Annotated in this window: 106 protein-coding genes (2 of these 106 only partly in view); 49 read left to right on the forward strand and 57 right to left on the reverse strand. The window is 63.0% G+C overall.

The genetic code is table 11. The features are described from left to right. On the forward strand, window positions 1-435 hold the 3' portion of the coding sequence (gene glgX / locus HHL25_RS17840) for a glycogen debranching protein GlgX (protein WP_169594162.1). Its footprint begins 1,644 nt before the window's first position; the window shows 435 of its 2,079 coding nt (coding positions 1,645-2,079); its start codon lies beyond the left edge, outside the window; it ends in the stop codon at window positions 433-435. Window positions 436-456: 21 nt separating this feature from the next. Here glgX and HHL25_RS17845 read toward each other — a convergent pair whose 3' ends face one another. The 3 genes from HHL25_RS17845 to HHL25_RS17855 all read right to left on the reverse strand — a co-directional run bounded on the left by HHL25_RS17845 (window position 457) and on the right by HHL25_RS17855 (window position 4,820). After that, entirely contained in the window at window positions 457-1,461 is a 1,005-nt protein-coding gene (locus HHL25_RS17845) for a diguanylate cyclase (protein ID WP_169594164.1), read from the reverse strand. A gap of 386 nt (window positions 1,462-1,847) precedes the next feature. Further along, window positions 1,848-3,392 (reverse strand): globin-coupled sensor protein, encoded by a 1,545-nt coding sequence (locus HHL25_RS17850; RefSeq protein WP_261345126.1) that lies wholly within the window; start codon window positions 3,390-3,392, stop codon window positions 1,848-1,850. Between the two features lie 249 nt (window positions 3,393-3,641). After that, window positions 3,642-4,820 carry an acyl-CoA dehydrogenase gene (locus HHL25_RS17855; protein WP_390624525.1) on the reverse strand — a complete coding sequence of 393 codons (1,179 nt, stop codon included), beginning with the start codon at window positions 4,818-4,820 and terminating at the stop codon, window positions 3,642-3,644. Window positions 4,821-4,928: 108 nt separating this feature from the next. Here HHL25_RS17855 and HHL25_RS17860 point away from each other — a divergent pair, with 108 nt between their 5' ends. From HHL25_RS17860 to HHL25_RS17895, 8 genes are all read left to right on the forward strand, one after another. Beyond that, the gene (locus HHL25_RS17860) at window positions 4,929-5,852 is read left to right on the forward strand and encodes a LysR family transcriptional regulator (protein WP_169594170.1); all 924 of its coding nucleotides are present in this window, start codon (window positions 4,929-4,931) and stop codon (window positions 5,850-5,852) included. A 79-nt stretch (window positions 5,853-5,931) separates the two neighbouring features. Next, complete coding sequence (locus HHL25_RS17865) at window positions 5,932-6,609, forward strand: FadR/GntR family transcriptional regulator (protein ID WP_169594172.1); 678 nt, start codon at window positions 5,932-5,934, stop codon at window positions 6,607-6,609. Continuing rightward, window positions 6,606-7,892 carry a CynX/NimT family MFS transporter gene (locus tag HHL25_RS17870; protein WP_315853090.1) on the forward strand — a complete coding sequence of 429 codons (1,287 nt, stop codon included), beginning with the start codon at window positions 6,606-6,608 and terminating at the stop codon, window positions 7,890-7,892. The genes HHL25_RS17865 and HHL25_RS17870 overlap by 4 nt, the downstream gene beginning before the upstream one ends. Before the next feature lie 110 nt (window positions 7,893-8,002). Further along, window positions 8,003-13,462 (forward strand): alpha-2-macroglobulin family protein, encoded by a 5,460-nt coding sequence (locus HHL25_RS17875; RefSeq protein ID WP_169594174.1) that lies wholly within the window; start codon window positions 8,003-8,005, stop codon window positions 13,460-13,462. Beyond that, the gene (gene pbpC / locus HHL25_RS17880) at window positions 13,459-15,549 is read left to right on the forward strand and encodes a penicillin-binding protein 1C (protein WP_169594176.1); all 2,091 of its coding nucleotides are present in this window, start codon (window positions 13,459-13,461) and stop codon (window positions 15,547-15,549) included. Before HHL25_RS17875 ends, pbpC begins: the two co-directional genes overlap by 4 nt. Window positions 15,550-15,616: 67 nt before the next feature. After that, window positions 15,617-16,024: a hypothetical protein gene (locus HHL25_RS17885; RefSeq protein WP_390624523.1), complete on the forward strand. Its 408-nt coding sequence runs from the start codon at window positions 15,617-15,619 to the stop codon at window positions 16,022-16,024. Window positions 16,025-16,108: 84 nt separating this feature from the next. Then, window positions 16,109-16,528 carry an OsmC family protein gene (locus tag HHL25_RS17890; RefSeq protein WP_169594179.1) on the forward strand — a complete coding sequence of 140 codons (420 nt, stop codon included), beginning with the start codon at window positions 16,109-16,111 and terminating at the stop codon, window positions 16,526-16,528. A gap of 348 nt (window positions 16,529-16,876) precedes the next feature. After that, on the forward strand, window positions 16,877-17,974 hold the full coding sequence (locus tag HHL25_RS17895; protein WP_169594181.1) for a DUF475 domain-containing protein: 1,098 nt from the start codon (window positions 16,877-16,879) through the stop codon (window positions 17,972-17,974). A 76-nt stretch (window positions 17,975-18,050) separates the two neighbouring features. Here HHL25_RS17895 and HHL25_RS17900 read toward each other — a convergent pair whose 3' ends face one another. Together HHL25_RS17900 and HHL25_RS17905 are read right to left on the reverse strand one after the other, a co-directional pair. Further along, entirely contained in the window at window positions 18,051-18,224 is a 174-nt protein-coding gene (locus tag HHL25_RS17900; protein WP_169594183.1) for a hypothetical protein, read from the reverse strand. A 58-nt stretch (window positions 18,225-18,282) separates the two neighbouring features. After that, a complete protein-coding gene (locus tag HHL25_RS17905) occupies window positions 18,283-18,726 on the reverse strand; it encodes an acyl-CoA thioesterase (RefSeq protein WP_169594535.1) in 444 nt (147 codons plus the stop codon). A gap of 192 nt (window positions 18,727-18,918) precedes the next feature. On the opposite strand from HHL25_RS17905, the gene HHL25_RS17910 reads away from it, so the two are divergent. Further along, window positions 18,919-19,542, forward strand: a complete 624-nt coding sequence (locus tag HHL25_RS17910; protein WP_169594185.1) for an exopolysaccharide biosynthesis protein — start codon at window positions 18,919-18,921, stop codon at window positions 19,540-19,542. A 26-nt stretch (window positions 19,543-19,568) separates the two neighbouring features. On the opposite strand, the gene HHL25_RS17915 is transcribed toward HHL25_RS17910, so the two are convergent. Continuing rightward, on the reverse strand, window positions 19,569-20,510 hold the full coding sequence (locus HHL25_RS17915; RefSeq protein WP_169594187.1) for a LysR family transcriptional regulator: 942 nt from the start codon (window positions 20,508-20,510) through the stop codon (window positions 19,569-19,571). A gap of 103 nt (window positions 20,511-20,613) precedes the next feature. Between HHL25_RS17915 and HHL25_RS17920 the strand changes: the two genes are divergently transcribed. Genes HHL25_RS17920 through HHL25_RS17960 form a run of 9 tightly spaced genes read left to right on the forward strand, consistent with a single transcriptional unit; the run spans window position 20,614 to window position 29,862 of the window. Continuing rightward, a complete protein-coding gene (locus HHL25_RS17920) occupies window positions 20,614-21,663 on the forward strand; it encodes a class 1 fructose-bisphosphatase (RefSeq protein ID WP_169594190.1) in 1,050 nt (349 codons plus the stop codon). A gap of 10 nt (window positions 21,664-21,673) precedes the next feature. Continuing rightward, window positions 21,674-22,543: a phosphoribulokinase gene (locus HHL25_RS17925; RefSeq protein WP_169594192.1), complete on the forward strand. Its 870-nt coding sequence runs from the start codon at window positions 21,674-21,676 to the stop codon at window positions 22,541-22,543. An 11-nt stretch (window positions 22,544-22,554) separates the two neighbouring features. Further along, a complete protein-coding gene (gene tkt, locus HHL25_RS17930; protein ID WP_169594194.1) occupies window positions 22,555-24,582 on the forward strand; it encodes a transketolase in 2,028 nt (675 codons plus the stop codon). Between the two features lie 49 nt (window positions 24,583-24,631). Continuing rightward, window positions 24,632-25,711: a class II fructose-bisphosphate aldolase gene (gene fba / locus HHL25_RS17935; protein WP_169594196.1), complete on the forward strand. Its 1,080-nt coding sequence runs from the start codon at window positions 24,632-24,634 to the stop codon at window positions 25,709-25,711. Window positions 25,712-25,741: 30 nt separating this feature from the next. Then, complete coding sequence (locus tag HHL25_RS17940) at window positions 25,742-27,202, forward strand: form I ribulose bisphosphate carboxylase large subunit (protein ID WP_169594198.1); 1,461 nt, start codon at window positions 25,742-25,744, stop codon at window positions 27,200-27,202. Window positions 27,203-27,229: 27 nt separating this feature from the next. Further along, on the forward strand, window positions 27,230-27,619 hold the full coding sequence (locus HHL25_RS17945; RefSeq protein ID WP_169594200.1) for a ribulose bisphosphate carboxylase small subunit: 390 nt from the start codon (window positions 27,230-27,232) through the stop codon (window positions 27,617-27,619). A 14-nt stretch (window positions 27,620-27,633) separates the two neighbouring features. Then, complete coding sequence (gene cbbX / locus HHL25_RS17950) at window positions 27,634-28,578, forward strand: CbbX protein (RefSeq protein ID WP_169594202.1); 945 nt, start codon at window positions 27,634-27,636, stop codon at window positions 28,576-28,578. Next, the gene (gene rpe, locus HHL25_RS17955) at window positions 28,575-29,255 is read left to right on the forward strand and encodes a ribulose-phosphate 3-epimerase (RefSeq protein ID WP_169594204.1); all 681 of its coding nucleotides are present in this window, start codon (window positions 28,575-28,577) and stop codon (window positions 29,253-29,255) included. The genes cbbX and rpe overlap by 4 nt, the downstream gene beginning before the upstream one ends. 16 nt (window positions 29,256-29,271) lie before the next feature. Then, the gene (locus tag HHL25_RS17960; RefSeq protein WP_169594206.1) at window positions 29,272-29,862 is read left to right on the forward strand and encodes a thioredoxin family protein; all 591 of its coding nucleotides are present in this window, start codon (window positions 29,272-29,274) and stop codon (window positions 29,860-29,862) included. Between the two features lie 207 nt (window positions 29,863-30,069). Here the strand turns inward: HHL25_RS17960 and gfa are convergent, their stop codons facing one another. The 10 genes from gfa to HHL25_RS18010 form a co-directional block, all read right to left on the reverse strand. Beyond that, entirely contained in the window at window positions 30,070-30,639 is a 570-nt protein-coding gene (gene gfa, locus HHL25_RS17965; protein WP_169594208.1) for an S-(hydroxymethyl)glutathione synthase, read from the reverse strand. Between the two features lie 140 nt (window positions 30,640-30,779). Next, window positions 30,780-31,571, reverse strand: coding sequence for an ABC transporter permease (locus HHL25_RS17970; RefSeq protein WP_169594210.1), 792 nt, complete (start codon window positions 31,569-31,571; stop codon window positions 30,780-30,782). Further along, the gene (locus tag HHL25_RS17975; protein WP_169594212.1) at window positions 31,568-32,296 is read right to left on the reverse strand and encodes an ABC transporter ATP-binding protein; all 729 of its coding nucleotides are present in this window, start codon (window positions 32,294-32,296) and stop codon (window positions 31,568-31,570) included. The genes HHL25_RS17970 and HHL25_RS17975 overlap by 4 nt, the downstream gene beginning before the upstream one ends. 2 nt (window positions 32,297-32,298) lie before the next feature. After that, window positions 32,299-32,928, reverse strand: coding sequence for an ABC transporter ATP-binding protein (locus HHL25_RS17980; RefSeq protein ID WP_169594214.1), 630 nt, complete (start codon window positions 32,926-32,928; stop codon window positions 32,299-32,301). Next, the gene (locus HHL25_RS17985) at window positions 32,925-33,686 is read right to left on the reverse strand and encodes an ABC transporter permease (protein WP_169594216.1); all 762 of its coding nucleotides are present in this window, start codon (window positions 33,684-33,686) and stop codon (window positions 32,925-32,927) included. Before HHL25_RS17985 ends, HHL25_RS17980 begins: the two co-directional genes overlap by 4 nt. After that, window positions 33,679-34,653: an ABC transporter substrate-binding protein gene (locus tag HHL25_RS17990; protein ID WP_169594219.1), complete on the reverse strand. Its 975-nt coding sequence runs from the start codon at window positions 34,651-34,653 to the stop codon at window positions 33,679-33,681. Before HHL25_RS17990 ends, HHL25_RS17985 begins: the two co-directional genes overlap by 8 nt. Window positions 34,654-34,744: 91 nt before the next feature. After that, window positions 34,745-34,996, reverse strand: coding sequence for a hypothetical protein (locus HHL25_RS17995; RefSeq protein ID WP_169594222.1), 252 nt, complete (start codon window positions 34,994-34,996; stop codon window positions 34,745-34,747). A 27-nt stretch (window positions 34,997-35,023) separates the two neighbouring features. Further along, window positions 35,024-35,491, reverse strand: coding sequence for a hypothetical protein (locus HHL25_RS18000; protein WP_205927913.1), 468 nt, complete (start codon window positions 35,489-35,491; stop codon window positions 35,024-35,026). A gap of 37 nt (window positions 35,492-35,528) precedes the next feature. Continuing rightward, window positions 35,529-36,503: a YVTN family beta-propeller repeat protein gene (locus HHL25_RS18005; protein ID WP_169594225.1), complete on the reverse strand. Its 975-nt coding sequence runs from the start codon at window positions 36,501-36,503 to the stop codon at window positions 35,529-35,531. Between the two features lies 1 nt (window position 36,504). After that, window positions 36,505-37,692: an ABC transporter substrate-binding protein gene (locus HHL25_RS18010; protein ID WP_169594226.1), complete on the reverse strand. Its 1,188-nt coding sequence runs from the start codon at window positions 37,690-37,692 to the stop codon at window positions 36,505-36,507. 124 nt (window positions 37,693-37,816) lie between these two features. On the opposite strand from HHL25_RS18010, the gene HHL25_RS18015 reads away from it, so the two are divergent. From HHL25_RS18015 to HHL25_RS18025, 3 genes are read left to right on the forward strand one after another with little or no spacing between them, the layout of a single operon-like run. Then, the gene (locus tag HHL25_RS18015) at window positions 37,817-38,329 is read left to right on the forward strand and encodes a DUF3280 domain-containing protein (protein ID WP_169594229.1); all 513 of its coding nucleotides are present in this window, start codon (window positions 37,817-37,819) and stop codon (window positions 38,327-38,329) included. Window positions 38,330-38,337: 8 nt separating this feature from the next. Further along, window positions 38,338-38,871, forward strand: coding sequence for an SRPBCC family protein (locus HHL25_RS18020; protein WP_169594231.1), 534 nt, complete (start codon window positions 38,338-38,340; stop codon window positions 38,869-38,871). Continuing rightward, window positions 38,843-39,850, forward strand: a complete 1,008-nt coding sequence (locus tag HHL25_RS18025) for a YVTN family beta-propeller repeat protein (protein ID WP_169594233.1) — start codon at window positions 38,843-38,845, stop codon at window positions 39,848-39,850. Before HHL25_RS18020 ends, HHL25_RS18025 begins: the two co-directional genes overlap by 29 nt. Before the next feature lie 43 nt (window positions 39,851-39,893). On the opposite strand, the gene HHL25_RS18030 is transcribed toward HHL25_RS18025, so the two are convergent. From HHL25_RS18030 to HHL25_RS18055, 6 genes are all read right to left on the reverse strand, one after another. Further along, window positions 39,894-40,436 (reverse strand): PQQ-dependent catabolism-associated CXXCW motif protein, encoded by a 543-nt coding sequence (locus HHL25_RS18030; protein ID WP_205927923.1) that lies wholly within the window; start codon window positions 40,434-40,436, stop codon window positions 39,894-39,896. Between the two features lie 26 nt (window positions 40,437-40,462). Further along, the gene (locus HHL25_RS18035; protein ID WP_169594236.1) at window positions 40,463-41,329 is read right to left on the reverse strand and encodes a substrate-binding domain-containing protein; all 867 of its coding nucleotides are present in this window, start codon (window positions 41,327-41,329) and stop codon (window positions 40,463-40,465) included. Next, window positions 41,289-41,819, reverse strand: coding sequence for a c-type cytochrome, methanol metabolism-related (locus HHL25_RS18040; RefSeq protein ID WP_169594238.1), 531 nt, complete (start codon window positions 41,817-41,819; stop codon window positions 41,289-41,291). Before HHL25_RS18040 ends, HHL25_RS18035 begins: the two co-directional genes overlap by 41 nt. Before the next feature lie 76 nt (window positions 41,820-41,895). Further along, window positions 41,896-43,698, reverse strand: coding sequence for a lanthanide-dependent methanol dehydrogenase XoxF5 (gene xoxF5 / locus HHL25_RS18045; protein ID WP_169594240.1), 1,803 nt, complete (start codon window positions 43,696-43,698; stop codon window positions 41,896-41,898). A gap of 281 nt (window positions 43,699-43,979) precedes the next feature. Next, window positions 43,980-44,810: an S-formylglutathione hydrolase gene (gene fghA, locus HHL25_RS18050; protein ID WP_169594541.1), complete on the reverse strand. Its 831-nt coding sequence runs from the start codon at window positions 44,808-44,810 to the stop codon at window positions 43,980-43,982. A gap of 8 nt (window positions 44,811-44,818) precedes the next feature. Beyond that, on the reverse strand, window positions 44,819-45,946 hold the full coding sequence (locus HHL25_RS18055; RefSeq protein ID WP_169594242.1) for an S-(hydroxymethyl)glutathione dehydrogenase/class III alcohol dehydrogenase: 1,128 nt from the start codon (window positions 45,944-45,946) through the stop codon (window positions 44,819-44,821). Between the two features lie 172 nt (window positions 45,947-46,118). Here HHL25_RS18055 and HHL25_RS18060 point away from each other — a divergent pair, with 172 nt between their 5' ends. Then, window positions 46,119-46,712, forward strand: a complete 594-nt coding sequence (locus tag HHL25_RS18060) for a hypothetical protein (protein WP_169594244.1) — start codon at window positions 46,119-46,121, stop codon at window positions 46,710-46,712. A 10-nt stretch (window positions 46,713-46,722) separates the two neighbouring features. On the opposite strand, the gene HHL25_RS18065 is transcribed toward HHL25_RS18060, so the two are convergent. Continuing rightward, window positions 46,723-47,784, reverse strand: a complete 1,062-nt coding sequence (locus tag HHL25_RS18065; protein WP_169594246.1) for a quinoprotein relay system zinc metallohydrolase 2 — start codon at window positions 47,782-47,784, stop codon at window positions 46,723-46,725. A gap of 160 nt (window positions 47,785-47,944) precedes the next feature. Between HHL25_RS18065 and HHL25_RS18070 the strand changes: the two genes are divergently transcribed. Next, complete coding sequence (locus HHL25_RS18070) at window positions 47,945-48,751, forward strand: quinoprotein dehydrogenase-associated SoxYZ-like carrier (RefSeq protein ID WP_169594248.1); 807 nt, start codon at window positions 47,945-47,947, stop codon at window positions 48,749-48,751. A 24-nt stretch (window positions 48,752-48,775) separates the two neighbouring features. Here HHL25_RS18070 and HHL25_RS18075 read toward each other — a convergent pair whose 3' ends face one another. From HHL25_RS18075 to nirK, 10 genes are all read right to left on the reverse strand, one after another. After that, a complete protein-coding gene (locus HHL25_RS18075; RefSeq protein ID WP_169594251.1) occupies window positions 48,776-49,129 on the reverse strand; it encodes a hypothetical protein in 354 nt (117 codons plus the stop codon). Continuing rightward, window positions 49,126-49,806, reverse strand: coding sequence for a hypothetical protein (locus HHL25_RS18080; protein ID WP_169594253.1), 681 nt, complete (start codon window positions 49,804-49,806; stop codon window positions 49,126-49,128). Before HHL25_RS18080 ends, HHL25_RS18075 begins: the two co-directional genes overlap by 4 nt. A 74-nt stretch (window positions 49,807-49,880) precedes the next feature. After that, on the reverse strand, window positions 49,881-52,127 hold the full coding sequence (locus tag HHL25_RS18085) for a hybrid sensor histidine kinase/response regulator (RefSeq protein ID WP_169594255.1): 2,247 nt from the start codon (window positions 52,125-52,127) through the stop codon (window positions 49,881-49,883). Further along, entirely contained in the window at window positions 52,124-53,293 is a 1,170-nt protein-coding gene (locus HHL25_RS18090; protein WP_169594257.1) for an FIST signal transduction protein, read from the reverse strand. The genes HHL25_RS18085 and HHL25_RS18090 overlap by 4 nt, the downstream gene beginning before the upstream one ends. A gap of 47 nt (window positions 53,294-53,340) precedes the next feature. Further along, on the reverse strand, window positions 53,341-54,030 hold the full coding sequence (locus HHL25_RS18095; RefSeq protein ID WP_169594259.1) for a response regulator: 690 nt from the start codon (window positions 54,028-54,030) through the stop codon (window positions 53,341-53,343). Window positions 54,031-54,366: 336 nt separating this feature from the next. After that, on the reverse strand, window positions 54,367-54,966 hold the full coding sequence (locus tag HHL25_RS18100; protein ID WP_390624524.1) for a DUF922 domain-containing Zn-dependent protease: 600 nt from the start codon (window positions 54,964-54,966) through the stop codon (window positions 54,367-54,369). Between the two features lie 148 nt (window positions 54,967-55,114). Then, window positions 55,115-55,558 (reverse strand): pseudoazurin, encoded by a 444-nt coding sequence (locus HHL25_RS18105; protein ID WP_169594262.1) that lies wholly within the window; start codon window positions 55,556-55,558, stop codon window positions 55,115-55,117. A gap of 130 nt (window positions 55,559-55,688) precedes the next feature. Next, window positions 55,689-56,390, reverse strand: a complete 702-nt coding sequence (locus HHL25_RS18110) for a Crp/Fnr family transcriptional regulator (protein WP_169594264.1) — start codon at window positions 56,388-56,390, stop codon at window positions 55,689-55,691. A gap of 106 nt (window positions 56,391-56,496) precedes the next feature. Next, window positions 56,497-57,384: an SUMF1/EgtB/PvdO family nonheme iron enzyme gene (locus HHL25_RS18115; RefSeq protein ID WP_169594266.1), complete on the reverse strand. Its 888-nt coding sequence runs from the start codon at window positions 57,382-57,384 to the stop codon at window positions 56,497-56,499. A gap of 78 nt (window positions 57,385-57,462) precedes the next feature. After that, complete coding sequence (nirK, locus tag HHL25_RS18120) at window positions 57,463-58,605, reverse strand: copper-containing nitrite reductase (protein WP_169594268.1); 1,143 nt, start codon at window positions 58,603-58,605, stop codon at window positions 57,463-57,465. A gap of 255 nt (window positions 58,606-58,860) precedes the next feature. On the opposite strand from nirK, the gene HHL25_RS18125 reads away from it, so the two are divergent. Further along, entirely contained in the window at window positions 58,861-60,069 is a 1,209-nt protein-coding gene (locus HHL25_RS18125) for an NnrS family protein (protein WP_169594270.1), read from the forward strand. A 68-nt stretch (window positions 60,070-60,137) separates the two neighbouring features. On the opposite strand, the gene HHL25_RS18130 is transcribed toward HHL25_RS18125, so the two are convergent. The 4 genes from HHL25_RS18130 to HHL25_RS18145 are packed head-to-tail and all read right to left on the reverse strand — an operon-like array spanning window position 60,138 to window position 62,665. Beyond that, the gene (locus tag HHL25_RS18130; RefSeq protein ID WP_169594273.1) at window positions 60,138-60,458 is read right to left on the reverse strand and encodes a metal-sulfur cluster assembly factor; all 321 of its coding nucleotides are present in this window, start codon (window positions 60,456-60,458) and stop codon (window positions 60,138-60,140) included. A gap of 3 nt (window positions 60,459-60,461) precedes the next feature. Further along, the gene (locus tag HHL25_RS18135) at window positions 60,462-60,986 is read right to left on the reverse strand and encodes a DUF2249 domain-containing protein (RefSeq protein WP_169594275.1); all 525 of its coding nucleotides are present in this window, start codon (window positions 60,984-60,986) and stop codon (window positions 60,462-60,464) included. Beyond that, on the reverse strand, window positions 60,983-62,344 hold the full coding sequence (locus HHL25_RS18140) for a hypothetical protein (RefSeq protein WP_169594277.1): 1,362 nt from the start codon (window positions 62,342-62,344) through the stop codon (window positions 60,983-60,985). Before HHL25_RS18140 ends, HHL25_RS18135 begins: the two co-directional genes overlap by 4 nt. Window positions 62,345-62,383: 39 nt before the next feature. Further along, window positions 62,384-62,665 carry a DUF2249 domain-containing protein gene (locus tag HHL25_RS18145; protein WP_169594279.1) on the reverse strand — a complete coding sequence of 94 codons (282 nt, stop codon included), beginning with the start codon at window positions 62,663-62,665 and terminating at the stop codon, window positions 62,384-62,386. Window positions 62,666-62,877: 212 nt separating this feature from the next. Here HHL25_RS18145 and hemN point away from each other — a divergent pair, with 212 nt between their 5' ends. Continuing rightward, window positions 62,878-64,230: an oxygen-independent coproporphyrinogen III oxidase gene (gene hemN, locus HHL25_RS18150; RefSeq protein ID WP_169594281.1), complete on the forward strand. Its 1,353-nt coding sequence runs from the start codon at window positions 62,878-62,880 to the stop codon at window positions 64,228-64,230. Between the two features lie 81 nt (window positions 64,231-64,311). Here the strand turns inward: hemN and HHL25_RS18155 are convergent, their stop codons facing one another. From HHL25_RS18155 to HHL25_RS18180, 6 genes are all read right to left on the reverse strand, one after another. Then, entirely contained in the window at window positions 64,312-66,210 is a 1,899-nt protein-coding gene (locus HHL25_RS18155; RefSeq protein ID WP_169594283.1) for a nitric oxide reductase activation protein NorD, read from the reverse strand. Between the two features lie 11 nt (window positions 66,211-66,221). Further along, on the reverse strand, window positions 66,222-67,031 hold the full coding sequence (locus HHL25_RS18160; protein ID WP_169594286.1) for a CbbQ/NirQ/NorQ/GpvN family protein: 810 nt from the start codon (window positions 67,029-67,031) through the stop codon (window positions 66,222-66,224). Window positions 67,032-67,199: 168 nt separating this feature from the next. After that, window positions 67,200-68,546, reverse strand: a complete 1,347-nt coding sequence (locus tag HHL25_RS18165) for a nitric-oxide reductase large subunit (protein WP_169594289.1) — start codon at window positions 68,544-68,546, stop codon at window positions 67,200-67,202. Window positions 68,547-68,573: 27 nt separating this feature from the next. Further along, entirely contained in the window at window positions 68,574-69,026 is a 453-nt protein-coding gene (locus HHL25_RS18170; RefSeq protein WP_169594292.1) for a c-type cytochrome, read from the reverse strand. A 178-nt stretch (window positions 69,027-69,204) separates the two neighbouring features. Continuing rightward, on the reverse strand, window positions 69,205-69,477 hold the full coding sequence (locus HHL25_RS18175; protein WP_169594294.1) for a cytochrome C oxidase subunit IV family protein: 273 nt from the start codon (window positions 69,475-69,477) through the stop codon (window positions 69,205-69,207). Window positions 69,478-69,481: 4 nt separating this feature from the next. Then, window positions 69,482-70,051 carry a cytochrome c oxidase subunit 3 gene (locus tag HHL25_RS18180; RefSeq protein ID WP_169594297.1) on the reverse strand — a complete coding sequence of 190 codons (570 nt, stop codon included), beginning with the start codon at window positions 70,049-70,051 and terminating at the stop codon, window positions 69,482-69,484. Between the two features lie 101 nt (window positions 70,052-70,152). On the opposite strand from HHL25_RS18180, the gene HHL25_RS18185 reads away from it, so the two are divergent. The 3 genes from HHL25_RS18185 to HHL25_RS18195 are packed head-to-tail and all read left to right on the forward strand — an operon-like array spanning window position 70,153 to window position 71,473. Beyond that, window positions 70,153-70,308 (forward strand): hypothetical protein, encoded by a 156-nt coding sequence (locus tag HHL25_RS18185; protein WP_169594299.1) that lies wholly within the window; start codon window positions 70,153-70,155, stop codon window positions 70,306-70,308. An 11-nt stretch (window positions 70,309-70,319) separates the two neighbouring features. Then, entirely contained in the window at window positions 70,320-70,793 is a 474-nt protein-coding gene (locus HHL25_RS18190) for a hemerythrin domain-containing protein (RefSeq protein ID WP_169594302.1), read from the forward strand. After that, window positions 70,790-71,473 (forward strand): NnrU family protein, encoded by a 684-nt coding sequence (locus HHL25_RS18195; RefSeq protein ID WP_169594304.1) that lies wholly within the window; start codon window positions 70,790-70,792, stop codon window positions 71,471-71,473. Before HHL25_RS18190 ends, HHL25_RS18195 begins: the two co-directional genes overlap by 4 nt. Window positions 71,474-71,571: 98 nt before the next feature. On the opposite strand, the gene HHL25_RS18200 is transcribed toward HHL25_RS18195, so the two are convergent. Both HHL25_RS18200 and HHL25_RS18205 read right to left on the reverse strand, forming a co-directional pair. After that, on the reverse strand, window positions 71,572-72,156 hold the full coding sequence (locus tag HHL25_RS18200) for a UbiX family flavin prenyltransferase (protein ID WP_169594306.1): 585 nt from the start codon (window positions 72,154-72,156) through the stop codon (window positions 71,572-71,574). Then, a complete protein-coding gene (locus HHL25_RS18205; protein ID WP_169594546.1) occupies window positions 72,153-73,661 on the reverse strand; it encodes a UbiD family decarboxylase in 1,509 nt (502 codons plus the stop codon). The genes HHL25_RS18200 and HHL25_RS18205 overlap by 4 nt, the downstream gene beginning before the upstream one ends. 110 nt (window positions 73,662-73,771) lie before the next feature. On the opposite strand from HHL25_RS18205, the gene ubiT reads away from it, so the two are divergent. The 11 genes from ubiT to HHL25_RS18260 all read left to right on the forward strand — a co-directional run bounded on the left by ubiT (window position 73,772) and on the right by HHL25_RS18260 (window position 85,321). Next, the gene (gene ubiT, locus HHL25_RS18210; protein WP_205927915.1) at window positions 73,772-74,281 is read left to right on the forward strand and encodes a ubiquinone anaerobic biosynthesis accessory factor UbiT; all 510 of its coding nucleotides are present in this window, start codon (window positions 73,772-73,774) and stop codon (window positions 74,279-74,281) included. Then, complete coding sequence (ubiU, locus tag HHL25_RS18215) at window positions 74,272-75,249, forward strand: ubiquinone anaerobic biosynthesis protein UbiU (protein ID WP_169594308.1); 978 nt, start codon at window positions 74,272-74,274, stop codon at window positions 75,247-75,249. Before ubiT ends, ubiU begins: the two co-directional genes overlap by 10 nt. Before the next feature lie 2 nt (window positions 75,250-75,251). Continuing rightward, a complete protein-coding gene (gene ubiV, locus HHL25_RS18220; RefSeq protein ID WP_169594311.1) occupies window positions 75,252-76,190 on the forward strand; it encodes a ubiquinone anaerobic biosynthesis protein UbiV in 939 nt (312 codons plus the stop codon). Between the two features lie 230 nt (window positions 76,191-76,420). Next, on the forward strand, window positions 76,421-77,290 hold the full coding sequence (locus tag HHL25_RS18225) for a MurR/RpiR family transcriptional regulator (protein ID WP_205927916.1): 870 nt from the start codon (window positions 76,421-76,423) through the stop codon (window positions 77,288-77,290). Window positions 77,291-77,343: 53 nt separating this feature from the next. Beyond that, window positions 77,344-78,930 carry an ABC transporter substrate-binding protein gene (locus HHL25_RS18230; protein ID WP_246701883.1) on the forward strand — a complete coding sequence of 529 codons (1,587 nt, stop codon included), beginning with the start codon at window positions 77,344-77,346 and terminating at the stop codon, window positions 78,928-78,930. A gap of 19 nt (window positions 78,931-78,949) precedes the next feature. After that, window positions 78,950-79,879, forward strand: coding sequence for an ABC transporter permease (locus HHL25_RS18235; RefSeq protein ID WP_169594315.1), 930 nt, complete (start codon window positions 78,950-78,952; stop codon window positions 79,877-79,879). Further along, entirely contained in the window at window positions 79,876-80,739 is an 864-nt protein-coding gene (locus tag HHL25_RS18240) for an ABC transporter permease (protein ID WP_169594317.1), read from the forward strand. Before HHL25_RS18235 ends, HHL25_RS18240 begins: the two co-directional genes overlap by 4 nt. After that, the gene (locus tag HHL25_RS18245; protein WP_169594319.1) at window positions 80,739-81,701 is read left to right on the forward strand and encodes an ABC transporter ATP-binding protein; all 963 of its coding nucleotides are present in this window, start codon (window positions 80,739-80,741) and stop codon (window positions 81,699-81,701) included. Before HHL25_RS18240 ends, HHL25_RS18245 begins: the two co-directional genes overlap by 1 nt. Next, window positions 81,698-82,690: an ABC transporter ATP-binding protein gene (locus tag HHL25_RS18250; RefSeq protein WP_169594321.1), complete on the forward strand. Its 993-nt coding sequence runs from the start codon at window positions 81,698-81,700 to the stop codon at window positions 82,688-82,690. Before HHL25_RS18245 ends, HHL25_RS18250 begins: the two co-directional genes overlap by 4 nt. Next, window positions 82,680-84,170 carry a M81 family metallopeptidase gene (locus HHL25_RS18255; RefSeq protein WP_169594323.1) on the forward strand — a complete coding sequence of 497 codons (1,491 nt, stop codon included), beginning with the start codon at window positions 82,680-82,682 and terminating at the stop codon, window positions 84,168-84,170. The genes HHL25_RS18250 and HHL25_RS18255 overlap by 11 nt, the downstream gene beginning before the upstream one ends. Before the next feature lie 23 nt (window positions 84,171-84,193). Next, a complete protein-coding gene (locus tag HHL25_RS18260; protein WP_169594325.1) occupies window positions 84,194-85,321 on the forward strand; it encodes an NAD(P)/FAD-dependent oxidoreductase in 1,128 nt (375 codons plus the stop codon). Between the two features lie 94 nt (window positions 85,322-85,415). Here the strand turns inward: HHL25_RS18260 and HHL25_RS18265 are convergent, their stop codons facing one another. Beyond that, window positions 85,416-87,038, reverse strand: coding sequence for an ABC-F family ATP-binding cassette domain-containing protein (locus HHL25_RS18265; protein ID WP_169594326.1), 1,623 nt, complete (start codon window positions 87,036-87,038; stop codon window positions 85,416-85,418). Between the two features lie 379 nt (window positions 87,039-87,417). On the opposite strand from HHL25_RS18265, the gene HHL25_RS18270 reads away from it, so the two are divergent. The 4 genes from HHL25_RS18270 to HHL25_RS18285 all read left to right on the forward strand — a co-directional run bounded on the left by HHL25_RS18270 (window position 87,418) and on the right by HHL25_RS18285 (window position 91,347). Beyond that, window positions 87,418-88,482, forward strand: coding sequence for an ABC transporter substrate-binding protein (locus HHL25_RS18270; protein ID WP_169594328.1), 1,065 nt, complete (start codon window positions 87,418-87,420; stop codon window positions 88,480-88,482). A gap of 86 nt (window positions 88,483-88,568) precedes the next feature. Further along, entirely contained in the window at window positions 88,569-89,687 is a 1,119-nt protein-coding gene (locus HHL25_RS18275) for an ABC transporter ATP-binding protein (RefSeq protein ID WP_205927917.1), read from the forward strand. Beyond that, complete coding sequence (locus HHL25_RS18280) at window positions 89,684-90,553, forward strand: ABC transporter permease (RefSeq protein WP_169594331.1); 870 nt, start codon at window positions 89,684-89,686, stop codon at window positions 90,551-90,553. Before HHL25_RS18275 ends, HHL25_RS18280 begins: the two co-directional genes overlap by 4 nt. Before the next feature lie 11 nt (window positions 90,554-90,564). Continuing rightward, complete coding sequence (locus HHL25_RS18285) at window positions 90,565-91,347, forward strand: ABC transporter permease (RefSeq protein ID WP_169594332.1); 783 nt, start codon at window positions 90,565-90,567, stop codon at window positions 91,345-91,347. Between the two features lie 33 nt (window positions 91,348-91,380). On the opposite strand, the gene HHL25_RS18290 is transcribed toward HHL25_RS18285, so the two are convergent. The 3 genes from HHL25_RS18290 to HHL25_RS18300 all read right to left on the reverse strand — a co-directional run bounded on the left by HHL25_RS18290 (window position 91,381) and on the right by HHL25_RS18300 (window position 94,842). Next, on the reverse strand, window positions 91,381-92,835 hold the full coding sequence (locus HHL25_RS18290) for a sigma 54-interacting transcriptional regulator (protein WP_169594334.1): 1,455 nt from the start codon (window positions 92,833-92,835) through the stop codon (window positions 91,381-91,383). 3 nt (window positions 92,836-92,838) lie between these two features. Beyond that, window positions 92,839-94,014: a PAS domain-containing protein gene (locus tag HHL25_RS18295; RefSeq protein WP_169594336.1), complete on the reverse strand. Its 1,176-nt coding sequence runs from the start codon at window positions 94,012-94,014 to the stop codon at window positions 92,839-92,841. Window positions 94,015-94,113: 99 nt separating this feature from the next. Continuing rightward, window positions 94,114-94,842 carry a type 1 glutamine amidotransferase gene (locus tag HHL25_RS18300; protein ID WP_169594338.1) on the reverse strand — a complete coding sequence of 243 codons (729 nt, stop codon included), beginning with the start codon at window positions 94,840-94,842 and terminating at the stop codon, window positions 94,114-94,116. A 469-nt stretch (window positions 94,843-95,311) separates the two neighbouring features. Between HHL25_RS18300 and HHL25_RS18305 the strand changes: the two genes are divergently transcribed. The 4 genes from HHL25_RS18305 (at window position 95,312) to HHL25_RS18320 (ending at window position 102,647) form a co-directional block, all read left to right on the forward strand. Continuing rightward, window positions 95,312-98,218 carry a sulfite reductase subunit alpha gene (locus tag HHL25_RS18305; RefSeq protein WP_169594341.1) on the forward strand — a complete coding sequence of 969 codons (2,907 nt, stop codon included), beginning with the start codon at window positions 95,312-95,314 and terminating at the stop codon, window positions 98,216-98,218. A 65-nt stretch (window positions 98,219-98,283) separates the two neighbouring features. Then, window positions 98,284-99,606: a hypothetical protein gene (locus HHL25_RS18310; RefSeq protein WP_169594343.1), complete on the forward strand. Its 1,323-nt coding sequence runs from the start codon at window positions 98,284-98,286 to the stop codon at window positions 99,604-99,606. A gap of 47 nt (window positions 99,607-99,653) precedes the next feature. Next, on the forward strand, window positions 99,654-101,141 hold the full coding sequence (locus HHL25_RS18315) for a glutamine synthetase family protein (protein ID WP_169594346.1): 1,488 nt from the start codon (window positions 99,654-99,656) through the stop codon (window positions 101,139-101,141). A 78-nt stretch (window positions 101,142-101,219) separates the two neighbouring features. After that, window positions 101,220-102,647: an aldehyde dehydrogenase family protein gene (locus tag HHL25_RS18320; RefSeq protein WP_169594349.1), complete on the forward strand. Its 1,428-nt coding sequence runs from the start codon at window positions 101,220-101,222 to the stop codon at window positions 102,645-102,647. A 120-nt stretch (window positions 102,648-102,767) separates the two neighbouring features. Here HHL25_RS18320 and HHL25_RS18325 read toward each other — a convergent pair whose 3' ends face one another. Both HHL25_RS18325 and HHL25_RS18330 read right to left on the reverse strand, forming a co-directional pair. Continuing rightward, entirely contained in the window at window positions 102,768-105,209 is a 2,442-nt protein-coding gene (locus tag HHL25_RS18325; RefSeq protein ID WP_169594351.1) for a GcvT family protein, read from the reverse strand. Further along, entirely contained in the window at window positions 105,206-106,120 is a 915-nt protein-coding gene (locus tag HHL25_RS18330; RefSeq protein ID WP_246701884.1) for a choline/ethanolamine kinase family protein, read from the reverse strand. Before HHL25_RS18330 ends, HHL25_RS18325 begins: the two co-directional genes overlap by 4 nt. Before the next feature lie 353 nt (window positions 106,121-106,473). Between HHL25_RS18330 and HHL25_RS18335 the strand changes: the two genes are divergently transcribed. After that, window positions 106,474-107,253 (forward strand): DeoR/GlpR family DNA-binding transcription regulator, encoded by a 780-nt coding sequence (locus HHL25_RS18335; RefSeq protein ID WP_169594354.1) that lies wholly within the window; start codon window positions 106,474-106,476, stop codon window positions 107,251-107,253. 9 nt (window positions 107,254-107,262) lie between these two features. Here HHL25_RS18335 and HHL25_RS18340 read toward each other — a convergent pair whose 3' ends face one another. From HHL25_RS18340 to HHL25_RS18365, 6 genes are all read right to left on the reverse strand, one after another. Further along, window positions 107,263-108,432 (reverse strand): iron-containing alcohol dehydrogenase, encoded by a 1,170-nt coding sequence (locus HHL25_RS18340; protein ID WP_169594357.1) that lies wholly within the window; start codon window positions 108,430-108,432, stop codon window positions 107,263-107,265. A 27-nt stretch (window positions 108,433-108,459) separates the two neighbouring features. Further along, window positions 108,460-109,296 (reverse strand): ABC transporter permease, encoded by an 837-nt coding sequence (locus HHL25_RS18345; protein ID WP_169594359.1) that lies wholly within the window; start codon window positions 109,294-109,296, stop codon window positions 108,460-108,462. Beyond that, window positions 109,293-110,171 (reverse strand): ABC transporter permease, encoded by an 879-nt coding sequence (locus HHL25_RS18350; RefSeq protein WP_169594361.1) that lies wholly within the window; start codon window positions 110,169-110,171, stop codon window positions 109,293-109,295. Before HHL25_RS18350 ends, HHL25_RS18345 begins: the two co-directional genes overlap by 4 nt. Before the next feature lie 2 nt (window positions 110,172-110,173). Further along, on the reverse strand, window positions 110,174-111,271 hold the full coding sequence (locus HHL25_RS18355) for an ABC transporter ATP-binding protein (RefSeq protein ID WP_169594363.1): 1,098 nt from the start codon (window positions 111,269-111,271) through the stop codon (window positions 110,174-110,176). 86 nt (window positions 111,272-111,357) lie between these two features. Further along, entirely contained in the window at window positions 111,358-112,509 is a 1,152-nt protein-coding gene (locus HHL25_RS18360; protein WP_169594365.1) for an ABC transporter substrate-binding protein, read from the reverse strand. Between the two features lie 41 nt (window positions 112,510-112,550). Next, window positions 112,551-113,731: the 3' portion of a glutamine synthetase family protein gene (locus HHL25_RS18365; protein ID WP_205927918.1), read on the reverse strand. It continues 139 nt past the right edge of the window; only the last 1,181 of its 1,320 coding nucleotides appear in the window; its start codon lies off the right edge, out of view; it ends in the stop codon at window positions 112,551-112,553.

The raw sequence follows: 113,731 nt of genomic DNA on the forward strand, positions 1-113,731 counted from the left end.
AGCGAGATCAGCTGGCTCCACTGGGAGAACCTGCCAGCCGGTTGCGACGCCTTGCGCGAATTCACCAAAAGGCTGATCGAACTCCGCAAGCAGCAACCTTTGCTGCGCCGCGCCAACTGGCGCGACGGCATGGTCATCGACTGGTATAACGTCGACGGCGGAGCGCAGTTGCCCGAGCATTGGCTCGATGGCAACCCGCTGGCATTGAAGCTGCTGCGCGACGATCTGGAGGGCCGTGACGGCATCTGGCCCGAACTGTTGTTGCTGTTCAACCCGGTCGACGCGGACATCGGCTTCAATCTTCCGAAGACCGGCGGCAGCGATTGGCGGCTGGAGCTGATGACGAGCGACCCGACGCGAAACGGAGACATTGCGACCGAAGGGAACAAATATGTTCTCACGGCCCGCTCCCTCGCCCTGTTCCGCCGCACCTAGATCACGGCAGGACGCCGAAGGTCAGGATACTGCGACGGCAATAACCTCGAAGTCGTAGAGTACGCCCGCGAGTACAAGCCTGCGCGCCGAGATTAACACCGGGATCACGTCTCCGTTTGCATTGCGGATTTCCGCGCGTTCGCCGGAATATTCCCCCCTCTTATCGAGTTTCTCGAGGCGGCGCGCGCGCGCATCGTTGCCGATGACGAGCCCGGAGGACACCATTTCATGACCCCGGATCTCGTCCCAGGATTTTCCGACGAGATCGAGGTAGGCCTTATTGACGCGAACGTAGCGTGAGCTGTTCCGGCCGATCGTCGAAATCGAGAAGGCGACGGGCGAAAGGTCGAAAAGCGCCTGGATGAGGGAGTCCGACACGCCTTCCGTAACAGCGGGGTTGCCGACCAGCGCGTCCAGTTCATCGAGTTCGCTGCTTGGCGGCATCTCGTAATCGATCGGCAGTGAAGCCTCATCACGCAGCACGGCGACCATGCGCCAAAGGTCCACCTCGAGGAACAGGGCCTTGTGCTCATCGGCAATATTTCCAAGCCTGAGCGGAACCGCACGCGCGGCGGCCTCCAGCCGGGCGGTTTCCCCAGACGAACTGGCCGAAGCCGCCAATCCGCGCAATGCCTGGGTCGCCATCTTGTGCACGATGGAATAGGCTTCCTCCAGCATTGCGCGCCGCGCCTGCTCGAGCATGACATCGATCAGCGTGGCGTCCTCGGCCGTGGGCAACCGGTCAAGAATACGCCAGACACGGGCTTCCTCCGGACTTTCCCATGTCTTCGGCGTGCCCCGCGGGGCAAATCGGATCAGCGCCAGCAGGGTGTCCGTCCGAAGCCGGTCGGTATCGAAGGGGACATTGCGGCCCTGTTCGTTCGACGTTGCCGTCAGTCGTGCCGGTCCACCATTATCGTCAAAGAACAACGAAATCTCTTCGACATCCGCCGGGAGCTCCAGCCACGGATGCTCGCTCCTGAAAGCGGCGAGGACGTCCTTGTCCATAACGGCAACCGTATACATCTTCTCTCCTCGTTACGGTTTCGATGGGGCGCCAACTGAAGCCGTTTGGGTCCAAGTCACTCTACGATAGACCACCTCGTCCGGATCAACCCTGACGGGCAGAGCATTTCATTCATGTTCCGCGACGACAAAGCACGACACGGGGGAAATCCGCGATACGCCGTGAGGCAGGATTCGATCAGATCGGCAGTCTCGAATTCTCTGCTAAGACGAAAAGCTCCGAAGAACGGTCCAATTCCCTTAGCGTTTTAGCGTCCGAAAAAATATATCGATTCTTGTAGGTATCTTGTCAGAATCGGAAATTTATCGGTCAAAATGCTCGCATTTGTTGCGCCGGCTGTTGACGGCTCGGCATTCCCCCTTGGGCGACAGCTATCGATTTGCGTTCAACCTGCACGTCTCCAGCCGGACCGAGACTGGGCAGTTGACGCCTTCCGCGGAAGGATGAACCGCCCGATCAGCTCCCGCAGCTTGGAGGCCTCCGTTGCCAGATTGCTCAATGCGACATTCGACTGTTCCACCATCGCCACATTCTGTTGGGTGGCCTGATCCATCGCGCCAAGTGCGGCGCTAACCTCCGCAAGGCCGGAGGATTGGACGCGCGCTGACGACCAGATGGCATCCACGTGGGTATCGATCTGCTCAATGTAGCCGATGATCCCGCTCAATGCTTCCCCCGTGCTCTTGACCAGCCGCGCGCCCTCGCCGACTTCGGACGTCGCGTTCTCGATCAATGCCTTGATCTCGCGGGCAGCATTGGCGGAGCGCTGGGCAAGCTCGCGCACTTCCTGCGCGACGACGGCAAAGCCTTTCCCCGCATCGCCGGCTCTGGCGGCTTCCACTCCGGCATTGAGTGCAAGCAGATTGGTCTGGAAGGCGATATTGTCGATCACCCCGATGATGTCGACGATCTTCGAGGAGTGTTCCTCAATTCTCTCCATCGCCTGCGCGGTCGCCGTGACGACTGCAGTCGACTGCCCGGCAAAACGGTTTGCCTCGACACTGACACGACGAACCTCTTCCGTGCGCAACGTGGACGCCGAAACGTTGGCAGTAATCTCGCCGAGCGCGGTCACCGTCTCATCCAGCGCGGCAGCCTGTTTTTCCGTGCGCTGCGACAGGTCGCGCGCCGCGTCGGAAATCTCGTTGGCGCCCCCGTCCATTGTCTCGACGGAATCGGCAATCACCGACAGTGCCTCGGCCAGGAAATCGGCAGAACGATTGAAATCGTCGCGCAGGGGTGCATAGGCGACTGGTATATCCTCGACGATGTGGTGGGTCAGATCCTTTTGGGCAATCGCACCGATCGCTTCGCCGAAGATGCGCCGAACGAAGCCACGCTCAGCTTCTATCGCTTCGGCTTCCGCCTTCTTCTTCGCCGCCTCCGCCTCTTCGATGTAGACGGAGATCGCAAGATCCATGTCGAGGATGACGGCCTTGACCAGGGCCGAGATGGTCTTTGCCGTCTCGGCGTTGCTGGACTTACGCTGGCCGAAGATCCCACCGGTCGTTGAAACCTTCTCCAGGACAGCCTCGACCAGACGCTCGAGGATCAGCGCGTAGCCGCCAATGTACCAGCGCGGCTCAAGACCGATGCGCGCGTGCACGCTGCCGATCGCCTTGACCTTCTCGAAGTAGTCGTCGGAAAAATCTCCCTTGGCGATATTCTTCCAGTGCCGGATCTGCGCATTCTTTGCGCGCTCGACGTGCTCGCCGGTCGGAAAGAAGCGCTGCACCTCCGGCGCCTCGGACAGCAGCCCGTAGAACTCGCCGAGAACGTCGGGGAGCTTCGCATTGAGCAGCGGCCCCACCTGCCGGATTCGCTCCATCGCGCTCTTGTCGAGCTGCATGAATTCCAGACGTCGCGCAAGATCCGCGTAGCTTATGCCCGCCGGCCCCTGTTGATGACTTCCCGATACCACACCCCTCATCACACCCCCAAAAACTTGCGATCTGTCAAAATGAACAAACAATTAAGTCGGCAGGGCAAGATTTAGTATGTCAATAGTTTATGATGTTTTAAATTAGGGGGACTTTTGGTCACTTGACCGAAACTTATTTTTGCAAGCCGCCGGACCCTCGGTGCTTGGCCACGCACCTGCAGCCAGATGCGGAAAAGCCCGCCGGAAAGGCGGGCTTTGAATATCTGCAAACAGTGAGGATGAGGCCGGAAATTAGCCTCAGAAGAAAGCCTGGATGCCGGTCTGGGCGCGGCCGAGGATCAGCGCGTGAACATCATGCGTGCCCTCGTAGGTGTTGACCGTCTCCAGGTTCTGCGCGTGACGCATGACGTGGTATTCGATCTGGATGCCGTTGCCGCCGTGCATGTCGCGGGCCTGCCGTGCGATGTCGAGCGCCTTGCCGCAATTGTTGCGCTTGACGATGGAAATCATTTCCGGGGCGAACTGATGTTCATCCATCAGGCGGCCGACGCGCAGCGAGGCGAACAGGCCGAGCGTGATCTCGGTTTGCATGTCGGCGAGCTTCTTCTGGTAGAGCTGCGTGCCGGCGAGCGGCTTGCCGAACTGCTTGCGGTCGAGACCGTACTGGCGCGCGCGGTGCCAGCAATCCTCTGCGGCCCCAAGAACGCCCCAGGAAATGCCGTAGCGGGCACGGTTGAGGCAGCCGAAGGGACCCTTGAGGCCCGAAACACCCGGCAGCAATGCATCCTCGCCGACTTCGACGCCGTCGAGCACGATCTCGCCGGTGACCGAAGCGCGCAGCGACAGCTTCCCGCCGATCTTGGGCGCGGAAAGCCCCTTCATGCCTTTCTCGAGCACGAAGCCGCGGATCTCGCCACCATGGGCTTCCGACTTCGCCCAGACGACGAAGACGTCGGCGATCGGTGCGTTCGAGATCCACATCTTCGAGCCGCGCAGGCGGTATCCACCTTCGATTTTCTCGGCGCGGGTCTTCATGCCGCCCGGATCGGAGCCGGCATCGGGTTCGGTGAGGCCGAAGCAGCCGATCAGCTCGCCCGAGACGAGCCCCGGCAGATATTTGTCCTTCTGCTCTTCCGAGCCATAGGCATAGATCGGATAGATGACCAGCGAGGACTGCACGCTCATCATCGAGCGGTAACCGGAATCGACGCGCTCGACTTCACGCGCCACGAGACCGTAGGAGACATAGCCCGCACCGGCCGCGCCGTATTTTTCCGGCAGCGTTACGCCGAGCAGACCGGCCTGCCCCATCAGGCGGAAAAGTTCCGGCGCGACGGTTTCGCCAAGATAGGCTTCGTTGACGCGGGGCTGGAGTTCGCTCTGGGCAAAGGCCTCGGCAGACGCCTGGATCATGCGCTCGTCTTCGGTGAGCGCCTCCGACATCAGGAATGGATCACTCCAGGAAAAGGGCCGCATTTCGCTCATGGGTCTGATATCCTCTGTAAACTGATGCATAAATTGACGAAATGGGAACGGAACGCAACACATGTTTACTCATGCGGCTATCAGGTCTATTCATAGCAGATGCTGACCCATCAACGCCGTTTCCTACCGTCGACAAGCGCGCTCGCCGCCTTTGATTCCGTTGCCAAGCTCGGCAGCTTTTCCGCCGCCGCCAACGAACTCAACCTCACCCAGGGTGCGATCAGCCGCCAGATATCCCTTCTGGAAGATCAACTTGGCGTCAAGCTGTTCGAGCGCAACAATCGTGGTGTCGAACTGACATCCATCGGTCGTGACTATGCCAAGGGCATCGGCGACGCACTCGCAACGATCCGGACCCTGTCGCTGGAGGCCATGGCAAAGGCGGAAGACACCCATCTGCGCCTAGCTATCCTGCCGACCTTCGGCACCCGCTGGCTGATGCCGCGGATCCCGGATTTTCTCCAGAAGAACCCTTCCGTCATCATCGATTTCGCAACCCGCATCGGCCAGTTCGATTTCGAAAGCTCCGGCCTTGACGCTGCAATCCACATCGGCGAACCGAACTGGCCTGGCACGGACTGCCAGTTCCTGATGCAGGAAATGGTCGTGCCGGTCTGCAGTCCCGCCTTCCTGCGCGATCATCCTGTTTCTCGCCCCGAAGACATGCTGTCCATGCCGCTCTTCGACATGGCCTCGCGGCCCCGCGCCTGGGAACACTGGTTCGCAAGTCTCGGCATACCCAACGGGCGCGGCGGCGGCATGCGCTTCGAACAGTTTTCCAACGTGGTCCAGGCCTGCCTTGCCGGCCTCGGCATCGCTCTTGTCCCGACATTCCTGATTGAACCGGAGCTTTCCGGCGGGCAACTCGTGCGCGCCTTCGATCACGAGGTGAAGAGCGCCAGCGCCTACTACCTGGTGCGCCCACTGTCAAAGATGGCCTACCAGCCGGCCACCGCGTTTTCGACCTGGTTGCTCGGGCAGGTGCGCGACTTCAACGCACAGCGCGAGCCGACTTCCGGCTAACAAGCCAGATCCCGCAATGATTGCCTCCGCGGCGAGAGGGCCACTTGTCAAAGTCATCCGATGACTTTATCTTCAGATCATGAAGCCAATTCAGAAGACCAGTCTCGCAGACACGACGACAGATGCGATCCGCGAGGAAATCACCGCCGGACGCTTTGCCGTCGGCGCCCGCCTTCCCAATGAAGCGTCGCTGTCGGCGACGCTCGGCGTAAGCCGCGGCACCGTGCGCGAAGCGGTGCGGGTCCTGGCATCCCGGGGACTGCTGGAGGTTCGGCAGGGCTCCGGAACCTATGTTCGCTCGGCGACCGACAGCCTGAGCACACTCGACGGCACCCGCCGTGCCAGTCTCCGGGATCGCTTCGAGGCACGCTGCGCCCTCGACGTGGAAGCCGCCCGCCTGGCGGCCCAGCGCGCCACGCCGGCGACCATTGCCAGGCTGAGAGCGCTCCTCGCCCAGCGCGGGAGCTCCGATGTCGGCGACCGGGACGGCTTCGTCGCCCGCGATCTTGCCTTCCACAAGGAGGTGATCGCCGCCTCCGGAAACCGTGCCATGGTCGAGCTTTTCGAGTTCTTCTCCGCCTCCATTGCCGACACCATCCGGGCGACCACCGGCGGGACGTTGCCCGAACCCGACCTCGCCGCCCATGCCGCGATCGTCGATGCGATCGAATCGGGCGCCCCCGACAAGGCAGGCGATGCCGTGCGCCGGTTCATGGCACCCGTGCTGGCCTTCCTCGACGGCGAGGTTGCAGCGTGAGACGCGATGACGAGCAGCACACGCTCGATCTCGCGGACGAACTGCTGATCGACGCCGAAGATCTTCCCATGCCCTCGCTGCCCGCGCAGGCGCAGATGAGCCCGTTGGCACGGACGGTTCTGGGCATCAGCCTGGTCCTGACCGCCTTCAACCTTCGCCCACTTTTCTCGAGCGCATCCGCATTGCTTCCCGAAATACGCTCCGAGCTCGGCCTTTCCACGCTCGCCACGAGCCTGCTGACCACGGCGCCTGTCGTCTGCCTCGGTGTATTTTCGCCGCTTGCGCCGCGCCTCGCTGCTCGGATCGGCGCGGAGCGCGCGCTTCTTTGTGCCCTACTCCTCCTGGTGGTCGGCACCGCCCTGCGCGGCTTTCATTCCGTGCCCCTGCTGTTTCTCGGAACAGCACTGGCCGGCGCCTGCATAGCCATCGGCAACGTCCTCCTGCCCGGCCTCGTCAAACGCGACTTCCCGGACCGGGCCGCCCTCATGACCGGCTTCTACACCATGGCCCTTTGCGCAGGTGCGGCCGGCGCCGCGGGACTGACGCTGCCGATCGAGGCAGCCCTCGGCGGATCGCTCGGGGGCGCACTCGCCATCTGGGCCGTGCCCGCCGCGATCGTCGGATTGATCTGGCTGCCCCAGGCCCTCGGAAGCCGGGGAAAACCCGGCAAGGCCAGCGTGAGCGTCACCGGCCTTTGGCGGGACCGCCTCGCATGGCAGGTGACCCTCTTCATGGGACTTCAGTCGGCGCTCGCCTACTGCGTGTTCGGCTGGCTGGTGCCGCTCCTGCGCGATCGTGGCATCGACGGCGTCACCGCCGGTGCCATCGTCTCCCTGTCGGTCATGATGCAGGCAGCCTCCTGCATCGTGTGCCCCCAGATCGCCGTGCGTGGCAAGGATCAGCGCGTGATCAACGTCGCCCTCCTCGTCATCGCCGTCGGCGCGCTCCTCGGCATCCTATTCGCACCGGTCTCCACGGTCTGGACCTGGGCGATCCTCCAGGGCATCGGCCAGGGCGGCTTGATCGCCGTCGCCATGACGGCGATCGTACTGCGCTCGCCCGACAGCCATGTGGCAGCACATCTTTCCGGCATGGCGCAATTCGTCGGCTATTCGCTTGCCGCGATCGGCCCGCTTCTGGTCGGGCTGATCCGGGACTGGACCGGAGGTTTCGCCGCGACCTCCCTGCTTTTCGTCGCGCTCGGCCTTGGCGCCGCAGTAAACGGCTGGGGGGCCGGAAGAGCACAACACGTCGGTGCGAGAACCATTCGAAGTGACGGCTGACAGGCATCTGTGTCGGCGCTCACAACGCGACTTTCGGCACAATTGACAAGCGATTGTTATGGACGAAGAGTACCCTCCGCCAGAATTGCTTAAGCGTGGGGAGGGACATCATGTCCAGGCGCAGGTCCAGTGGTTTCACCGCAATCGTTTTCGGCCTGCTGGCCCTCGCGGCTCCCGTCGCCGCTGCCGATGGTCGTAGCGTCGTCACCACCCGCGACGGGGACTATTTCGGTTTCGATCTCAGGACCGAACAGAACGTCTCTCTCGCCCAGTGCGAGGCAAGCTGCGTCGCGGATCAGGAATGCAGGGCCTTCACCTACAATCCAAAGGTCAAGTGGTGCTTCCTGAAGTCCGACTTCAACCAGCTCAACACCTTCGTCGGTGCGATCGCCGGGCGGATCATCACGGCCGGATCGGAGGAGGACATCGGCGCGCCCTCCCAGCCCGGCTTCGTCTCAGAACAGCTGATGCAGGATGCTCGCCAGCAGAAGGCGGAGCTCTCCATCGGCGGCGACCAGCAGGGGATCGGCCATGCCGCGCTCTTGCAGATGGGCCGCGACGCCCTTCTCGGAGGCAACTACGACGCTGCACTCTATGCCTTCAAGGCGGCGCTCGCGCTGACGCCGGACGATGCCGCGCTCTGGATCGACATCGCGCGTGCGGAAAACAATGTCACCGGCAACGAGACGGTGACCAGCCAGGGCGTGCTGGCCGCCCTCAACGGCTTCCTGCTGACCCGCTCCACCCAGGAGCGCGCGGATGCCCTGGCCGTGCTCGCCAAGGGGCTGGAGAATGCGGAAAACTACCGCGGCGCACTGAGCGCCTACAAAGCCAGCCTCGAACTCGTGACGGCCAAGACCGTTCAGGCCGCCTACAATGACCTGCGCTCCCGCAAGGGCTTCCGCGTCGTCGGCAACACCATCGACGCCGACAGCGTCACGCCTCGTGCCTGCGTCGAGTTTTCCGATCCGCTGGTCAAGCGTGGTGTCGACTATGCTCCCTTCGTCACGCTCGACGGGCAGGCGCCGAAGGCCGTCGAGGCGAAGGACAACCAGATTTGCGTAGAGGGCCTTACCCATGGCGCGCGCTACAAGCTGGCCCTTCGCGCCGGCCTTCCGTCCTCGGTCGAGGAAAACCTCGAGGCCCAGGTCGACCTCGATCTCTATGTGAAGGACCGCTCGGCTGCCGTTCGCTTCACCGGGGACAGTTTCGTCCTGCCGTCGACCGCGCGGCGCGGCATCCCGATCGTCTCGGTCAACACGGAAAGCGCCAAGCTCCAGCTCTACCGGATCGGTGACCGCAACGTGGCGCCTCTGCTTGCCGCGTCCGAGTTCCTGAACCAGCTCGACGGATATGGAACCGACCGCATCGAGAGCGAACGCGGCGAACTGATCTGGCAGGGCACGATCGACATTGCCAACGAGATCAACAAGGACGTGGTCACCAGCTTCCCGGTTGACGAAGCACTGCCCAAACGCCGTCCCGGCGTCTATGTCCTGACTGCCTCCGTTGCCAATGCCACGACCGAAAGCTGGGATACCCGCGCCACGCAGTGGTTCGTCGTCTCCGATATCGGCCTTTCGACCTTCGCGGCCACCGACGGCCTGCACGTCTTTTCCCGCGCGCTCTCGACCGCAGCGCCCATGGAAGGCGTCGATCTCCAGTTGATCGCCAAGAACAACGAGATCCTTGCGACGGCAAAGACCGATGCATCCGGCCATGCCCGCTTCGACGCAGGCTTGATGCGGGCCGGCGCCGCGCTGGCCCCCGCGGTGATCGTCGCGCGCAAGGGGGAAGACGACAATGTCTTCCTCGACATGACCCGAGCCGGCTTCGACCTTTCGGACCGCGGTGTGACCGGCCGCCCGGCGCCCGGTGCAATCGACGTGCTCGCATGGACGGAGCGCGGCATCTATCGCCCCGGCGAGACGGTGCATGCGGCTGCCCTTTCGCGTGACACCGAAGCCGATGCCATCGAGCGGCTTCCCCTCACCTTCATCTTCGATCGGCCCGACGGGGTCGAGTTCCGCCGCATGGTGGTGAACAGCGAGACCCTCGGCGGCTACTCGGCCGACCTGCCGTTGCTTGGCGACGCGATGCGCGGAACCTGGACCGTCAGGATCCACACGGATCCGAAGAAGGAGCCGATCGCGCAGCAGACCTTCCTGGTTGACGACTTCGTCCCCGACCGTCTCGAATTCGATATTGCAAGCGAGGCCAAAAGCGTCGAACCCGGCGTTGCCGTACCGGTCACCGTCGACGGACGTTACCTCTACGGCGCCCCGGCGGCCGGCCTGATGCTGGAGGGCGAAATCAACATCCGCCCGACCCGCACCAGTCCCGACTTCGAACGGTATGTCTTCGGCCTCGCCGACGAGGAACAGTCCGAAGACACGCGGATTCCGCTGGAAGCGCTGGAGCCGCTCAACGAGACGGGCCACACGGCCTTCGACGTCGACGTGAGCGAACTGCCGTCCACCACGCAGATGCTCGAAGCGGAAATCGTTCTGCGCCTGACGGAAGGCGGCGGCCGCGCCGTCGAGCGCAAGCTCGTCCTGCCGGTCCGCCCCGAAGGCGCGATGATCGGCGTGAAGCCGGAATTCACCGGCGACCTCGCCGAGAATTCGACCGGTCGCTTCCATGTCATCGCGGTCGGCACGGACGGACAGAAGCAGGCGTTGCCCGGCGCCAAGTGGAAACTCGTCAGCATCGAGCGCAACTACCAGTGGTATCGTGACGGCTCCTCCTGGCGCTTCGAACCGATCCTGACCACCAAGCAGGTCGCCGACGGGACGGTGGACATCTCCGCCGACGGCACGGAAGTCGCAGCCCCGGTCGGCTGGGGTCGTTATCGTCTCGAGGTCGAACAGCCGGGCGCCGCAGGGGCTGCCACCAGCGTCGAGTTCGACGCGGGCTGGTTCGTCGAGGCGAGCTCTACGGAAACACCGGACGCCCTGGAAATCGGCCTGGACAAAGCAAACTACGCTGTCGGCGACACCGCAAAGCTGAAGGTCTCTCCGCGCTTTGCCGGCGAACTCCTGCTGACCGTCGGGACCGACACCGTGATCGCCACCCAGACCGCCACGATCCCGGCCGGCGGCGGTGAGGTCGAGATCCCCATCACCGCCGATATGGGCGCCGGCGCTTACGTGACCGCAACGCTCTTCCGCCCGGGCGAGGCGCAGGAAAGCCGGATGCCGATGCGTGCCATCGGCGTCACCTGGCTGAGCGTCGACCCGGGTGCGGACAAGCTCGCCATCAAGCTTACTCCGCCTGAAAAGACCCTGCCGCGCCAAGCATTGCAAATCCCCGTCGAGGTGGCCGGTGCCGGCATCGGCGAGGAAGCCTATGTCATGGTCGCCGCTGTAGACGTCGGCATCCTCAACCTGACGCGCTACGAGGCACCCGATCCGGAAACCTGGTATTTCGGCCAGCGCCGGCTCGGCATCGAGATGCGCGACCTCTACGGTCGCCTGATCGACGGCTCGCTCGGGGCAACCGGCAAACTTCGCACCGGTGGCGACGGCGCCCAGATGCCGCTCCAGGGCAATCCGCCCAAGGAAAAGCTCGTCGCCTTCTTCTCCGGTCCTGTGAAGCTGGACGCAGACGGCAAGGCGGTGATCAGCTTCGACATTCCGCAATTCAACGGCACCGCCCGCGTCATGGCGGTCGCCTGGTCGAAGTCGGGTGTCGGCCATGCCGAAACCGACGTCATCATCCGGGACCCGATCGTCGTAACGGCAAGCCTGCCCAGGTTCCTCGCTCCGGCCGACACCAGTGAACTCCGCCTCGACGTCGTCGCAACCGACGCCCCGTCCGGCGAATACACGCTTGCCGTCACCCCCAGCGAACCGGTCGGCATCGAAGAAGCTGACCAGACCCAGAAGATCACGCTGGAGGCCGGCGGCAAGACGACGATTACCCTGCCACTCACCGGCGTCACGCCCGGCCAGGGCACGATCGACATCGCCCTTTCCGGCGGCGACGGCATCGCGCTCGAACAGGAGCTTTATGTTCCGGTCAGTCCGGCATCCCTGCCGGTCACGGAACGCCGTGTCATCAACCTCGCGGCCGGACGCAGCCTGACCATCGACGGCGACCTGTTGGCCGACAGCCTCCTGCAGGATGCCTCCGTCAGCCTCAACGTCGCGCGCGCCGACGGCTTCGACGTGCCGGCGCTCCTGATGAGCCTCGACCGCTACCCCTATGGCTGCGCCGAGCAGACCACCAGCCGCGCCCTTCCGCTCGTCTATTTCGATGAGCTGCAACCCGGTTCCGGCCTGCCGGCTGATGCCGAGATCCACAAGCGGGTGCAGGAGGCCGTCTATCGCGTGCTCTCCTACCAGTCGTCGAGCGGCAGCTTCGGCCTGTGGGCTCCCGGCTACGAGGACCTCTGGCTCGATGCCTATGTCACCGACTTCCTGACCCGCGCCCGTGAACAGAAGTTCGACGTTCCGGACGAGGCGATGGTTCAGGCACTGCAGAACCTGCAGAACCGCATCGGTTACGACACCAACATCAAGGACCGCGGCAACGAGATCGCCTATTCGCTCTATGTCCTGGCACGAAACCGCAAGGCTGCCGTCAGCGACCTGCGTTACTATGCCGACACCATGCTCGGCGATTTCCCGACGCCGCTTTCCAAGGCCCATCTCGCCGCGGCGCTGTCGCTTTACGGCGACGCCGAACGGTCGCGTGCCGTCTTCCTCGAAGCCGCCGGCATGTCCGAGGAAGCACGCCTGACGAAAGTCAGCCTCAACCGCTCTGACTACGGCTCCTCGCTGCGTGACGGCGCTGCCGTCCTGGCACTCGCCGCCGAAAGCCGGCCCGTCCCGCCGATCGTGCCGACCCTTGCCAAGGTCGTCGCCGACGAATTGCGGGAGAAACGCTACCTCAGCACCCAGGAACAGACCTGGGCGCTCCTCGCTGCCCGCGCGCTCGACAAGGGCGACGACGGCATCAGCCTCGAGGTCAACGGTGCAAGCCACAGCGGCGGATACCGCGCCAGCATCGCCGGCGATGCCCTGCTCGATCATCCGGTGGTCCTGACCAACAACAGCAGTGATCCGGTGACGGCGGCAGTCACCACGGTTGCGGCACCGAGCACGCCGCTGCCGGCCACCTCGGAAGGCTTTACCATCGCCCGCACCTACTACACGCTGGACGGCGAAGAGGCCAATGTCAGCGAGGCGACCCAGAACGAGCGCTATGTCGTCGTCCTCGAAGTGACGGAGACCGACAACTGGCCGGCCGAACTGCTGATCACCGATCTCCTGCCGGCGGGCTTGGAGATCGACAATCCGAGCCTCGTCGACAGTGCGCAACTCGCCAATTTCGACTGGATCGGCGAGACGGAAACGGCCCATCTCGAGTTCCGCAACGACCGCTTCGTGGCGGCCATCACCCGGGGCGCCGACGTCAACGATCCGATCACGCTCGCCTATGTCGTGCGCGCGGTGACGCCGGGCACCTACGATCACCCTGCGGCAAATGTCGAGGACATGTATCGTCCGCAGTTCTTCGCCCGCACGGCAACCGGGCGAATGGAGGTCCTGGCAGCGCAACAATGAGGGCTGTTGGCAAAATCGGCATCGGAGCACTGGCCGCCCTCGCGGTGACGGGGGCTTCCGTTGCCGGCCTCTTCTGGGCAGAGCGGGCCTTTCCGCCACCGCTTGAGCGCGCAGCGACAGTCTCGACGGAAGTGGTCGACAGGGACGGCAGGCTACTGCGCGCCTTCGCGACGCCGGAAGGATTATGGCGCCTGAAGACATCGGCATCCGATGTCGATCCGGCCTTCCTGAAGATGCTCGTCGCCTATGAGGACCGGCGCTTCGAGGAGCACCGGGGCGTCGATCTTCTCGCTCTCGGCCGCGCCGCCCTCCAGCTCGCGGCCAATGGACGGATCGTGTCCGGCGGCTCGACCATCAGCATGCAGGTCGCCCGCCTGATCGAGCCCAGGCGGGAGCGCTCGCTGGCCGCGAAACTGATCCAGATCGCCCGCGCCATCCAGATCGAACGCCGCCTTAGCAAGGCGGAAATCCTCGACCTCTATCTGACACTCGCGCCCTATGGCGGCAATCTCGAAGGTGTCAGGGCGGCGAGCCTCGCCTATTTCGGCAAGGAGCCGCGACGGCTTTCCGTTGCCGAGGCCGCACTTCTGGTGGCTTTGCCGCAATTGCCGGAGCGACGCAGACCAGACCGCAATCCCGCGGTCGCCGATGCCGCCCGCCATCGTGTCCTTGAGCGCATGCAGGCTGCCGGGATTGTCGATCCCGGCGAAATCGCTCAAGCGGAGACAAGTGCCGTGCCCAAGGCTCGCCAGCGCCTTCCGGCCCTTGCCGCCCATCTGGCGGAGGCCGCGCGCAAGGCGACGCCCGGTGCGAACCGCCATCAGACCACGCTGCAGGCCGACATCCAGCAGCGGCTGGAAACCGTCGCATTCGAGGCCGCGGCAAAGCTCGACCCGAAAGTCTCCCTCGCCATGATGATGGCGGATTCCACGACGGGCGAAATCGTCGCGGAGATCGGTGCCGCGGACTATTTCGATGCCGCGCGCTGGGGCTGGATCGACATGACCCGGCAGAGCCGCTCACCGGGCTCGACACTGAAACCCTTCATCTATGGCCTCGCCTTCGAAGAAGGTTTGGTGGCCCAGGAGACGATCGTCGAAGACCGGCCGGCGGACTTCTTCGGCTATCGCCCGAAGAATTTCGACATGAGCTACCAGGGCGACGTGTCGATCCGGCAGGCCCTGCAGCTCTCGCTCAACGTTCCTGCCGTTCGTTTGCTGGATTCCCTCGGTCCGGCGAGACTGATGACCCGCCTGCGCCGGGCGGAGGTGAAGCCCCGCCTGCCGACCGCCGAGGCTCCCGGCCTCGCCATCGCGCTCGGCGGTGTCGGCACGTCGCTGAAGGACCTCGTCCAGCTCTATGCCGGCCTCGCCAACCGCGAAAACACGGTCCGCCTCGGGGACGGCGTCCGCGAGGCGCCCACCGTGCTGGACGGCCCGCCGCTCTTCGAACCGGTGGCCGCCTGGAACGTCGCGGACATCCTTTCCGGTGTCCTGCGGCCGCTCGGCAGCCAGCAGTCCGGCATCGCCTACAAGACCGGCACCAGCTACGGCTACCGGGATGCCTGGTCGGTCGGCTTCGACGGCCGATACGTGATCGGCGTGTGGATCGGCCGACCCGACAATGCCGCCATTCCCGGCATATCCGGCTACGCGACCGCGGCACCAATCCTGTTCGAGGCCTTTGCCAAGTCAGGCCTTGCAGGCAACGCCCTGCCGCCGTCGCCGCACGGCGCAGCCCGCATTGCCCTCGCCGAACTGCCGGTGAGCCAGCGCCGGTTTTCCATGCAACCGAATGGTCTTTTGGCAACCGGCGCCCGGGAAAAGCCGCCGCAGATCGTCTATCCACCGGAGGGTGCCCAGGTGGAGCTTGGAACGGCGCCAGACGGCACACCCCTGCCCCTGATCCTCAAGATCCAGTCCGGCCGTGCGCCCTTCCGCTGGCTTGCCGACGGCAAACCGATCGCCGATCCGACGCGACGCCGGACCAGCGACTGGCTGCCTAACGGGTCCGGCTACTCCACTCTGACCGTCATCGACGCCGTCGGCCGCGCCGCCAGCGTCGGGATTTTTGTCCGCACTCCCTGATCCGATTTCACGCTTCGCCCGTAGGCGCTTGTATGGAAAGCGTCGCCAACCGAGGTGGAGAGCATCGATGACAAAACTGACGAGGACGAAAATACTTGCAGCGATCGTCATGGGACTGACCGGCCCGCAGACCCTTCATGCCAATCAGCAGCAATACAGCGCCAGTGAGATCGAGAACACGATCATCGGCCGTCGCATCTATCTCGCAGTGCCGTTCGGCGGAGAGTTCCCGCTCAACTACCGACGCGACGGGCGGGTCGACGGCACCGGCGAAGCGCTTGGCCTGGGACGTTTCGCCAAGCCTTCCGACACCGGAAAATGGTGGATCGACGGAAACCGGCTCTGCCAGAAGTTCACCAGTTGGTACAAGGGGGAGCCGATGTGCTTCGTGCTCGAGCGCGTCGGAGCGAACACGCTCAAGTGGACCCGAAACAACGGCCAGACCGGCACGGCGAGGATCGGCAAGAGCCTCTGAGCGGTTCGTATCTCATGATGGTCGCTTGATCGTCGGACCGGCGCTCCGCTACACCTTGGCGGCAGTGACAACCGGAGACATGCGATGCACCAGCCGAAAACCCGCCCGACCGGTGCGAGCGCCAGCCTCGGCCGCACCGGCTTCCCGCACGTGGTCACTCCGACCGGCGGAACGCTCGACATCGTGACCGGCGCATCCCAACCCGGCTTCAATCCCCTTGACCTGCTCTACGCATCTCTCGCCGCCTGCATGGCGATGAGCGCACGCATCGCCGCAAGCCGGATGGGCGTTCTGGAGCACATCCGGGACATCCGCGCCGACGTCACCGGAGCGAAGGCAAGCGAAGGCCCTTCGCGCATAGCGAACTTCCAGGTCGTCTTCATCATCGATGCCGATCTTGATGCCGAGACGAAGCAGGCGATCGCCCATGCCGCCGAGGAAATCTGCACAATCAGCAACACTCTGAACGGAAATCCGCCAATTCTCCTGCAACTCACGAATTAGGCATGCAATGCGGCTGCGCGGGGCTGGAAAACACAGCCGCCAACACTAGATGCGCGTTACGCGGGGGCGGATGAAGCCAAGGTCTTGACGCAAGGCCGGTCTTTGGTGAAAACAAATGTGCTCCGTGGCTGCGGCACTTTTTTGTCGCGGCGGATGAACTTAGGTGCCGGGCCCCTCTGGCGAGAGTTTACGGCGCTCTCGTGATGTCGGTACCGCCAGCAAGATGAGCCGGCGGATTCAGAAAATGCAAAAATTGAACACGCTCCTACCCCGTGCGTTGTGGGCGACGCGCGGCGTATCCTCACATCTTTCCTCTAACGCATCACTCGTTTTGAAGGAGGTGCGCCGATGAAAGCGTCCACCTCCTCAACCAGCACCCTCGGTTACTTCAAATGGGCCTTCATCGTCACGATCGTCGGCCTTTTGCTCGGCGCCTGGCTCGGTTGGCAGACCACCGGCACGCTTGGCGGCATGGCGACCGTCTTCTTCATCTGCGCCGTGCTCGCAGTTCTTGAAATCTCGCTGTCCTTCGACAACGCCATCGTCAACGCCAACAAGCTGAAGGACATGACACCGGTCTGGCAGCATCGCTTCCTGACCTGGGGCATCGTCATCGCCGTCTTCGGCATGCGTATCGTCTTCCCGCTCCTGATCGTCGTGATCGCCGCCGGCATCGGCCCGATCGAGGCCATGTTCCTTGCCGCACGCGAACCCGCGGAATATGCCCGGATCATGAATGACGCGCACCTGCCGATCGCAGCATTCGGCGGCACCTTCCTGATGATGGTCGGCCTCACCTACTTCTTCGATCACGAGAAGGACGTGCACTGGATCAGCGTCATCGAAAAGCACATGGCGCGCTCCGCCTCGATCAAGGGCATCGAGATCGCCTTCGTGCTGCTGCTGATCCTTCTTTTCGCGGAACTGCTGGAAGGCCCGGAGGCTACCACCTTCGTCTACTCGGCGATCTACGGTCTCCTGACCTTCCTCGCCGTTGAAGTGCTGGGCGGCCTGCTCGACCAGTCGCAGAAGACGATGTCCGAAGCGGCCAAGGGAGGCCTCGGCGCCTTCATCTACCTCGAAGTGCTCGATGCGAGCTTCTCCTTCGACGGCGTCATCGGCGCATTCGCACTGAGCCAGAACCTGTTCGTCATCGCGATCGGCCTCGGCATCGGCGCCATGTATGTCCGCTCGATGACCATTATGCTGGTCGAAAAGGGCACGCTCGCCGAATATCGCTACCTCGAGCATGGCGCCTTCTACGCGATCCTGATCCTCTCGGTGATCATGTACTGCCAGACGCTCGTGCATATCCCGGAAGTGATCACCGGTCTCGGTGGCGCAGGTCTGATCGGCATCTCGCTATGGTCCTCCATCCGCTACAATCGCCGGGAGCGCGCCGAAGAACTGCGCCGCGACCGGGAAACGGTGGCGGAAAGCATCTAGCCTCGAACGCCTGACCAACAAGGAGCCGGCGGGCATGATCCGCCGGCTCTTTTCTTCCGGAAATAAGAACGGCCATTCACTCAGGCCCGGCATCGGCCTTTGTCGCGCCGGGTTCCGGCAACGATCCGGTTCCCGGTGTCTTCATCGGATCCGTGAGTTCCTTTCTGGCGTGCGGACCAGCGGCCGGCATATCCTTTTCTCGCCGTTCGCGTTCCAGCTTCGTCCTGTCGATCTTCGATGCGGCTGTCATCATCGTCTCCTTGGCTGCTCACCAAGGAAATGATGTCATGCCTCGACAGGTTCCACGATCACACAGAGAGAGCCAGCAGCGGCCCGAGAGCAAGCCGGGTCTTTTCGTCGAGAGGCACCGGCCGCCTTGTTTCCCGGTCGACCTGCACATGGATGAAATGCCCTTCCGCTGCAGCAGTTTTCTCCTCGTTGCGGAACAGACCGACCTCGTAGCGGATCGATGAGGTGCCGAGCTTCGCCACCCGGATGCCGGCATGCACGATGTCGGGAAAAGCCATCTCGGCGAAATAGCGACAACCGGTCTCCACGACCAGGAAGACATGGCTTCCCTTGTGCGGATCGAGCAGTCCCTTGTCGATCAGGACGCCGTTCACGGCAGTGTCGAACAATTCGTAATGCACGACGTTGTTCATGTGACCGTAGAGGTCATTGTCGGCCCAGCGTGTGGTCAGGATCCGGTAGAGCGGATAGGTGTCCCGGTCCGCTGGTGAGGATCTTGCCATCGACTTTTCGGGTCCCGAATTGCGGCTCTGCACGCGTGTCTCCTCTGCCTTTTGGCGGACACCGTAGTGCACGCGGGAGCGTCTGGCCACAGCGGTCGGTTCATGATGACCTTGTTACGCCGCATACAGAACCTACATCGAAACCGGTGAAGCGTGAGCTCCTCGCAGTGCCGAACATCGAAGGACAAGACCGTGACCGAAGGCCGATCTCCGAAGCTGCCCGGAACAGCATCCCAGCAACTGGCAGCGCTTGCCGAGGCAGCAGCGGCATCCGGAACCATCTCGCTCGGGCAGCTGCTGACGGCCATGGGACGTACCAGCATCGCCTTCGCCATCCTCATTCTCTCTCTCCCGGCCCTCACACCGATACCCGGCCCCTTCGGCATGGTCTTCGGCAGCTGCCTGGCAATCGTTTCGCTGCAGATCATCGTCGGAAATGAGTCGATCTGGTTGCCGAAATTCCTGGCCCGCCGCACGCTGTCTGCAACGACCGTAAATCTCATCGTCCGACACACCGCACCGGTGATCCAGCGTGTGGAGGCCCTGTTGCGCCGAGGTCGGCTGCGTCCCTTGACGGGCAGGACCGCCCAATCGCTGATCGGCATTCCGGTCTTCCTGCTGGCGGTGGCCATCGCCCTGCCGATCCCCTTCGGCAACATCCTGCCGGTTGCTGCACTCATCGTCATAGCCATGGGACTGATGGAACGCGACGGATTGGCCACGTTGGCCGGCATCGTTCTCGCGGCGGTCGCGCTCGGCACGTCGGGCGGCCTCGTCTACGGAACCGCCTCGGCGCTCGGTTGGGCAATCGGCTGATCACCCCTTGAACGCTGGATCTTCTGTCACCCGAAGGCATTGGCCGGATAGGGTTTCGTCACCACCGGCAGGTGCCGCGCGCCTTCGGCCAGCAGGAACTTCTCGAACGCCTGCATGGCAGGATTGGTGGCGCGATCCGCTCGCGACACGCTGAACCACTGCCGCCGGATCGGCGTATCCACCACGTCGAGGATCACGAGGCGCCCGAGCTTGATCTCCTGCTCGATGGTGTGAGCGGACAGGAAGGCGATGCCGAGACCGGCGATGACCGCCTGCTTGATCGTCTCGTTCGACCCCATTTCCGTGCCGAGTTCCTCCAGCCGCCGGGGCACTTCACTGAGGAATATCTCCAGCGAGATGCGCGTGCCCGATCCCCGCTCCCGAACGAGAAACTGCTCCTCCGCGACACGCTCGCGAGAAATGTCGAGCACGCCCGCAAGCGGATGATCGGCAGGCGCGATGAAGACCAGCGGGTGATCGCCGAAAACCTGCGAACGTACGTCGAAGTCGCGCGGCGGCCGCCCCATCAAGGCTATGTCGATCTCGTGATCGCGAAGCTTCTGGATGATCTCGGCACGATTACCGACGAAGAGTTTGATCTCGACCAGAGGCACCTGCCGGCGGAAGGCGGCAATCAGCTGAGGGGCAAAATACTTGCCCGTCGATACAGCGCCGAGCCTAAGGCGGCCGGTCCTGAGCCCCTTCATCGCACTGATCGCGTCCTCGAGCGTCGCGAGATTATCCTCGATCGACCGGGCGGCTTCGAGAAAGGCCAGGCCAAAACCGGTCGGCACCATGCCTTCCCGCGTTCGGTCGAAGAGCGGCACCCCGGCATCCTGCTCCAGTTGCTGGATCTGGAGCGTCAGCGCCGGCCCGGTCAGCCCCAAGGCCTCGGCTGCAAGATTGATCTTGCCCAATCGGCACACGGCCTGGACGGTCCGCAACTGGCGAAGAGTGACGTTACGCATATTAGAAAGTAAGTATTTTTAATCCAGTCAGTCAACATAATAAATTTTACAAATCTACAGCCAGCGCCAATCCTGCCCTCGACAGTTGTTGGGAGGAGACATCATGTCAGGCGCAACTCTCGAAGCATATCTCGTCTCATGCATGGCAGCGCATGATGACACCGCGCGCGACGTCGCGACGGTTATCCAGCGGCTGGCTGCCGCCGCTCTCGACATCCGTAAGCTGGTTGCACAGGGTGCGCTTGGCGAAGCCTTCCACGGGCTGCGTGGCGGCGCCAACGCCGACGGCGACCTGCAGAAGGAACTGGACGTCATCTGCGACGACCTTTTCCTGTCGTCTCTGAGCGGCGCACCGGTCGCCTACTACGCATCGGAGGAACTGGAGCATCCGGTGGCGCTCGACCCGGAGGCACGCGTCGCGGTCGCGATAGACCCGCTCGACGGCTCGTCCAACATCGATACCAATGTTTCGATCGGAACCGTCTTTTCGATCCTGCCGGTCGTCAACGGACCGGGCGCCAATGCGATGTCGACGTTCCTCCAGCCGGGAAACACCCAGCTGGCCGCCGGCTTCTTCATCTATGGCCCGCAGACCGCACTGGTCCTGACGGTCGGTCGCGGCACGGAGATCTTCATCTTCTCGAACCGGATGGGCTGCTTCGTTCAGGGTTACAAGACAGTGGGCATTCCCGAGCGCGCCCACGAATTCGCGATCAACGCGTCAAACTACCGCCATTGGGAGGAGGCGATCCGGCTCTATGTCGACGACTGCCTTGCCGGCTCGGAAGGGCCGCGCGAGCGCGACTTCAACATGCGCTGGATCGCGTCCCTTGTGGCCGACACCTATCGGATCCTCGTCCGCGGCGGCATCTTCCTTTATCCGGCAGATACCCGCAAGGGCTATGCCCAGGGCCGTCTCCGGCTGGTCTACGAGGCCAATCCCATCGCCCTGATCGTCGAGAATGCCGGTGGAGCCGCGACCAACGCCGTCTCCCGCATTCTCGATATCGAACCGGAAAACCTGCACCAGCGCGTGCCGCTTGTGTTCGGTTCCCGCCGCGAGGTCGCACGCGTGGCCCGCTACCATGTCGACCCCGCCATGATCGGCGAACGCGCACCGTTGTTCGGCAAGCGCGGCCTGTTCCGCGCCTGAGGAGTAAACGATGTCAGCACGATACCCGATCATTTCGATCACCGGCTCCTCCGGCGCCGGCACCACAACGGTCAAGGATACCTTCGAGAAGATCTTCAAGCGGGAGAACATCTCCGCATCCTTCATCGAGGGCGACGCCTTCCACCGCTACGACCGCGAAGCGATGAAGAAGAAGGTGGCGGAAGAGAAGGCGAAGAGCGTCGATTTCACCCATTTCGCCGCCGAGGCCAACGAACTCGAAATCCTCGAAAACGTCTTTTCCGAATACGGGCGCCGCGGGGTCGGCCGCACCCGCCACTACATTCACGACGAGGGAGAAGCCGCCCGTTACGGCACGGCCCCCGGCACCTTCACGGAATGGGAAGAGTTCAAGGGCAGCGATCTCCTCTTTTACGAGGGGCTGCACGGCTGCGCGGTGACCGAAGACGTCAACCTCGCCCAGCATTGCGATCTCAAGATCGGCGTCGTTCCGGTCATCAACCTCGAATGGATCCAGAAGATCCATCGCGACAAGGCGACCCGCGGCTACTCCACCGAGGCCGTGACGGACACCATTCTCCGGCGCATGCCCGACTACGTGCACTACATATGCCCGCAGTTCTCGCTGACCGACATCAACTTTCAGCGCGTGCCGATCGTCGATACGTCCAACCCCTTCATCGCCCGCTGGATTCCGACCCCTGCGGAATCGATCCTGGTGATCCGCTTCGCTAATCCGCGCGGCATCGATTTCCCCTATCTGCTGTCGATGCTGCAGAACAGCTTCATGTCGCGCGCCAATTCGATCGTCGTCCCCGGCGACAAGCTCGATCTCGCCATGCAGCTCATTTTCACGCCGCTCATCCACAAACTGCTCGAACGCAAGCACCGCATGTCGTGAGGAGGACACCGATGAACATATCGCAGAAGATCGAGACCACTGCCGCGGTGTCCGAGCAGGACATGGCCAATGCCATCCGTTTTCTGGCAATGGACGCCGTCCAAAAGGCCAATTCCGGCCACCCCGGCATGCCGATGGGCATGGCGGATGCGGTGACGGTGCTGTTCAACCGTTTCATCAAGATCGACCCGGCCAAACCGGACTGGCCGGATCGCGATCGCTTCGTACTGTCCGCCGGTCACGGGTCGATGCTGCTCTACGCCATCCACCACCTGATCGGTTATACCGACATGCCGATGAGTGAGCTCGCCGCCTTCCGGCAGATGGGTTCGAAGACCGCCGGCCACCCCGAATATGGCCACGCGCTGGGCATCGAGACGACCACCGGGCCGCTCGGCCAGGGGATTGCCACGGCAGTCGGCATGGCCATTGCCGAACAGATGATGGCCGCCCGCTTCGGCGGCGCGCTGGCCAATCACTTCACCTATGTCGTGGCGGGCGACGGCTGCCTGCAGGAAGGGATCAGTCACGAGGCGATCGACCTTGCCGGACATCTCAAGCTGCGCAAGCTGATCGTGATGTGGGACGACAACCGCATTTCGATCGACGGCGACACCGATCTCTCGACGTCGATGAACCAGATCGCCCGTTTTCGCGCCGCCGGATGGGACGCCCAGGCCGTTGACGGCCACGATCCGCAGGCCGTTGCCAAGGCGATCGCCCGCGCCCGCAAAAGTCGGAAGCCGTCGCTGATCGCCTGCCGGACCAGGATCGGCAAGGGCGCCGCCAGTATGGAGGGCTCCCACAAGACCCATGGCGCAGCACTCGGCGACAAGGAGATTGCCGCAACCCGCGAAAAACTCGGCTGGAGCTACCCTGCATTCTTCATTCCGTCGGACATCAAGGCCGCCTGGGAAGATGTCGCAGTTCGGGGAAGAGCGGCCCGCCAGACCTGGGAAATCCGTCGCGAGACCTCCCGGTCGAGGAAGCGCTACGAAGAGCTGGTCGGTCGCGAAATCGGCCCGGAGCTTGCGCGTCGGCTGGCAAAATTCCGCGCCGAACACCGCGGCAAGGCGACCAAGGTCGCCACCCGCCAGGCCTCGCAGATGACCCTCGAAGTCATCAACGACGTAACGCCCCTGACTATCGGGGGCTCGGCGGACCTGACCGGCTCCAACCTGACCATGACGGCCCAGACCAAGCCGATCGCGCCGGGCGATTTCAAGGGTCGTTACTTGCACTACGGCATCCGCGAACACGGCATGGGCGCGGCCATGAACGGCATCGCCCTGCATGGCGGTTTCATTCCCTACGGCGGCACCTTCCTCGTGTTCTCCGACTATGCCCGGGGTGCGATCCGCCTCTCGGCCTTGATGGGCCTGCCTGTCGTCTATGTGTTGACCCATGATTCCATCGGTCTTGGCGAAGACGGACCGACGCATCAGCCGGTCGAACATCTGGCCATGCTGCGTGCCACGCCGAACCTCAACGTCTTCCGGCCCGCCGACATCATCGAGACGGCCGAATGCTGGGAGCTCGCCTTGACGGAGGCTTCGACGCCCAGCGCGCTGGCGCTTTCCCGCCAGGCCCTGCCGATGCTGCGTCAGGGGGAAAGCCAGGACAACCTCTGCGCCCGCGGTGCCTATGTGCTCCGCGAGACGAAGGGTCCGCGGGACGTAACCATGCTCGCCACCGGCTCGGAGGTCGAGATCGCGGTTGCCGCCGCCGACCGGCTCCGGGCCGATCGTGGCATCGAAGCCGCCGTCGTCTCCATGCCCTGCTGGGAGAAGTTCGAAGCCCAGGACGAGGCCTACAGGAACCGGACGCTCGGAAATGCCCCGCGCATCGCGATCGAGGCCGCCGGCCGGCTCGGCTGGGACCGGTGGATGGGGCCGCGCGGCAGCTTCATCGGCATGCAGGGTTTCGGCGCCTCGGCCCCGGCTGGAGACCTCTACCGCCATTTCGGTATCACCGCAGACCATGTCGTGGCCGAAGCACAGCGGTTGTGCGGCAATTCCAAGGGCGGGCGGCGCCAATGACCCTGATCCACCCCGTTTTCATCCATTGCCAGAGAGAGGATGCCTGACCATGGCCCGCATCACGCTTCGTCAATTGCTCGACCATGCCGCCGAACGCGGCTACGGCGTGCCCGCCTTCAACATCAACAACATGGAACAAGGCCTCGCCATCATGCAGGCAGCCAAGGCCTGCAATGCGCCCGTCATCCTGCAGGCATCCCGCGGCGCCCGGACCTATGCCAACGACATCATGCTCGCCAAGATGATGGAGGCACTGGAGCTGATGTATCCGGATATTCCGCTCTGCATCCACCAGGACCATGGCGACCGGGTTTCCACCTGCTTGTCGGCGATCCAGCATGGCTTCACCTCCGTGATGATGGACGGCTCGCTGAAAGAGGATGCCAAGACGCCCGCCGACTATGCCTACAATGCCGGCATCACCGCCGAAGTGGCGCGCCTCGCCCACATGGTCGGCGTCTCGGTCGAAGGCGAACTCGGCTGCCTGGGCTCGCTCGAGACCGGCCATGGCGAGGCCGAAGATGGCCATGGCTTCGAAGGTGCGCTCGATCGCTCGCAATTGCTGACCGACCCGGACGAGGCAGCCCGTTTCGTCGCCGAGACCGGCGTCGATGCGTTGGCGGTGGCGATAGGCACCTCGCACGGCGCCTACAAGTTCACCCGCAAGCCGACCGGCGAGGTTCTCGCCATGGATGTCATCGAGAAGATCCACCGCCGCCTGCCGGACACACATATCGTCATGCACGGCTCCTCCTCCGTGCCGGAGGAATGGCAGGAGATCTTCAACGCCCATGGGGGCGAGATGCGCGAGACCTATGGCGTGCCGGTCGAGGAGATCGTCCGCGGCATCCGTTTTGGCGTGCGCAAGGTCAACATCGACACCGACCTGCGCCTGGCAGCCGCCGCTGAGTTCCGCCGCGTCGCCGACACCCGCCGCGACGAGTTCGATCCGCGCAAGTTCCTCAAACCCGCCATGGATGCGATGGCCGCGGTCTGCAAGGCGCGCTTCGAAGCCTTCGGCACGGCAGGCAATGCCTCCCGCATCAAGGTGATCCCGATGAGCGACATGGCCAAGCGCTATGCCGCCGGAAGCCTGAAACCCCAGACGGCGCGCTCCGAAGCCGCCTGATCCCTCACTGACAAAGGAAAGGACAGAGCCATGAACGCCGACGCAAAGACCGAGATCAAGGGCAAGGAACGCTATAGGGCGGGCGTCCTGAAATACGCCCAGATGGGCTACTGGGACGGCCATTACGAGCCGAAGGACACCGACCTGATCGCCCTTTTCCGCATCACGCCTCAGGAAGGCGTCGATCCGATCGAGGCGGCGGCGGCCGTCGCCGGTGAAAGCTCGACGGCCACCTGGACGGTGGTGTGGACCGATCGGCTCACCGCCTGCGACCAGTACCGCGCCAAGGCCTACCGGGTCGACCCGGTGCCAGGCACGCCGGGGCAGTACTTCTGCTACGTCGCCTATGACCTGATCCTGTTCGAGGAAGGCTCGATCGCCAACCTGACGGCCTCGATCATCGGCAATGTCTTCTCGTTCAAGCCGCTGAAGGCCGCGCGGCTCGAGGACATGCGCTTCCCCGTCGCCTATGTGAAGACCTTCAAGGGACCGCCGACCGGGATCGTCGTCGAGCGCGAACGCCTCGACAAGTTCGGCAAGCCCCTGCTCGGCGCGACGACCAAGCCGAAGCTCGGCCTGTCCGGCAAGAACTATGGCCGCGTGGTTTACGAAGGCCTGAAGGGCGGCCTCGATTTCATGAAGGATGACGAGAACATCAACTCGCAACCCTTCATGCACTGGCGCGACCGCTTCCTCTACTGCATGGAGGCCGTGAACCATGCCTCCGCGGTCACCGGCGAGATCAAGGGCCACTACCTCAACATCACCGCCGGGACGATGGAGGAAATGTACCGCCGTGCCGAATTCGCCAAGGAACTCGGCTCGGTCATCGTGATGGTCGACCTGATCGTCGGCTGGACGGCAATCCAGTCGATCTCGGAATGGTGCCGCCAGAACGACATGATCCTGCACATGCACCGGGCCGGCCACGGCACCTACACCCGCCAGAAGAACCACGGCATCTCGTTCCGCGTCATCGCCAAGTGGCTGCGGCTTGCCGGCGTCGACCACCTGCATGCCGGTACCGCCGTCGGCAAGCTTGAAGGCGATCCGCTGACCGTGCAGGGCTACTACAATGTCTGCCGCGAAACCAAGAACGAGGTCGACCTCCAGCGCGGCATCTTCTTCGAGCAGGACTGGGGCGACATCAAGAAGGTCATGCCGGTCGCCTCGGGCGGCATCCATGCCGGCCAGATGCACCAGCTGCTCGACCTTTTCGGCGACGACGTGGTGCTGCAGTTCGGCGGCGGCACGATCGGCCACCCCATGGGCATCCAGGCCGGCGCCACCGCGAACCGCGTGGCTCTCGAGGCCATGGTGCTGGCCCGCAACGAGGGTCGCGACATCGCCACCGAAGGACCGGAGATCCTGAGAGCCGCCGCCAAGTGGTGCAAGCCGCTGGAAGCCGCCCTCGAGACCTGGGGCAATATCAGCTTCAACTACACCCCGACCGACACCTCGGACTTCGTGCCGAGCGTCAGCGTCGCCTGACAGAGCAAGCGAAAAGGAGAAACGACAATGCGTATCACCCAGGGCTGCTTCTCGTTCCTGCCGGACCTGACCGACGAACAGATCACCGCGCAGGTGGAATACTGCCTGCGCAAGGGCTGGGCCATCGGTATCGAATACACCGACGATCCCCATCCGCGGAACACCTATTGGGAAATGTGGGGGCATCCCATGTTCGACCTGCGGGACGCCAAGGGCGTGATGATGGAGCTGGACGACTGCCGCAAGGCCAATCCGCAGCACTACATCCGGCTCAACGCCTTCGATTCCAACCGCGGTTTCGAGACGGTGACGATGTCCTTCATCGTCAACCGCCCGGAAAACGAGCCGACGCTCGCGATGACCCGCACGGACACCCGCGGTCGCTCCCAGCGCTACTCCTGGGCCACTCGGGTTTGAGAGGAGTTTGAGCCATGGCGATGCCCGAACGATCCGCCCCGGAAGAGAAGCTGCCGACGTCGGTCGACCTCGCCGAGGAATATCGCACCTCGGGCGTCGCAGACATTCTCGAAGAACTCGATCGCGATCTCGTCGGCCTGAAGCCGGTCAAACGGCGGATCCGCGAGACCGCGGCACTTCTCCTCGTCGAGCGTGCCCGCCGCGCCATGGGCCTCTCCCACGAGGCCCCGTCACTCCACATGAGCTTCACCGGCAATCCCGGTACCGGCAAGACGACGGTGGCCCTGCGCATGGCCGACCTGCTCCACCGCCTCGGATACATCCGCAAGGGCCACCTCGTCTCCGTCACCCGTGACGATCTCGTCGGCCAGTACATTGGTCATACCGCCCCGAAGACCAAGGAAATCCTCAAGAAGGCCATGGGCGGCGTGCTCTTCATCGACGAGGCCTATTACCTCTATCGGCCGGACAACGATCGCGACTACGGCCAGGAAGCGATCGAGATCCTCCTGCAGGTCATGGAAAACAACCGCGACGACCTCGTGGTCATCCTCGCCGGCTATGCCGACCGCATGGATCGCTTCTTCGAAAGCAATCCGGGCTTCCGCTCGCGGATCGCCCACCACATCGATTTTCCCGACTATGCCGACGACGAACTCTTGTCGATCGCCGAAAGCATGCTCCAGCGCCAGGGCTATCACCTCGACGGCAATGCCACCGCGGTCATGGCGGACTATATCACGCGGCGCCGCAGCCAGCCGCATTTCGCCAATGCGCGATCGATCCGCAATGCGCTCGACCGCGCCCGGCTTCGTCAGGCGAACCGCCTGTTCGAGGAGACGAAAGGCCCCGTCAACGCCGAACAGCTCTCGACCATCATCGACCGCGATATTGCCGCAAGCCGCGTCTTTTCCATGAGACCCACAGCAACCGCAGAACCCGGACAGGAAAAACCATGAGTGCGCAGACCATCATTGCCCCGTCGATGCTGTCCTCCGATTTTTCGCGCCTCGGCGAGGAGGTCGAAGCTGTCTGCCGAGCCGGCGCGGACTGGATCCACCTCGACGTCATGGACGGCCATTTCGTCCCCAACATCACCTTCGGCCCTCCGGTCATCAAGTCGATCCGCAATCGCACCGACCGGGTCTTCGACTGCCACCTGATGATCGAACCCTGCGATCCCTATCTGGCGGCCTTTGCCGATGCGGGTTGCGACGTTATCACCGTGCATGCCGAGGCCACCCGGCATCTCGACCGCTCGCTGCAAGCCATACGCGATCTCGGCTGCAAGGCGGGCGTGTCGCTCAATCCGTCGACCCCGGAAAACGTCATCGAATACGTGCTCGATCGCCTCGACCTCATCCTCCTGATGACCGTCAATCCCGGCTTCGGCGGTCAGGCCTTCATCCCGTCCGTCGTGGACAAGGCCGCCCGCATCAAGGCGATGATCGGCGAACGCCCGATCCTGATCGAAATCGACGGCGGCGTGACCCCCGAGACCGCCCCGCTCGTCGCCCGGGCCGGCGCCGACGTGCTCGTCGCCGGCTCGTCGGTCTTCAAGGGCGGACCGGATGCCTATGCGGCCAACATTGCGGCGCTGAGGCGAACGTCCGATGGCGTCCGCCGCGCGGCGTGAATGACGGAGCGGACAGATGGCAGCAATCGCGCCCCTCTGCGACTTCGGCTGGAAGGCGGTGGACGCCCGGTTGCCCGGCGTCGACGGCCGGGCGCACTCGCTCTTCGATTGCGCCGGCCCGAACGGTCTGGTCGTCGCCTTCATCTGCAATCACTGCCCCTACGTGAAGGCCGTGATCGACCGGATCGTGCGTGAGGCAATTGACCTGGAGACTTACGGGATCGGCTTCGTCGCCATAAACGCCAACGACGCGAACGCCTATCCCGACGACTCCTTCGGCAAGATGAAGGCGTTTGCCGACGAACACGCCCTTCCGTTCCCGTATCTCCATGACGAGGACCAGTCGGTCGCGCGCGCCTATGGCGCGGTCTGCACGCCGGATTTTTTCGGCTTCAACAGGGCGTTGGAGCTGCAATATCGCGGACGCCTCGATGCCTCGCGCAAGGAGGCGGCCCAACCGGGCCTCAGGCGAGACCTATACAAGGCGATGATCGCGGTCGCCGGCACCGCAAGGGGACCGCAGGAGCAGCACGCCTCGATCGGTTGTTCGATCAAGTGGAAGGTCGACCCCTCCTGGTCAACGGACGGGCAGACGGCCCTGTCCTGATTTCGCCTCCAATGTCTGCACCCGGCGGACAATCTCCCATCGGCTTCGATCAAGCAAAGAAAAACCGCCGATCGGCAATCGGCGGCTTTCGATGTCTCAGGTCTCTCCCGTGATGAGAGCGGCCAGGCACCTCAAACCCCACCCTTGGTTCGCTTCCTGAAGAAGCGGCCAGGGCGGGGCCTGGGGGGAGGAGCGATAGGCCTCGCGTCAGGCTGCAAGTGCACCCGACTGCTTGGCGATATGGGTGGCGATGGCATCCATGAGCGCCGGCGACAGCGCGTCATAGGGAGGCAGTCCCAGCTCGTTCAGGCGAGCCCGGATTTCCGACATCTTGTCGGGGCTGACACCGCTCTCGATGACCGACGATACGAAAGCGGCGAATTCCGGCGGCGACCAGCCGGTCTCGTCGCTGAGTTCCGTGTGCACGAAGTCGAGGCCGTAGAAGGGATGTTTCGTATTCTCGATGCGGCCATACATGTGCGTCCCGCAATCCTTGCAGGCATAGCGCTGGATGGTGGCGCTGGGATCGACGATCTGCAGCTTGTCGGCGCCGGTCGTGACCTTCACCTTGTCGCGCGAGACCACGGCGATCTGAGCGAAGATCGCACCCTTCGGCTTCCAGCATTTGGTGCAGCCGCAGGCATGGTTATGGGCGGTCTGTGAACTGATTTCCACCGTCACCGGATTGGTGGCGCACTTGCACTTCAGCGTGCCGCCGGAAAAGCCCGGCCTGGCAGGCGGAAAGCCGTTGTCGATGGACGGATGCAACTTGATCATGGGTTCCTCCTCCTTTGCTCCAGACATCTCTGGCGTCTCGAGCCTTGGACAGGATCGGAGCAAACAGGGGGAACGGCAACATAGCGGAAAGTGGCGGTTTTCGGCGGCCTGCCCGCTGGCCGCATCAGACAGCCGAACGTTCAGCCTCGTGATCGCAGCATCGCCCGCGCGGGGTCATATCCCCAGAGCGCGGCAAGCATGAAGACGACGAAGCATCCGCAGACCCAGGCAAGGGCTTCCACATTCAACTCGCCATAGAGCGCAAAGCGGATGAGTTCGACCGCGTAGGTGAAGGGATTGTAGGCGCAGATGTCGCGGAGCAGCGGTGAACTCTCGGCCATCTTCCAGAGCGGATAGAGCGCAGACGACAGGAAGAACATCGGAAAGATGACGAAGTTCATCACGCCGGCAAAATTCTCGAGCTGGCGAATGGTCGACGAAATCAGCAACCCGAACGCCCCGAGCATCAACCCGCTGAGAAGCAGCGCCGGCAGGACCGCCACGTAGCCGAGCGGTGGCAGCTCGATGCCGGTCAGCGCGGCAATCCCGAGAAACACCATCACCTGCAGGATCGACACGATGACACCGGCAAGCAGCTTGGAAAACAACAGCCACCAGCGCGGCAGGGGCGAGGTCAGGAGCAGCCGCATCGAACCCATCTCCTGGTCGTAGACCAAGGAGAGCGACGACTGCATCCCGTTGAAAAGCTGGATCATGCCGCACAGGCCGGGAAGGATGTAGACCTCGTAGGTGATATAGGTCTGGTAGGGCGGGATGATCGACACGCCGAGGGCGGCGCGAAAGCCGGCGGCAAAGACGATGAGCCAGACCAGCGGACGAACGAGCGCGGCGAGAAAACGCCCGCGCTGACGCAGGAACCGCATGTTCTCGCGCGTCACGATGGCGATCAGGGCGACGAACCACGCTTTCATGGGCTTACCTCGTCCCCTTCGGCGGTCATCGCCAGGAAGGCCTTCGCAAGCCCCCGTTCTTCCGCGAGCTCCGCCGCACCTCCATTGCTGAGCACCCGGCCGCGATGGAGCACCACGACCTGATCGGAGGGCGCGATCTCGTCGACAAGATGCGTGGCCCAGAGCACGGCGAGCCCGTTGTCGGCCAGGTCATGAACATGACCGGTGATCGACTGGCGCGACGCGGCATCAAGGCCGACCGTCGGCTCGTCAAGCAGCAGGATGTCGGGGCGATGAACGAGGGCACGGGCGATCTCCATGCGCCGTCGATGTCCGCCGTTGAGCGCCCTGACCGTCTCGTCGGCGCGCTCGGCCATTCCGAGTTGGGTCAGCGCAGCATCGATGGCGAGGGAGGCCGACCGACCGGACAATCCGTGAAGCCCGGCGAAATAGCGCAGATTGCGCCGCACGGTCATGTCGAGATCGAGGGTCGGTTGCTGGAACACGACGCCGATGCGTGCAAGTGCCGCGCGCGGGGATCGCGCGATATCGAAACCGGCGACGCAGATGGTCCCCTCGTCGGCGACGATCAACCGCGTCAGGAGTGCGAACAGTGTCGACTTGCCGGCACCGTTCGGCCCGAGCAAGGCACAGAAACGGCCGGGCTCGACCGTGAAGTTGACGTCATCGAGCGCCCGACGCTTGCCATAACGAAAACTGACATGGCTGATGTCGAGGCCCGGCATCGCTATCCCTCCCGGCCCGCCAAGGGCTGCCCGCTCCCGGAATCGATGATCGTTGCGGGTTGCCCGACGAGCCGAAGGGTGCGGTCGGCCAGGCGCTTCGCCTCTGCCTCCGAATGGGTGACGAGAATGATTGCCGGCCTCGTCTCGGCAATCAGCGCCTCGGTGAGTTCCAGCATCTCCTCCGACGTTTGCGGATCGAGCGATACGTAGGGCTCGTCCATGACGAGGAGCGACGGGCGACCCGCGAAGGCACGCGCCAGGGCCAGCCGACGCTGCTGACCAAGCGAGAGCTGCCCAGGGAAAAGATCGGCCTTGTCGGCGATGCCGACGCGGCGAAGCGCAGCCATGGCTGCGTCACGACCGAGTTCGGGATGAACGATCGTCAGGTTTTCCAGGACACGTCGCCACGGCAGCAGGACCGGCTCCTGAAACACCATGGCAACGTCCTGCGGTCGAACGATCTGGCCTTCAAAGTCGTGGTCGATGCCAGCGATCACACGCAGCAAGGTCGACTTGCCGACGCCCGAAGGACCGAGGATCGCAACTGCCTCGCCCGGCCGCATCTCGAACCGGACATCCTTCAGGACCGCCGTCTCGCCAAAGGCCTTGCGTCGCACATCGATCCTGATCATGCCATCCTCCAGGCCCGCACACGGCGTTCCGCGGGTTGCAGGACAAGCATCTCGACAAGGAGCATCACAGCGATGAAGGTCAGCGCATAGACGAGCACCATCGCGACGTCGAAAAGCTGGAAGTAGAAGTGGATCTGGAACCCGATGCCGCTGGAACGACCGAGAAACTCGACCACCAGCACGATCTTCCAGATCACCGCGACGCCCGACCGCGCGGCCCCGGCGATGAACGGCGCAAGCTGCGGCAGGATCACATGGCGAAGCCGTGCCATCGGCCGCATCCGGAAGACCATCGCCATGGCGTCGAGATTGGGATCGAGCGCGCGCCCCCCCTCCCGCAAGAGCGTCGCGACATTCGGGATCTTGTTGAGCACGACGGCAAGGATCGCCGCCGTCTCGTTGAGACCGATCCACAGATAGCACAGCACGATCAGCACGAGCGCCGGCAGGTTGAGGAAGACGACCAGCCAGGGATCGAGCCAGCGGTCCACGTCCGGGTAGCGTCCCATAAGGTAGCCGATCGCCACGCCGATCAGCATCGCAGGCAGGAAAGCGGCAATGACGCGAAAGAGGGTCATCGCCAGATGATAGGGCAGGTCACCCGAACCGACGGCCCGGACGAACGGATCGGCGAGCGCCCAGGGTTGCGGCAAGACACTCGCATCCGCCGTCAACGTTGCCGCGACCGTCCACGTCAGAAGGATCAGTCCGAGCGACAATGTGCGAACGACCGCGGAATTTTTCAGCGTTTCACTCAAGGTGCAGGAACACCCCTTCCGGCAATGTGGTTGCCTTGCCCACGAGCTCCTCGCCGCCGAGCTCGGCCATCAGCCGCAGGAACCGGTCGGCCGCCGCCTCGTCGATCGGCTTGCCGCTCGGAATGCCGGCCCGATAACCGTCGCGCAGGGCAGTAAACTCGGCGTCGTCGGCCGCGTTCATCTGGCCGCGAAGTCCATCCCAGGCCTTGTCGTCGGTGCGCAGCAGGTTCTTTGCCGCGGAGGATGCCTTGTAGAGCCCCTGCGCGACCTCCGGGTGCGCCTTGACGAATTCGCCCTTCAGCACATAGCCCAGCAGCGGTGTATCCGGATCCAGCCCGAGCTCGGTCGCAGCATCGGAAACCGTGACGAGATCATGCATGCCCTTGGCCTTCATCTTCGCCAGGAAATGCCAGAAATTGACCGCACCGGCGGTCTCGCCGGAAAGTGCTGCCTTGAAGATCAACGGCGGAGCCGCGAAGACCTGTTCGGTCGCACCGGCGAGATCCATGTCATGCTTCTTCTTCGCGTAGGCACGCAGGATGAGCCAGCTCTTGTCGAGCGGGCCACCGGCAATCCCGATCTTCTGACCGGCGAGATCCGGCAGCGCCTTGACGGGGCTGTCATCCTTGACGACGAGGCCTCCCACGGCACGGGAATAGGGGATGAAGACATAGTCCTTGCCGGCGGCACGCTGATAGGCGACCCAGATCCAGTCGGCGACCATCGTGTCGGCCTCGCCGCCTTCGAAGGCGACGCGCGTTGCCCCGTTGTCGGCATAGTCCTGCACCGCCATCTCGAATCCGTTCGCCTTGTCGAACGCATTCGCCTTGATCGTGCTGATCTCCCAGTTGACCGTGCCAGACGCCAGCATCGCGGCCCGGAGTTTCGGCAGATCCTCGGCCACGACGGCGCTCGACAATCCGAGCGCCAGGAGGCAGCCTGCGAACAAACCTCTCAAGTTACCCATTGCTCCTCCTCCCCTGCCCCGGCGACCAGCCGTGCCGGGCTTCTTGTCCGACCGCTTTCTACACGATTCGCACCGCCGCGCGGTGGTCGCACTATTCCTTGCGTTTCTCGGCAACCGTCAGATCAGCATTGAGATCCATGTCATACTGCCCGTCGGCGCAGAACACGTCGTCGATCTCGAACCCCTCGCCCGAGGCTTCGATATTGGCGGGATCCACCTCGCATTGCATGGTCTTCAGCATGTCCTGGATCGCCTTCTGCTTCTCGGCAGCAACCTCCGCCGCCGAAGCGACAGAGGGCACGGCCAGCATCAAACCCAGAAACGCTATCGAAATCGCCTTCATCGGATTGTTCCTTCTGTCTGTCATGGCTTACTGAATGGTGATCGTCATCTTCTGGCTGTCGCTCGTGGTGTTCGGAATGCGAACCTCGTAGCTGCCTGGCTTGATCGCGATGAACGACATGGCCGCGACACCGGCCTCGTCGAATTCCAAGCTGTCGACCGCCATGGGCCGCACTTCGATGCCGTTGATCACGATCTCGTTCATCCAGATCGCTCGGAAGAAGGAGGCCCCGGTTATGGCGAGCTCGGCCGAACCGTCGGCGCTGATTTTCATCACGTAATAGGCCCCCGATTGCAGGGTTACCTCTGGCTTCCCCAGAGGCTTGCCGGATGCCAACGTAACTTCGATCGGTTCGCCGCGATTGCATTTCGCAAGCAGACCGGCAAAGCCGAGCTTGTCGCAAAGCGGTGCCGCCGTGGCCGGTCGGATCATGAGCGGACCTGTCAGGGAAATTGCCACGAGCGTGGCGGCAAGAAGAGTGAAGCATTTTTTCATCTGAAAATTCTCCCATCAAAAGCGGTTCGACAAAACGTCAGTTCGGCGCGACCACGACCCCCCAGGGCTGCTCGCCGACGGGAACCGAACGAATGACTTTCTCGGCCTTTACATCGATGATGCTGACGTCATTGGAATTGCCGTTGGTTACCACGAGGAATTCCTCCCCCGGCGTGAACGCCATCTGCCACACGCGTTGCCCCACCAGCAGGTAATCGAGCACTTCATCGGTTTTGGCGTCGATCACCGCGACCCGATTGGCGGGACCGAGCGCGACGAAGATGCGGGACCCGTCGCTCGTCGCCTTGATGCCGACCGGCTGCAACCATTCATGCAGCACGCCAGGCACCTCGAAGCTAATCTTCTTGTCGACCTTGGGTTCGCCTTCACCGCCGAGATTGATAACGGAAACGGTGCCGCCGATTTCCGCGCTGACATAAAGCTTCTTCCCGTCCGCGGTGAACTCGGCATAGCGCGGACGCTGATCGACGAGCACGTTGTGCACGATCTCAAAGGTCGATGTGTCGATGAAATGTGCCATGTTCGTCGTTTCCGACGTATTGATCAGCGTCTTGGCGTCCGGACTGACCGCCACGCCCTCGGGCTCCACCCCGACAGGAATCTCCGCGAGCACCTGGTGGCTCTTCGTGTCGACGACGGTCACCAGATTGTCGTCCTCATTGGCGATATAGAGCGGGTTCCCCGAAGGATTGAGCGCGAAAAGTTCGGGGTCCGGACCAGACGGCAGCGTGTGAAGCTCCTTGTAGGTCTCCGGGTCGAAGACCCGAACGGCATCGTCATCCGATGCGCAGACATAGAGCTCCTTACCGTCGGGGCTGATGGTGATGCCCCGCGGCCGGTTGCCAGCCGGAAACTCGCCGATCTTCTCCCAGGTCTTGCTGTCGAGCACCGTCACGCTGTTGCCGCGCTCGTTGGTGACGAAGACCTTGTTCGCGAGCGCAGGTCCGGCCAACAGCAGGGCGGCAGGCAGGATCGTCCAGACTGATTTCATGCTATCCTCCAAAGGCGCGGCAGGTGGTTTCGGGCTGGTCGATGCCAAGTGTATCGAGCGGCGAATGCTGGTGCAGATATCCATCCTGGGGAGACACCGAGACCGTGATCCGCCCATCGCCGAGCAGGATCGGCTGGCGCATCTGGCCGTTCCAGGAGCGGAAGGTGAGCTTCTGGCCCTTGAAGGCGGCAAGTTCGAATTCTTCCGACAGAGCGTAAGCACGGATCGACGCAGCATCGGCCTTGCCCGATCGCGTCACCGCCTCGCCGATCACCCGCATGGCAAGCCAGGCCTGGTAGTCCTCTTCCCGCATGCCGCGGCCCGCAAGCTTTTCGAAACGGCGCTGGAACTGGGTCGCTCCCCAGGATTCGTGCGCCGGATGCCAGGAGAGAGGCATCAGGCCCGCCGATCCGGCAACGGGCCGGGGGTCCCAGGAATGGTAGGGCAGATAGGCCGCAAACACGTCTGTTTCATCGGCGGCAACCGTGACGTCGTGCTCCTCGGCATCCTGCGTGAACACCGGGATTTGCTTCTGTACCAGTACATGGCCGGTATCCGTGCGCCGGGCACCACCGGTGTCGAGGAATTCGCGCTCTTCGACGATTTTCGCCCCGAACTTCGCTGCCGACTTTCTGTAACTCTCGGCCAACAGTTTGTCTTCCGGATGCGAGCCGGAGATCAGCAGGATCCGCGACCACTTCTTCCACATCAGGAACTGGATCACGCTGTCGGACAGCATCGAGCGGCTCGGGGAGACATGCAGGACATTCGCCCGGCACTCGGCATCGCGCAGAGCATCGTCTCTCGCCCCGGCATTGAGGATCAACACATCCGGTCCCGCGCGGTCGGCCAGCACCTTCAACGTGGCACCATCCGAGATCACGGCGAACAGGCTGACGCCCTGCGCCTTCAAAGCATCGAAGGCGGCCTCCGCCTGTTCGGGAGAAACGACCTTCGTCGTCAGCTGATAATCCATCCCCGTGAAGGCCCCGGTGGTCCGGTTGTCTTCGTTTCCGAGCTCGGCTCCGGCGAAGCCGAGATCGTCCGGCGCCACGTCGAGACGCGAAATCGGTGGCAGGGATGGGCGATCGACCCGCAGGACCGCGGTCTTGACCTCCAGGGCCCAGCACGTGGGCGCAGCAAAAAGGGCAGCAGAGAACAGGGCGAGCGTAAGCCGCGGGTTAGGCATAGCCGGAATGACCTCCCAATCGTCCTGACACATCCTAAAGTGGAGAATAGCAGCGAGGTTTGTGGCACGAAACCGATACTTATGGATCGTGGTGCCGCCCCGCCGCTGTGTTAGGCTGAGAAGCATGCAGCGCATTTTGATGACCCTCTGTCTCCTTCTGATCCCGGCGTTTGCCATGGCCGCGCTGGACAAACCATTGATGCCCGGAGCGCGGATCGCCTTTTTCGGCATGACCTTCATCGATACGTCCACCGAGGGCGCCTATGACGGAGTGCGCGCCGACCAGACGGCGCGAACACAACTGCTGGAAGAAGAGGTGCGCAAGCGCTTTGCGGAAAAGGGTTTCCGCATCATCGAGAACGATCCGGTCGCAGACGAACTCCGCACGGTTACCAACCCCGCCCACTGTTACGGCTGTGAGCGGAGAATGGCGGCAGAGCTCGGCGCCGACTATGTGCTGGTGGGTGAGGTGCAGAAGGTCTCCAACCTGATTCTCTCGATGAATCTCGTCCTGCGCGATGTCGAAAGCGGGGAGATGCTGCGCGGACTTGCCGTCGACATCCGCTCCAACACCGATCAGAGCTGGCTTCGCGGCCTTAACTACATCCTGAAAAACCATATGTTCAAGAAAATGTGAGGAAACCCATGCGCCTGCTTCGTCATTTCCTGCTGACATTTCTGCTCCTGCTGCCGTCGCTTGCACTGGCGCACGGCCCGACCCGGCAGAAGCTTTCGCTTGCGATCGACGTGAAGGCGCCGCCGGAGACGGTCTGGGCGACGATCGGCAACTTCCAGGACATGAGCTGGCATCCGGCCGTCTTCTCGGCGACAGGCAAGGGTGACAACACGATAGGCGCAACACGCACCCTGACGCTTGGCAAGGAAGGCGGCCCGACGATCGCGGAGGAGCTCTATAAATATGATGCCACCAAGATGAGCTATTCGTACCGGATAACCGCCGTCGAGGTGTCGGTCCTGCCGGTCACCAACTATTCCTCGCACCTGACTGTGACACCGGGCGCCGGTGGTGGATCGCATATCGAGTGGCGCGGCGCCTTCTACCGTGGCTATCCGAACAACGACCCTCCGGAAAACCTCAATGATGCAGCGGCAATCGCAGCAGTCACGGCGGTGTACAAGGCAGGTCTCGATGCCCTTGAAGCAAAGTTCGGCAAATAGCCTCGTTCTTCTGCTCGGACTGGTCGCGGCGTCGGTGATGCCGCGACCGTCGCTCGCTGACTACGCCTATGTCACAAACCAGTCCTCCAGCGACCTGAGCGTCATCGACCTTGAGCGCATGGAGGAAATCCGGCGAGTCCCCGTTCCGGGCATGCCGGCCGGTGTCGCCGTCTCGGACCGCCTGCATTCGGTCTTCACCGTAAGCCCCGACAGCAAGACCCTGCGGCGCTTCGATCTTAACGGTGGTGCCCCACACGCGGAGATTCGGCTCGACGGGGGACCGATCGGCGTCGCCGTCGATGACACCCGCAACCGGCTTTTCGTCTCCGACTGGTACAATGCACGCGTCTGGGTGCTCGGCGCCGATGATCTTGCCCTGCGGCAAAGCCTTACGACCGGCAGCGCCCCGGCAGGGCTCGCCCTTTCGCCCGACGGCCGCTTTCTGGCAACCGCCGATCGCGATTCCAACCAGGTTTCGATCTTCGATGCCGAGACACTCGCTCTCCGCCACCGCGTGACGGTGGGTGAGCGCCCGTTCGGTATTACCTTCGCCCCGGACGGACGCCTCTTTTCCGCCGATGTCGGCAGCGATACCGTCACGGTGATCAACCCGGAAAGCGGAAAGGTCCTCGGCAGGGTTCCGACGAAATCAAGGCCTTACGGCATCGCCTTTGCCGGAAGCCACGGCTTCGTCACCAATCAGTATGACGACAGCGTGAGCGTCTTCGATTCGCGTACCTATGCCCCGGTCAAGATTATCCCCGTCGACGGCTATCCCGAAGGCATCGACACGACGGAGGACGGCCACCACGTCATCGTCGCCAACTGGGATTCCAATACCTTGTCGGTGATCGACGCGGACACGCTCGAGGTAACGGGCTCCATTCCAACCGGCGACGGTCCACGCGCTTTCGGCCAGTTCATCTCCAGCCGGAGGGGCACCATCTTTGCCGGAGACAGCGCTCCTGCAAAGCCGTGACAACCGGCACCCGAAGGATCGTACGGCTTACGTTGCAGTGAGGCTATTCCCCGCCGGGCTCCGGCCTCAAGGTCTCCGTCGGATAGCCGGCCACCGCCCAGCCGTCACTGCCCTCAGGATACCAATAGACACGCGTGTATCCAAGCGAGAGCGCGCGTTTGGCGGCATTCCAGGACATCCAGCAGTCGGGCAGGCAGAAGAACAACAGAGGCGCGTTGACATCACCCCCCGTCGCTTTTTCAAGGCCTTGGCGGAAATAGGCAAGCGTCACGCCGGCCAGTTTTCCGTAGCCGGTATTCGGCAGCCAGAGCGCCCCCTTGATCGAGACATGCGGTTTTTCCTTCCAGATCGTGCCGGCCGGCAGATCCGCAGGTTTCGGCGTGCGCGGCAGGACATCGACAAATGCCGTATTGCCTCCCTCCCAGAGCGCATGGGCCTCGGCCGTGGTGACGACCGTGGCACCGGAAAGCGTTGCAGGAACGGGCGCCCTGTAGACATCCTCGCGGTAACCGGCCGGTTCTTCCACCGCAGGGGGAGCCGACGGCTCCTCCGCCTTCGCCGGCAGGGTGAGGCCGATTAACACCAGAAAGACGCGGAAGCCGAGCGTGCTCCTCACTTCGGTGCCTCCAGCAGTCCCGTGCCCATGTCGTTGAGAAGGGGAACACCTGCCTCCGATAGGACAGCGTTGATCTTCGCCTGGTTGCGGCGGATCAGCGAATTCAGCTTGCGTTCCCAGACCTTTTCGCCCTGTCGCACGCCCATGGTGATGCGATAATAGAGGCGCGGTGGCAACGGCTCGGTCAGGAGCGGCGTCAGCTTGAGCTTCGGATGATCGCGCTTCACCAGAGGTCCACCGATCGGCCCCCACAGGATCGCGGCGTCGATCATCCCCGCCTCCAGATCGGAAAGCATATCACCGGCCGGATCCTGGTAGCGCCGGTCGACCATCAGGTCGTAGCCCTTCGCTTTCGACATCAGCCCATGAAGGGCCATGTGGGTCGCAGGCGGGCTGCCGGCCACCACCCCGACCCGCTTGTCCTTGAGCAGCGGGTCGCCGATCGCAGCCACCCCGGCAAGCGGTCCGTCCCGAGACACGATCAGGACATAGCCGGAGGTGTAATAATGGTTGGTGTTGAGCACCATTTCGTCGCCCTGGGCATAGCCGATGACGACGTCGCACTTGTTGGCCTGAAGCGTCTTGCGAATGAAGCCTGTCGCCATCGGAAACCAGGTGTATTGCAAGGGCAGCTTGAGCTCCGCAGCGAGAAGCTCGGCGATCTTGTTTTCGAAACCGGCGCCAGAACTGTCGGACATCGGCAGATTGGCGGGATCGGCACAAACCCGCAACGCCGATTTCGACACGAGATCCGATGTCTGCGCCAGTGCCCCTGTCTCGCCGCAGGCGAGTGTGGCCAGCGCGACCAAGGCCGCGAGCCGCCTAGTGACCGAGGCAGTCGGCTTCCGCTTGACGGATCGCATCGGATTTTGCCTCCTTCTTGCCTGGCCGACCTCTTGGCAGCGCATCGGTACCGCGCGCCTTCAGGTAGACATAAATGTCATCGAGATAGCACATGACGTTCACGTTATCGCCGAAGGACGGCATGACGGAATTGTGTGAGGCATCCACCTTCTTGCGGCCGTTCGTGACCACATCGACGAAATCGTAGTAGTCCATGGCGACCGCCGAGTTCTTGAGTGCGGGCGCATAGCTCGATCCCTCGCCTTCCGGCCCATGACAGACATGGCATTCCGAATGATAGCGGCGGAAACCGGAATAGGTCAGCCAGTCGATCGTGCCATCCGGCGCGATCTTGTAAGTCGGGATGCCGTCGGCGGTCAGATAGCGACCGTTTTCGTTTGTCACCGCAGTGATATTGTCGGGCTTCTGCTCCGCATCCTGTGGCAAGGCCGCGCTGGCAGACAGCAGTGCGGCAAGGGCAATCGGCATCGCTTTGGCAAGTCGGGTCATGATCTGTCCTTTTGGGCCTTGAGAAGGAACTGGCGCGGGTCGTCAGGTCCCGCGCCAGTCTTTGGGCTCGTAAGAGTCAGTTCGGCAGCGCGAAGACCGTCAGCGTGCCGCCAAGCGCGGTATAGTCGCTGAGTGCCGCGTAGCCGCCGACAGCGCCGAGGCCTTCATTCGGGTTGGTGAGACCGGCTGCGAGACCGATGCCGGCCCAACCGCCGACACCCGAGAGGACCGCCACATACTGCTTGCCGCCATGGCTGTAGGTCATGACGTTGCCGATGATGCCCGACGGAGTCTTGAAGCGATAAAGCTCCTTGCCGGTATCGGCATCGACAGCCTTCAGGTAGCCTTCGAGCGTGCCGTAGAAGACCACATTGCCGGCGGTGGCAAGCGCACCGGACCAGACCGAGAACTTCTCGGGCAGCGACCACTTGATCTTGCCTTCCTTGTTGTCCCAGGCGATAAAGTTGCCCATGCCGCCGTGGCTTTCCGGAGCCGGGTACATCGACAGCGTCGCCCCGACATAGGGTTGGCCGGCGGTGTAGCTGACGCGGAAGGGTTCGTAGTCCATGCAGACGTGGTTGGTCGGCACGTAGAACAGCTCGGTCTTCGGCGAATAGGCCGCAGGCTGCTGGTCCTTGGAGCCGAGAGCCGCCGGGCAGATGCCCGTCGAGTTCACGTCTTCACCGTTCTGCTCGGTCGAGTACTGAGCAACGACCTGCGGACGGCCATACTGATCGGACTTCGGATCCATGACGACTTCCGTCGCCCAGTTGACGGCCGGATCATACTTCTCGGCCACCAGCAGTTCGCCGGTCACGCGGTCGAGTGTGTAGCCGAAGCCGTTGCGGTCGAAGTGCGTGAGCAGCTTGCGATCGGCATCACCAATCTTCTGCTGCGTCAGGATCATCTCGTTGATGCCGTCATAGTCCCACTCGTCATGCGGCGTCATCTGGTAGACCCATTTCGCCATGCCCGTGTCGACGTCGCGGGCCCAGATCGTCATGGACCAGCGGTTGTCGCCGGGACGCTGTGAAGGGTTCCATGTCGAGGGGTTGCCGGAGCCGTAATAGACCAGGTTTTCGTCCGGGTCATACGAATACCAGCCCCAGGTCGTGCCGCCGCCGATCTTCCACTGATCACCTTCCCAGGTGGTCAGGCCGGAATCCTTGCCGACAGGCTTGCCGAGGTGGGTGGTCTTTTCCGGGTCCATCAGCGTGTCGCTGTCCGGGCCCATCGAGTAGCCGCGCCACAGGAGCTTGCCGTCGGCCATCGAATAGGCCGTCACAGAACCTCGGACGCCAAACTCACCACCGGAGATGCCGACGATCACCTTGTCCTTGACGGGCAGAACCGTCGCGGTGTTGGTTTCGCCCTTCTTCGGATCGCCGTTCTTGACGCTCCAGACCACCTTGCCCGTCTTGGCATCGAGCGCGACGACGGTCGTATCGGCCTGATGAAGGAAGATCTTGCCGTCCGCATAGGCCACGCCGCGGTTGACGGTGTCACAGCACATCACCGGAATGACGTCCGGATCCTGCTTGGGCTCGTACTTCCAGACGATCTGGCCTTCCTTGCTGAGATCCAGCGCGAAGACCGTGTTGGGGAACGGCGAATGAACATACATCATGTCGCCGATGACCAGCGGGGACCCTTCGTGACCACGCAGGACACCGGTCGAAAAGGTCCAGGAGACCTGGAGCTTGTTGACGTTGTCCTTGTTGATCTGGTCAAGTTTCGAGTATCGCTGGTTGGCATAGTCGCCAGTCTGGATAACCCATTGGTTCGGGTCATCGATCTTGGCCTGCAGGTCCGAATTTGCGACTGCGATCTGCGCGCCGCCGATCGACAGCGCAGCAAGCATTATGAGAAGTCGTTTCATCATATCCTCCCGTTGGGTGTTGCCGATCGGGGTCGTTCACCCCCCTCGCGCCGGGAAGACCTCTCGGTCTCCTCCATCCCGGCATCGGCTCCGCGAGAATTCCCCCATGGCCGGCGGCATCGGTTTCCCGAACCGCGACCGCATGCACTGACCGGTTCTTCCTCCTCTCCGTTTTGGGCACGGTGCAACAGACACGATCTTCGGCCCGTCCCCGCTCTCACTCTGCATTCCGGCCGCAACGTCTTCCCGTCTTGATGTAGAGGAAGCGGCGGCATTCGTGTTCAGGCGGCGTGAAGCCGCTCCGCATGCCAACGCACATGGTCTTCGCCGAAACTCGCGACGAAGAAATAGCTGTGGTCATAGCCGGCCTGCATGCGCAGGATGCCGGGCTGGCGTCGTTCCGCCATCAATTGCGCCATGGCTTCCGGTCGGATCAGTTCCAGAAACTGGTCCGTGGCGCCCTGATCGATCAGAATGTCGCCATGCCAGCCGTGTTCCGCCAGCAGAAGGCACGCGTCGTAATTGGCCCAGTGCGCCTCGTCGTCGCCGAGATAGGCCGAAAACTGCTTTCGTCCCCAACCCGAGCGAGTCGGATTGACGATCGGCGCAAAGGCCGAAACCGACCGGAACTGCGCGGGGTTGCGAAAGGCGATCGTCAATGCGCCATGGCCGCCCATGGAATGTCCCGTAATCCCGTGAATGCCTTTGAGCGGCTGGCTCTCCAGCAGGAGGGCCGGCAATTCCGAAACGATGTAGTCATACATCCGGTAGTGGCGCGCCCAGGGCTTCTGCGTCGCGTTGACGTAGAAACCGGCGCCCTGACCGAGATCATAGGCCTGGTCGTCCGCCACGCCCTCGCCCCTCGGAGACGTGTCGGGGAAGACCACGGCAAGGCCATGCTCCGATGCATGCCGCTGCAGTCCCGCCTTCGTCATCGCATTCTCGTGCGTGCAGGTCAGGCCCGAGAGATACCACAGCAGCGGTACCGGACGGCTTCTGGCGAGCGGCGGCAGGTAGAGACCAAAGGTCATCTCACCCCCACAGACTTCGGAGGCATGCCGGTAGACCGACTGAGTTCCGCCGAAGCACTGGTTTTGCGACACGAGTTCCATCATCGCGCTCAATAGACGACGACGCCGCGGATGGATTCACCCTTGTGCATCATGTCGAAACCCTTGTTGATGTCTTCGAGCGGCATGGTGTGGGTGATCATCGGGTCGATCTGGATCTTGCCGTCCATGTACCAGTCGACGATCTTCGGCACGTCGGTGCGGCCGCGCGCGCCGCCGAACGCGGTGCCCATCCACTGGCGGCCGGTGACGAGCTGGAAGGGACGCGTCGAGATTTCCTGGCCGGCACCCGCCACCCCGATGATCACCGACTTGCCCCAGCCGCGATGGGCGCTTTCGAGCGCCTGCCGCATGACCTTGGTGTTGCCGGTGCAGTCGAAGGTGTAGTCGGCGCCGCCGATCAGGTCGCCGTTGCGCTTCGTCAGGTTGACGAGATAGGGCACGATGTCGCCCTCGACCTCCTTCGGATTGACGAAGTGGGTCATGCCGAACTTCTCGCCCCATGCCTTGCGGTCCGGGTTGATGTCGACGCCGATGATCATGTCGGCGCCGGCAAGGCGAAGCCCCTGCAAGACGTTGAGGCCGATGCCGCCGAGACCGAAGACGACCGCGGTCGCGCCGATCTCCACCTTGGCGGTGTTGATCACCGCGCCGATGCCGGTCGTCACACCGCAGCCGATATAGCAGATCTTGTCGAAGGGGGCGTCGGGATTGACCTTGGCGACCGCGATCTCCGGCAGCACGGTGAAGTTCGAAAACGTCGAGCAGCCCATGTAGTGGTGGATCTTGTCCTTGCCGATCGAGAACCGCGAGGTGCCGTCCGGCATCAGGCCCTGGCCCTGCGTCGAGCGGATCGCGGTGCAGAGATTGGTCTTGCGCGACAGGCAGGAATAGCATTCGCGGCATTCGGGCGTGTAGAGCGGAATGACGTGGTCGCCCTTCTTGACCGAGGTGACGCCCGGACCGACGTCGACGACGATGCCGGCGCCCTCATGGCCGAGGATCGCCGGGAACAGGCCTTCCGGATCGGCCCCCGACAGCGTGAAGTCGTCGGTATGGCAGATCCCCGTCGCCTTCACCTCGATCAGAACCTCGCCCGCACGCGGGCCTTCGAGCTCGACTTCGGTCACAACAAGGGGTTTTCCGGCCTGAACAGCCAGAGCAGCGCGTGTGCGCATGGATCGCCTCCCGGGATATGCGTTATGGAATGCCGGCCTTTTCCGACCTTGACGCCAGATTACAGACGGTCAAAGCGCACTGACAATTGCGACCTTAGTGTGTAAATTGCCACCTTGGGCCGAGCGGCTACGTCGGCCTATACTGACGCATCTTCGAGGAGGAGACTGCGCCATGAGAGCCGCCAATCTGCTGCTGTTCCTGCTGTTCCTGCCCGCCGGCAGCTTCGCGGCAGACTTCTCCGACCCGACATGGCCCTGCATCCAGCGCAAGGTGGAAAACCTGTCGGCCGGACTCATGTGGCCCAGTCCCGTCGACAAGGTCGAACTCACGCCGGAAGCGGAGAGCCTGGCAACGCTTCTGGCGCTGCGTCGCGTCTCTCTGGAGGATGCAGAACGACAGGTTTCCGACTTTGTCGGAAAGACGCCGTCCTCGGATGCCCGGCTGCTCGGCAACGTCTTCCAACGCGTCTTCGACAAGCTGTCATCCGATCGCCAGCGTCTGATGAGCGGCATCGCGCGCTACTCGCAGAGCCAGATCAGGCTGGCGCAGAAGATCGATCAGAGCCAGGGCGAGATGACCCGGCTGACGGCCGAGACCAATCCCGACTTCGATCGTATCGACAAGCTGGAGGAACAGCTCGACTGGGATGAGCGCATCTACCACGATCGCGCCCGCGCGCTGACCTATGTCTGCGAAACACCCGTCCTTCTCGAAAAACGCGCCTATGCGATCGCACAACTCCTGCTGAAGCACGTGCCGAACTGAGAGCATCCGGCTAGTCCCATTCCAGCTCCGTATAGGCGGCAGTCGCGTTGCGCGGATTGTAGAGTTCGAAGAGCTGCCAGCGATTGGCCTCGCTCCGCCCGATCGTCTCGGTCGCGGCCGACAACGGCACCCCTTTTTCAAGGGCCGCCCGCGTGTCCTCTTCCAGCACCGAGAGATAGCGCTCAAGCGGCAATCCGCCTTGCGGCCAGGGGAGGACGGGACCACCGTGCCCCGGAACCACCCGGTCAGCCTTGATTGCCATCAGCTCTTGCAGCACATGTCGCCATCCCTTGACCGATCCATCGAGTGCAGGCGTGTGTTGGTCGAACAGCAGATCCCCCGCCAGCAATGTTTCGGTCTTGCGGTCGAACACCGTGAGATCGGTCACCGTATGGGCGGTCGGCCAGGCACGAAGCTCGATCTGCCGGCCGCCGAGATCGATAGTCTCTCTGTCCTCGACCGTGTGATCGGGCGCGACAATCCGGCTGCCGAACATGCCGGGTTCGCCGATCAACCGCGTGAAACTTGCCTGATAGCTCTCCGCCCGCTCGGAGAGCGCCCGCGGCAGGTTTTGCTGGCCGATGATCTGCGCGCCGGCCTCACGAAACACTTCGGCGCCGAACACGTGATCGGGATGCATGTGGGTAAGGATCAGGTGCGAGATCGGCAATTCGCTTCTTTGCCGGATTGCGAGATAGACCTGCTCGCCGATCTGCCGTGATCCGCCCGCATCGACAACGGCGATCCGGTCTTTCCCGACGATGAAGGCAAGGTTGGCGATGTCACCGAGATTGTCGGGCCCGACCTCCGCAATCTCACCGCGGTGGACGAAAAGTCCCGGTGCAACTTCATCGAAATCAAGAGAGGAAGTCGGACGTGAGCGGCAGAAGGGTTCGCCAATGACAAGTCCGGGCCACTGTGGAGGCTTGGACAATGCACCTTTCTCGCACCCTGCCAGCGATTGCGCGGCATGCCCCGGGAACAGGGCCGTCCGACAGATTTCCGGAGCGGACGGTGAACCGTCCAGCGGCGCCGATACGAGAGCGCAGACGACCGCAAAAGCCTCGAACATGCTCCTCCTCCGCACCGGTTGCGAGGAGAAACCCTGCCCCGCGGCTATCGGGTGGACAACACATCCGAAAGGCTCGGTTCTGCATGACCGCACCTTGGCTTATAATGTCAGCCTGCTCGACAGAGTGCCGGGTTATGTCCTTGCCAGATGGGGCCGGACCATGAAGTTCATCTTTGCAGGCTTATCGCTCTTTCTTGCTGCCGGTCTCGCAAGCGCCGAGGAGGCTACGTCCGACAATGCGCTTGCCGAAAGTCCGACCTGGGAGGAGATCAAGGCTGATGTCGTCGGCACCACGGAGCTGAAGGACGGCGCCTCGCTCTTCACCCTGACGGCGCCCTATCGCGCCGATGATGCCGCAACCGTTCCGGTGGTCATCGAACAGAAAACCCCGGGCAAACTGCTGATCAAAGCCATCACGCTCGTCATCGACGAGAACCCCGCTCCGGTCGCCGCCGAGATCCACTTCGGACCGGCCATGATGCCGCTCAGGTTCGAGACACGCGTGCGCGTCAACCAGTATTCGAACATCCGCGCGATTGCGGAAATGCCGGACGGAAGCTACATGACCGGCCGTTTCGTCAAGGCCTCGGGCGGCTGCTCGGCGCCAGCCGGCAAGGACCCGGCGGCAGCACTCACCGGAATGGGCGACATGCGGCTCAAGCTTTTCGACGAGGCCGTTCCCCTGACACGCCGCGAGGCGCAGATCATGATCCGGCACCCCAACTATTCGGGGCTGCAGCGGGATCAGGTCACGCAATTGTTCATCGGCGCCCATTTCATCAACCAGCTGGAAGTACGCCAGGGCGGAGAACTGCTCTTCTCCCTTGAAGGCGGGATCTCCATCAGCGAGAACCCGGTCTTTCGCTTCAGCTATTCGGACAATGGCTCCCCCGATCTTGCCGTGCATGCGGTCGATACCGAAGGCAACGTCTTCGATCAGGTCCTGCCGAAACGACCGCCGGCCTGAAGTCCGGGCCTTTCCCCGCAAGTTCTAGAAGCAGAGAATTTCGGCTTCGGCCTGGGCGCGCCTCAGTTCAGCGACCATGGTCTGCGACACCACCGCCGTCTTGTACATCGCGAGTTGCTCGCCAGTCCCTTGCTGCAAGGCCAGAACAGTCTCTGCCTCGACATATTTTTCGTAAGGCAGGATCGATGCGATGACATCGATAGAGCAGGCGCATTTGCGCAGCACTTCGCGGTTCTGCCCGTTGGCCGCCATGCAGCCGAAGACATAGTCGGTGCGGGCTTCGGTGGGATAGTCGTTGAGGTGCTCCGGCATTACCTGGGCGGCAGCGGGTGTTACGGACAGAAGGGCAGTTCCGAGCCAGACAACCGCGCGCCTCATGGCGTTGCCTCGCCGAGCCCCTTCAGCGTGATCGTGTTGACATAGCCGATATCAGCATCGCCCTTGCCCTCAGGCACCGTCGCCTTTAGCGAATAGTACCCGCCCGGCACGTCTTCCGACACGGTGATGGCAAGCGCGAGATCGGCGAAACGGCCCATCTTGTCACGCGCCTTGTCCTTCTCGAACGGCCGGAGCGTCACCTGCTGGGCCTGGACATCGCGATCGCCGATACGTACCGCGACCGGTACGACCTCGGCGTCCCTTCTGAGGGCATCCTTGATCCTGTTGCGGATGTAGAAGGGGCTTCCACCCGACTGCTTCGCAACATCGTCGAGCGAGCTCTCGAGGAAATACATGATCAGCGGATTGCCGACGGAGGCCGGGAAATTGCCGAGCGAACGCATCTGGGGTCCGCGATGCAGGATGAGGGTCACGTTGTCATCCGTCGTCAATTGCAGGCCGATGCTGTCGGTGTCCGGAGAATCACCCTTCTTGAGGCCCGACGTCATCTTGTCATAGACCAGCGTATCCTTCCCCTCCTGTCCCGCTGGAGCGGGCGGCGAGGCGCTGAGCGTGGAAAGCGAGCCCTTTCGGAACAGAAGATCGTAGGTCTCGGCGGCCGTAGCCTGCGCCGCGAACCCTGCGGTGAAGAGAAGAAGAAGCAGAACCGGACGCATCGCAGACCTCCCTTTTTGCCCGACAGCCTAGTCCCCACAACGCCGTAGTCACCGCAGACATTGGTCGGTATTGGTCACGCGACACGCGAGCGGGTCTTCCAGTCGATGAGAGCTCTGAGCCGCACCAGTTGGACCGGTTTGGTCAGGACCGCAAACGACATTTCATTGCCGAGGCGCAGGAACTCCCGCTGGCGGTTGGCCGAAATGATGACGGCGGGGATCTCGACGCCGGCGAGTGCCCGCAGCGTGCGGATCGTCTCGATGCCGTTGTCGTCCTCGTCCAGCTGGTAGTCGGCCAGCAGGATGTCGGGTGGCGTGCCGATCTCCTGCATCAGCGCCACAGCCTCCGCAGTGGAGGCCGCCGCCAGCACGCTTGCCCCCCAGCTTTCGAGCTTCTGCGTCATTGCGTGGAGTTCGTCCGCATCGTTCTCCACGATGAGAACGATCAGGTCGAGATTGCCCTCGGGCATGGCCTCAACCGCCGGGTTTTCGAAGGCGCTGTCGGGGCCGGGCACAGCCAACGGCACTTCGATCGAAAACATGGAACCGTGCCCCGGCCGCGAGACCAGCCGCACCGGATGATCGAGATGGCGGCACGCACGCTCGACGATTGACAGCCCGAGTCCCATGCCGGTTCCCTTCCCGCCGCCGGCGCGGGTAAACTCCTTGAAGACACGCGCCTGATCCTTCTCGGAAATCCCGATGCCGGTATCCCAGACCTCGATACGCAAGCGGCCGCCCGCAAGCCTGCATCCGACCAGCACACGCCCGCGTTCGGTGTACTGGATCGCATTCACCACGAGGTTCTGCACGCTGCGCATCAGGTAGCGCTGATCGCTGGTAACCCAACGCGTCGAAGGAACGATGGTGAGGTCGATTCCCTTCTCGGCAGCGAGCGGCGCAAGATCCTCCGCGATGCCCTGAAGCAGGCTGCCAAGGCTGAAGGATGTGACGTTGAACTCGGCGCCGGCGCTGTCCAGCCGCGAAATGTCGAGAAGCGCCTGTAACAGCGTTTCAATCGAGGTGAAGGAGCGGTTCAGCCGGCTGACCACCTCCCGCGCACCGGGTTGTTCGACAGTCTCCGTCAGCATGGAGAGGTAAAGCTTGGCCGCATTGATCGGCTGCAGCAGGTCGTGGCTTGCGGCAGCCAGGAAGCGTGTCTTGGATGTATGCGCAGCCTCCGCAGCTTCCTTGGCCAGACGAAGATCACCCTCGATCTTCGTCTGCTCGGCGGCATGGATCTGCAGCAGCCGGTTGACCTCAGTGAGTTCGGCGGTGCGTTCCTGAACCCTCCGCTCGAGCAGAGCCGCCGCCTCGGTTTCGGCGGTGACGTCCATGATCGAAACGAGGAAGCCGTCGTCGGGAAGGGCATGCAGCCGGAGGTCGAGGCTCATGCCATCGCGCCGTCGGAAGCGCTGCTGCACCGTCTCCCCCCGCGCAAGGGCCTTGAACCACCCTGCCAGATCCTTGCGGCGCGACGTTCGGCCCAGGATCTCATGGCGCTCTAGATGCTCGACGAGCCGCTGGAATCGGGTGCCCTTCTTCAGCAGCGGCAACGGGATCCCGAGCAGTTCGCCGAATCGTTCGTTGTGAATGAGAAGTTCGCCTGCCGACGAGAATGTACAGACACCAAGCGCCATATGGTCGAAGGCCGCCTGCAGGAGATGCGCCTGCTGGTCGATCAGCCGGTCCTTCTCGCGCCGGTTCTCCCGCACCAGATCGGTGATCTCGGTCTGCAGTACTGCGATGTTGTCGGAGCTCGTCTGGCGATAGGAAATCTGGAACCATCGATCATTGCGCAATTCCATCACGAAGGACGAGAACCGCGCGCCGACAGGACCAGACGCCGGCGCCACAACCCGGCTACGCGTCGCATCTCTCTCGCCACTGGTCTGCACGAGATAGCGACTGGTGTTCACCGCGGCCAGATAGTCATCGAAGGCAAGTCCCGGTTTCAGCAACGGCTCGAGATCGGGAAGCAGGCGCCGAAACTGCGCATTGCACACCTGCAGCCGATCTTCCGAAAAGAGCGCGAAACCACCTTCCATCGCAACCATCGCGTCCGCGAGGTTACGCTGGATCCGCTCCTGCGCCTGGTAGGCGATCTCCAGTTCGCTGGATGCGCGGCCGAGCGTGTCCAGCGCCTTTTCGAGATCCTTGGTCTTTTCCCAGACCTCCGCCTGCAGGGCGATGGCCGACTGGAACAGAGAGTAGGCGGTGCTGCCCACTTCGTGCCCGCGCTCGGCGCGATTGATCAGCGCTTCGATGATCTTGGCCTGCTTGGCGATCTGCACCTCGTAGGGTTCGCTCGGATCGATCACGGCAAAACACTTCCCCGTGGCTTGAAGAAGGCCACACCGACGAAGGTCTGGTTCACATGCACGCCGAGATGCTGTTCGCCATAGGTGCTGAAACCCACCACGCGGCGCTCGCGAAAGCGTTCGGATGCCTCCGGCGCCAGGCCCTTGCGGTCAATCTCGAGCTTGCGCAGATAACAGTCGAAACCGAGGATGAAATCAGGTGGCTCGCCCTGTTTGTCGGTGACGGCAAGGCCGGTGTCGAGCGTCCGGATGATCTCCTTGCCGCGGCCCAGCGTCAGAAGCAGTCCATCGTCGATCGCGGACAGAAAGGTCAGGCCATGTTCGCCGTGGATCTGCTGGATCGCCCGGACGTGATAGGTGTTGCCGTTACGAACCAGCACCGGGTTTTCGGCAAAGATGGTCGGTGACAGCTCGTCGACAGGCACATTGACGAGACGGGCATATTCGTGAGCCGCTGGCGAGCCGTTGATCTCCAGCACCAACCGCTCCTCCGGCACCGCCCGGGTCACCACCATCCGGCTGTCCGTCGGCTGGAAGTGATCGAACCCCAACCCGCTGAAGGCGAGTTCGGTCTCGAGCAACAGCAGCAGGGCCGCGTTGCTATGGAATTCGCCGTTGCGCAGGACCTGGGTCTGCTCGAAACGCATGCCGTCCCCGGCCGAGCCGCCGAAGACGGGAATGTCCTTGAGGCCAGCCTCCAGCGCCGCCACGAGAATGTCCTCCTGCTTGGACAGGCCATCCGCGAAGATCAGCGCCAGCCGCTTTCTCCCCGGGGTAACCCGAAACTGCTCCGCAAGCCGCTCCGTCTGCTGGACGACGTCTGCGATGGAGACCGGCGAGATCGGCGCGAAGAGAGTCGAGGCCACGCGGAAATGGCTGCGCTCGAAGGCAAGCGCGACCAGGGCGTCGTCCTCGTAGCCGCGCGGCGTGATCTGGCCAGCGGTGGTACAGCCGAAGACCACCGTGTTCGGAAAGACGTTGCGCAACGCTTCCGACAGCGCATCGGGAGAGAGCCGGCTCGGAACGAAGAGCAGGATAAAGCTCGGCCGCGCGTGGCTCAATTGCCGTCGAAGATCAGCAAGCGCCGCCTCCGCGTCATCGAGATGAGACACGGCAATCCGCACCGCTTTCGCGGGCATTCGGTCTAGATCTTCCAGAACCGTCACCGTGCCGCCGTCCTCCTCCCAGGGTCCGCACCACTCGACGCCCCGTTCTATTGCAGGCTGTGGCGGATCGAAACCTCGCGAACCAGCATGGCGGCCTGCGTGCGGTTGTGCACGCCAAGCCTTCGGAGCAGAGCCGTGATATGCGCCTTCACCGTCGCTTCGGCGAGCTGCATCTCGTAAGCGATCAACTTGTTCGGCATGCCCTCGCAGATCAGACCAAGAATTCGGGTCTGCTGCTGCGAGAGATGGGCGATCTTGCGTGAAATGGTCTCGACAGAACGATCGGAGGACTGAGCACGCGTCGGCAACGCGATACCAGGCGGCACATATGTCTTGCCGCTCCAGATATCGCGCATGGCATCTTCGAACGACTGCCTCCCCGTTTCTTTGGGTATAAAACCCGCGGCGCCGGCGGCAAGGACCGACTGCACGACGCCTTCCGTTGTGATCGCGGATATGACGATCACCGGAATGTCCGGCGCCTTCTCCTTGATCTTCAGGAAACCGCTGAGGCCGGAGGCATCCGGCAGGTTCAAATCAAGAATGACAAGATCAGGCGAAAAACGCATGCGCAGCTGCTGCAGCGCCTCGCCCAGTGACGTCGCTGTTCGGATCCGGCGGGTATTGAAGATGCTCTCCATCGTCGTTGCCAAGGCATCGCAATAGAGTGGATGATCATCGATGACCAACGCCGACTTGATCGAAAGCGAGTGCTCGGACAGCTCGGCCCGCGACATGGCTTTCCTCCCAAAAATATTTCCTGGTCAATATCGTCGGCACGACCTCAAGCCGCCCCGAATGCACTGGATAATATTTCTGCTCCCATTCATGGCCGGCCCTCCCAAGCACAACCACACGTAATTTGTTGCACAGATTCGTCAGGGGTGCAATTGCCGATTTCCCGCGCAAAAAATCGCACCGGAACAGCCCGTCAGCGGAACATTCCATTGAAAAACAAGAAAAAAGAAGACGACGACTATAAACCGTAGGTTAGAAATTTCTTACGGAAGATTGGACGCCTATGCCAGTGACGACTCTAGGAACGCAACCGAAACGATATCCGGAAGCGCTGATCAGCCGCCGTTCACCAGATTCAGGATCAGCTGGTGGACATTCCCGCCTGGGCTGAGTTCGACCTGGTCGAAATCGCGGCTGCGCTTCCGCTGCTCCTGGGAGAGGGCCGAAAGCCGGGTGGTCATTTCGTCCCTGATCTTGCGGCATTTCGGATCGTCCGGCACGGTCAGCCCCAATGTCGCCGCTTCGATCTTGCGCACCATGTCGACGATGATATCCCCATGCACCTTCTCATGCGCCTGCACGCCTTCGATGAAGGTCGTCCAATTGGCCTTGATCTGACCCGACAGCCGGTTTTCCGGCTTCGGCAGCACATAGGTGATGATGAGCTTCGGCTTGGCAACGGCGAGCACGCAGTCATTGCCGCGGGTCTCGTATTTGCGTGTCCATGTCAGGGCGAAACTCGTCTGCGCAATGGTGCGCATCCCGACACTCAGTTTCGGGCCACGCGCTCCGATCGACTCGTAGAGCTCCCGTCCGCTCGCGCCGGCGATGGAATAGGGCTGGACCTTCTCGATGGGCTTCCATTCAGCCGCGGCCCGATGGGGCACTCCGGCGATGCTGGCCATGACCAGACAAGTTGCGATGCCTGCCTTCACACGTTCTTCCTGCTCTGTCTCGTTGCAGGTGAACACTAGAGGCGAAGGTGCAGACACGCAACGCCAGGGGACACAACATAGATACTGGACAACATCAAAGGCCCGCCTCGGGGCACCGAGGCGAGCCTTTCTAAAAGGTCATCCGAGATTACTGAGCGCTTGCCAGTGCGGCGGCAACACGCTCCTGAGCCTTCTTCGGCAGCTTGACCGCCTTGAAGGCTTCGAGGTTCGCCGATGCGTCACCGACCACGACGACGCCGACCATACCCATGCCGACATGCGGTGCGCACTTCACAGCGTAGGCGCCCGGAACACTGAAGGTCACCTTGATCTGCTCGTTCATCTTGCCTTTGAACTCGGTGGCACCTTCCGGGATCATCCCCTTGATGCTTTCGGCGTTGTGGCCCTTGTCGGTCGGAATGAAGGTCACGCTGTCACCGGCAGCGATCTTCAGGCCGGCCGGTTCGAACACCATCGCGCCATCCTTGCCCTTGTTCAGCATGTGGACTTCGAAATCGGCGGCAACGGCAGAACCGACGAAAGCAGCAAGGACGGCACCGGCGACGGCGAAACGCTTCAGCATTGCGGACATTCTCTTATCTCCTTGAAATCAGGACCCCTCGGGTCCGTTGGGACAGGAGATACGCCCACCGAAGCACGGCTTCTTTGTCGCCGCACAAATAACAGAACGCAACTTGCAAGACACTCGCATTTCGGCTCTTTCAGGCCTGATCCTTTGAGCCTTCGGCAAGTTCGGAAAGGCCCGCCGGGTTCTTGACGATGAGCTTCTGCCGCCCGCCCTCGACGAGACCCAGGCTTTCCCACGCACTGAGAATGCGCGACACCGTGTGCAGCGTTGTGCCGGTCATTTCGGCGATGTCCTGGCGCGAGATCGGGAAGTCGATGCGGATGCCGCCATCTTCCTTGCGACCGGCCTTCTTGGCCAGGCGAAGGACGGCATGGGCAACGCGGCGCTCCACTTCCTGCGTCGACATTTCACGAATGCGTGTGTGCGCTTCCTCGAGCCGCTGTCCGATGGTCTGCATGGCACTGACGGCAAGGCGGGGATTGTGTTCCACGAAACTGGGCCAGAGGTCCGTCGGCCAGCCAAGCGTCAGGCTCTCGGCGGCCGCGATCGCCGTCCCGGGATAATCGCTGCGCTGCAATGCCTTGGCAAATCCGAAGAGGTCGCCGGGGTGGACGACGCGGACGATGATCTGTTGGCCGTCGGCGGTGACCTGCGTCACCTTCAGGCGACCGTGCAGGAGGAGGTAGAAACTGACGGCAGGTTGGCCTTGTTCGAAGACGGTGTCGCCCTGCGGCACGCGCCGCGGGCTGGCGTGGCCAAGGAGCTTGTCGAGATCCTCGTCGCTCATCCGGTCGAACAGGGGAAGAGCCTTGACGACGGCTCGATCAATTTTCACCGTGGTGAATCCTTTCCTCAGGCGACCGACGCACTCATGGGATTCAAGCCGAGCGCAACGACGTCGATCTACCCTTCAAGGTAGGCTTTCTAACCCAGCGACCCACTTAACGAAAGGCAAAAAATAGCCTTGCAAACCACCGATCATCGCGAACGAGCCGGAAGCCGACATTGTCCGGCGGGGTGCCGACGGAGCAGCCGCCGCCCTTGGGGTCACGGATAAAGGAACTGAGCGGTGCCCGGTGCTTGCCTGAAGCGATGTAGATCCCACAATCACTGGCACCCTCCACTTCCTGGGCCGTTTCCTGCAGGAGGACACGCCGATTGCAGGTCGTTGTCCACTCCCAGATGTTGCCGCCGAAATCGGCGAGGCCGTATTCCCCTTCACCGAAATGCCCGAGGGCCTGCGGCGCGGGATCGCGCGACGCCTTGCGTTCGGCTTCCCGCCTGTAATCCGCAAGCCAGCGAAGGGCCGGGTTCTTGCTGTCGGGATCGACGCCGAGCGCATCATCAGGAAACTTCGAGCCCGCCGCAAAGGCAAGGTCTTCGTCTGTGGGCAGGGTCCAGACCGCACCGCTCTTTTCGCTGAGCCAGTTCGCATAAGCCGTCGCATCGTCGTGGCTGACGCCGGTCACCGGCAGGTTGTCCGTCGATTCCGTGGCGCTCTCGCGCACCGGGCAGGCCCCGTCTGCGACGCAGGCATCGTACTCGGCGGTGGTGATCTGAAATTTCGTGATCGACAGGGTATGCGCCCTGACAACCTCGGCCTTGGGCGCATCCACCGCGAAGCCGTTCTTGTAGAACTCGCCGGCGGGACGGTACTCGAAGGCGCGGGGTTCGATGCTGAGGGTCATCGGTACCGTGACCGTCGGCGCAGGCCGATGGAACAGTCCGGACTGCAGCCCGAGTGCAACGCCGATCACGGCGATCAGGGCAGTCGGAATGACGAGCGAGGCATTTGAAGCCGCTGGACGGTTTTGGATGAGCGAATGCATTTAAAATCTCCCGGAAAGAATTTGTCCGGTCGTGAGGGTGGCCCATGCCTGCCAAAGGCTGGCATGGGCCTTGGCCGATCAGCTGGCCGAAGGAGCCATGACCGAGGTCATCAGGTCGTCGTTCCAGTCACCCGTGACGGTGAAGTGGGCGGCAGCACCCTTTTCGAACGCCTCGATCAGGTTATGGTTCACGTAGGCATACACACCCGGCTGTTGGAAGGTGTAGTATGCGGCGCCGGCAGCACCACCGGGGATGAACCAGGTTTCCTGGTCGGTTTCCGGAACGTTGGCGAACTTGCCGGTTGCCCAGACATAATCGCCATGACCGCCGATCAGGTGCGGGCGGGTATCCCGGTTGGCCTGGGAGTGAACGATCAGGACACGATCACCGACTTCAGCCTTCATCGCATGTTCGCCGGTCAGCGCACCGACCGCACCATTGAAGACGATGTGGCTGGGGGTCAGCGTATTCATGACTTCAAGCGTGTCGGCATAGGCGTCGCCGGCGCTCTCGTACTTCTTGTAGTTGCCGTCCGCATCCTTCGGGACATAGAAATCCTGCTCGCCGACATAGTAGATCTTGTCATAGGCGAGATCGTTGCCCTTGCCGTCCTTCAGGCCGTCACGCGGCAGGACCATGATGGCGCCGTTCATGCCCGAGGTGACGTGCCACGGAACCATTCCGGGAGGTGCGCAGTGGTAGACGAAGACGCCGGCCTTCGTTGCCTTGAAGCGGAGCACCGTCTGTTCGCCGGGGTTGACGATAGTCAGCGCGCCGCCGCCCAGCGCACCCGTTGCGGCATGGAAATCGATGTTGTGCTGCAGCGTGTTGGTGTCGGGGTTGATCAGCGTGAGTTCGACGTAATCGTCCTGGTGCACCACCATCAGCGGGCCGGGAACGGAACCATTGAAGGTCATGGCATGGACCTCGGTGCCGGAGTCATCGAGGATCATCTTCTGTTCCTTGATGGTCAGCGTGAACTCGACGACCTTGGGACCACCTTCGGCCTTCTGGGTATGTGCATGAACGAACGGGGGCTTTACCAGCTCGACCTTTTCGCGCGGCAACTTGGCAATGTCGGCGGCGGTCGCCGCTGCGTTGGTCTTGATGCTGCCGCCTTCGGCGCGGGCTTCGGTCGTCTTGATGATCGGCGCCAGGGCGCCGGCAAAGGCCGCGCCGGCCAGAATTGTGCGGCGGGTCACCTGAAACTGCTCAGTCATCGGAATATCTCCTTGTGGGTCTTGGCGGACCTCATTTCGTCCGGTGAGGGTGTTCTACCCCCGGACCGGATACCGCAATTTGTGCCAGCACAAACTTCCCCGAGCGGTGGACCACCTGCGTCAATTTGGCAGGAAGCGCGCAGCGGAAGCCCCCGAATCTATTGGGAAACAAGCGTTTTCCTTGCGTCTGGTCAAAGAGGACGCAGGCTCGATGCCGTAGCAGGTTTGCACATTGTCAAATTTGAGGAATTTCCCATGACCATGCGACAGCCTACTCGCCCCGCCGGCGGTATTCCGCGCGGCTTGTCCAGAACCGGTTCGGTCTTCTTTTCCTACGGCTTCCGGCCGTTCTTTCTCGGCGCCGCCATCGTCGCCGTCGGCGTGATGTTTCTTTGGATCCTCGCGTTGACCCAGGGTCTTGCGGTCGGAGGCTCCTATGGCGCCAGCGCATGGCACGCCCACGAAATGCTGTTCGGCTTTGCTTCGGCCGTGGTTACCGGCTTCCTGCTGACAGCCGTCCCCAACTGGACCGGCAGGCTTCCGGTCTCCGGCCCGCCCCTGATGGCGCTGTTCGGCCTCTGGCTGGCGGGACGGATCGTGCTGATCGATCCTGACCTGCTGACCGTCGACATCGCTGTGACGATCGACAGCCTATTCCTCCCTGCGTTTCTCCTCGTCTGCGCTCGCGAGATCATCGCAGGCCGCAAATGGAAGGAACTCAAGGTGCTGGCCATCCTTGCCCTTCTTTCTCTCGCCAACATCGGGTTTCACGTCGGGACGCTGACCGGGGAAACAACCGGGATCGTGCAACGGCTGGCGGTTTCGGCCTACATCGTTCTGATCATGATCGTCGGTGGGCGCATCATCCCGAGCTTTTCCCGGAATTGGCTGAACCAGAAAGGCCAGACGCGTTTCCCCGTTCCCTACAATCGCTTCGATGCAATTGCGATCATTGCCGGCGTGATGGCGCTCGGCAGCTGGACGCTTATTCCGCAGGATCGCCTGACGGGTGGTGTCGCGCTCGTTGCAGGCGGTTTGCATGCGGCCCGGCTCCTGCGCTGGCGCGGTCACGCGGTGTTCGCCGAAAAACTGCTCTTCGTGCTGCACACCGCCTATGCATTCGTACCGCTCGGCCTCTTTACGGTAGCGCTCGGTCAATGGCAGCAACTGGCCCCGAATGCCGTGCTGCATGTCATGACCGTCGGTGCAATCTCCATGATGATGCTGGCGGTGATGACCCGCGCGACACGCGGCCACACCGGGCGCGTCCTGACAGCCTCGAAGATCACGACCGCGTCCTATGTCGCGCTCCTCTTCGCAGCCTTGCTGCGCCCGGCAGCCGATTTCCTGCCGGCGCAGGGATTGGAACTCTACGCCGCGGCCGGCCTGTGCTGGATGCTCGCCTTTGGCCTGTTCATCTTCGAATATGGTCCGATGCTCACACGGGTCCGCCGCGTGGTTTAGGGTATAGAACTGCAAAGCCCGGTGTCTCACGACGCCGGGCTCAGCAAGACTGACATGAATATCAAGATTCAGTGTCGTGAGGAAAAGGGAAAGACGCCCGCACGGATCATCTCCGGCGTCCAGCGCGGTTCATAGGTCAGGTGCACGACAGCAACCGTCACCCCCGCAACGGCCTCGACCGAGGCCTGCACCGCCTGTTGCAGGAAACCGGCTGCCGGACATCCCTTCGTCGTCGTCGTCATGACGACGTTTGCGGCGCCCGCCTCGTCGACGGACACGTCGTAGATCAGCCCGAGGTCAACGATGTTGCCGCCGATCTCGGGATCGGTGATGCCGGTAAGGGCGGCCAGAACATCGGCCGCAAGACCCCGCGCTTGATCGATATCCATCACCTACTCCGCCACGCCGCCGATCCGCACCAGCATGCGGTAGGCCTCGCCCGTCTCGTCGTAGTTTCCGACCCACTGGTGACCGCGCTTCTCCAGTTCCGGCATCAGGAAGACGGGTTCACGCGATAGCAGCGCGAAGAGAACCTCGCCCGGCTCCATGAGTTCGATCCGGGACAGGATCTTGGCCATCGGCTCCGGGGGATCGAGATCGGTGAGGTCGAGATGGAAGATTGGCTCGGCCCACACGGCCGCCGCCTCGGCTGCCCCGCTCGAGGCGGCGAAATCGGCCGCGCCTCCGGCCTCGGGCGTGAAAAGCACCTGCCAGTCGCCGCCCTCGATCTCGGACGCCTCGTGCGCATATCCGCGCTTGCCCATCACGCGGAAAAGCGGCTCGGGCTTGAAGGTGGCCACGAGCCTGAGCCCTTCGCCTGGCTTCAGCGATTGCACGGCCTCCATGATCGCATGGAACGGTTCCCCGCCATTGCGCAGGATGGGACGCACGTCGAGTTCTCTATAAGGCGTTGTCATTGTGACCTCATGGGGTGAAAAGAGGGTAGAAAGAAATTGGGCCGAACGGCGCCCGCGGGCAAGCGCTTATTGGGCTCGACCTCCATCAGGCTTCGGGCACGGAAGAATTCGAAACAAAGCCCGGCAATCGCGGCGAATTGCAGGCTGGCGGCGCTGCGAAAAAGAAGATTGCTTCCAAGCACAAGCGAAACCGTCGAGGCGACCACGGCGCAATGGAACATCGCGAACCACAGCCGCGCACGCGGTTCGTTGACGAGATCCTGCACCCGCGGCGTCGGTCCACGACCGAGGACCGGGCCATAGCATTCGAGCCAGGTCAGGAAAGGTACGATCTTGTAGAGCTTGGCGAGCCCGAGGCCTGTCAGCCATCCGAACCCGAGAAGATAGACGATCGCCGGAACATCTTCGCCAAGCCGCCCCGCGATTGTTGCGAGCGTCAGCCACAGCGCTCCGGCAGCGAGCGCCGCGAATGCCGCTATGCTGGCAAGACTGTTCAGCTCCAGCTGTGGTCGACGCCGCGCCCGGTAAATTGTGAGAAGGTCGGCACCATAGAGGCCGAGTCCGACGACCGACAGCCCGAGTGCGGCAACCATGATTATCCTGGCACCCGGGACATCGGCCAGGACCATAGCAAGCACGGCGGTCAGCACCGCGATAGCTGCGGAGCCGGCAATCCACACCTTGCCGCCGAACCGGGAAGCGCTGTCGGGCGCCAGCATGAACATCGGCAGCAGTCTGTAGCTGACACCGAGCGCAGAAAAACTCAGCCAGCCTCCGAGACCCAAGGCGACGTGCAAGGGCAGCGCATCAGGCAGGAAGGCGAGCCAGCTGGCCGGCAGAAAACCCGAAAGTGCAAGGGCGAAGATGACGCCGAGACCGAACGTCGCGCAGAGACAGAAGAGGCCGACGGTGACGAAGCGGGCTGGCAGACCGAGTGGTCGCGCGGTGGCGATCGTGAGAACGAGAATGGCCGCAACGCAGAGATAGCCACCCGCGAGCAGGAGAGCACCGCAGGTGAGCAGATGCGGCGCAAGCGAGAGATCCCCGGCCATGCCGGCAAAGCCGATGACGAGGCTCGACGCTCCGGCGACGATCGCGCCGAGTGCGGGAAAGGCTGCGCCCTCGCCTTTGAGCGGCTTGGCGATCAGGACCGGCACGAACTGCAGCAGCGCACCGGACATCAGGAGCCCGAGCCAGCCGGCCGTGAAGAGGTGAACGACGGCAAGCGTCGACGGCGCCTCGACCGCGGATATCGGGTCTCCGTAGCCCGCGGCCAGCAATGCCTGACCGATCAGCAGAAAAAGGCAAGCGGCCGCGAAGTAGCCCATTGTCCAACGGGAAAGACTGGCACTCGGCATGTCGATCACCTCATAGCGGAAGCGTCAGGGACGGTCCGCCTAATGGTCCCCGCCACAGCTGCACTCGCAGCCGGCGTCTTTCATGCGTGCGATCTCGACCCGCCAGACCTCCGGTCCCTGTTCGAGATATTCCCAGCCGAACATGCCCGAGAAGTTCGTTTCGAGATGATAATGCAACGGCCGCGGATCATGGTCACTCGTGATCAGCATCGAGCCGCCTGGAAGCAGTGCGTTGAGCATACCGAAGATCCGGGGATGGCGTTCCGGCGGCGGTACGAGGCGTACGTCGATCGATGGCTTGATCTCTGCAATGTCGGTCATCAGTCTATCCTGTCTGTTTCGGCATGCCGGTTTCCGTCGCGGCCCGGCCCCGGCCTGCCGGCATTTCTAGCGTGAAGTCGGTCATCGAAACTTGACGCCGCGCAAACAAGTCCGAGATGCCCGGCCGGCTTTCGCCGCGCTGATTGGGATTTGGCAAAGAGCAAGACGAACGGCCGGTCTAGGAATGGTTCACCAAAAACTGGAGAGCCCCGATGCCCCATGAATTGATCCGGAAATATGGCGAGTCCCGCCTGCCCCGCTACACGAGCTATCCAACGGCGCCCCGCTTTGCCCCCGGCATCGCAGCCGGCACCTATGGCGACTGGCTGTCGCGCATCCCCGCTCGGGAGGCCGTTTCTCTCTACCTGCACATCCCGTTCTGCCGGTCCATGTGCTGGTATTGCGGCTGTCACACCTCGATCACGCAGAAGGACCAACCGATCCTCGACTATCTCGACGTCCTGAAGCGGGAGATCAGACTGGTGGGCAAGGCGGCCGGCAAAACACTGAGAGTAGGACAGATCCACTTCGGCGGCGGCACGCCGACGATCATGAAACCGGAAGAGTTTCTCGACCTGTCAGCCTTCCTGCAACGGGAACTGGACGTCACCCCCACCGCCGGGATCGCCGTCGAGATCGACCCGCGCACGCTTTCCCGATCGATGATCGGTGCATTGGGACAGTCCGGGGTAACCCGCGCCAGCCTCGGAGTGCAGAGTTTCGATCCGACCGTGCAGAAGGCAATCAACCGCATCCAGACTGTGGAACAGACGGCCAATGCGGTTTCCGGTCTGCGTGGCGCCGGGATCGAGAGCATCAACTTCGACCTGATCTACGGGCTGCCGCATCAGACCGTGGAATCCTGCGTGGCGACGGCCAGGACAGCGATCGCAATGCGCCCGGACCGTTTCGCCGTCTTCGGCTATGCGCACATCCCGTCCTTCAAGAAGCACCAGCGCCTGATCGACGAAAATGCGCTCCCGGACGCCGCCACCCGGCATGCCCAGGCGGAAGCCATAGCCGATACACTCTCCTCCGCCGGCTATCGCCGGATCGGTCTGGACCATTTTGCCCTGCCGGACGACGAACTCTCCCTCGCCGCCGAGAACGGCCGTCTGCACCGTAATTTCCAGGGTTACACGACGGATGCCTGCACAACGCTGATCGGTCTCGGCGCCTCTGCGATCGGCCGGACCGCGGACGGCTACGTCCAGAACGAGGTGGCAATCGGTCAATACGCGCAGCGCATCGCCTCCGGAAAGCTCGCAACCGCGAAAGGTTACCGCATGACCGCGGAAGACCGGCTGCGGGCGACCGTGATCGAGCGGCTCATGTGCGATTTCAGGGCCGATCTTCCCGCGCTGTGCGCAGCCCACGGTTTCGAACCCGATCAGCTGCTGAACGGCAACGCGATGTTCGAGAACATCCTCGAGGACGGCATCGCGGATATCGCCGACGGTGTCGTTTCCGTTCGCCGCGACTGCCGCTTCGTCATCCGCGCGGTGGCGGCCAGCTTTGACGCCTATCTCGACCAGTCGACCCGGACCCATTCCAAGGCAGCCTGAGACTTTCGCCCTCTCCCGGATACGGAAAGGCCCGGTGCTACCCCAAGCACCGGGCCTTTCTTTTCGCGACCTGCCTCCGCCTTATCCGGCAAGGCCGCGATAGATCGCCGGCAGGGCCGACGGCAGCCGCCCGATGTTGGACACGACGGCATAGCCGTGCTGCCCGAAAATTGCCGGCACATAGGATTTCGCGTCGCGATCGACCGTCACCCCGAACACCCGAACACCCTTGCGACGGGCTTCCACGACCGCGCGACGGCTGTCTTCGAGAGCAAAGCGTCCCTCGTAGTGATCGACGTCGTTCGGCTTGCCATCGGTTAGCACCAGCAGGAGCTGCCGACGGTTCGGCTGTTCGGCGAGCTTCGCAGTCGCATGGCGGATCGCCGCTCCGATGCGCGTGTAGTAGCCCGGTTTCAGGGCGGCGATGCGGTTCTCGACCACCGGCCCCATCTTCTCGCCGAAGTCCTTGATCGTCTCAACGCGAACCCAGGATCTGCGGCGCGAGGTGAATGTCAGGATCGAATGGTTGTCGCCGCATGCGGAGAGACCATTGGCGAGCACCAGAAGCGCTTCCTTTTCCACATCCAGCACGCGCCGGTCGTCGAACCAGGCATCGGTCGACAGTGAAACGTCAACGAGCAGCGTGACGGCAAGATCATGCGCCTGCGGCCGGCTCATCAGATGGATGCGATCGCTCCCCTCGCCTCCGGCCCTGAGATCGGTCCGACTGCGCACGACCGCGTCGAGGTCGAGATCGGCCCCATCGAGCTGCGCACGCAACATTTCGTGCCGCGGACGCAGAACCTCGAACTGGCGGCGCACGCGCCGGATCAGGCTCCTCATCGCCGCACTCGTTTCCGGACCCTCGCCGGCTTCGCTTGCCGGGCCGGAAAGAACCCGACAATAGTTCTTGAGATACGCATTCCGCCGGTAGTCCCATTCAGGATAGGACAGTTCGGCTGACAGGGGCGTGCGGTCGAGCGCTTCGGGTGGCAGGTCGAGGTCGAAGCGGAAGCGGGCCGACGGACGCCCTTTGCGCTCGCCGAGCGTCATGTCGTCGAGTTCCTCTGCCGCGGTCGCGTCGTGGTCGTCGCTGTCGTCGCCGGGGCGATCGACATTGACCATCTCGGCCATGGCGAGGATCTTCTCGAACCGGTTGAGAATGAAGGGGCTGCGATCCTTGTCCCGGCCGTCATTCTTCTCCCGGGTCGCAATGTGGCGCCCAGCGGCCGCACCTTGCCGATCGCCACCTGCCGCAGGGCGGTCCTCGCCCTCCCGGGGAGGGCTTTCCTCTCGAATGAGAGCGTCCGGCCATAGCGGTACCGGCAACATCGGCAGATAGCCCGGCGGTGCGCGGGCCGGCAGCGGTTCCGGAAAAGCGAGAGGTGCGAGGCCCGCTCCGGCGCGCAACAGGCCGATCACCCGATCCTCGACCATTTGCTCGACCCGCGGCAGCTTGCCACGATGCCGCTCTACCAGTGCCGCGGCGCACAGACGGCGGTAACGAACCTCGAGCCCCGGAAAGGCTCTGATCGTCGCCCGCGCGGAAGCCTCGGCCCGCGCCAGCAGGGAAACATCACGGACCAGCGGATCCACGTCCGCTACCGGATCGAGCGGCATGGTTGCCATCACCGCAGCAAGCCAGACATAGAGATCGCCATTCAACGAAGCGTGCGGAAAGAGGTCGATCACCGGAGGAAGCATCAGGGTCGCATGGTCGCGACCGGGTTGCACCAGTTTCTCCTCTCCAAGACCCAGCCGCTGGCGAAGCTTGAGACGGTGACCGGAGGTGCGACCCCGCGCCGGTGCGATCTGGACCGCGTGCTCGCCGCCGAAGCCGCGAAAGCACACGGCAAGCACCGCCTGGACACCCTCCAGCGCCACCCCCGCCTCGGGATAGCGAGGCCAGGTGCGTGTATTGCCGGCGATGTTGTGCCAGGCGCGGCCGACGGTTTCTTCCAGTTCGAGGAAGTCCAGCATGACATACCTCTCTAGCGGATGATCGCGCCGGCCAGTTCGAGAAGGGCTGCGCGTACATCGGCTTCGTCGGTGAGCGGCTCGATCATGGCCGAGCGCACCGCATCCTTCGGCGGCAGGCCGGCGTCGATGAGGCTCGCGCAGTAGACCAGGAGACGCGTCGACACGCCTTCTTCGAGATCATGTCCCTTGAGTGCACGCAGGCGCCGCGCGAGCTCGACGAGCGGCACGACCAGCCCCTCGGCCAGTCCGCTTTCCGCGGCCACCACGGCGATCTCGCGATCGCGCGGCAGGAAGTCGAACTCAATGGCGACGAAACGCTGGCGCGTCGAAGGCTTTAGCGTCTTCAGCAGGTTCTGGTAGCCCGGATTGTAGGAAACGACGAGCATGAAACCGGGCGGTGCGCTCAACTGCTCGCCGGTTCGTTCGAGCGGCAGGATGCGCCGATCGTCGGTCAGCGGATGGAGAACCACGGCGACGTCCTTGCGGGCTTCGACCACCTCGTCGAGATAGCAAATCCCGCCGTCACGCACCGCGCGCGTGAGAGGACCGTCGACCCAGACCGTGTCACCGCCCTTGAGCAGAAAGCGGCCGGTCAGGTCCGCAGCAGCAAGGTCGTCATGGCACGAGACCGTCGAGAGCGGCAGGCCGAGCCTGGCGGCCATGTGGCTGACGAAGCGGGTCTTGCCGCAGCCGGTGGGCCCCTTGAGCAGCAGCGGAAGCTGGCGGGTCCAGGCCGTCTCGAACAGCTCGCACTCGTTGCCGATCGGTGTATAGGCCGGGATGTCGACGCCGGATGGAGGATTGGTGAGCATGATGTTCATCGGGGTGTTTCCTTCAAGGCTGACGATGCCGTCACGGACAAGATTTGTTCGGTGCCTCCTCCCCGGCGGGAAGAGGCACCAGTCGCATTCGAAAGGGATGAGGGGACAAACGGCGCCCCCTCATCCGGGGCGGAGGACTGCCCTCTCCCCGAAGGGAGAAGCAGAGATTTACTCGGCGGGTTCGGCGTAGCCGCCGAAAGCAGGCGCCTTTTCCTTGCCGGGAACCAGGATCGCCCAGATGAACATCAGCGCGGAGATCAGTACGACCACGCCGGAGCCCAGGCGGACCCAGTAGAACAGCGCAAGCTGATCCTGGACGGCCATGTAGCTTTCGCCCAGCACGCGCTGCAGATGGACCTGCAGAACCCCGGCGAACGTGAGCGCGAAAGTCATCACCGACATCGCCGTGCACATCATCCAGAAGCTGACAATCGAGAGCCACTGGTTATAGGGCTGCCGGCCGCGGATTTCCGGTACGGCATAGGCCATGACGGCGAGATTGAGCATCACATAGGCGCCGAAGAAGGCGAGGTGACCATGGGCCGCGGTAACCTGGGTGCCATGGGTATAGTAGTTCACCGACGACAGCGTGTGCAGGAAGCCCCAGACGCCGGCGCCGAAGAAGGCCATGACCGAGCAGCCGATCGACCAGAGCAGCGCCGCCTTGTTCGGATGCTTGCGGCCCGCCTTCCAGCTCATCACGAAGGTGAAGATCACCATGGTGAAGAACGGAGCGACCTCGAGCGTCGAGAACAGGGAGCCGATCCACTGCCAGTAACCCGGGGCACCGATCCAGTAGTAGTGGTGGCCGGTGCCGAGAATGCCCGAGAAGAGAGCAAGGCCGACGATGACATAGAGCCACTTCTCGACCACTTCGCGGTCGATGCCGTTGAGCTTGATCATCAGGAAGGCAAGCACCGACGCCATGATCAGTTCCCAAACACCTTCGACCCAGAGATGGACGACATACCACCAGTACATCTTGTCGAGCGCCAGGTTGGCCGGGTTGTAGAAGGCGAAGAGGAAGAAGATCGCGACACCCCACAACCCGAAGACCAGGATGTTGGTGACCACCGTCTTGCGGCCCTTGAGGATCGTGAGCGTCACGTTGAACAGGAACATCAGCGCGACGATGACGATGCCGACCTTGATGGCGAAGGGCTGCTCGAGGAACTCGCGGCCTTCGTGGATGTGGAAGAGATAGCCCACCACGGCCACGGCAGCGGCGACGAGGAAGATCCAGAACTGGGCAATTGCCAGTTTGGGGCTATAGAGCTCGGTCTCCGCCTCTTCGGGAAGCAGATAGTAGGTTGCCCCCATGAAGCCCATCAACAGCCAGACGATGAGCGCATTGGTATGGACCATCCGGACAATGTTGAACGGCAGGAGCTCGGAAAGCGTGTTGGGCAGGACATAGATGGTGCCGGCAAGCACGCCGAACAGCACCTGGGCGAGGAAGAGGCCGAGCGCGCCGTAGAAATACAGCATCGCGACCTTCTGGGTTTGATATTTCATGTTGTTTCTCCTTGTCGCGACGCTTGCTCAGCCCGCCTCGTTCGGCGGCCAGTTCTGGGTCTTGATCCGGCTCGTCCACTCGAGGAAATCGGCGAGGTCGTTGAGTTCCTGTTCGGTCAGGTTGAACTGCGGCATCTGCCGCCGTCCCTCGACACCCGAAGGCTGCGCGGCCATCCACGATTTCAGCGTTTCGCGGGCGCTTTCCGGGTCGCTTTCACCGCCCCAGCGCTTCCAGACATTGCCGAGCTCCGGCGCGAAGTAGGCGCCTTCGCCGAGCAGGGTGTGACAATTGATGCAGGAATTCTTTTCCCAGACATGCTTGCCGCGAGCGACGCCGTCAGTCAGCGTCGATTCATCGGTAGATGTCGTCTTCATGTAGTAGTGGCTATGGGCCGTGAGGCCCACGAAGATCGTGAAGAAGAAGATGGACCCGCCGTAGAAGACGTTGCGGGCCCCTGTCTTGGTTAGGCGCTCTGCCATCCCCATGGTCCTTTCGTTTGCCGTAGGTTTCATTCCGCCGCCGGCCTGGTGAAATCCCCTGCAGTCGACGGCGGCGACACGCCCCTCAAGCCGTTCTGCGGGATGCTCCCTTTCTAGCGGCGCGGCAGAAGCCTTCTTTGCGTTTCGGCAAACAAACGGGCGATGATCGAGGAGACACTCAAACGAGGGTGATCAGGACGGCCCGGGAAAGGGCAAGGACGAGGAAAAACACCGGCCAGCCGATCAGTGCCGTCCGCAACAATCCGCGCGCTTCGCGAAGATCCATGAAGTCGAGAATGACCAGCCGCGCCTTTGCGACGGCCGCGGCGAGCACGATGACGACTGGCACCAGCAGACTACCGCTCAGCGCCGCGAAGACGGCCCCGCCGACAGCAAGGACCATCAGGGTGACAAAGGCCCAGTGCAGGCGTTCCAGGGAAAAACGGTTCATCGTATCAGGCCAGGTAGATGATCGGGAACATGACGATCCACACGAGATCGACCGCATGCCAGAGCGTGGTGATAAGCAGCACGTTGGTGCGCGACGGCTTCATCGCCACCAGGAGCATGACAATCGAACCGAATACGACATGCAGGAGATGGAAGCCGGTGATGATGAAATAGATCTCGTAGAAACGGCTGAGAGCCTCGTCGGCGGCATACTGCGCCTCGCCGAAATACTCGAAGAGCTTTATGCCGACGAACACGAAACCGAACACGGCGGCCAAGACCAGCGAACGTTGCGTCTGACGGGAGGTCGCATTGCGCCGGGCGGCGATCGCTGCGAGCCAGCCGCTCGTCAACAGAACCACGGTATTGATGGCCGCAAGCCCCGGGCTGAGATGCAGCCGCGCCTGCGCGAAACGATCGGGCTCGAGCGCCGACATCACGAGAAATGCGCAGATCAGGATACCGAAGGCGACCAGTTCGCTCCAGACAAGCACCCAGAGCAGAAAGACATCGCCTTCCTGTTCGTCTGCGGCCGTCGCGGACCCCGCCGTGGCGATGTTGGCTATCGTGTTCATGCGACATTTTTAGCCAAGGCCGTTCTTTGCTTCTTTGCGGAAGCTCAAAGAAAAATGACAGGAGGCAAGTTAGGATTGGATTATAAATGGAGATTGCTTCGATGACTGATGCCCAGATCGGCCTTGCCGTTGCCACACCTATCATCATCGGCTTTGCCATCCTGCTTTATCGCATGGGCGTCTTGCAGCGCGGCGGCACGATATCGGCAGTGCTGGCATCGGTCGCCATAGCGACCATACTTTTCCTAGGACAGTAAGGAGGTGCGCCATGCGCACGGAAAAGCGGATCGACGAACTGGACCTGAAAACCCTGCAGCAGAACCATGAGGAACTGCTCGGCCTCTGCCGCAGCCTCGAGGAGCTCGCAGACTCCCTGCCATTCGACATCGACGACACCCTTTGCCGCAAGGTCTCGGACGCCGTCGTGCCGCTCATCGACAGGACGCAGAAATTCGAGGAACAACTGCTGTTCCCGGATCTCGACCGGAGCGCCGGCTCGTGTTTCACGGCAATGATGATCGAGCGGCTGAAAAACGAACACCGTTGCGACCGTCTGGCTGCGGAGGAAATCTCGCTGACGCTGAAGGCACTCCTCGCCGGACGCTGCGGCCTCTCCTTCGATACCGTCGGCTACATGCTGCGCGGCTTCTTCGAATGCGTCCGTCGCCATATCGCCGCCGAAACGGCCGTCATCGACTCCCTGTTCGCCAGGGAGCCCGAACGGCAGGCGGCCTTGTTATGACGAATCTGCTGATCGCGCTCACGGCTTTCCTGGCGCTGCATTCGATACCCGCACTCCCGCCGGTGCGGGCGGGAGCGATCAGCCTTCTCGGCCGTAGAACCTACCTGATGATCTACTCGCTGGTCTCCATCGTGGTGCTCGGCTGGGTGTTCCAGGCGGCGCTGGCCACGGACTACATTCCACTCTGGCAACCGGCCGGCTGGCAGGCCAAGGTTACCATCGTGACGGCTCCGCTCGGTCTGTTCCTGGTTCTGGCGGGGCTTGCCAGTTCCAATCCCATGTCGGTCAGCATCCGCCCGGATGTGGCGCCGGGTGCCATTACCTCCGTGACACGCCATCCGGTCATGTGGGGCTTCCTGCTCTGGTCGGTCGGCCACCTGGTCCCGAACGGCGATCTGCGCTCGCTGATCCTGTTTGGCGGTTTGTCGCTTTTCACGCTTGCGGGACTGTTGATGCTCGACCGACGCGCGCACAAACGTCTCGGCGACGACTGGGCGCCGATGAGCAGAGCCCATTCGATGATCCCCTTCGCCGCGATCCTCAAGGGCCACAACCGGCTTCGCATCGATCGGCCGATGATCGTCTCGGCCGCGATCGCTGCCGTAATCACCTGGTGGCTGCTCGCCGGCGGTCATGCCGCACTGTTCGGGGCAGACCCTCTGCTTGCCGCAACCTTCTAGAGCAATTCCAGCAGAAGTGTGAAGCGGTTTTGTGTGCAGAATTGCGTCAAAACAAAGAGATAGAGCGTTGAGGCGAATCCGTTCTCGCCGGAAATGTTCTAGCGATCAGCATCGCCCTTCCATTCGGAGGCCAGCGGCTCGTCGGTGATCCGCAAAAGGTCGATGGCGCGCGCGGCGATATGGTCGACAATGGCGTCCACGCTTTCGGGACGGCGATAGAAGGCCGGCACCGGCGGCATCACCACGGCCCCCATTTCGGTCACCGAAACCATGTTGCGCAGATGGCCGAGATGGAGCGGCGTTTCTCGCGCAAGGAGCACCAGCGGTCGACGTTCCTTGAGATGCACGTCCGCGGCACGGATCAGCAAGGTATCGGCAAGCCCCGCGGCAAGACCCGCAAGGCTCCGCATCGAACACGGCGCAACGATCATGCCCGCCGTCCGAAACGACCCGCTGGCGATTGCCGCGCCGATATCGTCGATCCGGTAGCGGCAGGCGGCGAGCTTCTCGAGTGACAGGAGCGCACCGTCGCCGAGCTCGTGGGCGAAGGTCCGTTCGGCAGCAGCCGACACGACGAGATGCAGTTCGACCGCCTCGATCGCCGCGAGCCGTTCGGCAATCCGCAGCGAAATCGCCGCACCTGATGCACCGGAAACGCCGAGCACGACCCTGTGGACCTTCATGACGGATCTCCAAGCCCGAGTTCACCCCAGAGTGCATCGACCCGTGCCACGACGTCGGGCGCCATGTCGAGAACCCGGCCCCACTCCCGATCCGTCTCCGGGCCAAGCTTGCGTGTCGCGTCGAGCCCGAGCTTGCCGCCCAGCCCCGGCCTCGGAGAGGCGAAATCGAGGTAGTCGATCGGCGTGTCATGAATGACGGTCACATCGCGACCGGCGTCGAAACGCGTCGACAAGGCCCAGATGACGTCCGGCCAGCTGCGCACGTTGATGTCGGGATCCACCACGATGATCAGCTTCGTGTAGCTGAACTGCGGCAGCATCGACCACAAACCCATCATGATGCGCTTGGCCTGACCCGGATAGCGCTTGTCGATGGACACCACGATCGCCCGGTAGGAACAGGCCTCCGGCGGGAGCCAGATATCGTGGATTTCGGGGAACTGCTTCCGGACCAGCGGCACGAACAGCTCGTTCATCGCCTCACCAAGCTTCGACGGCTCGTCCGGTGGACGCCCCGTATAGGTCGAAAGATAGATCGGCTTTCTGCGCATCGTGATCGCCGAGAGCGTCATCACTGGAAATCGCTCCACCGAATTGTAGTAGCCGGTGTGGTCGCCATAAGGCCCCTCATCCGCCAGTTCGCTCGTCGAAACAGTGCCTTCCAACACGATCTCGGCGTTGGCGGGAACGCAGAGCGGCTGGGTCGCCGCTTTCACGACCCGGCTTCGCCTCCGCTTGAGCACGCCTGCGAAACCCAGTTCGCTCATGCCTTCCGGCAGCGGCATCACCGCCGACAGGATCGTCGCGGGATCCGCGCCGATCACCACCGCGACAGGCATATCCCGGCCGAGTTTCTGCCATTGGCGATGATGTTTCGCGCCGCCGCGATGGGCGAGCCACCGCATGATCAGGCGGTCACGGCCAAGCACCTGCATGCGATAGATACCGACATTGACGTCGCTCGGATCGTCAGGCGACTGCGTGATGACCAGCGGCCAGCTGACCAGCGGTGCCGGTTCTCCCGGCCAGCACCACTGGATCGGCAGGCGGCCGAGATCGATCTCGTCGCCCCACCAGACGACCTGCTGGCAGGCGGCAGCCGACACCTGTCTGACCCTGAGCGACAGAGCGGATTGCAGGAGGGGCAGCTTGCCGACCGCCTCTCGGAACGACTGCGGCGGTCGGGGTTCGCGCAACTCGCCGAGCAGGCTCGCCAGTTCGCCTATTCCGCCACTTGGGAGCCCGAAACCCCATTCGATCCGATCGCGTCTGCCGAAGAGATTGGCAAGCAAGGGGATCGACATGACGTCGCCGGCCGCATTGACCGGCTTTTCGAACAGCAGCGCCGGGCCCTCCGCGGCAAGCACGCGCCGGTGGATTTCCGTTACCTCGTGAACGAGCGACACGGGCCTTTCGACGCGTTTCAGGCTTCCCCGTCGCTCGAGTTCCGCCACGAATTCCTGCAGGTCGGCATAGCGCCTGATCGTCGATGCTGCGTGTGTCATGCTGCCTGTGTGGCGGGTAATATTCATGACGTCTTTGCGCTGGCTCAAATGCTTTCTCCGGACAAGCCGTTAGCATGCCGCAGTTCGCTCTCTGCAAAGGCCTCATAATCATGCAATTTCCCCAAACGCTTGCGGCCCCGCTCAATCTTGTTCCCTTGGCCGCGATCGAACGAGCGGTGACCCTGCTCTTCCAGCGGATGATGAAAGAGCATCCGGGTCTGTTCGACCGCCTCGGCGAACACAAGGAAAAGCGCTTCGCCTTCCTGCCCGTCGATGTACCGTTGTGCTTCGTCGTCGAACCGGCAAGGCCCGCGATCCGCGTCATGCGCAGGTCCGGTTCGCCGGCGGGCGTCGATGCCTCGGTGGAAGGCCCGCTCTTCACCCTGCTCGCACTGCTCGAAGGTCGCTGCGACGCCGATGCCCTCTTCTTCTCGCGCGATCTTTCGGTCACCGGCGACATGGAGGCGATGCTCGCGATGCGCAATGCGCTCGACGATTGCGACATCGATCTGCCGCGCGATCTCTCCACGCTGGCGGGACCACTCGCACCGCTCTTCGGACGGATCGGCGAAGGTATCCGCCGGCGCGCCCTGTCCGGGGAGGCCTCCACATGGAACTGATCTGCCCCGCCGGCACGCCCGCGGCCTTTCGCGAAGCCGTCGACGCCGGTGCCGACGCCGTCTATTGCGGCTTCCGCGACGAGACGAATGCCCGGAACTTTCCCGGTCTCAACTTCAGCCGGGACGAACTTCGCGATGCGATTGCCTATGCCCGTCGGCACGACACGCAGACCTTCGTCGCGCTCAACACCTTCATGCGGGCCGGGGACGAGGAGATCTGGTACCGCGCCGCCGCCGATGCGGTCGCGCTCGGCGCCGATGCATTGATCCTCGCGGATTTCGGTCTGATGGCTCATGTGGCGGAGCGCTATCCCGACCAGCGCCTGCATGTATCCGTGCAGGCCTCCGCCTCGAATGTCGATGCGATCAACTTCCTGGTCGAGGCCTTCAACGCCAAACGGGTGGTCCTGCCGCGCACGCTGACGATCGCCGACATCGCCCGGATGGCCCCGAAGATCCGCTGCGAGATCGAGGTCTTCGTCTTCGGTGGGCTCTGCGTCATGGCGGAAGGCCGCTGCTCGCTCTCCTCCTATGCGACCGGCAAGTCGCCGAACATGAACGGCGTGTGTTCACCCGCCAGCCACGTTCATTACCGGAAGGAGGGCAATGAGCTTGTCTCGGAGCTTGGTGACTACACCATCAACCGGTTTCCCGCCGGCGAGGCGGCCGGCTATCCGACACTCTGCAAGGGACGCTTCGATATCGCCGACGATCGCAGCTATGCTTTCGAGGACCCGGTTTCGCTCGACGTCATGGGTGAGATCGACGCACTGACCGCCGCCGGCGTCAGCGCCCTGAAGATCGAAGGGCGCCAGCGCGGCAAGGCCTATGTCGCCGAAGTCGTCTCGACGCTGAAGAAGGCCCTTTCCGCCAGTCCCGACCAACGGTCGGCACTCCTGTCGCGTCTTCGTGGCCTGAGCGAGGGCCAGAAGACCACATCGGGCGCCTACGAGAAGCGCTGGAGATGAGCATGAACGACATGAAAGCACCGTCGCTCACGATGGGTCCCGTCTACTATCTGTGGGACGGCCCGAAATGGCGCGACTACCATTTCCGCGTCGCCGATGAGTCCCCTTTCGAGACGGTCGTGATCGGCGAGACCGTCTGCTCCAAACGCCAGCATTTCATCGAACCGCATATTGCCGAGGTCACCGAGCGGCTTGAGGCTGCCGGCAAGACGGTGGTGTTCTCGACGCTCGCACTGGTCACGCTGGAACGCGAGAGCCGGCAGATCCGCGACCTGGTCGGACAAAGTGATCATCTCGTCGAGGCGAACGATCTCTCGGCACTCGGCCTGTTGAACGGAATGCCCCACACCGTCGGCCCGCTGGTCAACGTTTACAATGCCGCAACCGCGAGGCTGCTGGGCGGGCGCGGCGCGACCCGCATCTGTCTGCCGCCGGAACTGCCCTTCACCTCGGTCGAGCGCATCGTGGCCGAAAGCCCCGGCATCGATTTCGAGGTTTTCGCCTTCGGTCGCATGCCGCTCGCCATCTCCGCCCGCTGCGCCCACGCCCGCTCGAAGGGCAAGATCAAGGACAACTGCCTGTTCGTCTGCGGCGAGGAACCCGATGGTCTGCCGGTGAGAACCCTTGACCGCCAGTCGTTCCTGGCGCTGAACGGCGTTCAGACGGTCTCTCACACCTGCCAGGCCCTTCTCGGCGAACTCGAAGACCTGGCGAAATGCGGGATCGCGGCGGTCCGCCTCTCCCCCCAGGACTGCGACATGGTCTCCGTTGCCAACCTCTATCGCAGCGTGCTCGACGGTGCCCTTGATCCGGACGAGGCGCTTGGCCGGTTGCGGGAGATCTATCCCGCGGCTCCCCTTTCGAACGGTTTCCATCACGCCCGTGAAGGGGCAGCCTGGGTGGCCCGCGCCCGGGACACGGCCCATGGAGCCGTAGCCTAGGAACAGCCGCCGCCGTTCGAAAGCCCCCCGTTCATCGCGCTTTGGAGAGCCCCGCAGTCCCACGACCGCGGGGCTCTTCGTCATTTCGCTCCAAGGCTCGCGGCCAGCCACTCGCTTAGACGGCCTGGGCGCCCCTTAATTTTTCCTGAATGACGGCTTGACGGAATGATATAAAAATATACCGTATCGCTATAGAGATATAAAAATAACATTTTTGACAGAGGGATTTGATGGCGACGGTCAAGGAGCGTTTGCTCGACAGTCTAGAAAGTTCCACGGCCGCCGGCCGTGCGATCGCAACTTACATGCTGTCGAATCTGAGCGAACTGCCCTTCGAGACGGCCGCCAGCATCGCCGCCAAGGTCGGCGTCGGTGAGATGACCGTCGGTCGTTTCTGCCGTTCGATCGGCTATACCCATTTCAAGGAACTGAAGGCCGACCTGAAGGACGACTTCGGCGACAGCCCCTGGCTTGTCGGAGACAGATTGAAGGAATTCGCGGCGCGCGCCCGCTCCGGCAACGACCAGCTGGCCGCCGGTCTCGAAATGGAGATCGGCGCGCTGGTCCGTGTCTACGAACTTGCCCAGACGCCGGAATTCGCCCGCTTCGTCACCCGTCTCAGCAAGGCCCGCAAGGTCTACTGCGCCGGCTTCCAGACCGAGCGCGGCGTCGCCGCGGTGCTTGCCCATCAGCTCCAGTATCTTCGCGACGAAGTCCACATCGTCGACATGGCAGCCGGCAATTTCGTCGACGTGCTGCTGACCAATCCGGACGGCATCATGCTGGTGGTGATCGACACCCGTCGCTATTCGCGCCAGAGCAAGCAGCTTGCCGAAGCCGCCCACGCAAAAGGCATTCCGGTCACCATCATCACCGACACCTACTGCGACTGGGCAACCTCCGCTTCGAGCGAGGTCTTCGCGGTACCCACCGCCCTCAATCAGTTCTGGGACTCTCTCAGCCCGCTCGTCTCGCTGGTACAGCTCGCCATCAGCGGCGTCTTCAGTGAGCTCGGCGTCGAGGTCGAGGACCGGCTGGGCCAGATGTTCAATTGCTACAAGACCTTCACGGGCTATGCCGGAGGCACCCCGGAAGACTGACAGATCCAAATCCTCCACCCGTCACGCCAAGTCAAAAAAGGGGAACGCAGACGATGACGAACATGAAGTGGGAATTCAAAGGCGCAATGGTCGCGCTGACACTCGCTTGCGGCGGCATGATGCCGGCGTCGGCACTCATGGCGGCGGAAGCCGTCTTCGTGCTGCCGTCGTCGGAAGCCGGTGCGCCGAACCACGATCCGATCCGCAGCACGCTGGTCACGCTCGCCGACGCACTGATTTACGACCGCCTGGTCGTGCAGGGTGCCGACCAGGGTTTCTACCCGCACCTCGCCACCAGCTGGGAATCCTCCGCTGACGGCCTGAGCTGGACCTTCCATCTCAAGGACGGCGTCAAGTTCCATGACGGCGAGCCCTTCAATGCGAAGACGATCGCCTGGTGGATCCCGAAATTTGCCGGCACGGAAAACGAGTATCTCGTGGCCGCCATCGACAAGGTCGAAGTGGTCGACGACCTGACGGTCCGCTTCGTCATGAAGCACCCCGACGCCAACATGCTCTACAACCTGTCGAGCGGCTTCATGGGCATTCCGAGCCCCAAGGCCTATGATGCCGAAGGCACCAATTACGGCGTCACCGTTGCCGTCGGCACCGGTCCCTACAAGCTCGAAAGCTTCACCACCGGCGTCGAGTCTGTGCTCGTGAAGAACGACGAATACACGTGGGGCAGCGCCGCCTCGGAGAACAAGGGGCCGGCCAAGATCGACCGCCTGACCCTTCGCGAAATCGCCGATTCCTCGACCAGCTTCCTGGAACTGAAGACCGGCGGCGTCGACGCGGTCATTGATGTCCCGAGCGACATCCTGCCGCAGTACCAGACTCTGGAAACCGCGACCGTCCAGAGCATGCCGGGCTTCGGCACCTTCTACATGCCGATCAACACGACGGTCGAGCCCTTCACCGACCTCAAGGTCCGCAAGGCGACGGCGCTCGCCGTCAACCAGCAGGAAATCCTCGACAAGCTGTTCGGCGGAAAAGGTCTTGCTGCCCACAACTTCCTGATCGCGTCGCTGCCCGAATCCAAGGTCGATCCGAAGTTCAACATTTCCTACGACCCGGAACAGGCCAAGGCGCTCCTTGAGGAGGCCGGTTGGAAGGCAGCAGCGGACGGCAGCCGCTCCAAGGACGGCAAGCCGCTGACGGTCACCCTCTGGACCCAGAGCGACACCGAGTTCAAGCGCCTGACGGAAGTCATCCAGGCCCAGTTGAAGGCCGTAGGCATCAATGCCGAGATCACCGTCTTCGACACCAGCTCGATCCGTGCCGAATACAAGAAGGGTACCCAGCAGCTCGCAGTCCGCAGCTATGGCTGGAACAATGCCGACATCCTCGACTGGTTCTTCTCCGGCGAACGTCTCGGTTATCCGAACGTCTCGATGTGGAAGGATCCGAAGGCGGAAGAACTGCGCGTTAAGGCGCTGACCGGCTCCAAGACTCCCGAGGAGCGCGTCGCCAACTTCAAGACCTATCATGAATACGTGCTGAGCCAGTATCCGTTCGCCCCGATCTACGAACCGGTGCAGACGCTCGTCTTCAACAAGGACCGCGTCGTGGTTCCGGCCACGATCAACGGGCCGCAGTTCTCCGCCCAAAGCGTCCTCGACATCGAAGTCAAGGAATGACGGTTCGGGGACGACGGATATGATGGGTTATGCGCTCAGGCGCCTTCTCGCGATGATACCGGTCTTCTTCGTCGTCTCCGGCGTGGTCTTCCTGATCGTCCATCTCGTGCCGGGTGATCCGGTCGACAATCTGATCAGGACCGGCTCCTCACCTGACCAGCGGGCGGCGATCGTCGCCCGCTACGGGCTGGACCGGAGTATTTTCGAGCAGTATCTCACCTGGCTCGGCAATGTCGCCCAAGGCGACCTCGGGACGGCCATCGTCATGCGCCGTCCCGTGGCCGACCTCATTCTCGCCAATCTCGGCCCGAGCCTCGCGCTCGGCGCCTGGGCCCTCGCCTTTTCCGCCGTCTTCGGCATTCTCGCCGGCGCGCTTGCCGCAAGCTTCCGCGACCGTTTCGTAGACCATTCGCTGATGGGGCTGTCGCTTCTCGGTTCCACCGTTCCGACCTTCTGGCTCGGCCTCCTGATGATCATGCTCTTTGCCGTCCAGCTCGGCTGGGTACCCGTTTCCGGGGCCCGCCATTGGACCTCCCTCATCCTGCCGGTGCTGACCGTCGGTCTCGGCGGCATGGCCCTCGTCGCCCAGGTGACCCGTGTCGCCATGATCGAAACGGCCCGCGAGGATTTTGTCATGCTGCTGCACGCCAAGGGCCTGTCGCGGCTGCGAATCCAGATCGCCCATGTGCTTCGTCATGCGCTGATCCCTGTCGTCACCATCCTCAGCCTGCGTATCGGGCTCATCGTCGGCGGCTCGGTAACGGTCGAATACGTCTTTGCCCGGCCGGGTCTCGGTTCGCTGCTGATCCGCGCGCTCGGCCAGCGCGACTATCCGCTCATCCAGGGCTGCCTTCTGTTTCTGGCAATCGCCGTCATGCTGGGAACCCTTTTGGGTGACCTCCTGCAGGCTGCGATGGATCCACGCCAGCGCGAGGAAGCTGCCGCATGACCTCCCGCAGCATTCGCACCCCTTTCCTGTCGAGGATTGCGGCACTGGCTCCCACGCCCGGCGCAGCCTTGTCCGGCGTGGCTCTCCTGCTGCTCGCCATCGCCGCGATCGGCGCACCTTGGCTTTCGCCCTACGCCTATGACATTCAGGACCTCTCGATCGCCAATCAGGCGCCGTCGGCGGCCCATTGGTTTGGCACCGACGAGTTCGGCCGCGACATCCTCTCCCGCGTGATCTACGGCGCCCGTACCTCGCTGAGCGTCTCCGTGATCTCGATCACCCTGTCCCTCGTCGGCGGCATTCTGATCGGCGCCGTCTGTGGTTACGTCGGCGGCCGCTTCGACAGGTTGACCATGTCCGCGGTCGATCTCACCTGGTGCTTTCCTGAAATCCTGCTGGCTTTGCTCATCGTCGCGATCCTGGGACCGGGCTCCGGCAGCACGGTGCTGGCGATCGCCATCGCCTACCTCGCCCAGTTCACCCGCCTGACGAGGACTCAGATCATCACCCTCAAGCGCCAGACCTTCGTCGAGGCGAGCCGCAGCATGGGCGCCGGTCCACTGCACATCATGATGCGCCGGCTGCTTCCCAACGCCATCGCCCCGGTCGTGGTGGTTGCCATGCTATCGACCGGCAATGCGATCCTGCTCGAAGCGACCCTCGGTTTCTTCGGCATGGGCGCCCAGCCCCCGGTGCCGAGCTGGGGCGGCATGATGAGCACGGGCTCGGCCCAGCTGTTCAACGCGCCGTGGGTCATCCTCTGGCCCGGTATCTTCGTCGCCGCTTCGGTGATCTTCATCAATCTGTTCGGTCAGGGCGTGCTGAAGTCCCTCGACGTCAAGGCGAGGATGAGAAGCTGATGCCCGCCCTCCTCAAGGTCGAAGACCTCCATATCGGCTTCGGGCCGCTCGAACCGCTTTCCGGCGTGGACATCGCCGTCGATCGCGGCCGCATCCTCGGCCTCGTCGGCGAATCTGGTTCGGGCAAGTCGATGACCGCGATGAGCGTCATGGGCCTGCTGCCGCTGATGGGTGGTCGGATCAAGTCGGGCCGCATCCTGTTCGACGGGACCGACCTGACCTCCATCGGCGAAAAGGCCTATCGCAACCTCCGCGGCGGCCGCATCGCGCTGATCACCCAGAACCCGATGACCTCGCTCGATCCGGTCGTGAAGGTCGGCCGACAGATCGACCAGGTCGCGGAAATCCACCTCAAGCTCGACCGGCGGGCTGCCAGGGAGAAGACGATCGGACTGATGGCACGCATGCGGATCCCCTCGCCCGAAATGACCTACGATCTCTTTCCACATCAGCTGTCGGGTGGCCTGCGTCAGCGCATCGTCATCGCCATGGCGCTGGCCGGCGACCCCGACCTGCTGATCGCCGACGAACCGACCACGGCGCTCGACGTCACGGTCCAGGCGCAGATCATCGCGCTCCTCCACGAGCTCGTGAAGGAAAAGGGCCTCGGCCTTGTTCTCATCACCCATGACATGGGCGTCGTCGCCCAGACCTGTGACGAGGTCGCGGTCATGTATTGCGGCAAGGTCGTCGAATATGGCCAGGTCGACGCGATCTTCGACGCACCCCGCCATCCCTATACCCGCGCACTGATCGGCTGCATCCCGCAGCCCGGCATGGCCCAGGGCAGCCTGGCCGGGATTCCCGGAATGGTGCCGCCGGCAAGCGCCATGCCCGCCGGCTGCCGTTTCAATCCGCGATGCCCGCAGGCGATCGACGTCTGCCGCGCATCGAGCCCGCCAAGCGTGGTCGATGCCGGACGATCGGTCGCCTGTTTCCTTGCCGAAGGAGCGAGCGCATGACGCCACTTCTTTCCATCCGGTCCCTGTCCCGCGTCTTCTCGAACGGCGGCGGTCTCTTCCGCAAGAAACGCCAGTTCCGCGCCGTGACCGACGTGTCCTTCGATCTCGAGCGCGGAGAAATTCTCGGCGTCGTCGGCGAATCCGGCTGTGGCAAGTCGACGCTCGCGCGCCTCGTCTCGCGCCTGATCGAACCGACCGGCGGGGAAATCCTCTTCGACGGACAGAACATCCGCCCATTGAAAGGTCGTGCGCTGAGCCGCCTGCGTCGACGCTTCCAGATGGTGTTCCAGGACCCCTACTCCTCGATCGACCCGCGCCAGTCGATCCGCTCCGCCCTACTCGAACCCTTCGACGTGCAGGGCATCCGCATGAACCGGGCGGAACGCGACGCCAAGGTGTCCGAACTCCTCGCGATGGTCTCGCTGCCCGCGCACCTGGCAGACAGCTATCAGCACCAGCTGTCCGGCGGACAGAAACAGCGTGTCGGCATCGCCCGCGCGCTGGCGCTTTCCCCCTCGCTGGTGGTGCTCGACGAACCGACCGCCTCCCTCGACGTCTCGATCCAGGCCCAGGTCATCAACCTGCTGCAGGACCTCCGCGACCGCCTCGACCTGACCTACGTCTTCATCTCGCATGACCTGGCGCTGGTCCAGTATTTCTGCGACCGCATCCTGGTGATGTATCTCGGCCGCATCGTCGAGGTGCTGCCGCGCGGAGCAACTCCGACCCATCCCTATACGATCGCGCTCCTCGACAGCGCCTTCGTGCCCGATCCCCATCACCGCCGGGACATTCCGCGCATCAGCGGAGAGATTCCGAGCGGCTACGACGAACCCCGGGGCTGCGCCTTCGCCGGCCGCTGTCCCCTCGTCGAGAATCGCTGCCACAGCCAATTGCCTCACCTGAAATCCCTGGCCGGGACCCATGCCGTGGCATGCCACGTCAAGGGCGCGGCGCAAATCATACTGGAGACCGAGAATGCCGTTTAAAGTCCTGACTGCCGAGTTCATGCACGAATCCAACACCTTCAGCATCCGCAAGACCGGCATTCCCGAGTTCCAGCGTGAAACGCTGATGATGGGCGACGAGGCGATCGCCAAGCGCAGCCAGTCGAACACCGGGCTCGCCGGCGCGCTCGTCTGCCAGAAGGAGTTCGGCTGGGACATGCGCCATTCGGTCAGCGCCTGGACCGAGCCGTCGGGGCCCGTCACCGTCGAAGCCTATGAGTTCCTGACGGGCAAGATCATCGAAGCCGCCAAGGCCGAGAAGTTCGACGGCATCCTGCTTTGCCTGCACGGTGCGATGGTCGCCGAGCACACGGACGACGGCGAAGGTGAACTGCTCGAGCGCCTGCGGGCCGTCGTCGGCCCGGATCTGCCGATTGCGGTCACGCTCGACCTGCACGCCAACGTGACGAAGCGCATGTGCGCGCTTGCCCAGATCCTCGTCTCCTACAAGACCTATCCGCATATCGACCTGCGGGAGACCGCCTACCACGCCGGCAGCCTGCTCGACCGCACGATGAAGGGCGAGATCGCACCGAAGACGCTGCGCATTCAGCTGCCGATGCTCGAAGAGGCAAATGGCGGCCGCACCGACGTCGGCGCCATGGTGGAACGGATCGCCAAGGCACGCGCTTATGAGAAGAGCGAGCCGGGTGCACTCGCCGTCAGCATCAACGGCGCCTTCCCGGAAGCCGACATCCCCGAGGTCGGCCCGACGGTCCTCGTCACCTATGATGGCGATCCGGCCCGCCACCAGGCCTTCGCCGAGACGCTGGCCGACGACATCTGGGAAAAGCGTCACGACGTGATGAACACCTTCCACCCTGTGGAGACTGTCGCCGAGATGGCGCGTACCTATCCCAAGTCCAACGGTCCGCTGATCATTGCCGACTATGCCGACAACCCGGGCGGCGGTTCCTATGGCGACTCCACCAACCTGCTCAAGGCCATGCTGGAGGCGGGCGTCGACGATGCAGCCTTTGGTCCGATGGTGGACCCCGAGGCCGCGGCCGCACTCGCTGCCGAGGGCGAAGGTGCGACGGTCACCATCGCCATCGGCGGCAAGACCGATCCGCGTTTCGGTGGCGAACCGCTGACCGTGACGGGCACGATCCGTCTGGTCAGCAACGGCCACTTCGTCGGTGACGGCCCAATGGTCGGCGGCCTGGAACAGAGCTACGGTACCAGTGCCGTGCTGGTCGTCGACGGCATCGAGGTGCTGGTGACGAGCGTCCCCCTGCAGATGCTTGATCTCCAGCAGTTCCGCGCCTTCGGCATCGACCCGGCGAAAAAACGCGTGGTGGGCCTGAAGTCGATGCAGCATTTCCGCGCCGCCTTCGAGCCGATCGCCAGCAAGGTCGTGGTCTGCGACAGCGGTGCGCTCTGCACGCTCGATTATGCCCGACTGCCCTACAAGAAGATTCCGCGGCCGATCTTTCCGCTCGACAGGGACATGGTGCGCTGAAGACCGGCGCCGGAGGAAACGACATGGAAATCTTCGACGTTGCCGTCGTGGGAGGCGGCATCGCCGGTGCATCCTTCGCCTATCGGGTAGCCGGGCGCCGATCGCTCGTGCTGCTCGAGGCGGAGGCGCAGGTCGGCTATCATTCGACCGGCCGTTCGGCCGCGGAATTCTCGCGGCAGTTCCAGAACGAAACGACCGGCCTGCTCGCGGACGCATCCTATGACTTCCTGTCGAGCCCTCCGGAGGGTTTCGCCGATGTGCCGCTGCTCATTCCCCGCGGCAATCTGGTGATTGCGACCGAGGACCGCCTGCCCCAGCTGGACGCGGCCTTTCGCGAAGTGATCGGAACGTCGCCGGAAACCCGCCGGGTATCCACGGACGAGGCGATCGCCGTGGTTCCCTTCCTGCGCGGCGACTACATGGCCGGGGCCTTCTATGATCCCGCCTGCTGGGACATGGAGGTCGAAAGCATCCTGCAAGGCTATCTGCGCGCCGCCCGCCGCGCCGGCGCGGATATCCGCACGGGCGCGCCCGTTACAGTCGTCAAGCGGGAGAACAACGCCTACCGCCTGGAAACGCCGCAAGGACCAGTCTTTGCCCGGCGCATCGTCAACACCGCCGGGGCTTGGGCGGACAGGCTCGCCGAACTGTCCGGCCTCGAACCGCTCGGCATCGTGCCGCATCGCCGCACGGCCATCACCGTCGACGTTCCGGACGAATACGATCTGGGACCCATGCCCGGCGTCAACGAGGTCGACGAGGATTTCTATTTCAAGCCGGAGGCGGGAAAGCTGATGGTCTCACCGGCCGACGCGACCCCCAGCATGCCCTGCGACGCCCAGCCGGAAGACATCGACGTCGCCTATGCCGCGCATTTTCTCGAGCAGTCGACCACGCTTCCGGTGAAGAGCATTTCGCACAAGTGGGCGGGTCTGCGCTCCTTCGCTCCCGACAAGCATCAGGTCGTCGGTTTCGACCCCCGCGATCCCAATTTCTTCTGGCTGGCCGGGCAGGGCGGCAGCGGCATCCTGACATCGCCGGCGCTGTCGGAATGGGCGGCAGGCGTGTTTCTTGACGGCGCGCCTCCGGAGCACCTGACCCGGCTCGGGCTTAACGCCGGAACCTTCCTGCCGGCCCGTCTCGGCGCTTGAAAGCTTCACCCGGAAGCCGGGCAAACGGAAGTGCGGGATGTCGGTCCCGCGCTTCCGTATTTTTTGTCGTCATACCTGTCGCCGGCTGATCGGCTCAGCTTCTCAGGCCCGGCGCCTCGTGGCCGGTGCGCGCCACATATTCGGTGTAACCCCCACCGTACTGGAAGGCGCCTTCAGGGGTGAGTTCCAGCACCCGGTTCGAAAGCTCGGCCAGGAAGTGGCGATCGTGGCTGACGAACAGCATCGTGCCCTCATACTGGGACAGCGCCTTGATCAGCATTTCCTTGGTATCGAGATCGAGGTGGTTGGTCGGCTCGTCGAGGACGAGCAGGTTCGGCGGGTCGAACAGCATGATCGCCATCACCAGACGCGCCTTCTCGCCGCCGGACAGCACCCGGCAACGCTTTTCGATATCATCACCGGAGAAGCCGAAACAGCCCGCGAGCGCCCTGAGCGGCGCCTGACCGGCCCGGGGGAAGGTGCTTTCCAGCGTTTCGAAGATGGTCATGTCTCCGTCGAGAATGTCCATGGCGTGCTGGGCGAAGTAACCCATCTTCACGCTCGCACCGATGCTGACCGTTCCCTGGTCGGGCTTGGATTCGCCGGCGACCAGCTTCAGCAACGTCGACTTGCCCGCGCCGTTGACGCCCATGATGCACCAGCGCTCCTTGCGCCGGACCATGAAATCGAAACCGTCGTAGACCACCCGCTGTCCATACGTCTTGTGGACGTTCTTCAGGTTGATCACGTCTTCGCCCGAACGCGGCGCCGGCTGGAATTCGAAGGCCACGACCTGACGCCGCTTCGGCGGTTCGACGCGCTCGATCTTGTCGAGCTTCTTCACCCGGCTCTGGACCTGTGCGGCATGGCTGGCTCGGGCCTTGAAGCGTTCGATGAACTTGATTTCCTTGGCCAGCATCGCCTGCTGCCGCTCGAACTGCGCCTGCTGCTGCTTTTCGTTCTGCGCCCGCTGCTGCGCATAGAACTCGTAGTCGCCGGAATAGCTGTTGAGCGAGCCCGCGTCGATCTCGATGATCTTGTTGACGATGCGGTTCATGAACTCGCGGTCGTGCGAGGTCATCAGCAGCGCGCCGTCATAACCTTTGAGAAACTGTTCCAGCCAGATCAGGCTCTCGAGATCGAGATGGTTTGAGGGTTCGTCGAGCAGCATCACATCGGGGCGCATCAGCAGGATGCGGGCAAGCGCCACGCGCATCTTCCAGCCACCGGAAAGTTTGCCCACGTCGCCGTCCATCATCTCCTGGCTGAAGCTGAGGCCGGCAAGCACCTCGCGCGCGCGCCCCTCCAGGCCGTAACCGTCCAGCTCCTCGTAGCGCGCCTGAACCTCGCCGTAGCGCTCGATGATCTGGTCCATTTCGTCGAGACGGTCGGGATCGACCATGGCGGCCTCAAGGTCGCGAAGCTCGGCGGCGACGACGCTGACAGGCCCGGCCCCATCCATCACCTCGGCGACAGCGCTTCGGCCGGACATCTCGCCGACATCCTGGTTGAAGTAGCCGATGGTGACGCCGCGCTCGACCGAGACCTGCCCCTCGTCGGGAAGCTCCTGCCCCGTGACCATGCGGAAGATGGTCGTCTTTCCCGCACCGTTCGGCCCGACGAGGCCGATCTTCTCGCCCTTGTTCAGGGCGGCGGATGCTTCGAGGAAGAGGATGCGGTGGCTGAGCTGCTTGCTGATGTTTTCGATGCGTATCATGGACCGGACAGGAAACTGGAGAGCGGGGACTGCGGATTTGCGGCGCCCTTATGTCATGCCTCGCGCGGCATGTCGAAACCTATCGCACCACTTTGACGGCCCGGTAACACGGGTTTCCTTGCCGAGCGACGGATCAAATCGCGATCATGCATCGATGCCGTTTTGCCCGACATGCTGCGTTAATGCAGCGGACATGTCGAAGCAGAATTAACGTTTCCCGCAAACAACTGACAAAGAAGAGAAATTCGACGCGGCACAGGCTGGCATGCGTCTTGCGTTGCAGCATCGTGTCCCAGGAGCGATCCCGAGGACCCAAAAGAACCGTCGGCAGAAACGGTCGAAAAATGCACGTTAAGAATAATCCAGAAAGGGAACCGAAATGAAAAAGCATATTGGCCCGGGCCGTCGTCTGCTCGCCCTCGTCTCCGCATTGGCAATTGCCGCCCCTTCCGTCGCAGCTTCGGCTGAACTCAATATTCTGACCTGGGAAGGCTATGCCGACCCGTCTTTCATCTCCAAGTTCGAGGAATCGTCCGGTTGCAAGACGACGTCGACCTATGTCGGCTCGAATGACGACTTTGCCCCCAAGCTTGCGGCAGGCGGCGGCGTCTATGACATCATCGTCCCTTCGATCGACACGATCGGGCTTATGCGCCAGGCCGGATTCGTAGAGCCGATTGACACCGCCAAGATCGAAGGCTGGTCCGACGTCTATCCGGAATTCTCCGGCGCGAACGACGTCTCGGCCGAGGGCTCGGTTTGGTCCGTTCCGCTCGTCTGGGGATCGATTTCGCTGATGTATCGCGCCGACAAGATCGATCCGAAGCCGGATTCGATCGGCGTACTTTTCGACGAGAAGTACAAGGGCAAGATCGCCATGTGGGACGACAAGTCGTCGCTCTACTGGACCGCTCGCCTGCTCGGCTACGAGAACATCTACGACCTGACCGACGAACAGCTCGAGGCGGTCAAGCAGAAGCTGATCGCGCAGAAGCCGCTGATCCGCAAGTACTGGGCGACCGCTGGCGAACTCACCGAACTCTACGCCAACCAGGAAGTCTGGGTCTCCAACACCTGGACCGGGCTGCAGAGCAAGGACGTAAACGCCCTCAAGAAGGGCTTCGAGGTCGTCGAGTTCACGCCGAAGGAAAAGGCCGAGGGCTGGATGGACTCCATGCAGCTCGTCAAGGGCAGCGCCAACAGCGAATGCGCCTATAAGTTCTTCTCCTTCATGCTGTCGGCCGAGGGCCAGTGCGGCATCGTCGGCTCGACGGGCTACTTCCCGGTCAACCCGAAATCCGTCTCCGGCTGCCTGACCGGCGCCGACGCGGAAGCCAAGAAGGTCAACAACATCGAGTTCGTGAAGAGCCTCGTGATGTGGCAGATGCCGGCACGCCTCGACAAGTATCTCGAGGTCTGGAACGCCGTGAAGGCGGCTCCCTGAGCACCGATCAGGACGACCCCGATCACCGCCGGTCATTCCGGCGGTGATTTCCGCTGTTCATATTCGACTCGCTCAAGGACCTGCCTATGGCATTGCAACCCATCGTGACCCTGGAAAACGTCGTGAAGGCCTACGGGAACTTCACCGCGCTCCACAACATCAACCTCGAAATCGGCACCGGTGAATTCGTCACCCTGCTCGGCCCGTCCGGCTGCGGCAAGACGACGACGCTTCGCCTCATCGGAGGCTTCGAAACCGCGGATCAGGGCCGCATCACATTGGCAGGTTCGGACGTGACGCAAGAGCCGCCCTATCGCCGCGACATCAACACGGTGTTCCAGGACTATGCCTTGTTCCCCCACATGACCGTGGCCGAAAATGTTGCTTACGGGCTGACGGTCCGTGCCAACCGCAAGCCGAAGGAAGAGCGTGTCAGGCGCACAGCCGATGCGCTTGCGCTGGTCGGTCTCGCCGACAAGGCCGACCGCATGCCCCAGCAACTTTCCGGCGGTCAGCGCCAGCGTGTGGCGATGGCCCGTGCACTGGTGCGCCAGCCGAAAGTGCTGCTGCTCGACGAACCGCTCTCGGCGCTCGACGTGAAGCTGCGCGAAGCCATGCAGGTCGAGCTGAAGCATCTCCACCAGAAACTCGGCATCACCTTCCTGATGGTGACCCACGACCAGGAAGAAGCACTGGTGCTGTCGGATCGCATCGCGGTGATGCAGGGCGGCCGCATCGCCCAGATCGGCTCGCCGTCCGAGCTGTACGATCGCCCGGCAACCCCGTATGTCGCCGATTTCATCGGCGCCGCCAATCTGCTTGCCTGCACCTTCGCCGGCAGGGATAACGGACACACCAAGGTCCGGTTGCCGGATGGCAGCGTGATATCGGGGATCGAGGTCCAGCCGCAGGCCGGACTCAAGGAGGGTGACCGGGCATTGATCGCGATCCGCCCCGAGCGCATGCAGGCCGGTCCTGCACCGGAAGGAAGCTCGACATTGGCCGCGACCGTCGTCAACCAGCTCTTCCACGGTGGCCGTTTCCAGATCGAACTCAAGCTCAACGGCGTCGAGGCACCGATCTTCGTCGACATCCCCCGCAGCACCGTTACAGCCGACGGCAGCGTTCCCCAGCCCGGAAACCGCATTGCCTTCCACGTCGCCCCGCTCGACGTGCTGGTCTATCGAGCGGAGGACGCTGCATGAAGGCCCGCACCCGCAACAAGGCGAGCTTCTGGCTGCTCTTCTCCGTACCCCTTCTCTGGACCCTGGTCTTCCTCATCCTCCCCTATGCCTCGATGGCAATGATGAGTTTCTGGGAGCGGAAATTTCCGCTGTTCGTCCCCGCCTTTCAGCTCGGCAACTACCTCCAACTCTTCTATGACCCGCAATACTCGACAGTCATCCTCAGAACCCTGAAGATCGCGGCACTCGTCACTCTCTACTCCGTCGCGCTCGGTTATCCCCTCGCCTATTTCCTCGTCTTCACCATCCGCTCCGAGAAACTGCGCACCCTCCTCTACATGTGCGTGGTGGTGCCGCTGTGGGTGTCCTACCTGCTGCGCGCCTACACCTGGAAGATCATCCTTGGCACGGATGGCGCACTGAACTCCGCCCTCCTCTGGCTGGGCCTGATCGACCAGCCGCTGGACATCTTTCTCTACAACCAGGCGGCCATGGTCATCACGCTGACCTATATCTTCATCCCCTTCATGGTGATGCCGATCTTCACCGCGTTGGAGCGCATTCCCTCGAACCTGATCGAGGCGTCGCAGGATCTCGGCGCCGGCCCGTTCGAAACCTTCATGCGGGTCATCATGCCGCTGTCGACGGCAGGCGTCGTGGCTGGCGCCACGATGACCTTCTGCCTGTCCTTCGGCGACTTCGTGGCCCCGGTCCTGGTCGGTGGCCCGAGCGGCACGATGGTCGCGACCGTTCTGCAAAGCCAGTTCGGCGCAGCCCTCAACTGGCCGCTCGGCTCGGCGCTCGCCGTCGTCCTGTTCACTCTGGTCCTGGTCGTGCTGCAGATTTCCAGCAGACTCGATCGGGCCGGCCGCGTTTCGATGGGTTGAAGGAGATCACCATGCACAAACTCATCTGGTGGCAGAAAAGTCTGGTCGGCGTCGCAATCGGAACCCTGCTGTTCCTCTACGTCCCCGTCGCAATCCTGATCCTGTTCTCCTTCAACGACAGCCCGGTAACCTCCTTCCCGCTCTCAGGCTTCACCTGGGGCTGGTACGAGAAGGTCTTCTCCAACCAGGCCCTACTGCAGGCGCTGGTGAACAGCCTTCTCGTCGCGATCTCGGCCACCGCGCTGACCATCGTGATCGGAGTGCCGGCGGCATTGGCGCTGGACCGTTATCCCTTCATCGGCAAACAGCTGTTCAAGAACACGATCCTCTTGCCGCTTTCCCTGCCCGGCATCGTGACGGGCATCGCGATGCTGAACTTCTACAAGCAGATCGGCCTTCCCCAGAGCCTCGGCGCGGTCGTGATCGGCCATGCCACCGCGCTGGTCGGCATCGTGGTCGGGCAGGTTCTGGCACGGCTGGAAAAGGTGAACCGCAATCTTGCGGAGGCGAGCTCCGATCTCGGCGCGACGGGCGTGGAGACATTCCTCCATGTGACCCTGCCGAACATCCGGTCGGCCATCATCGGTTCGGCGCTCCTTTGCTTCACGCTGTCCTTCGACGAAATCCCGGTGACGTACTTCCTGACCGGTCGCGATGTGACGCTGCCGATGTACATCTACTCGACGCTGCGGCGCGGCATCACCCCCGAGATCAATGCGATCGGCGCGCTGATCGTCGTGGCTTCGCTTGCACTGATCCTGAGTTCGGTAAGCCTGCTGCGACAGAAGCAATAGGTAAAGATCGGTCCCGGCGTTCGCGTCGGGACCTCATTCTGCCGTGCGGTTGGTCTTCCGGACGATGGTGGCGATGTCGACGCCGAGCTCCTTGGCGGCGGCTCGCTTGGATCCGAGACGGTCGAGCGCCTCGTTGATGATCCGTTCTTCGAAGGCGCGCGCCATTTCCTTGAGTGTCCGGCCACCGGGTTCGATCTCCGGCGCAGCCCCCTCGTCACTGATCTGCGGACGGACCGGCGCCTGAGACGGCTCGATCGCCGTTCCCTGGTGCCGGGAGAACGACGGCGGCAGATGCTCCGGCCCCGCGAGATCGCTCGCAACGATGTCCAGATAGTCGACCACGCTCTTCATCTCGCGCAGGTTTCCCGGAAACGAATGACGCATCAGGATCGCCCGGCAAGCGGCGGTGAGCTTCAGCGGCGCCCCACGCTCCTGGCTTGCCCGCTCCAGCATCATGTCGAGGATGTCGGCCTTGTCGGAGCGATTGCGCAGCAGCGGGATTTCGACCGGAAAGGTCGACAGGCGATAGAGCAGGTCCTTGCGGAACCCTCCCTGCCGCGTCATCTCGGTGAGGTCGCGATTGGTTGCGGTGATGACCCGGGTGTCGATCTTCTTCGAGACGGAGGATCCCACCGGCTGGATGGTCCCATCCTCCAGGAATTTCAGGAGTTTCGGCTGGGACGACAGCGGGATTTCGCCGATTTCGTCGAGAAACAGCGTGCCGCCGGCCGCACTTTCGATATAGCCGCGCTTGCCCGCCTGCAGCGCGCCGGTGAAGGCGCCCCGCTCGTAGCCGAACATTTCGGACTCGAACAGCGTCTCGGGAATGGAGCCGCAATTGACATGCACGAAGGGTCGCCCGCGGTCACCGCCCGTCAGGTGGATGTGGCGGGCGATCGCCGTCTTGCCGACGCCGGATTCGCCGAGCAGAAGAACGCGAAAATTGCGCGCATAGGCCCGCACCGCCTGTTCAACCTGGGTCTTCAATCCATCGGGGAAGACAAGCCGCGCGCTTTCCTTCTGGTCACCCGCCGAGATCGACCGCCCGGCAACCCCGCGTTTGGCGCGGTCCTGGTTTTCCGGGTCGCGGAGAAAGTAGACGGTGAACCCGCTGGCGGACCCGGCAACCACGAGCACGCGGCGGCTCGCCTGATAGACCTTGCCGGAGATTTTCGCCCGCACCAGACCTTGGGTGTGCCCACGTTGGGCGGAGGCGAGAAAATCGTCCATGTCGAAATCGGAAAACCGGAGGAAGGTCGACAACGCCTGGCTCTCGAAGGGCGAGGACAGCCGCGCCGCCCGTTCCGCAGCGGTGTTCAAAAAGACCACGACCTCATCGGGGTCGACGATCATCAGGCCGTCCGGAAGCAGATTGGCGAAGGCCCGAAACTGCGGCGACTGAAAGTTCTGCTCCCAGGCCTCGCGGCTGAGCGCCTCCGCCCCCCGGACGCCTAGATAGAACTGCGGTATGTCGCCCGGTGTCATCATCTCTTACGGCCGCTTTGGCTGGCGGGATGCGCGTTTCGGCACATGTGGCTCCCGCTCACGAACAGTTATAATCGTCCAGGTCTCGCCGTCCATGCCGCTGATCTTGCGGATATGGACATCGAGCAGGACCGAGGGCCCCGGTCCGCCGGGATTGGTGAAAAGCGACCAGCCGGAAGCGCGCCGCCGGGTGCGCACGAATGCGAGAAGCTGCGTCTCGACGGTTCTGCTGCCGGAAAAGGCCGTGGCATAAGCCTTGTTGCGGTTAAGCACCCTGCCCTCGGCATCGAGCACAATGACCGGATCGGGCATGCCGTCGAGGGCACGGATGGCAAGTTTCAGCGCATTTGCCTTCTCGTCGTCGGCATGGCGCTGCTCGGTGACATCGCGGCAATTGCCCCACAGCCGCAGGAGGAAGCCGTCGACGATGTCGGCCCGCACGTCGTTGAGGATATATTGCAGCGTGCCGTCATGGCGTCTGTCGACGCTGAGCGCATCATCGATCGCGTAGTTGGAGTTTATGATTTCCTCGACGAACTTCTCGTTGGCGGCACTCCGCGGCCAGTAGAGACGGACATCCTGTTCGTTGAAGTCGACCGATTCCGGCAACTGGTAGATCCGCGACATGGCCGGGTTGCACATCCGCCAGACGGACTGGTTCTCGAACACCTGCCGGATCACTTCGCTCTTCGGCAAGGTGGTGTCGACAGGCTCGAGGAAGACGATCCCCCAATGCGCCTCGTTCGAAGTCGCGAGCATGGCTTGCAGCGTCCGGAAATCGTCTTCCATCTGCCGATAACGCGTGCCGACTGGACCATAGTCCATCTTGGCAAGCCGGAGACAGATCTCTCCGTTGAAACGCACGAAGCGAGCTCGCGCGAGTGTCCGGATCGGCCGTCCGCCGCGCGCAAGCAAGGTGAGTTCCATGGTCGCGCCATGTTCGGAACGTGTCCGGTTGCGCAGGATCTGCTGGATCTGCGCAAAGCAATCCGGCGCATAGAAGGCCGCGGCGTCATAGCCGACAATCTCGTGGTCATAGGTGCCGAGCAGTTCGGCCTGCGCTTCGTTGAACCACAGCACGCGCCCATCCCGGGAAATCACGTCGATCAAGAGATCGTCTTCAGGCGACAGGCCGCTTTCGGCGGCTGCCTGATCCGGCAGATCTCCCTCCATCATCGCCATTCTATGCGACCTTTCTTACTCAGGCGTCGGATGCCTCGGCATCCTGCCGCTTCGTCCATACTCTCCGGCATTCCGGCGCGAACCGGAACCCGCCCCGTCTCAAAGCAGGCCCGTTCCCACAATGAAATTTCCGATCATCCGTTCGCAGCCGGGGATGAAGCTGTATCGTGACGCCTGCGCCGGATCGATTTCCGCCCAACAGGTCGCCATCCGGTCACAGGTAGTTTCCGGATGGAATTGCACCGAGACCCAGTTGCCGCCGTGATCCAGCGCAGCCGCGGGAAGCGTCGGACGAGTCGCGAGCACGACCGTTCCATTCGGCACCTCGACGACCCGGTCGAAATTGCCGAAGAAGAAGGGGGACGTCTCGTCGAAGCCGTCGAGCAGGTAGTGGTCGCGCCCCTGGTCGGTGAAGCTGAGCGGCAGGCTACCAACCTCCGGTCCGCTCGGGTTCTTCTCCACCCGGCCGCCGAGAACGGTCGTCATCAACTGGTGGCCCCCGCAGATGCCCATCAGAGGCTTGCCGGTCGCCCGCCAGCGCGTCAGCCAGTCGGCGATTTCTGCCTGCCAGCAATAATTGTCAGAGACGGATGCGAAGCTGCCTCCGAGGATCACGCCGTCGACGGCATCGAGATCGGCCGGCAACGGCTCGCCTTCATGCGCCTTGATGCCGATATAGTCGAGCCGGTCCAGGGCGCCGATATGATCGAGCAAGGCCTCGACCGCGATGGTCTCGTCGTCACCGCCGTGAATCCGACGCCAGGTGGACTTGTTGTAGCTCCCGGGTTCGGCAAGCTGCGAAATGAAGGCTAGCGTTTTTCTCGACATGGTGTTCCGTCTGCTGAATGACCCGCACATGACCGACCCGCAAGACAGGGCGGCTCTTTAGTGAATTTAGCAAAATCCATGCCACGAAAATAACCGAGCATTTTCAATCGGATTCGGTTCAGCAAGCGGGAATTGATGCGCACTTGCATAGGTCGCCGTCATTTTTGCAGCGGCCGCCCGCACCTTGCGAGACCCAGGCGCATTGGCCTGTGGGCACTCCAACAGAACGGCCGATCAGCGCCCCATCCGACAGCGATTTCCGCACCCCAAGGACCGCTTCACCACACCTCGTCGCCGATGCTGCGTGATTGCAGAAAAGTCTCCGCAAAAACGCAGCGCAGTTGTCCACATCAGCGAGCTGCGCCAACAGTCGATTTTTTTCATAAGCAAAATCAACACATTGAAAATTTCGGTGTGGCTGGCACGGCTTTTGCTGCGGACAGGGAAAACGCAAAAATGCGAGGGAACCATGATCGCAGATGAATTGATCGATATCGGCAGCTTACCTTTCCTCGACATGAGCGACCCGAATTTCTCGATTCGGTCGCAACAGGTCGATGATGCGCGTGAACAGAACTGGTGCGCGCGGACCAACTACGGTCTGGCCGTTCTGCGCTATGACGAAGTGCACAAGCTCATGCGCGATGCGCGCCTCAGGCAGGGGAGCTATGCCTGGCCCAAGCTGAACGGCGTGTCCGGTCATTTCGCCGGCTGGTGGGAGCGCATGCTGCTGAGCCAGGAAGGACCGAACCACGCCCGCCTGCGCCGCCTCGCCAATCCGGCCTTCTCGCCGAAGCTGGTCATCAGCCTTCGCCCGGAGTTCGCCAAACTTGCCAATGAACTGATCGACAACTTCATCGAGAAGGGCAGTTGCGAGTTCATGGCGGATTTCGCCGAACCCTATGCGACGCGGGTCATTTGCATGCTTCTCGGCCTGCCCCACGAAAAGTGGCGCGAACTCGCGGACCTCGCCGCCGACATGGGCCTGGCGCTCGGCGTGACCTTCAAGCAGGACCTCGAAACAGTCGACGCGGCAACGGTGAAGCTGTTCGACTACGTCATGACGCTGGTCGACGAACTGCGTCAGCAGGAACTCGGCGAAGATTTCCTGTCGATGCTGGTGAAGACCAACCTGCAGAGCGACGAGGCGCTGTCGGAACGCGAACTCTACGACCTGATCATGCTCGCCATCTTCGGTGGCATCGACACCACGCGCAACCAGATCGGCCTTGCGATGGAGGTGTTCATGCGCAATCCCGGTCAATGGACGTTGCTTGGTGACAAGCCGGAGCTCGGCAAATCCGCGGTCGAGGAAGTCATGCGCATCCGGCCGACCATCACCTGGGTGACGCGCGAGGCCGTGGAGGACTTCGTCTACCAGGGGCTCGAGATCAAGCGCGGCACCACGATCCACTTGTTCGGCCAGTCGGCAGCGTCCGATCCGCGCGCCTATGCCGACCCTTCCTTCGACATCACCGCCGAGCGTAAACCGCATTTCGGCTTTGGCGGCGGCGCGCATTTCTGCCTCGGCCATTTCATCGCCCGTGGCGACATGACGGAAGCGCTGGCGATCCTCGCCCACCGGGTTCGCAATCCCCGCATCGAAGGAGAGGCCCGCTTCCTGCCCGACAGCGGCAATACCGGCCCTATCGTCCTGCCGATTGCGTTCGACCGGGGCGAGCGCAAGACGTTTATCCCGCCGAGCGCCGAGGAGGCAGTAAGGCCGGCCGCAGCGCCCGGCGCCGAGACCGACCAGGCCCTGTCGCTCACCATCCTCTACGGCACCCAGACGGGCAATGCCGAGCAGATGGCAAGCGACATAGCCGGGATCGCCCGTAGCCGGGGATTTCAACCGCGTGTGGCGCCCCTCGACAGCATCGAAATGGACGAGCTGGCTGGACTGAAGCGCCTGCTGATCGTGACATCGACCTATGGCCAGGGTGAAATGCCGGACACCGCGCGCGGTTTCTGGGATGCGCTCTGCGGCGAGGATGCGCTCGACCTTGGCGGCCTCTCCTATTCGCTGATGGCCATGGGGGATTCCGGCTACGAGACCTTCTGCGCGGCAGGCCGTGACATCGACGAGCGGCTGCAGGCCCTCGGCGCACGGTCGATCGAGCCCCGGGTGGATTGCGATACCAACTATGCGGCAACCGCCTTTGCCTGGGTGGATCGTGCGCTTGCCGCGGCAAGCGGCGTTGAGGGCGAAGATGCCGAGATCGCTCTTGGCGGCATGCCATCGGAGTCTGCGGTGCGTTCCAGGTGGAGCCGGCGCAACCCTTATGCCTCCCGCATGGCGGTCAATCGCCGACTGTCGCGCGAAGGCTCGGCCAAGGACACCCGCCATATCGAGTTCGACCTCGGCGACAGCGGCCTCACTTATGAAGCCGGCGACTGCATCGGCGTCATTCCGCAGAACGACAAGGGCCTCGTAGATGCGATGATGAGCCATTTCGGCGCCTGCGCCCATGTGTCCGTCGCAGGCTACGACAAGCCGCTCGGCGCGCTGCTGACCGAAACGCTGGAGATCAGCACCCCGTCGCGCGACCTGGTCGGAGAAGTCGCCCGGCTCTCCGGCGATGCCGAACTCAAACACATCCTGGACAACGGCGATCGCCAGTCGCTCGATGCCTGGCTCTGGGGCCGGGACATTCTCGACCTCCTCGGCATGATGCCGAAGGACGCGATGGGGCTTTCCGATTTCGTCGGCCTGCTGAAGCCTCTGCAACATCGCGCCTATTCGATCGCATCGAGCCCGAAGGAACACCCGGGCAGCATCCACCTGACGGTCGGTACCATTCGTTACCGGAGCCATGGCCGGATGAGGCAGGGCGTTGCCTCGACCTATCTCGCCGACCGTGTCGCCGAAGGCGCCACGGTACCGATCTTCCCGTCGCCGAACCGCGCCTTCCGCGTGCCGGAGGACGATGACGCCCCCATGATCATGATCGGGCCTGGCACCGGGGTTGCCCCCTTCCGCGCCTTCCTGCAGGAGCGGCGTGCCCGTGGCGCGGGCGGCCGGAACTGGCTCTTCTTCGGTGATCAGCACCGCAGTCGGGACTTCCTCTATGAGGACGAATTTGTCGCCATGCAGGCCGGAGGGCTGCTGAACCGCCTCGATCTCGCCTTCTCGCGTGATCAGGCGGAAAAGGTCTATGTCCAGCACAGGATGCGCGAAAACGCCCGCGAGCTCTTCGCCTGGCTCGAAGAGGGCGCCCATCTCTACGTCTGCGGCGATGCCACGCATATGGCGGCCGACGTCGAGCAGGCCCTTGTCGAGATAGTCGCTGCCGAAGGCGGCATGTCGGCCGATGGGGCCGAGGCCTATCTCGAACGCCTGCGCAAGGAAAAGCGCTACCTCCGCGACATCTACTGACCCCAGTTCCGACCTTCCCCAACCTTCATGGGCGGCCGCTGGCCGCCCCGAACCGGAGAGAACGCATGACGACCATCGATCAACTTGGCGCGCAGCTCGAACGGGACGGTATCGACATCCTTCATGTCGGACTGTTCGACTATGCCAGCGTCTTTCGCGAGCGGCGCCTGAAGCGTGAGCAGTTTCTTGCCTGGGCCCGCGACCCGCGCTTTTCCAACACGCTTCCCCATTGGGACTCCGCCGACAGCCTGTTCGGCGGCGGCCCCTTCCTCACCGAGACCCTGACGCTCGACGCAGATTCGCTCCGCCCCTATGCCTTCGAACCGAAGGCAGCCGCCATCGTCGCCGACTATGCCGGACCGAATCGGGACCTGATGCCGCGGGCTGTCCTTGCCCGCCAGATCGAACGGGCTGAAAGTCTGGGCCTAGAGGTCCGGGCCGCCTTCGAGTTCGAGGTCATATTCCTCAAGGAAAACGCGGCGAGCCTGCGTGACAGCGGTTTCTCCGCCATGCACACCTTCATGCCCGAGAACAAATGCTGGTCGGGCCAGACGGCGGCCGACCAGGCCGAGTTCGTGGCGGGTCTCGAAAAGGCGATCGTCGACCACGGCGTCTCGCTCTTTGCGGTCGCCGGCGAGCTGGGACCGGGCTGCTTCGAGGCAACGCTTGCCGCCGAGACACCGATGAAAGCCGCGGACGATGCGGCATTCTTCCGCCAGGCGGCGCGAGCCTATGCCCGCCGGCAGGACATGACGGCGAGCTTCATGGCACATATGGGCGGCGCGTTCCCGGGTATCGGCGGCCATGTCACGCTGTCGCTCCGGGACAAGAAGACCGGCCGGAACATCTTCGCCGATCCGTCGGCCACGACGAACCAGGCTGCGAAGCACTTCATCGGCGGCATGGCGAAACTGGTCCCCGAGGCATTCGCGCTCTGCGCTCATACGGTCAACGCCTATCGCCGTTTCGCGCCGGGGTCCTGGGCTCCAAAATCGGTCAGCTGGGCCGAATACACCTTCACCACCGCAGTGCGTTCCGTTCCGTCCGCGGAAGACAATGCGCGTCTCGAGTTTCGCCTGCCGGGTGCCGACTGCAATCCGCATCTGACGCTTGCACTGATGCTGGCCGGCGGCCTCGAGGGCATCGAACAGCAGATCGCGCCGCCCGAGGCGACCCCGTTCGGCGGTCCCGACGACATCCCGCCCGGTGCGACGCGCCTGCCGCGCGACCTCAAGGACGCCGCCGAGCGGCTGCGGGCCAGCGAAAGCGCCGCACGCCATTTCGGCGAGGCGTTCACCACCCATTTCGCCAAGGCCTGCGAGATCGAGCATGCAGCTCTCGCCCGCGCCGTCAGCGCCTTCGAGCTCGCCCGCTACCTCGAAGGCTGAAACCACCCCAACCCCCAAATCAAGAACCACAAAGAGGAGAACGCCACATGGCAAGACACGAAGACAGCGACCTGTTCCGCGAGCTTAACGATCCACTGCGCAAGGAACGCGTCGCGCGGGTGAGCGAGAAGATCAAGAAACTCGGCGTCGAATACATCTACTATCAGTATGTCTCGATCACCGGCCGCGTGCTCGGCAAGGCCGTGCCGGCCCGCCACTGGGAATACAATGCCCGCAAGGGCGTCCAGACCTGGATGGGCGGCGTCACCAATGTCTCGACCGACATGAACGGCACGTTGTTCGGCTTTTCGGCAAATGACGGCGAAACGGTCGCCCTGCCCGACCCGGAAACCTTCTGCCAGCTGCCCTGGGACAAGTCGGTGGCCCGCGTCTTCTGCACGCTCTTCTACGGCCTCGAAGACGCAAAGAACCCGGGCGGCTACTTCGAATGCGATACGCGTGGCAACCTGAAGCGCTTCGACCGGGAATTCCGTGAGAAGCACAACGGGCTCCACCTGCGCGTCGGCATGGAACCGGAAATGCTGTGGCTGAAGAAGAACCCCGATGGTTCCGCCACCCCCTATTCCGGGATCACCGAGCCCTATGCCTACCATATCGGCCAGTTCGAAAGCGCCCGCCACATCTGGAAACAGGTCTATGAATACTCCCATGCCATGGGCCTCGACATGATCCAGGGCGACGTCGAGGACGCACCCGGCCTGCTCGAACTGAACTTCGCCTTCGACGATGCGCTGAAGACCTGCGACCGCCTCACCACCTATCGGCAGATCTGCAACGAGGTGGCGCGCCAGAACGACCTCATCGCCTGCTTCATGGCGAAGCCCATGATGGGTGTGCCGGCCAACGGCTGCCATCACAACTGCTCGATATGGACTGGCGGCTCCGCCGAGCTTCAGCGGCTGGTTCCGGGCGAACTGCCGGGCATGGAGGAACTGTTCACCTACACCAAGGGCGGCGTGAACGAGTTCGAAAACAAGGAGGGTGGCTGGCTGCCGACCGAAATCGGTCACCACGCGCTCGGCGGCGCCTTGAAGCATATCGGTGCGCTCACCGCGATTGGCGCCTCGACCGTCAACTCCTACCGGCGCTTTGCCGATATCGGCCTCTGGGCTCCGATCGGCGCAAATTGGGGTCTCCAGAACCGCTCCTGCACGATCCGCATCTCGGCGCCCGACCGCTTCGAGTTCCGCGCCGTCGACGCCATGGTCAACCAGCACCTGTTCTGCGCGGCACTCATCAAAGCTCTCGACGACGGGATCTCGAACAAGGTCGACCCTGGCGCACCCGAGGATCGCAATGTGGTCGAGGTGATGAAGGCCGGCGGCCATGTCGACCTGATCCCGCTCAACCTGCACGAAGCGCTGGAAGCACTGAAGAAGGATGATCTGGTACTGGAAGCCATGCCCGGCAGGCTTTATGAACTCTATGACATGATGAAGCGCGACGACTGGAAGCGCTTCCTCAAGGAAGTCACCAACTGGGATCTCGAGCGCTACATGGACTATCTGCCCTGAGCGGTTGCCACCAAGACATTACGGGCGGCGCGACGCGCCGTCCACCTCATCATTTCCGACCTCTGACTGGAGTTTTACATGTCCCACAATCTGAAATTCTTCATTGACGGCGCCTGGGTCGATCCGGCCGTCCCTGCGACGCTGGATGTCATCAATCCCGCGACGGAAGAGGCCTACACGCAGATTTCCGTCGGTTCGAAGGCCGATGTCGACAAGGCCGTAGCGGCTGCGAAGAAGGCCTTCGTGACGTTCTCCAAGACTTCGGTCGCCGAGCGTCTGGCGCTCCTGAAAAAGATCCTCGAAGTCTACAACGCCCGTTTCGAGGACATCGCCGTCGCCGTATCCAACGAAATGGGGGCGCCTCTTTCGTTTGCCCGTGACGCCCAGGCCTGGGCCGGCCGTGCCCACATGGAATCGACCATCGAGGCACTGGAGAACTACGAATTCAGCGAGAAGCGCGGCTCGACTACGGTCGTCAAGGAGCCGATCGGCGTCTGCGCGCTCATCACCCCATGGAACTGGCCGCTCAACCAGATCGTCTGCAAGGTCGCACCGGCGATTGCCGCTGGCTGCACGGTCGTGCTGAAGCCGTCCGAAATCGCTCCGATGTCCGGCATCGTCTGGGCCGAAGTCATGGAAGAGGCCGGCGTGCCGAAGGGCGTGTTCAACCTCGTCAACGGCACCGGCCCTGATGTCGGCCAGGTGATGGCCGGCCATCCGGACGTCGACATGGTCTCGTTCACCGGCTCCACCCGCGCCGGCATCATCGTCGCCAAGACCGCTGCCGATACAGTCAAGCGCGTCGCGCAGGAACTCGGCGGCAAGTCGGCCAACATCGTGCTGCCTGACGCCGACCTCGAAACCGCCGTCACCAAGGGTGTGCAGGGTTGCTTCGGCAATTCCGGCCAGTCCTGCGACGCGCCGACCCGCATGCTGGTCCCGGCCCATCGCCACGACGAAGCGCTGACGATCGCCAAGGCCGCAGCCGAAGCCCACAAGGTCGGCAGCCCGACCGCCGACGACACCGATCTCGGCCCGGTCGTCAGCCAGCTGCAGTTCGACAAGATCCAGCGGCTCATCGAGGCCGGCATCAAGGAAGGTGCTACCCTAGTCACCGGCGGCCTCGGCCGGCCGGAGGGACTGAACCGCGGCTACTACGTTCGTCCGACCATCTTTGGCAACGTGACCAACGACATGACCATTGCCCGCGAGGAAATCTTCGGGCCGGTTCTCTCGATCCTGCCCTACAAGACCGAAGAGGAAGCGATCGCGATCGCCAACGACACGGTCTATGGTCTTGCCGCCTACATCCAGTCGCAGGACCTCGAACACGCCCGCGCCGTGGCCCGCGAGATGCGCGCCGGCTCGGTATACCTGAACTATCCGGACTGGGACACGCGCGCCCCCTTCGGCGGCTACAAGCAGTCCGGTAACGGACGTGAATACGCCGATTTCGGCATCCACGACTTCCTCGAAATCAAGGGCATTGTCGGCTACGGCGACTGATCAAGCCTGCGATTGAAAAATCCGATGGACCAAAGAAAGCGGCGCCCGGAGCAATCCGGGCGCCGCTTCAAATTTAGGGTTTCGGCAGGTGCGACCCATGTCTCACCCTTCACGACTTCCCTACGCTTTGATCCTTTCCATCGCCGGATCGAAGAGCGGCCCGAGATGGATCTTTGCCGGGGTCTTCTCCATGGCAACGACAAGTTCGTAAGCGCCGTCGAGCAGGTAGTCGTCGCTCACCCCTTCGGCATTGCGGACATAGCCGTAGCCGATGTTCTTGCCGATGGTATAGCCGAAGCCGCCGCTCGTCAGGTAACCGACGGGCTCCCCGTTGCGCAGGATCGTCTCGCGTCCCACCAGCACGATGTCGGGATTGTCGACGGTGAAGCCGGCCAGCCGCTTCTTGAGCGGAGCGTCCTGCAGCCCCTCCAGGGTTCGGCGACCGTTGAAGTCGGTATTCTTGCGCAGCTTGACCGCCCAGCCGAGCCCCGCCTCGAAAGGCGTATCATTGGGCGTGATGTCGGAACCCCAGGCCCGATAGCCTTTCTCTAGGCGAAGCGATTCCAGTGCCCGGTAGCCGATCGGCCGGATCCCGTGGACCTTGCCGGCCTCCATCAGTGCGTCGAAGACCTCGCCGATCGCACCGATCGGCACATGCAGTTCCCACCCCAGTTCGCCGACATAGGTGACACGCAGCGCCCTGACGGCATGGCCGGCGATCGCAATTTCCCGCGCGTGACCGAACGGAAATGCGGCATTCGACACGTCGGAATCGGTCACCGCGGCAAGCACGTCGCGCGCCTTGGGGCCCATAAGCGAAAGTGTGCCCCAGTCTTCCGTCACGTCGGTGAAGGTCACATCCATTCCGGCCGGGATATGGTCGTCGATCCAGCCGAAGTCATGCGTCCGGAAGCCGGTACCGGTGACGATGTAGAACTTGTCCTCGCCGAACCGGGCGACCGTCAGATCGGCCTCGATGCCGCCACGCGTGTTGAGAAGCTGCGTGTAGGTCAGCCGCCCGACAGGTTTCGACACGTCGTTGGCGCAGATCCAGTCCAGCGCCTTGGCGGCATCCGGACCAGAAACCTCGTATTTTGCGAAGGACGACTGGTCGAACACGCCGACGGCTTCGCGCACATGGGCATGCTCTTCGCCCACCGCGAAAAACCAGTTCTGCCGCCCCATGGAATAGACGTCCTTCGTCTCCGATCCCGCCGGCGCGAACCAGTTCGGCCGCTCCCAACCGAGCTTCGAGCCGAACACCGCGCCGTGCGTCTTCAACCGCTCGTAAAGCGGCGAGACCAGGCGCGGCCGGCCACTCTCGTATTCCTCATGGGGAAATCCGATGGTGTAGTGCTTGCCATAGGCTTCGAGCGTGCGGTCGAGAACCCATTGGCGATCGCGGTGCATGCCGGCAAAGCGGCGAATGTCGACGACCCAGAGGTCGAGCGGCGCCTCGCCGTCCACGACCCACTGGGCAAGCACCCAGCCCGCACCGCCGCCCGAGGCGATGCCGAAGGCGTTGAAGCCGGCGCCGACGAACATGTTCTTGCATTCGGGCGCCACGCCCAGAATGAAGTTACCGTCCGGCGTAAAACTCTCCGGCCCGTTGATCATCTGCTTGACCCCGACCTTTTCGAGCGCCGGAACGCGCTCGATCGCCTGGGTCATGTGCTGCTCGAAATGGTCGAAATCGTCGTCGAACAGGCGGAACGCCCACTCGTTCGGAACATCCCCGGTCGTCCACGGCTGCGGATTGGGTTCATAGCCCCCCATCACCAAGCCACCCACCTCTTCCTTGAAGTAGGTCAGGCGGTCCGGATCGCGGATGGTCGGCGCGTCGGTCGACAGCCCATCGATCTTCTCGGTGATGATGTATTGGTGCTTGACCGGCTGGAGCGGCACGTTGATGCCCGCCATGTCGCCGACCTGCCGGGCCCACTGGCCCGCGCAATTGACCACCTTTTCGCAGGCGATGTCGCCGAGCGTCGTCTTCACCTTGAGAATGCGGCCATCCTTCATCTCGAAGCCGGTCACCCGGACATTCTCGACGATCTTCGCCCCGTGCATGCGCGCGCCCCTGGCGAGCGACTGTGTGATGTCGGACGGGCTCGCCTGGCCGTCGGTCGGAAGCCAGCTTGCACCGACGAGGTCATCGACATTCATCAGCGGCCACATGCGCTTGACCTCTTCCGGCGAGACGAGGTGCATTTCCATGCCGAAGCTCCCGGCCGTCGTCGCAAGGCGGCGGAATTCGGTCCAGCGATCCTGGTTGGTGGCAAGGCGCAGGCAGCCCGTCATCTTCCACCCGGTTGCCAGTCCCGTCTCGGCTTCAAGGCCCTTGTACAGGTCGACCGAATACTTCAGCACCCGGGTGATCGACGCAGAGGAACGAAGCTGGCCGACGAGACCCGCCGCATGCCAGGTCGAGCCCGAGGTCAGCGTGCCCTGCTCCAGCAGGATGACATCCGCCTTGTGGTCGCGGACGAGATGATAGGCGGTCGAGCAACCGATGATGCCGCCGCCGATGACGACGATCTGGGCATGGGATGGCAATGTCATGACGAGTGTTTCCCGTAGTTTGTCCGGTAATGTTCAAGGGCCGCGTCGAGGCGGGTAAGGTTTTCGGTGGTGTAGGCGACATAGTCCGCGCCTGGCGCCGACAGATGCAGCTCGGAGACCATGCTCCACATGGCCTCGCGCAACAGTGAGGCACATTGCATCGCGGCGAACGACCGGCGCACCGCCTGGTCTGGCGGCCCCTCGAAATAGGTCGTCAGGAAGTCTTCAGACTGGTCGGCATCGAAGCCGGCATTGGACGTGACGCCAGCAAGGTCGAACATCGCGGTCGAGAAGCCGGCATATTCGAAGTCGATCAGCCAGAGCCGTTTGCCGTCGTCAAGAAAGTTGGCGGGCAGCAGATCGTTGTGTCCGAAGACGATCGGCAACGGCATCTGCGCGGCCTCGAGTTCTTCCGCGAGCGCGAGATAGCCCGGCAGATGCTCGACCATCCGGCTGCCGCCCAGTTCCAGGGTGCGGGCATAGTCGCGAATGACATGGAAGGCCCAGAACATGAAACCGGCGCCGCTGAGGTGGCGCGCCATTTCCCGGTGGAAGCGCCGGACGAGTTCGGCGATCCGGCTGCGGTTTGCCACGACATCCTCTGCCGCATAGGTCTTCGCCCCGAGGAATTCTGTGACCATGACGCCCGTTTCGGCATATTCGACGCGCGGAGCAAACCCCGCCTCATGGGCGGCCCGCGCGGTCATCAGTTCGCGATCGCGGAACACGTGGTGAAACGGATAGTCCTTGCCGAAGCGCACGACGTGACGGCCGGCGGCGTCGGTGACGACGAAGCTCTCGTTGCTGATGCCGCCTTTCAGGGGCGCGATCTCGATCCGTCCATTCCAGCAGGGCAGTCGATGGATACGGTCGTGCGTGGCGCCCATTGCCTTCCCGGCATCGATGATCATGATGCCGAACCGTCAGAAAATGTGGTTTCTTGTGAGAATTCCCGATTGCGGCTTACCTGAATGGATGGAGCAGGATCCGAATTCGCTGCGAACATGCGAACATGGCTTTGCATTCGAGTTCTCCCAGTAGAGCCCATTGAGCGATAATGCTGGCACCACACCCGAACGCCGTTCCCCGTACTTTTCATATCTTGTGACGAGGGTGTGTCAGCGCAATGTCATGCGAGCAACGGGAAATTGTCAATCCGGATTTGTGGTTTTTTGTGTTTTTATGACCGATTATGCGGCACCTCATTGCCGAGTGCTCGAAGCTTCGTTATGACCTTGGATGTCAACCGTCGGACGAGGCCCCCATGAACCAGTCAAAACGGCACCGGGACATTCTCCGGCTCCTGGAATTGGACGGCACGCTGGCGATCGCCGACCTCGCGCGACACCTGAACGTCTCGCTCGAAACCGTACGCCGCGACATCAAGCCGCTCGCCACCCAGGGCGCCGTCGTCAAGTTGCATGGGGCAATCTGCCTGCCTTCGGCCGTGGGCGAGGCACCGTTCGAAAAACGCATGCGGGAAAACAGCGAGGCCAAGAAGGCGATAGCGGCGGCCGTCGCCGCGACCATCCGCGACGGTGACTCGATCATGCTCGACACCGGCACCACGACGAGCTTCCTCGCCCGCGAACTGCTAGGGCACCGCCGACTGACCGTCGTGACCAACTCCTCCGACATTGCCCGCACGCTGGCGACCGTCAACGACAACAAGGTCTACATGGCAGGCGGCGAACTGCGCAGCGACAACGGCGCAGCTTTTGGGGCCTCGGCGATCGACTTCGTCAGCCGCTTCAGCGTCACCCACGCCATCATCTCCGCCGGCGCCATCGACCTGGCGACCGGGGTGATGGACTACGAGCTGGAGGAAGCGGAATTCGCCAGGGTCGTGCTCTCGCGCGGCAAGCGCGCGCTGATCGTCACCGACCACAGCAAGTTCGGTCGTCAGGGGCTCGTCAAGGTTTGCGATTTCGACGCGTTCGGTGAACTGGCGACGGACTGTCCGCCGCCCGCGGACATCGCCGACGCATTGGCCGCGAGCGGCATTGCCCTGGTCATCGCAAAGCCGGAACGAAAGCGTACTTGATCGCCGGGATCAGGCCCCTCGGGCCGCACGCAGTATCGACGCCAGGCCTTCTTCATCGAGCTTGACCGGATTGCCGCCGGCACAGGGGTCGGCGACACCCATCGCGGCAACCTTCCCGATATCGATGCCCTTGAGGCCCATGCCGGCAAGTGTCTCGGGAATGGCAAGCGTCTCACGCAGTTCGACGATCCAGTCGATCACACCAGAGGCGCTGGGTATCGGTAGATCTAGGAAACGTGCCAGGAGTTCCAGCTTGTCATCGATCACCGGCGCGTTGAATTCGAGGACATACGGCATCAGGACGGCATTCAGCAGGCCGTGATGAGCATCATTCAGGGCACCAAGCGGATGAGCGAGGGCATGGATCGCGCCCAGCCCCTTCTGCAGGGCGACGCAACCCATGCCCGACGCGACCAGCATCTGTCCCCGCGCCTCGATGTTGTCGCCTTCGGCGGTCGCGACCGGCAGCCACGTCTTGATAAGACGCAGCGCATTGAGCGCGATGCCTTCCGCCATGGGATGAAATGACGGCGCCGAATAGGCCTCTAGCGCATGGGAGAGGGCATCCATCCCGGTTGCCGCGGTGATGTGGGCCGGCAGGCCCGTCGTCAGACCCGGATCCATCAGCACCACGTCCGGCAGCATGCGGGGGTGGAAGACGATGACCTTGCGCTTTTCAGCCTCGTTGGTGATCACGGAGGAACGTCCGAGTTCCGAGCCGGTTCCGGCGGTCGTGGGTATCGCGATAACCGGCAGGAGGCGCGACGTGTCGGCACGCTTCCAGTTGTCGCCGATGTCCTCCAGGTCCCACATCGGAATGGTCTGGCGGGACATCAGCGCAATCGCCTTCGCGGCGTCGAGGGCGCTGCCGCCGCCGATGGCGATGACGAGGTCATGACCACCGTCGCTGAGGGCCGCGATCCCGTCGGCCACATTGCCGCCGGTGGGATTGGGCTTGACGTTGAAGAAGAGGCCGGCCTCCAGCCCGCCCGACCGCAAGACCTCCAGCACACGCTGGACCGGGAAGAGGTCCTTCAGCCCTGCGTCGGTGATTACCAGAGGCCGGCGTCCCCCGAGTTCGCGAACGATGCCAGCGAGTTCCGAGACGCGCCCGTTGCCAAACCGAACCGCAGTCGGGAAGCTCCAGTTGCTGGACACGGCCTTGGTATCGACTGACATGGAGCGTCTCCTTGCTTTCGGATGAACTCAGGATGCGGAGGCGGCGGCGCTCTGCCGTTTCAGCGCCCGGCGACGCATGAATTCGGCAAGCCCTACCAGCGCCAGCGCCGGAATGAAGTTGAGAGTGGCCAGCGCCGGGTAGATTGGTGACGACCCGACGGCGATGCCGCTGTAAACGAAGACCGGCAGCGTCCGAGCGGTTCCCGCCAGCGAATAGGACACATAGAAATTGCCCCACGACAGCAGGAAGGCGAAGGTGGCCGCCGAGAAAATGCCGGGCCAGAGCAGCGGGAAGGTCACTTCGCGAAAAACCTCCCAGCCGGTTGCGCCGGCATCACGCGCAGCGTCTTCCAGCACGTCGTCGAAGCCGTAGACCTGCACGGCGACGATCACCAGCGCAAAGGGCGTGATGTAGACGACATGCCCGATGACGACGGTGACGAGCCCCGTCGAAAAGCCGAGCCAGTTCCCAAGCACCGAGAACCACAGCAGCATCACCACCCCGAGAAGCAGTTGCGGGAAGAGCAGCGGAGCGAAGGTGACGGCACGGAACGCATTCTGGAACCGGAAGCGGAACCGGATCCAGGCGATCGCCCCCGCTGTTCCGAGCAGTGTCGCGAAGACGGTCGATATCGCCGCGACCATCGCCGAGTTGATGACTGCAGGAAGGAAGTCCGGTTTGCGGACCAGTTCGCCATACCACTCGAGAGAAAAACCCTCGATCGGAAAGGTCAGTACCCGGCTCGACGTGAAGGAGAAGGCGACCAGGGTTACGATCGGAGCGTAGAAGAAGGCGATAAGAAGCACGACACTGCCGACGAGCATGGTATCGACGAATGCGTTCTTGAAGCGTTGCGGCATCATGCGGCTACCCTCGCCGGCTCTGCCCTGCGGCGCGTCGCGAGCGCTCCGGCAAGCGCCAGCGTCACGGCACCGATGACGATCAGCACGATGGTCAACGCGGCTCCGAGTGGCCAGTTGACGCGCGTCTCGAAGCTCTGCCGGATGAGTTCGGAGGCAAGCGGCGAAGTGCCACCGCCCAACACCTTGGGCTCGAGGAAGGCACCGAGACTGAGAACGAAGACCAGCACGGCGCCGGAATAAAGCCCTGGACGGGAAAGCGGCAGCGTGACTTCGAAGAAGGTACGGATGCGCGAGGCCCCCGCGTCATAGGCCGCCAGCATCAGGTCGCGATCGATCCGCACCAGGGACAGGTAGATCGTGAACATCGGATAGACGACGAGATTGTAGACCATGCCGATCATCGCGCCTGTCGGCGTGAACAGCAGGTTGAGCGCTTCGGGGCCAAGGCCGAGATGGGAGAGGAGCCAGTTCGCGACCCCGTTCTTGTCCAGCACGAGGATCCAGCCGAAGGTCTTCAGCACGGCATCGGTCAGAAAGGCAAAGACGATCAGGATCTGGATCTGCGCATTGTAGGTCTTGAGCCTCGTCGCCAGCGCATAAGCCGTCGGGAAGGCGATCAGGACCGAGAGCACCACGCAGATCAGCGCCATCGTCACAGTGCGCAGCATGATCGTCCAGTAATGCGGCTTGGAGAACACCTCGGTCCAAATCTTCAGGTCCCAGGTCCACTGGAGGCGATAATACTGCGTCGTCTGGAAAGTCAGCACCGCCGTCATTGCCAGCGGCACGACGAAGAAGACGAACATGGCGACCGCGAGCGGCGCGACCGCCGCGATCAGGACAGGATCATTCCATGTCTTCGCCTGCGTCTTCATGATCACTCCGACAACAGGAAGGCGCGGGACGGATCGAAGCCGATCCGGACCTTGTCGCCGACATTGGCCGGCAGGTGGATGGAGCCAGGCAGATCCATCACGACGGGGGCCTCCAGACCTGCGACACGGACCCGGTACTGGGTCGAGGACCCCTTGATGAAATATTCCTCGACCTCGCCGTCCAAAAGCCAGAAGCCGGCCGGAGCCTCACCCGTTACGAAACCGATCGTCTCGGGACGAACCAGAAGGGCCGTGTTCTGGTCGATGAGCGACGATGAGACGTTGGCTGCAGAAAGCGGCGCGGGCTCGCCGACGGCAAGTGGTGAACGGACGATCGCGCTGCCATCCGGCGCGCGCACCGCAGCCACCGGCAGGAAATTGGTCTCGCCGATGAAACCCGCCACGAACATGTTGGCCGGGCGATAATAGATGTCGGACGGCGTGCCGATCTGCACGACGTTACCGCTGCGCATGACGCAGATGCGATCGGCCAGCATCATCGCCTCTTCGAGGTCGTGCGTGACGAGCACGAAGCTCGTGCCGATCTCGCGGTGCAGCTTCTTGAGCTCCGCCTGCAGGGACTTCTTGAGCTTGGCATCGAGTGCGCTCATCGGCTCGTCGAGCAGGAGCACGCTCGGCTGCGAAACCAGCGCACGCGCCAGGGCGACGCGCTGCTGCTCGCCGCCGGAAAGCTGGGCGGGATAGCGGTTCAGGTATTCGGGCTTCAGGTGCATCAGCTCGAGCATGCCGGCGACACGGGCCGCCATTTCCGCCTTGCCGACCTTCTGCAGCTTCAGTGGAAAACCGATATTCTCGCCGACTGTCTTGTGGGGAAAGAGCGCGAGCTTTTGGAACACCATGCGGGTCGGGCGGCTCGCCGCGGGAACGCCCTGCATGTCCTTGCCCTGGATCTCGAGGCGACCGCCGGTCGCCTCCTCGAAGCCCGCAAGGATCTTCAGAAGGGTGGTCTTGCCGCAACCCGACGGACCGACAAGCGCGACGAACTCCCCCGCCCCGACCTTGAGGGAAACGCCATGCAACGCACGCGCCGAACCGTAATCCTTGATGATATCGGACGCATCGATAATCGGAGTAGCCAATGCCTGCTTCCCAACCCTCTTGAAATCTTGATCGACGGCATCCCGCCCCGAACAGGGGGCGGGATGCCTTGAAGGAACATGCCGGCTCAGCGAGCGGCGAGCTCTTCCTGCCAGATGGCCAGCATGTCGTCGATATTGGGCGCGACCGTGTGGAACTGGCTGTTGTCCCAGGCCGTCCACATGTAATCCATCTGGAGAGCCTTCTTCTCGGCGTCGGAGAACAGTGCTTCCGCCTTCTGATTCGGCACCAGATTGCAGGTCGCTTCGGTGATCGCGAGCTGCTTGGCCACTTCCGGCGAGACGATGTACTTGAGGAAGTCAGCGGCGATCTGCGAGTTCTTGCCGTTGTCGACGAGACCGGTGGCCTCCATCCAGATGATGCCCTGCTTCAGGCCGCCCTTCGGCTCGGGCACGATCGACTGGATGTAGTCGTGGCCCTTGAGGCGCAGCGACGAGGTGCAATAGGTACCGCCGCCGATCAGCGCCCGGAACGAACCGTCGATCAGCCCCTTCTGCGCGACCGCGAGGTCGGCGACGATGGCGCGGGTGTTCTTGAAGGCGGCGCGGAGCACCTTGCGCACTTCGCCGAGGGCTGCCTCGTCGAGCTCCTCATACGGGTTGACCCCGGCATAGAGCGCGAGCGGCATGATCGGCCAGTCACCCCAGTCGAGCAGGCAGATCTTGTCCTTGTAGGCGCTGTCGAAGACGGGAGCATAGCTGGACCAGGCCTCGAGCTTGTCGAACTTGGTGTTGACGGTCGGGCCGACCCAGCCCCAGCGCGTCGGCAGGCCGGTCGCCTTGCCTTCGAACTGCAGCGGCTGGAACGGCGCACGAAACTGCGGGTAGAACTCGGCATACTGCTCGGCGAAATCGTTGTCGTCGAGGAAGCGGCAGAAGCCGGCCGGCCCCATGCGCTGGATCCACGGGCTGTCCGACGAGACCAAGTCGAAATCCTTCGACGCACCGGCTGCGAGCTTCGCGAAGCCGCCGGCCGAGTCCGTGATCAGATCGACGGAGACGGTGGCATCCTTCGCCTTCTGGAACGGCTCGAGAATGCTGGGGGCGTTATAGCCTTCCCAGCACATGTAGTTCAGGCTTTCTGCGGCGCTGGCGCCCCGCGGCATGCCAAGCAAGCCACCGCCGGCAGCGGCAAGGCCGAGCCCGCCCATGCCCTTGAGAACCGAACGACGGCTGACGCCGTTCGATCCCATGCTGAAGTCTGCTGTTCCCTTTTTCATTTTTGGTTCCTTCCTCTTTTCATTCCCGATGGAAGGGAAGCTCAGACGATACCGAGGTAACGCCTGATCTCCCATTCGCTAACGTGTTTTTGATATTCTGCATATTCGAAACGTCGCGCCGCCACGAAGGTGTCGACGAATTCCGCGCCGAAGAGCTCCCGCGCCACCGGACTGCGGTCGAGGCGGGTGGCCGCTTCACCGAGATCGCGCGGAAAAACTGCCTCGGGCGCAGGCGTCGACGCGTAGAAGTTTTCGGCGCTGCCTTCCGGCGGCTCGATCTCGTTGCGAATGCCGTAGAGACCGGCACCGATGCACATCGACAGCGCCAGATAGGGATTGGTATCCGCGGATGGCACCCGGAATTCGACGCGGGTCGCCTCCGGCACGTCGTTGATCACCCGCACGGCCGCCGTCCGGTTCTGCACGCCCCAGTTGGCCGAGGTCGGTGCCCATGCGCCGGGCACGAGCCGCTTGTAGGCATTGACCGTCGACGAGCACATCGCCAGCAATTCCGGCATCAGCTTGACGAGGCCGCCGATGAAATGCCGTGCGGTCCGGCTGATGCCGTCAGGCGCCGAGGGGTCGGCGAAGGCGGCATTCCCGGCCCGGTCACGCAGGGAGACGTGCAGGTGGCCGGACTGGCCGGACAACTGGGTGGAAAGCTTCGACATGAAGCTGACCGTCAGGTCGTTGAGCGAGAAATAGGCCTTGGCGAAGTTCTTGAAGAGCATCGCATCGTCGGCCGCCTTGATACCCTTGGCATAGGTCAGCGGCGCTTCGAAACATCCAGGACCAAGCTCGGTGTGAATCGCATCGAGCTTGATGTCCATCGTCCGCATGGCCTCGTCGAGCCCCTGCAGAAGATCGCCGTAGAGCGTCGTCGTCTGAAGCGAATAGGTGCGATTGCCCTGGGCGAAGTGCGTGAGGTCGCGGTAGTCCTTGGCACGCAGGCTCTCCGGCGTCTCGTCGAAGACGAAGAATTCGAACTCGAACGCGGACAGCACGTCGAACCCGAGGTCGGCCGCCTGGGAAATCAGGTCGAGGCAGAGATTGCGCGGCGAAAGCCTGCCGAATTCACCGATGAAGTCGGCAAGGCACACCGCCGCATCCGGCGCGAACGGAAACTTGCGCACAGTATCGGTGAAGATCTTGGCCGGGCGGTCGATGAAGGCCGCATCCTTGTAGGCCTTCTCCGCGATATCCCAGAAATAGAGTACTTCGC

The organism is Rhizobium terricola (assembly GCF_012927355.1).
Lineage (GTDB): Bacteria > Pseudomonadota > Alphaproteobacteria > Rhizobiales > Rhizobiaceae > Allorhizobium > Allorhizobium terricola.

Excerpts from the sequence above, each read along its gene's own strand:
- HHL25_RS17845 (WP_169594164.1), bottom strand. The coding sequence starts at position 1,461 with ATGTATACGGTTGCCGTTATGGACAAGGACGTCCTCGCCGCTTTCAGG.
- HHL25_RS17850 (WP_261345126.1), bottom strand. The coding sequence starts at position 3,392 with ATGAGGGGTGTGGTATCGGGAAGTCATCAACAGGGGCCGGCGGGCATA.
- HHL25_RS17855 (WP_390624525.1), bottom strand. The coding sequence starts at position 4,820 with ATGCGGCCCTTTTCCTGGAGTGATCCATTCCTGATGTCGGAGGCGCTC.
- HHL25_RS17860 (WP_169594170.1), top strand. The coding sequence starts at position 4,929 with ATGCTGACCCATCAACGCCGTTTCCTACCGTCGACAAGCGCGCTCGCC.
- HHL25_RS17865 (WP_169594172.1), top strand. The coding sequence starts at position 5,932 with ATGAAGCCAATTCAGAAGACCAGTCTCGCAGACACGACGACAGATGCG.
- HHL25_RS17875 (WP_169594174.1), top strand. The coding sequence starts at position 8,003 with ATGTCCAGGCGCAGGTCCAGTGGTTTCACCGCAATCGTTTTCGGCCTG.
- pbpC (WP_169594176.1), top strand. The coding sequence starts at position 13,459 with ATGAGGGCTGTTGGCAAAATCGGCATCGGAGCACTGGCCGCCCTCGCG.
- HHL25_RS17885 (WP_390624523.1), top strand. The coding sequence starts at position 15,617 with ATGACAAAACTGACGAGGACGAAAATACTTGCAGCGATCGTCATGGGA.
- HHL25_RS17890 (WP_169594179.1), top strand. The coding sequence starts at position 16,109 with ATGCACCAGCCGAAAACCCGCCCGACCGGTGCGAGCGCCAGCCTCGGC.
- HHL25_RS17895 (WP_169594181.1), top strand. The coding sequence starts at position 16,877 with ATGAAAGCGTCCACCTCCTCAACCAGCACCCTCGGTTACTTCAAATGG.
- HHL25_RS17900 (WP_169594183.1), bottom strand. The coding sequence starts at position 18,224 with ATGACAGCCGCATCGAAGATCGACAGGACGAAGCTGGAACGCGAACGG.
- HHL25_RS17905 (WP_169594535.1), bottom strand. The coding sequence starts at position 18,726 with ATGGCAAGATCCTCACCAGCGGACCGGGACACCTATCCGCTCTACCGG.
- HHL25_RS17915 (WP_169594187.1), bottom strand. The coding sequence starts at position 20,510 with ATGCGTAACGTCACTCTTCGCCAGTTGCGGACCGTCCAGGCCGTGTGC.
- HHL25_RS17920 (WP_169594190.1), top strand. The coding sequence starts at position 20,614 with ATGTCAGGCGCAACTCTCGAAGCATATCTCGTCTCATGCATGGCAGCG.
- HHL25_RS17925 (WP_169594192.1), top strand. The coding sequence starts at position 21,674 with ATGTCAGCACGATACCCGATCATTTCGATCACCGGCTCCTCCGGCGCC.
- tkt (WP_169594194.1), top strand. The coding sequence starts at position 22,555 with ATGAACATATCGCAGAAGATCGAGACCACTGCCGCGGTGTCCGAGCAG.
- fba (WP_169594196.1), top strand. The coding sequence starts at position 24,632 with ATGGCCCGCATCACGCTTCGTCAATTGCTCGACCATGCCGCCGAACGC.
- HHL25_RS17940 (WP_169594198.1), top strand. The coding sequence starts at position 25,742 with ATGAACGCCGACGCAAAGACCGAGATCAAGGGCAAGGAACGCTATAGG.
- HHL25_RS17945 (WP_169594200.1), top strand. The coding sequence starts at position 27,230 with ATGCGTATCACCCAGGGCTGCTTCTCGTTCCTGCCGGACCTGACCGAC.
- cbbX (WP_169594202.1), top strand. The coding sequence starts at position 27,634 with ATGGCGATGCCCGAACGATCCGCCCCGGAAGAGAAGCTGCCGACGTCG.
- rpe (WP_169594204.1), top strand. The coding sequence starts at position 28,575 with ATGAGTGCGCAGACCATCATTGCCCCGTCGATGCTGTCCTCCGATTTT.
- HHL25_RS17960 (WP_169594206.1), top strand. The coding sequence starts at position 29,272 with ATGGCAGCAATCGCGCCCCTCTGCGACTTCGGCTGGAAGGCGGTGGAC.
- gfa (WP_169594208.1), bottom strand. The coding sequence starts at position 30,639 with ATGATCAAGTTGCATCCGTCCATCGACAACGGCTTTCCGCCTGCCAGG.
- HHL25_RS17970 (WP_169594210.1), bottom strand. The coding sequence starts at position 31,571 with ATGAAAGCGTGGTTCGTCGCCCTGATCGCCATCGTGACGCGCGAGAAC.
- HHL25_RS17975 (WP_169594212.1), bottom strand. The coding sequence starts at position 32,296 with ATGCCGGGCCTCGACATCAGCCATGTCAGTTTTCGTTATGGCAAGCGT.
- HHL25_RS17980 (WP_169594214.1), bottom strand. The coding sequence starts at position 32,928 with ATGATCAGGATCGATGTGCGACGCAAGGCCTTTGGCGAGACGGCGGTC.
- HHL25_RS17990 (WP_169594219.1), bottom strand. The coding sequence starts at position 34,653 with ATGGGTAACTTGAGAGGTTTGTTCGCAGGCTGCCTCCTGGCGCTCGGA.
- HHL25_RS17995 (WP_169594222.1), bottom strand. The coding sequence starts at position 34,996 with ATGAAGGCGATTTCGATAGCGTTTCTGGGTTTGATGCTGGCCGTGCCC.
- HHL25_RS18000 (WP_205927913.1), bottom strand. The coding sequence starts at position 35,491 with ATGAAAAAATGCTTCACTCTTCTTGCCGCCACGCTCGTGGCAATTTCC.
- HHL25_RS18005 (WP_169594225.1), bottom strand. The coding sequence starts at position 36,503 with ATGAAATCAGTCTGGACGATCCTGCCTGCCGCCCTGCTGTTGGCCGGA.
- HHL25_RS18010 (WP_169594226.1), bottom strand. The coding sequence starts at position 37,692 with ATGCCTAACCCGCGGCTTACGCTCGCCCTGTTCTCTGCTGCCCTTTTT.
- HHL25_RS18015 (WP_169594229.1), top strand. The coding sequence starts at position 37,817 with ATGCAGCGCATTTTGATGACCCTCTGTCTCCTTCTGATCCCGGCGTTT.
- HHL25_RS18020 (WP_169594231.1), top strand. The coding sequence starts at position 38,338 with ATGCGCCTGCTTCGTCATTTCCTGCTGACATTTCTGCTCCTGCTGCCG.
- HHL25_RS18025 (WP_169594233.1), top strand. The coding sequence starts at position 38,843 with ATGCCCTTGAAGCAAAGTTCGGCAAATAGCCTCGTTCTTCTGCTCGGA.
- HHL25_RS18035 (WP_169594236.1), bottom strand. The coding sequence starts at position 41,329 with ATGCGATCCGTCAAGCGGAAGCCGACTGCCTCGGTCACTAGGCGGCTC.
- HHL25_RS18040 (WP_169594238.1), bottom strand. The coding sequence starts at position 41,819 with ATGACCCGACTTGCCAAAGCGATGCCGATTGCCCTTGCCGCACTGCTG.
- xoxF5 (WP_169594240.1), bottom strand. The coding sequence starts at position 43,698 with ATGAAACGACTTCTCATAATGCTTGCTGCGCTGTCGATCGGCGGCGCG.
- fghA (WP_169594541.1), bottom strand. The coding sequence starts at position 44,810 with ATGGAACTCGTGTCGCAAAACCAGTGCTTCGGCGGAACTCAGTCGGTC.
- HHL25_RS18055 (WP_169594242.1), bottom strand. The coding sequence starts at position 45,946 with ATGCGCACACGCGCTGCTCTGGCTGTTCAGGCCGGAAAACCCCTTGTT.
- HHL25_RS18060 (WP_169594244.1), top strand. The coding sequence starts at position 46,119 with ATGAGAGCCGCCAATCTGCTGCTGTTCCTGCTGTTCCTGCCCGCCGGC.
- HHL25_RS18065 (WP_169594246.1), bottom strand. The coding sequence starts at position 47,784 with ATGTTCGAGGCTTTTGCGGTCGTCTGCGCTCTCGTATCGGCGCCGCTG.
- HHL25_RS18070 (WP_169594248.1), top strand. The coding sequence starts at position 47,945 with ATGAAGTTCATCTTTGCAGGCTTATCGCTCTTTCTTGCTGCCGGTCTC.
- HHL25_RS18075 (WP_169594251.1), bottom strand. The coding sequence starts at position 49,129 with ATGAGGCGCGCGGTTGTCTGGCTCGGAACTGCCCTTCTGTCCGTAACA.
- HHL25_RS18080 (WP_169594253.1), bottom strand. The coding sequence starts at position 49,806 with ATGCGTCCGGTTCTGCTTCTTCTTCTCTTCACCGCAGGGTTCGCGGCG.
- HHL25_RS18095 (WP_169594259.1), bottom strand. The coding sequence starts at position 54,030 with ATGTCGCGGGCCGAGCTGTCCGAGCACTCGCTTTCGATCAAGTCGGCG.
- HHL25_RS18105 (WP_169594262.1), bottom strand. The coding sequence starts at position 55,558 with ATGTCCGCAATGCTGAAGCGTTTCGCCGTCGCCGGTGCCGTCCTTGCT.
- HHL25_RS18115 (WP_169594266.1), bottom strand. The coding sequence starts at position 57,384 with ATGCATTCGCTCATCCAAAACCGTCCAGCGGCTTCAAATGCCTCGCTC.
- nirK (WP_169594268.1), bottom strand. The coding sequence starts at position 58,605 with ATGACTGAGCAGTTTCAGGTGACCCGCCGCACAATTCTGGCCGGCGCG.
- HHL25_RS18125 (WP_169594270.1), top strand. The coding sequence starts at position 58,861 with ATGACCATGCGACAGCCTACTCGCCCCGCCGGCGGTATTCCGCGCGGC.
- HHL25_RS18130 (WP_169594273.1), bottom strand. The coding sequence starts at position 60,458 with ATGGATATCGATCAAGCGCGGGGTCTTGCGGCCGATGTTCTGGCCGCC.
- HHL25_RS18135 (WP_169594275.1), bottom strand. The coding sequence starts at position 60,986 with ATGACAACGCCTTATAGAGAACTCGACGTGCGTCCCATCCTGCGCAAT.
- HHL25_RS18140 (WP_169594277.1), bottom strand. The coding sequence starts at position 62,344 with ATGCCGAGTGCCAGTCTTTCCCGTTGGACAATGGGCTACTTCGCGGCC.
- HHL25_RS18145 (WP_169594279.1), bottom strand. The coding sequence starts at position 62,665 with ATGACCGACATTGCAGAGATCAAGCCATCGATCGACGTACGCCTCGTA.
- hemN (WP_169594281.1), top strand. The coding sequence starts at position 62,878 with ATGCCCCATGAATTGATCCGGAAATATGGCGAGTCCCGCCTGCCCCGC.
- HHL25_RS18155 (WP_169594283.1), bottom strand. The coding sequence starts at position 66,210 with ATGCTGGACTTCCTCGAACTGGAAGAAACCGTCGGCCGCGCCTGGCAC.
- HHL25_RS18160 (WP_169594286.1), bottom strand. The coding sequence starts at position 67,031 with ATGAACATCATGCTCACCAATCCTCCATCCGGCGTCGACATCCCGGCC.
- HHL25_RS18165 (WP_169594289.1), bottom strand. The coding sequence starts at position 68,546 with ATGAAATATCAAACCCAGAAGGTCGCGATGCTGTATTTCTACGGCGCG.
- HHL25_RS18170 (WP_169594292.1), bottom strand. The coding sequence starts at position 69,026 with ATGGCAGAGCGCCTAACCAAGACAGGGGCCCGCAACGTCTTCTACGGC.
- HHL25_RS18175 (WP_169594294.1), bottom strand. The coding sequence starts at position 69,477 with ATGAACCGTTTTTCCCTGGAACGCCTGCACTGGGCCTTTGTCACCCTG.
- HHL25_RS18180 (WP_169594297.1), bottom strand. The coding sequence starts at position 70,051 with ATGAACACGATAGCCAACATCGCCACGGCGGGGTCCGCGACGGCCGCA.
- HHL25_RS18185 (WP_169594299.1), top strand. The coding sequence starts at position 70,153 with ATGACTGATGCCCAGATCGGCCTTGCCGTTGCCACACCTATCATCATC.
- HHL25_RS18190 (WP_169594302.1), top strand. The coding sequence starts at position 70,320 with ATGCGCACGGAAAAGCGGATCGACGAACTGGACCTGAAAACCCTGCAG.
- HHL25_RS18195 (WP_169594304.1), top strand. The coding sequence starts at position 70,790 with ATGACGAATCTGCTGATCGCGCTCACGGCTTTCCTGGCGCTGCATTCG.
- HHL25_RS18200 (WP_169594306.1), bottom strand. The coding sequence starts at position 72,156 with ATGAAGGTCCACAGGGTCGTGCTCGGCGTTTCCGGTGCATCAGGTGCG.
- HHL25_RS18205 (WP_169594546.1), bottom strand. The coding sequence starts at position 73,661 with ATGACACACGCAGCATCGACGATCAGGCGCTATGCCGACCTGCAGGAA.
- ubiT (WP_205927915.1), top strand. The coding sequence starts at position 73,772 with ATGCAATTTCCCCAAACGCTTGCGGCCCCGCTCAATCTTGTTCCCTTG.
- ubiU (WP_169594308.1), top strand. The coding sequence starts at position 74,272 with ATGGAACTGATCTGCCCCGCCGGCACGCCCGCGGCCTTTCGCGAAGCC.
- ubiV (WP_169594311.1), top strand. The coding sequence starts at position 75,252 with ATGAACGACATGAAAGCACCGTCGCTCACGATGGGTCCCGTCTACTAT.
- HHL25_RS18225 (WP_205927916.1), top strand. The coding sequence starts at position 76,421 with ATGGCGACGGTCAAGGAGCGTTTGCTCGACAGTCTAGAAAGTTCCACG.
- HHL25_RS18230 (WP_246701883.1), top strand. The coding sequence starts at position 77,344 with ATGACGAACATGAAGTGGGAATTCAAAGGCGCAATGGTCGCGCTGACA.
- HHL25_RS18235 (WP_169594315.1), top strand. The coding sequence starts at position 78,950 with ATGATGGGTTATGCGCTCAGGCGCCTTCTCGCGATGATACCGGTCTTC.
- HHL25_RS18240 (WP_169594317.1), top strand. The coding sequence starts at position 79,876 with ATGACCTCCCGCAGCATTCGCACCCCTTTCCTGTCGAGGATTGCGGCA.
- HHL25_RS18245 (WP_169594319.1), top strand. The coding sequence starts at position 80,739 with ATGCCCGCCCTCCTCAAGGTCGAAGACCTCCATATCGGCTTCGGGCCG.
- HHL25_RS18250 (WP_169594321.1), top strand. The coding sequence starts at position 81,698 with ATGACGCCACTTCTTTCCATCCGGTCCCTGTCCCGCGTCTTCTCGAAC.
- HHL25_RS18255 (WP_169594323.1), top strand. The coding sequence starts at position 82,680 with ATGCCGTTTAAAGTCCTGACTGCCGAGTTCATGCACGAATCCAACACC.
- HHL25_RS18260 (WP_169594325.1), top strand. The coding sequence starts at position 84,194 with ATGGAAATCTTCGACGTTGCCGTCGTGGGAGGCGGCATCGCCGGTGCA.
- HHL25_RS18265 (WP_169594326.1), bottom strand. The coding sequence starts at position 87,038 with ATGATACGCATCGAAAACATCAGCAAGCAGCTCAGCCACCGCATCCTC.
- HHL25_RS18270 (WP_169594328.1), top strand. The coding sequence starts at position 87,418 with ATGAAAAAGCATATTGGCCCGGGCCGTCGTCTGCTCGCCCTCGTCTCC.
- HHL25_RS18275 (WP_205927917.1), top strand. The coding sequence starts at position 88,569 with ATGGCATTGCAACCCATCGTGACCCTGGAAAACGTCGTGAAGGCCTAC.
- HHL25_RS18280 (WP_169594331.1), top strand. The coding sequence starts at position 89,684 with ATGAAGGCCCGCACCCGCAACAAGGCGAGCTTCTGGCTGCTCTTCTCC.
- HHL25_RS18285 (WP_169594332.1), top strand. The coding sequence starts at position 90,565 with ATGCACAAACTCATCTGGTGGCAGAAAAGTCTGGTCGGCGTCGCAATC.
- HHL25_RS18290 (WP_169594334.1), bottom strand. The coding sequence starts at position 92,835 with ATGATGACACCGGGCGACATACCGCAGTTCTATCTAGGCGTCCGGGGG.
- HHL25_RS18295 (WP_169594336.1), bottom strand. The coding sequence starts at position 94,014 with ATGGCGATGATGGAGGGAGATCTGCCGGATCAGGCAGCCGCCGAAAGC.
- HHL25_RS18300 (WP_169594338.1), bottom strand. The coding sequence starts at position 94,842 with ATGTCGAGAAAAACGCTAGCCTTCATTTCGCAGCTTGCCGAACCCGGG.
- HHL25_RS18305 (WP_169594341.1), top strand. The coding sequence starts at position 95,312 with ATGATCGCAGATGAATTGATCGATATCGGCAGCTTACCTTTCCTCGAC.
- HHL25_RS18310 (WP_169594343.1), top strand. The coding sequence starts at position 98,284 with ATGACGACCATCGATCAACTTGGCGCGCAGCTCGAACGGGACGGTATC.
- HHL25_RS18315 (WP_169594346.1), top strand. The coding sequence starts at position 99,654 with ATGGCAAGACACGAAGACAGCGACCTGTTCCGCGAGCTTAACGATCCA.
- HHL25_RS18320 (WP_169594349.1), top strand. The coding sequence starts at position 101,220 with ATGTCCCACAATCTGAAATTCTTCATTGACGGCGCCTGGGTCGATCCG.
- HHL25_RS18325 (WP_169594351.1), bottom strand. The coding sequence starts at position 105,209 with ATGACATTGCCATCCCATGCCCAGATCGTCGTCATCGGCGGCGGCATC.
- HHL25_RS18330 (WP_246701884.1), bottom strand. The coding sequence starts at position 106,120 with ATGATCATCGATGCCGGGAAGGCAATGGGCGCCACGCACGACCGTATC.
- HHL25_RS18335 (WP_169594354.1), top strand. The coding sequence starts at position 106,474 with ATGAACCAGTCAAAACGGCACCGGGACATTCTCCGGCTCCTGGAATTG.
- HHL25_RS18340 (WP_169594357.1), bottom strand. The coding sequence starts at position 108,432 with ATGTCAGTCGATACCAAGGCCGTGTCCAGCAACTGGAGCTTCCCGACT.
- HHL25_RS18345 (WP_169594359.1), bottom strand. The coding sequence starts at position 109,296 with ATGATGCCGCAACGCTTCAAGAACGCATTCGTCGATACCATGCTCGTC.
- HHL25_RS18350 (WP_169594361.1), bottom strand. The coding sequence starts at position 110,171 with ATGAAGACGCAGGCGAAGACATGGAATGATCCTGTCCTGATCGCGGCG.
- HHL25_RS18360 (WP_169594365.1), bottom strand. The coding sequence starts at position 112,509 with ATGAAAAAGGGAACAGCAGACTTCAGCATGGGATCGAACGGCGTCAGC.